At 64.0% G+C, this 109,988-nt stretch carries 122 protein-coding genes (2 of these 122 only partly in view); 79 read left to right on the top strand and 43 right to left on the bottom strand.

Annotation, left to right across the window (positions count from 1 at the left end):
• The 12 genes in view from QX108_RS10850 to QX108_RS10795 are tightly spaced (at most 36 nt apart) and all read left to right on the top strand, a layout consistent with a single transcriptional unit that may run on beyond the window.
• Positions 1–264: the end of a hypothetical protein gene (locus QX108_RS10850; protein WP_315781793.1), read on the top strand. Its footprint begins 270 nt before the window's first position; 264 of the gene's 534 nt are visible here — the last part of the coding sequence; its start codon lies beyond the left edge, outside the window; the stop codon is at positions 262–264.
• Positions 257–1,030, top strand: coding sequence for a 4Fe4S-binding leucine-rich repeat protein (locus tag QX108_RS10845; protein WP_315781791.1), 774 nt, complete (start codon positions 257–259; stop codon positions 1,028–1,030). The genes QX108_RS10850 and QX108_RS10845 overlap by 8 nt, the downstream gene beginning before the upstream one ends.
• Positions 1,027–1,350 (top strand): nitrogen fixation protein NifZ, encoded by a 324-nt coding sequence (locus QX108_RS10840; protein ID WP_009032133.1) that lies wholly within the window; start codon positions 1,027–1,029, stop codon positions 1,348–1,350. The genes QX108_RS10845 and QX108_RS10840 overlap by 4 nt, the downstream gene beginning before the upstream one ends.
• Positions 1,347–1,586, top strand: coding sequence for a nitrogen fixation protein NifZ (locus QX108_RS10835; RefSeq protein WP_006609681.1), 240 nt, complete (start codon positions 1,347–1,349; stop codon positions 1,584–1,586). Before QX108_RS10840 ends, QX108_RS10835 begins: the two co-directional genes overlap by 4 nt.
• A gap of 16 nt (positions 1,587–1,602) precedes the next feature.
• The gene (locus tag QX108_RS10830; RefSeq protein WP_315781789.1) at positions 1,603–1,959 is read left to right on the top strand and encodes a DUF3024 domain-containing protein; all 357 of its coding nucleotides are present in this window, start codon (positions 1,603–1,605) and stop codon (positions 1,957–1,959) included.
• A gap of 17 nt (positions 1,960–1,976) precedes the next feature.
• Positions 1,977–2,237 (top strand): DUF6129 family protein, encoded by a 261-nt coding sequence (locus tag QX108_RS10825; RefSeq protein ID WP_315781786.1) that lies wholly within the window; start codon positions 1,977–1,979, stop codon positions 2,235–2,237.
• A 2-nt stretch (positions 2,238–2,239) separates the two neighbouring features.
• Entirely contained in the window at positions 2,240–3,454 is a 1,215-nt protein-coding gene (locus tag QX108_RS10820; protein WP_315781784.1) for a DegT/DnrJ/EryC1/StrS family aminotransferase, read from the top strand.
• Between the two features lie 36 nt (positions 3,455–3,490).
• Positions 3,491–3,799, top strand: a complete 309-nt coding sequence (locus QX108_RS10815; RefSeq protein WP_172185768.1) for a 2Fe-2S iron-sulfur cluster-binding protein — start codon at positions 3,491–3,493, stop codon at positions 3,797–3,799.
• 12 nt (positions 3,800–3,811) lie between these two features.
• On the top strand, positions 3,812–4,024 hold the full coding sequence (locus tag QX108_RS10810) for a hypothetical protein (RefSeq protein ID WP_315721314.1): 213 nt from the start codon (positions 3,812–3,814) through the stop codon (positions 4,022–4,024).
• Positions 4,025–4,059: 35 nt separating this feature from the next.
• The gene (locus QX108_RS10805; protein WP_315781782.1) at positions 4,060–4,368 is read left to right on the top strand and encodes a DUF6156 family protein; all 309 of its coding nucleotides are present in this window, start codon (positions 4,060–4,062) and stop codon (positions 4,366–4,368) included.
• 10 nt (positions 4,369–4,378) lie between these two features.
• Entirely contained in the window at positions 4,379–4,546 is a 168-nt protein-coding gene (locus QX108_RS10800) for a hypothetical protein (RefSeq protein ID WP_006609688.1), read from the top strand.
• A 16-nt stretch (positions 4,547–4,562) separates the two neighbouring features.
• Positions 4,563–5,021, top strand: a complete 459-nt coding sequence (locus QX108_RS10795; protein ID WP_315721312.1) for a group II truncated hemoglobin — start codon at positions 4,563–4,565, stop codon at positions 5,019–5,021.
• Between the two features lie 512 nt (positions 5,022–5,533).
• Here the strand turns inward: QX108_RS10795 and QX108_RS10790 are convergent.
• The 4 genes from QX108_RS10790 to QX108_RS10775 all read right to left on the bottom strand — a co-directional run bounded on the left by QX108_RS10790 (position 5,534) and on the right by QX108_RS10775 (position 7,542).
• A complete protein-coding gene (locus QX108_RS10790) occupies positions 5,534–5,776 on the bottom strand; it encodes a hypothetical protein (RefSeq protein ID WP_315721311.1) in 243 nt (80 codons plus the stop codon).
• Positions 5,777–5,799: 23 nt separating this feature from the next.
• A complete protein-coding gene (locus tag QX108_RS10785) occupies positions 5,800–6,555 on the bottom strand; it encodes a dienelactone hydrolase family protein (RefSeq protein WP_315781779.1) in 756 nt (251 codons plus the stop codon).
• Positions 6,556–6,592: 37 nt separating this feature from the next.
• The gene (locus tag QX108_RS10780; protein ID WP_172115383.1) at positions 6,593–6,955 is read right to left on the bottom strand and encodes an iron-sulfur cluster assembly protein; all 363 of its coding nucleotides are present in this window, start codon (positions 6,953–6,955) and stop codon (positions 6,593–6,595) included.
• A gap of 95 nt (positions 6,956–7,050) precedes the next feature.
• The gene (locus tag QX108_RS10775; RefSeq protein ID WP_315781777.1) at positions 7,051–7,542 is read right to left on the bottom strand and encodes a hypothetical protein; all 492 of its coding nucleotides are present in this window, start codon (positions 7,540–7,542) and stop codon (positions 7,051–7,053) included.
• Between the two features lie 262 nt (positions 7,543–7,804).
• Between QX108_RS10775 and QX108_RS10770 the strand changes: the two genes are divergently transcribed.
• The 3 genes from QX108_RS10770 to QX108_RS10760 are packed head-to-tail and all read left to right on the top strand — an operon-like array spanning position 7,805 to position 8,766.
• The gene (locus QX108_RS10770; protein WP_006609694.1) at positions 7,805–8,038 is read left to right on the top strand and encodes a BolA/IbaG family iron-sulfur metabolism protein; all 234 of its coding nucleotides are present in this window, start codon (positions 7,805–7,807) and stop codon (positions 8,036–8,038) included.
• Positions 8,039–8,077: 39 nt separating this feature from the next.
• Complete coding sequence (gene grxD / locus QX108_RS10765) at positions 8,078–8,407, top strand: Grx4 family monothiol glutaredoxin (RefSeq protein WP_315781775.1); 330 nt, start codon at positions 8,078–8,080, stop codon at positions 8,405–8,407.
• Complete coding sequence (locus tag QX108_RS10760) at positions 8,404–8,766, top strand: (2Fe-2S) ferredoxin domain-containing protein (protein WP_315781773.1); 363 nt, start codon at positions 8,404–8,406, stop codon at positions 8,764–8,766. Before grxD ends, QX108_RS10760 begins: the two co-directional genes overlap by 4 nt.
• Before the next feature lie 18 nt (positions 8,767–8,784).
• On the opposite strand, the gene QX108_RS10755 is transcribed toward QX108_RS10760, so the two are convergent.
• Positions 8,785–9,201, bottom strand: coding sequence for an ArsC/Spx/MgsR family protein (locus tag QX108_RS10755; protein ID WP_315781771.1), 417 nt, complete (start codon positions 9,199–9,201; stop codon positions 8,785–8,787).
• A gap of 1 nt (position 9,202) precedes the next feature.
• Complete coding sequence (locus QX108_RS10750; RefSeq protein WP_315781768.1) at positions 9,203–9,634, bottom strand: response regulator transcription factor; 432 nt, start codon at positions 9,632–9,634, stop codon at positions 9,203–9,205.
• A 422-nt stretch (positions 9,635–10,056) separates the two neighbouring features.
• On the opposite strand from QX108_RS10750, the gene nifH reads away from it, so the two are divergent.
• From nifH to QX108_RS10695, 11 genes are all read left to right on the top strand, one after another.
• Complete coding sequence (gene nifH, locus QX108_RS10745) at positions 10,057–10,944, top strand: nitrogenase iron protein (RefSeq protein WP_006609655.1); 888 nt, start codon at positions 10,057–10,059, stop codon at positions 10,942–10,944.
• Positions 10,945–11,028: 84 nt separating this feature from the next.
• Complete coding sequence (locus QX108_RS10740; RefSeq protein WP_315781765.1) at positions 11,029–11,754, top strand: nitrogen fixation protein NifQ; 726 nt, start codon at positions 11,029–11,031, stop codon at positions 11,752–11,754.
• Positions 11,755–11,771: 17 nt separating this feature from the next.
• On the top strand, positions 11,772–12,266 hold the full coding sequence (gene irrA / locus QX108_RS10735) for an iron response transcriptional regulator IrrA (protein ID WP_315781763.1): 495 nt from the start codon (positions 11,772–11,774) through the stop codon (positions 12,264–12,266).
• Positions 12,267–12,571: 305 nt separating this feature from the next.
• Positions 12,572–13,711, top strand: coding sequence for a homocitrate synthase (gene nifV, locus QX108_RS10730; protein WP_315781761.1), 1,140 nt, complete (start codon positions 12,572–12,574; stop codon positions 13,709–13,711).
• Between the two features lie 2 nt (positions 13,712–13,713).
• On the top strand, positions 13,714–14,505 hold the full coding sequence (gene cysE, locus QX108_RS10725) for a serine O-acetyltransferase (protein WP_315781760.1): 792 nt from the start codon (positions 13,714–13,716) through the stop codon (positions 14,503–14,505).
• Positions 14,502–14,840: a nitrogenase stabilizing/protective protein NifW gene (gene nifW, locus QX108_RS10720; RefSeq protein WP_315781759.1), complete on the top strand. Its 339-nt coding sequence runs from the start codon at positions 14,502–14,504 to the stop codon at positions 14,838–14,840. The genes cysE and nifW overlap by 4 nt, the downstream gene beginning before the upstream one ends.
• A 259-nt stretch (positions 14,841–15,099) precedes the next feature.
• Positions 15,100–15,945 (top strand): electron transfer flavoprotein subunit beta/FixA family protein, encoded by an 846-nt coding sequence (locus tag QX108_RS10715; protein WP_315781758.1) that lies wholly within the window; start codon positions 15,100–15,102, stop codon positions 15,943–15,945.
• Positions 15,946–15,980: 35 nt separating this feature from the next.
• A complete protein-coding gene (locus QX108_RS10710; protein WP_172132843.1) occupies positions 15,981–17,087 on the top strand; it encodes an electron transfer flavoprotein subunit alpha/FixB family protein in 1,107 nt (368 codons plus the stop codon).
• Positions 17,088–17,109: 22 nt separating this feature from the next.
• Positions 17,110–18,417 (top strand): FAD-dependent monooxygenase, encoded by a 1,308-nt coding sequence (locus tag QX108_RS10705; protein ID WP_315721299.1) that lies wholly within the window; start codon positions 17,110–17,112, stop codon positions 18,415–18,417.
• Between the two features lie 40 nt (positions 18,418–18,457).
• Entirely contained in the window at positions 18,458–18,754 is a 297-nt protein-coding gene (locus QX108_RS10700) for a ferredoxin family protein (RefSeq protein ID WP_315781757.1), read from the top strand.
• 148 nt (positions 18,755–18,902) lie between these two features.
• Positions 18,903–19,109 (top strand): molybdopterin-binding protein, encoded by a 207-nt coding sequence (locus QX108_RS10695; RefSeq protein WP_172112537.1) that lies wholly within the window; start codon positions 18,903–18,905, stop codon positions 19,107–19,109.
• 7 nt (positions 19,110–19,116) lie between these two features.
• On the opposite strand, the gene QX108_RS10690 is transcribed toward QX108_RS10695, so the two are convergent.
• A complete protein-coding gene (locus tag QX108_RS10690) occupies positions 19,117–19,710 on the bottom strand; it encodes a DUF2478 domain-containing protein (protein WP_315781755.1) in 594 nt (197 codons plus the stop codon).
• 119 nt (positions 19,711–19,829) lie between these two features.
• Here QX108_RS10690 and modD point away from each other — a divergent pair, with 119 nt between their 5' ends.
• Positions 19,830–20,696 carry a ModD protein gene (gene modD / locus QX108_RS10685; protein WP_315781754.1) on the top strand — a complete coding sequence of 289 codons (867 nt, stop codon included), beginning with the start codon at positions 19,830–19,832 and terminating at the stop codon, positions 20,694–20,696.
• Here modD and QX108_RS10680 read toward each other — a convergent pair whose 3' ends face one another.
• From QX108_RS10680 to QX108_RS10665, 4 genes are all read right to left on the bottom strand, one after another.
• Entirely contained in the window at positions 20,697–23,057 is a 2,361-nt protein-coding gene (locus QX108_RS10680) for an ABC transporter substrate-binding protein (protein ID WP_409998492.1), read from the bottom strand.
• Positions 23,058–23,159: 102 nt separating this feature from the next.
• On the bottom strand, positions 23,160–24,077 hold the full coding sequence (locus tag QX108_RS10675; protein ID WP_315781753.1) for a sel1 repeat family protein: 918 nt from the start codon (positions 24,075–24,077) through the stop codon (positions 23,160–23,162).
• Positions 24,078–24,580: 503 nt separating this feature from the next.
• Positions 24,581–25,126, bottom strand: coding sequence for a carboxymuconolactone decarboxylase family protein (locus QX108_RS10670; RefSeq protein ID WP_315721296.1), 546 nt, complete (start codon positions 25,124–25,126; stop codon positions 24,581–24,583).
• Between the two features lie 2 nt (positions 25,127–25,128).
• A complete protein-coding gene (locus QX108_RS10665; RefSeq protein WP_172132846.1) occupies positions 25,129–25,683 on the bottom strand; it encodes a peroxiredoxin in 555 nt (184 codons plus the stop codon).
• A gap of 589 nt (positions 25,684–26,272) precedes the next feature.
• Here QX108_RS10665 and QX108_RS10660 point away from each other — a divergent pair.
• From QX108_RS10660 to QX108_RS10635, 6 genes are all read left to right on the top strand, one after another.
• Positions 26,273–27,316: an ABC transporter substrate-binding protein gene (locus QX108_RS10660; RefSeq protein WP_315721295.1), complete on the top strand. Its 1,044-nt coding sequence runs from the start codon at positions 26,273–26,275 to the stop codon at positions 27,314–27,316.
• Positions 27,313–28,134 carry an ABC transporter ATP-binding protein gene (locus QX108_RS10655; protein WP_315781750.1) on the top strand — a complete coding sequence of 274 codons (822 nt, stop codon included), beginning with the start codon at positions 27,313–27,315 and terminating at the stop codon, positions 28,132–28,134. The genes QX108_RS10660 and QX108_RS10655 overlap by 4 nt, the downstream gene beginning before the upstream one ends.
• Positions 28,131–28,997 carry an ABC transporter permease gene (locus tag QX108_RS10650; RefSeq protein WP_315781748.1) on the top strand — a complete coding sequence of 289 codons (867 nt, stop codon included), beginning with the start codon at positions 28,131–28,133 and terminating at the stop codon, positions 28,995–28,997. Before QX108_RS10655 ends, QX108_RS10650 begins: the two co-directional genes overlap by 4 nt.
• A gap of 32 nt (positions 28,998–29,029) precedes the next feature.
• Positions 29,030–29,953, top strand: coding sequence for an acetamidase/formamidase family protein (locus QX108_RS10645; protein ID WP_315781746.1), 924 nt, complete (start codon positions 29,030–29,032; stop codon positions 29,951–29,953).
• Positions 29,954–29,982: 29 nt separating this feature from the next.
• Positions 29,983–30,738 (top strand): SDR family oxidoreductase, encoded by a 756-nt coding sequence (locus tag QX108_RS10640; protein WP_315781744.1) that lies wholly within the window; start codon positions 29,983–29,985, stop codon positions 30,736–30,738.
• Positions 30,739–30,858: 120 nt separating this feature from the next.
• Entirely contained in the window at positions 30,859–31,971 is a 1,113-nt protein-coding gene (locus tag QX108_RS10635) for a mechanosensitive ion channel family protein (protein ID WP_315781742.1), read from the top strand.
• A 17-nt stretch (positions 31,972–31,988) separates the two neighbouring features.
• On the opposite strand, the gene QX108_RS10630 is transcribed toward QX108_RS10635, so the two are convergent.
• The 3 genes from QX108_RS10630 to QX108_RS10620 are packed head-to-tail and all read right to left on the bottom strand — an operon-like array spanning position 31,989 to position 34,543.
• Positions 31,989–32,690 (bottom strand): DUF1045 domain-containing protein, encoded by a 702-nt coding sequence (locus QX108_RS10630; protein WP_315781741.1) that lies wholly within the window; start codon positions 32,688–32,690, stop codon positions 31,989–31,991.
• 6 nt (positions 32,691–32,696) lie between these two features.
• Complete coding sequence (locus QX108_RS10625) at positions 32,697–33,884, bottom strand: alpha-D-ribose 1-methylphosphonate 5-triphosphate diphosphatase (protein WP_315781739.1); 1,188 nt, start codon at positions 33,882–33,884, stop codon at positions 32,697–32,699.
• Positions 33,881–34,543, bottom strand: coding sequence for a chloramphenicol acetyltransferase (locus tag QX108_RS10620; protein WP_315781737.1), 663 nt, complete (start codon positions 34,541–34,543; stop codon positions 33,881–33,883). The genes QX108_RS10625 and QX108_RS10620 overlap by 4 nt, the downstream gene beginning before the upstream one ends.
• Positions 34,544–34,721: 178 nt before the next feature.
• On the opposite strand from QX108_RS10620, the gene phnC reads away from it, so the two are divergent.
• From phnC to QX108_RS10575, 9 genes are all read left to right on the top strand, one after another.
• Positions 34,722–35,528: a phosphonate ABC transporter ATP-binding protein gene (phnC, locus tag QX108_RS10615; RefSeq protein ID WP_315721286.1), complete on the top strand. Its 807-nt coding sequence runs from the start codon at positions 34,722–34,724 to the stop codon at positions 35,526–35,528.
• A 72-nt stretch (positions 35,529–35,600) separates the two neighbouring features.
• A complete protein-coding gene (gene phnD / locus QX108_RS10610; protein ID WP_315781735.1) occupies positions 35,601–36,533 on the top strand; it encodes a phosphonate ABC transporter substrate-binding protein in 933 nt (310 codons plus the stop codon).
• Positions 36,534–36,626: 93 nt separating this feature from the next.
• Positions 36,627–37,511, top strand: coding sequence for a phosphonate ABC transporter, permease protein PhnE (gene phnE, locus QX108_RS10605; RefSeq protein WP_315781733.1), 885 nt, complete (start codon positions 36,627–36,629; stop codon positions 37,509–37,511).
• Positions 37,508–38,356: a phosphonate ABC transporter, permease protein PhnE gene (gene phnE, locus QX108_RS10600; RefSeq protein WP_315721283.1), complete on the top strand. Its 849-nt coding sequence runs from the start codon at positions 37,508–37,510 to the stop codon at positions 38,354–38,356. Before phnE (QX108_RS10605) ends, phnE (QX108_RS10600) begins: the two co-directional genes overlap by 4 nt.
• Before the next feature lie 158 nt (positions 38,357–38,514).
• Entirely contained in the window at positions 38,515–39,522 is a 1,008-nt protein-coding gene (locus QX108_RS10595) for an ABC transporter substrate-binding protein (protein WP_315721282.1), read from the top strand.
• 52 nt (positions 39,523–39,574) lie between these two features.
• Positions 39,575–40,390, top strand: a complete 816-nt coding sequence (locus QX108_RS10590; protein ID WP_315721281.1) for an ABC transporter permease — start codon at positions 39,575–39,577, stop codon at positions 40,388–40,390.
• Between the two features lie 4 nt (positions 40,391–40,394).
• Positions 40,395–41,180 (top strand): ABC transporter permease, encoded by a 786-nt coding sequence (locus QX108_RS10585; RefSeq protein WP_315721280.1) that lies wholly within the window; start codon positions 40,395–40,397, stop codon positions 41,178–41,180.
• A 5-nt stretch (positions 41,181–41,185) separates the two neighbouring features.
• Entirely contained in the window at positions 41,186–42,238 is a 1,053-nt protein-coding gene (locus QX108_RS10580; RefSeq protein ID WP_315781730.1) for an ABC transporter ATP-binding protein, read from the top strand.
• A 7-nt stretch (positions 42,239–42,245) separates the two neighbouring features.
• A complete protein-coding gene (locus QX108_RS10575; protein WP_315781728.1) occupies positions 42,246–43,088 on the top strand; it encodes a phosphodiesterase in 843 nt (280 codons plus the stop codon).
• 36 nt (positions 43,089–43,124) lie between these two features.
• On the opposite strand, the gene phnF is transcribed toward QX108_RS10575, so the two are convergent.
• On the bottom strand, positions 43,125–43,850 hold the full coding sequence (phnF, locus tag QX108_RS10570; protein WP_315721276.1) for a phosphonate metabolism transcriptional regulator PhnF: 726 nt from the start codon (positions 43,848–43,850) through the stop codon (positions 43,125–43,127).
• A gap of 119 nt (positions 43,851–43,969) precedes the next feature.
• Here phnF and phnG point away from each other — a divergent pair, with 119 nt between their 5' ends.
• Genes phnG through QX108_RS10525 form a run of 9 tightly spaced genes read left to right on the top strand, consistent with a single transcriptional unit; the run spans position 43,970 to position 50,924 of the window.
• The gene (gene phnG, locus QX108_RS10565) at positions 43,970–44,425 is read left to right on the top strand and encodes a phosphonate C-P lyase system protein PhnG (RefSeq protein WP_315781726.1); all 456 of its coding nucleotides are present in this window, start codon (positions 43,970–43,972) and stop codon (positions 44,423–44,425) included.
• On the top strand, positions 44,425–45,036 hold the full coding sequence (phnH, locus tag QX108_RS10560) for a phosphonate C-P lyase system protein PhnH (protein WP_315781724.1): 612 nt from the start codon (positions 44,425–44,427) through the stop codon (positions 45,034–45,036). Before phnG ends, phnH begins: the two co-directional genes overlap by 1 nt.
• Before the next feature lie 3 nt (positions 45,037–45,039).
• A complete protein-coding gene (locus QX108_RS10555; protein WP_315781722.1) occupies positions 45,040–46,143 on the top strand; it encodes a carbon-phosphorus lyase complex subunit PhnI in 1,104 nt (367 codons plus the stop codon).
• Positions 46,140–47,024 carry an alpha-D-ribose 1-methylphosphonate 5-phosphate C-P-lyase PhnJ gene (locus QX108_RS10550; protein WP_315781720.1) on the top strand — a complete coding sequence of 295 codons (885 nt, stop codon included), beginning with the start codon at positions 46,140–46,142 and terminating at the stop codon, positions 47,022–47,024. Before QX108_RS10555 ends, QX108_RS10550 begins: the two co-directional genes overlap by 4 nt.
• A complete protein-coding gene (phnK, locus tag QX108_RS10545; protein WP_315781718.1) occupies positions 47,017–47,811 on the top strand; it encodes a phosphonate C-P lyase system protein PhnK in 795 nt (264 codons plus the stop codon). Before QX108_RS10550 ends, phnK begins: the two co-directional genes overlap by 8 nt.
• A gap of 11 nt (positions 47,812–47,822) precedes the next feature.
• The gene (gene phnL, locus QX108_RS10540; protein ID WP_315721270.1) at positions 47,823–48,521 is read left to right on the top strand and encodes a phosphonate C-P lyase system protein PhnL; all 699 of its coding nucleotides are present in this window, start codon (positions 47,823–47,825) and stop codon (positions 48,519–48,521) included.
• A 15-nt stretch (positions 48,522–48,536) separates the two neighbouring features.
• The gene (locus tag QX108_RS10535) at positions 48,537–49,694 is read left to right on the top strand and encodes an alpha-D-ribose 1-methylphosphonate 5-triphosphate diphosphatase (protein WP_315781716.1); all 1,158 of its coding nucleotides are present in this window, start codon (positions 48,537–48,539) and stop codon (positions 49,692–49,694) included.
• Positions 49,691–50,335, top strand: coding sequence for a phosphonate metabolism protein/1,5-bisphosphokinase (PRPP-forming) PhnN (gene phnN / locus QX108_RS10530; protein WP_315781714.1), 645 nt, complete (start codon positions 49,691–49,693; stop codon positions 50,333–50,335). The genes QX108_RS10535 and phnN overlap by 4 nt, the downstream gene beginning before the upstream one ends.
• A complete protein-coding gene (locus tag QX108_RS10525; protein WP_315781712.1) occupies positions 50,313–50,924 on the top strand; it encodes a pyridoxamine 5'-phosphate oxidase family protein in 612 nt (203 codons plus the stop codon). Before phnN ends, QX108_RS10525 begins: the two co-directional genes overlap by 23 nt.
• A gap of 34 nt (positions 50,925–50,958) precedes the next feature.
• Here the strand turns inward: QX108_RS10525 and QX108_RS10520 are convergent, their stop codons facing one another.
• The 4 genes from QX108_RS10520 to QX108_RS10505 form a co-directional block, all read right to left on the bottom strand.
• Positions 50,959–51,180, bottom strand: a complete 222-nt coding sequence (locus QX108_RS10520) for a hypothetical protein (protein ID WP_172112570.1) — start codon at positions 51,178–51,180, stop codon at positions 50,959–50,961.
• 273 nt (positions 51,181–51,453) lie between these two features.
• Positions 51,454–51,651, bottom strand: a complete 198-nt coding sequence (locus QX108_RS10515) for a hypothetical protein (RefSeq protein ID WP_315781710.1) — start codon at positions 51,649–51,651, stop codon at positions 51,454–51,456.
• Positions 51,652–52,476: 825 nt separating this feature from the next.
• Entirely contained in the window at positions 52,477–52,803 is a 327-nt protein-coding gene (locus QX108_RS10510) for a multidrug efflux SMR transporter (protein ID WP_315721265.1), read from the bottom strand.
• A 234-nt stretch (positions 52,804–53,037) separates the two neighbouring features.
• A complete protein-coding gene (locus QX108_RS10505; protein WP_315721264.1) occupies positions 53,038–53,298 on the bottom strand; it encodes a hypothetical protein in 261 nt (86 codons plus the stop codon).
• A gap of 212 nt (positions 53,299–53,510) precedes the next feature.
• Between QX108_RS10505 and QX108_RS10500 the strand changes: the two genes are divergently transcribed.
• Complete coding sequence (locus QX108_RS10500; protein WP_315721263.1) at positions 53,511–54,485, top strand: quinone oxidoreductase; 975 nt, start codon at positions 53,511–53,513, stop codon at positions 54,483–54,485.
• Between the two features lie 49 nt (positions 54,486–54,534).
• On the opposite strand, the gene QX108_RS10495 is transcribed toward QX108_RS10500, so the two are convergent.
• The 3 genes from QX108_RS10495 to QX108_RS10485 all read right to left on the bottom strand — a co-directional run bounded on the left by QX108_RS10495 (position 54,535) and on the right by QX108_RS10485 (position 57,550).
• On the bottom strand, positions 54,535–54,810 hold the full coding sequence (locus tag QX108_RS10495) for a hypothetical protein (protein WP_315781707.1): 276 nt from the start codon (positions 54,808–54,810) through the stop codon (positions 54,535–54,537).
• Positions 54,811–55,168: 358 nt separating this feature from the next.
• Positions 55,169–56,164, bottom strand: coding sequence for a hypothetical protein (locus QX108_RS10490; RefSeq protein ID WP_315781705.1), 996 nt, complete (start codon positions 56,162–56,164; stop codon positions 55,169–55,171).
• A 768-nt stretch (positions 56,165–56,932) separates the two neighbouring features.
• Positions 56,933–57,550, bottom strand: coding sequence for a helix-turn-helix transcriptional regulator (locus QX108_RS10485; RefSeq protein ID WP_315721260.1), 618 nt, complete (start codon positions 57,548–57,550; stop codon positions 56,933–56,935).
• Positions 57,551–57,692: 142 nt separating this feature from the next.
• Here QX108_RS10485 and QX108_RS10480 point away from each other — a divergent pair, with 142 nt between their 5' ends.
• Together QX108_RS10480 and QX108_RS10475 are read left to right on the top strand one after the other, a co-directional pair.
• Entirely contained in the window at positions 57,693–58,229 is a 537-nt protein-coding gene (locus QX108_RS10480) for a GcrA family cell cycle regulator (protein ID WP_315781703.1), read from the top strand.
• A gap of 54 nt (positions 58,230–58,283) precedes the next feature.
• Entirely contained in the window at positions 58,284–58,883 is a 600-nt protein-coding gene (locus QX108_RS10475; RefSeq protein WP_315721258.1) for a DUF6456 domain-containing protein, read from the top strand.
• 64 nt (positions 58,884–58,947) lie between these two features.
• On the opposite strand, the gene QX108_RS10470 is transcribed toward QX108_RS10475, so the two are convergent.
• The gene (locus QX108_RS10470; RefSeq protein ID WP_315781701.1) at positions 58,948–59,304 is read right to left on the bottom strand and encodes a hypothetical protein; all 357 of its coding nucleotides are present in this window, start codon (positions 59,302–59,304) and stop codon (positions 58,948–58,950) included.
• A 246-nt stretch (positions 59,305–59,550) separates the two neighbouring features.
• On the opposite strand from QX108_RS10470, the gene QX108_RS10465 reads away from it, so the two are divergent.
• On the top strand, positions 59,551–59,985 hold the full coding sequence (locus QX108_RS10465; protein WP_315782248.1) for a hypothetical protein: 435 nt from the start codon (positions 59,551–59,553) through the stop codon (positions 59,983–59,985).
• Positions 59,986–60,035: 50 nt separating this feature from the next.
• Here QX108_RS10465 and bamA read toward each other — a convergent pair whose 3' ends face one another.
• Positions 60,036–62,357 carry an outer membrane protein assembly factor BamA gene (bamA, locus tag QX108_RS10460; RefSeq protein ID WP_315781699.1) on the bottom strand — a complete coding sequence of 774 codons (2,322 nt, stop codon included), beginning with the start codon at positions 62,355–62,357 and terminating at the stop codon, positions 60,036–60,038.
• Positions 62,358–62,589: 232 nt separating this feature from the next.
• Here bamA and QX108_RS10455 point away from each other — a divergent pair, with 232 nt between their 5' ends.
• Positions 62,590–63,645: a hypothetical protein gene (locus tag QX108_RS10455; RefSeq protein WP_315781697.1), complete on the top strand. Its 1,056-nt coding sequence runs from the start codon at positions 62,590–62,592 to the stop codon at positions 63,643–63,645.
• Positions 63,646–63,933: 288 nt separating this feature from the next.
• Here QX108_RS10455 and QX108_RS10450 read toward each other — a convergent pair whose 3' ends face one another.
• Both QX108_RS10450 and QX108_RS10445 read right to left on the bottom strand, forming a co-directional pair.
• On the bottom strand, positions 63,934–64,167 hold the full coding sequence (locus QX108_RS10450) for a DUF6894 family protein (RefSeq protein ID WP_315721256.1): 234 nt from the start codon (positions 64,165–64,167) through the stop codon (positions 63,934–63,936).
• 224 nt (positions 64,168–64,391) lie between these two features.
• On the bottom strand, positions 64,392–64,622 hold the full coding sequence (locus tag QX108_RS10445; protein WP_246739251.1) for a hypothetical protein: 231 nt from the start codon (positions 64,620–64,622) through the stop codon (positions 64,392–64,394).
• Between QX108_RS10445 and QX108_RS10440 the strand changes: the two genes are divergently transcribed.
• Positions 64,603–64,791 (top strand): hypothetical protein, encoded by a 189-nt coding sequence (locus tag QX108_RS10440; RefSeq protein WP_172112580.1) that lies wholly within the window; start codon positions 64,603–64,605, stop codon positions 64,789–64,791. The two genes, QX108_RS10445 and QX108_RS10440, sit on opposite strands and share 20 nt — an antisense overlap.
• 2 nt (positions 64,792–64,793) lie before the next feature.
• Here the strand turns inward: QX108_RS10440 and QX108_RS10435 are convergent, their stop codons facing one another.
• From QX108_RS10435 to QX108_RS10420, 4 genes are all read right to left on the bottom strand, one after another.
• Positions 64,794–65,120 (bottom strand): cupin domain-containing protein, encoded by a 327-nt coding sequence (locus tag QX108_RS10435; protein ID WP_315781694.1) that lies wholly within the window; start codon positions 65,118–65,120, stop codon positions 64,794–64,796.
• The gene (locus tag QX108_RS10430; protein WP_246739252.1) at positions 65,117–65,779 is read right to left on the bottom strand and encodes a YqcI/YcgG family protein; all 663 of its coding nucleotides are present in this window, start codon (positions 65,777–65,779) and stop codon (positions 65,117–65,119) included. The genes QX108_RS10435 and QX108_RS10430 overlap by 4 nt, the downstream gene beginning before the upstream one ends.
• Before the next feature lie 118 nt (positions 65,780–65,897).
• Positions 65,898–67,190, bottom strand: a complete 1,293-nt coding sequence (locus tag QX108_RS10425; protein ID WP_315781692.1) for an MFS transporter — start codon at positions 67,188–67,190, stop codon at positions 65,898–65,900.
• Positions 67,190–67,984 (bottom strand): hypothetical protein, encoded by a 795-nt coding sequence (locus tag QX108_RS10420; protein WP_315721253.1) that lies wholly within the window; start codon positions 67,982–67,984, stop codon positions 67,190–67,192. The genes QX108_RS10425 and QX108_RS10420 overlap by 1 nt, the downstream gene beginning before the upstream one ends.
• Here QX108_RS10420 and QX108_RS10415 point away from each other — a divergent pair.
• The 3 genes from QX108_RS10415 (at position 67,965) to QX108_RS10405 (ending at position 69,926) form a co-directional block, all read left to right on the top strand.
• Positions 67,965–68,984, top strand: coding sequence for a GlxA family transcriptional regulator (locus tag QX108_RS10415; protein WP_315721252.1), 1,020 nt, complete (start codon positions 67,965–67,967; stop codon positions 68,982–68,984). The two genes, QX108_RS10420 and QX108_RS10415, sit on opposite strands and share 20 nt — an antisense overlap.
• Before the next feature lie 161 nt (positions 68,985–69,145).
• Positions 69,146–69,481, top strand: a complete 336-nt coding sequence (locus tag QX108_RS10410; RefSeq protein WP_315781690.1) for a hypothetical protein — start codon at positions 69,146–69,148, stop codon at positions 69,479–69,481.
• A 91-nt stretch (positions 69,482–69,572) separates the two neighbouring features.
• Positions 69,573–69,926, top strand: a complete 354-nt coding sequence (locus tag QX108_RS10405) for a phasin (protein WP_172112587.1) — start codon at positions 69,573–69,575, stop codon at positions 69,924–69,926.
• 168 nt (positions 69,927–70,094) lie between these two features.
• Here QX108_RS10405 and QX108_RS10400 read toward each other — a convergent pair whose 3' ends face one another.
• Entirely contained in the window at positions 70,095–70,409 is a 315-nt protein-coding gene (locus QX108_RS10400; protein ID WP_315721250.1) for a c-type cytochrome, read from the bottom strand.
• A 1,168-nt stretch (positions 70,410–71,577) separates the two neighbouring features.
• Here QX108_RS10400 and QX108_RS10395 point away from each other — a divergent pair.
• Positions 71,578–72,729 (top strand): OpgC domain-containing protein, encoded by a 1,152-nt coding sequence (locus QX108_RS10395; RefSeq protein ID WP_315781687.1) that lies wholly within the window; start codon positions 71,578–71,580, stop codon positions 72,727–72,729.
• A gap of 6 nt (positions 72,730–72,735) precedes the next feature.
• Here the strand turns inward: QX108_RS10395 and QX108_RS10390 are convergent, their stop codons facing one another.
• Positions 72,736–72,996 (bottom strand): hypothetical protein, encoded by a 261-nt coding sequence (locus QX108_RS10390; RefSeq protein ID WP_315726310.1) that lies wholly within the window; start codon positions 72,994–72,996, stop codon positions 72,736–72,738.
• A 214-nt stretch (positions 72,997–73,210) separates the two neighbouring features.
• Here QX108_RS10390 and rocF point away from each other — a divergent pair, with 214 nt between their 5' ends.
• On the top strand, positions 73,211–74,185 hold the full coding sequence (rocF, locus tag QX108_RS10385; protein WP_315781685.1) for an arginase: 975 nt from the start codon (positions 73,211–73,213) through the stop codon (positions 74,183–74,185).
• Positions 74,186–74,255: 70 nt separating this feature from the next.
• Here rocF and QX108_RS10380 read toward each other — a convergent pair whose 3' ends face one another.
• Both QX108_RS10380 and QX108_RS10375 read right to left on the bottom strand, forming a co-directional pair.
• Positions 74,256–75,887: an NAD-dependent malic enzyme gene (locus tag QX108_RS10380; RefSeq protein WP_315782247.1), complete on the bottom strand. Its 1,632-nt coding sequence runs from the start codon at positions 75,885–75,887 to the stop codon at positions 74,256–74,258.
• Positions 75,888–76,075: 188 nt separating this feature from the next.
• Positions 76,076–77,374, bottom strand: coding sequence for an NRAMP family divalent metal transporter (locus QX108_RS10375; protein ID WP_409998504.1), 1,299 nt, complete (start codon positions 77,372–77,374; stop codon positions 76,076–76,078).
• Between the two features lie 139 nt (positions 77,375–77,513).
• Between QX108_RS10375 and QX108_RS10370 the strand changes: the two genes are divergently transcribed.
• The 5 genes from QX108_RS10370 (at position 77,514) to QX108_RS10350 (ending at position 85,179) form a co-directional block, all read left to right on the top strand.
• Positions 77,514–81,404, top strand: a complete 3,891-nt coding sequence (locus QX108_RS10370; protein ID WP_315781681.1) for an ATP-binding protein — start codon at positions 77,514–77,516, stop codon at positions 81,402–81,404.
• Between the two features lie 102 nt (positions 81,405–81,506).
• Complete coding sequence (locus QX108_RS10365) at positions 81,507–82,445, top strand: hypothetical protein (protein WP_315782245.1); 939 nt, start codon at positions 81,507–81,509, stop codon at positions 82,443–82,445.
• Between the two features lie 652 nt (positions 82,446–83,097).
• On the top strand, positions 83,098–83,265 hold the full coding sequence (locus QX108_RS10360; RefSeq protein ID WP_315782282.1) for a hypothetical protein: 168 nt from the start codon (positions 83,098–83,100) through the stop codon (positions 83,263–83,265).
• 4 nt (positions 83,266–83,269) lie between these two features.
• Complete coding sequence (locus tag QX108_RS10355) at positions 83,270–83,731, top strand: GNAT family N-acetyltransferase (RefSeq protein WP_315781678.1); 462 nt, start codon at positions 83,270–83,272, stop codon at positions 83,729–83,731.
• Positions 83,732–83,910: 179 nt separating this feature from the next.
• Positions 83,911–85,179: a CoA transferase gene (locus QX108_RS10350; protein WP_315782243.1), complete on the top strand. Its 1,269-nt coding sequence runs from the start codon at positions 83,911–83,913 to the stop codon at positions 85,177–85,179.
• 64 nt (positions 85,180–85,243) lie between these two features.
• Here QX108_RS10350 and QX108_RS10345 read toward each other — a convergent pair whose 3' ends face one another.
• A complete protein-coding gene (locus QX108_RS10345) occupies positions 85,244–85,972 on the bottom strand; it encodes a CBS domain-containing protein (RefSeq protein WP_172112627.1) in 729 nt (242 codons plus the stop codon).
• A gap of 161 nt (positions 85,973–86,133) precedes the next feature.
• On the opposite strand from QX108_RS10345, the gene QX108_RS10340 reads away from it, so the two are divergent.
• Complete coding sequence (locus tag QX108_RS10340; protein ID WP_315721237.1) at positions 86,134–86,493, top strand: hypothetical protein; 360 nt, start codon at positions 86,134–86,136, stop codon at positions 86,491–86,493.
• A 134-nt stretch (positions 86,494–86,627) separates the two neighbouring features.
• Positions 86,628–88,379 (top strand): PHA/PHB synthase family protein, encoded by a 1,752-nt coding sequence (locus tag QX108_RS10335; RefSeq protein WP_315782242.1) that lies wholly within the window; start codon positions 86,628–86,630, stop codon positions 88,377–88,379.
• Positions 88,380–88,421: 42 nt separating this feature from the next.
• Here the strand turns inward: QX108_RS10335 and QX108_RS10330 are convergent, their stop codons facing one another.
• Together QX108_RS10330 and QX108_RS10325 are read right to left on the bottom strand one after the other, a co-directional pair.
• Positions 88,422–89,966 carry an AAA family ATPase gene (locus QX108_RS10330; protein WP_315781675.1) on the bottom strand — a complete coding sequence of 515 codons (1,545 nt, stop codon included), beginning with the start codon at positions 89,964–89,966 and terminating at the stop codon, positions 88,422–88,424.
• A gap of 26 nt (positions 89,967–89,992) precedes the next feature.
• Positions 89,993–90,982 carry a zinc-dependent alcohol dehydrogenase family protein gene (locus tag QX108_RS10325; RefSeq protein ID WP_315721235.1) on the bottom strand — a complete coding sequence of 330 codons (990 nt, stop codon included), beginning with the start codon at positions 90,980–90,982 and terminating at the stop codon, positions 89,993–89,995.
• A 255-nt stretch (positions 90,983–91,237) separates the two neighbouring features.
• On the opposite strand from QX108_RS10325, the gene QX108_RS10320 reads away from it, so the two are divergent.
• Positions 91,238–93,931 (top strand): bifunctional acetate--CoA ligase family protein/GNAT family N-acetyltransferase, encoded by a 2,694-nt coding sequence (locus tag QX108_RS10320; protein ID WP_315781672.1) that lies wholly within the window; start codon positions 91,238–91,240, stop codon positions 93,929–93,931.
• A gap of 25 nt (positions 93,932–93,956) precedes the next feature.
• Here the strand turns inward: QX108_RS10320 and QX108_RS10315 are convergent, their stop codons facing one another.
• Together QX108_RS10315 and QX108_RS10310 are read right to left on the bottom strand one after the other, a co-directional pair.
• Positions 93,957–94,460, bottom strand: coding sequence for a phage holin family protein (locus QX108_RS10315; RefSeq protein ID WP_315781669.1), 504 nt, complete (start codon positions 94,458–94,460; stop codon positions 93,957–93,959).
• Positions 94,461–94,730, bottom strand: a complete 270-nt coding sequence (locus QX108_RS10310; RefSeq protein WP_315781667.1) for a hypothetical protein — start codon at positions 94,728–94,730, stop codon at positions 94,461–94,463.
• A gap of 164 nt (positions 94,731–94,894) precedes the next feature.
• Here QX108_RS10310 and QX108_RS10305 point away from each other — a divergent pair, with 164 nt between their 5' ends.
• From QX108_RS10305 to QX108_RS10295, 3 genes are read left to right on the top strand one after another with little or no spacing between them, the layout of a single operon-like run.
• Complete coding sequence (locus tag QX108_RS10305; protein WP_315781664.1) at positions 94,895–96,031, top strand: ABC transporter permease; 1,137 nt, start codon at positions 94,895–94,897, stop codon at positions 96,029–96,031.
• A 2-nt stretch (positions 96,032–96,033) separates the two neighbouring features.
• A complete protein-coding gene (locus QX108_RS10300; protein ID WP_315721229.1) occupies positions 96,034–96,813 on the top strand; it encodes an ABC transporter ATP-binding protein in 780 nt (259 codons plus the stop codon).
• A 2-nt stretch (positions 96,814–96,815) separates the two neighbouring features.
• Positions 96,816–97,919, top strand: a complete 1,104-nt coding sequence (locus QX108_RS10295; protein ID WP_315721228.1) for an ABC-type transport auxiliary lipoprotein family protein — start codon at positions 96,816–96,818, stop codon at positions 97,917–97,919.
• 15 nt (positions 97,920–97,934) lie between these two features.
• Here the strand turns inward: QX108_RS10295 and QX108_RS10290 are convergent, their stop codons facing one another.
• Positions 97,935–98,252, bottom strand: a complete 318-nt coding sequence (locus QX108_RS10290) for a cytochrome c (RefSeq protein WP_315721227.1) — start codon at positions 98,250–98,252, stop codon at positions 97,935–97,937.
• Positions 98,253–98,389: 137 nt separating this feature from the next.
• Between QX108_RS10290 and QX108_RS10285 the strand changes: the two genes are divergently transcribed.
• Together QX108_RS10285 and QX108_RS10280 are read left to right on the top strand one after the other, a co-directional pair.
• A complete protein-coding gene (locus QX108_RS10285) occupies positions 98,390–99,103 on the top strand; it encodes a helix-turn-helix domain-containing protein (RefSeq protein WP_172112637.1) in 714 nt (237 codons plus the stop codon).
• 585 nt (positions 99,104–99,688) lie between these two features.
• Positions 99,689–100,420 carry a Crp/Fnr family transcriptional regulator gene (locus QX108_RS10280; protein ID WP_172112638.1) on the top strand — a complete coding sequence of 244 codons (732 nt, stop codon included), beginning with the start codon at positions 99,689–99,691 and terminating at the stop codon, positions 100,418–100,420.
• Between the two features lie 78 nt (positions 100,421–100,498).
• On the opposite strand, the gene QX108_RS10275 is transcribed toward QX108_RS10280, so the two are convergent.
• Complete coding sequence (locus tag QX108_RS10275) at positions 100,499–101,497, bottom strand: TRAP transporter substrate-binding protein (RefSeq protein ID WP_315782240.1); 999 nt, start codon at positions 101,495–101,497, stop codon at positions 100,499–100,501.
• Positions 101,498–101,561: 64 nt separating this feature from the next.
• Positions 101,562–102,248: a GntR family transcriptional regulator gene (locus QX108_RS10270; protein WP_315726299.1), complete on the bottom strand. Its 687-nt coding sequence runs from the start codon at positions 102,246–102,248 to the stop codon at positions 101,562–101,564.
• A 357-nt stretch (positions 102,249–102,605) separates the two neighbouring features.
• On the opposite strand from QX108_RS10270, the gene QX108_RS10265 reads away from it, so the two are divergent.
• Positions 102,606–104,696: a molybdopterin oxidoreductase family protein gene (locus tag QX108_RS10265; RefSeq protein WP_315781658.1), complete on the top strand. Its 2,091-nt coding sequence runs from the start codon at positions 102,606–102,608 to the stop codon at positions 104,694–104,696.
• 147 nt (positions 104,697–104,843) lie between these two features.
• Here QX108_RS10265 and QX108_RS10260 read toward each other — a convergent pair whose 3' ends face one another.
• Positions 104,844–105,365, bottom strand: a complete 522-nt coding sequence (locus QX108_RS10260) for a hypothetical protein (protein ID WP_315781655.1) — start codon at positions 105,363–105,365, stop codon at positions 104,844–104,846.
• Between the two features lie 169 nt (positions 105,366–105,534).
• Here QX108_RS10260 and QX108_RS10255 point away from each other — a divergent pair, with 169 nt between their 5' ends.
• The 3 genes from QX108_RS10255 to QX108_RS10245 all read left to right on the top strand — a co-directional run.
• Positions 105,535–108,960, top strand: coding sequence for an acyl-[ACP]--phospholipid O-acyltransferase (locus QX108_RS10255; RefSeq protein ID WP_315781652.1), 3,426 nt, complete (start codon positions 105,535–105,537; stop codon positions 108,958–108,960).
• A complete protein-coding gene (locus QX108_RS10250; RefSeq protein WP_315781649.1) occupies positions 108,960–109,697 on the top strand; it encodes an esterase/lipase family protein in 738 nt (245 codons plus the stop codon). Before QX108_RS10255 ends, QX108_RS10250 begins: the two co-directional genes overlap by 1 nt.
• Before the next feature lie 72 nt (positions 109,698–109,769).
• On the top strand, positions 109,770–109,988 hold the start of the coding sequence (locus QX108_RS10245; protein ID WP_315721222.1) for an enoyl-CoA hydratase/isomerase family protein. Its footprint extends 561 nt past the window's final position; only the first 219 of its 780 coding nucleotides appear in the window; it begins with the start codon at positions 109,770–109,772; the stop codon falls past the right edge of the window.

Genomic DNA, 109,988 nt, shown 5'->3' with positions numbered 1-109,988 from the left:
GCCAAGGCCGCAATTGAGAACCATCTGCCGCCGCATTGGCGCGACGTCCGGCCGGAGCATGCCGAATTCGGCAGCTTCGACCACATGCTGCCGCGCTTCTTCATGTTCACCTTGAAGGGCTATGCTTACTTGCAGATGCGGCTCGGCAATCTCGTCGAAGGGCGGCTCGCGGTGCAGAAGCTGCTCGAGCTCGATCCCAGCGACAAGATCGGCGCGCGCGTGCTGCTGGAGGTGGTCGACCGGGTGGAGCTCGACGATGAGTGACGACATCGACGAAGCCATCGACTGGCAGGGCAACGAGATCAGCTGTAGCGGCTGCGCCCACGAGCAGCTGAGCGCGGCCGGCGGCTGCAAGCTCCGCCACGCCTGCGTGCACGACCGCTACGCGCGGCGCATCGACCGCTTCTTCAACTGGAATCCGGCGCTCGCCAACGATTTCGTCAAGCATCCGCATTTCGAGGTGCGGGCGATCGCGGCCAAGCATGCCAGCCCGTTTTATCTGCCACCGCTGCTCGACGATCCCGAGGAAACGGTGCGCTGGAATGCGGCGCGGCGGCTGCCGAAACGTCTTGTGCTGCGGCTGCGCCATGATCCGCACCGCGAGGTCCGCATCCGCATCGCGACCGTGCTCGATCCCGAAGACCTGATGCCGATGATGATGGACGACGACTATTACGTCCGGCTCGTCGTTGCGCGCCGGATCGTCCCGTCCGTGCTCGGCCGCATGATGGGCGATCCCGAAGCCGAGGTCCGCCGTGTCGTCGCGCGGCGCATCCCGAGCGACTGGCTGCTCGGCATGATCAGCGATCCCGATGCGCGGGTGCGGCTGGAGATCGCGGAGCGCCTGGCGCCCGACCTCCTCACAGCCATGCGCAAGGATGCCGACTGGCGCGTGCGCCATGAGGTCGCGAGCCGCATCCCGCTCGGCGAACTCGCCGAGCTCGCGCGCGACGAGGATCCGCTGGTGCAGGAGATGGCGCGGAGCCGGCTCGACAACCGTTCGGGAGCAGCGATGGAGAAACCGGCATGAGCAACATCGTTCGTGACAGCGAGGTCGTGGAGCTGTCGGCGCCGCCATACTTCACGTTCGGCGAGAAGGTGAAGGCGAAGCGCACGATCCGCAACGACGGCACCTACGCAGGCAAGGAGATCGGCGAGATCCTCGCGAAGAAGGGCGAGATCGGCTACGTCGTCTCGATCGGCACCTTCCTGCAGCAGTTCTACATCTACGGCGTCGAGTTTCTCGAAAGCGGAAACCGCGTCGGCATGAAACGCAAGGAGCTCGAATCCACCGTTCCCCGCGGGGAGGCCGAGGACGAGCTGCCGCTGCCGGGAGCGTACAGATCATGATCGAACCGCGGATGCCGAAATACCAGTGGGGCCAGCGCGTGAAGGCGCTGATCGACTTGGTCAATGACGGCTCATTCCCGAACGCGCCGGCCGAGGCCAAGCTCGTGGGCGTCGGCGACATGGGCGAGATCGTCCAGGTCGGCACGCACACCGAGGCGAACATGCCGATTTATCTCGTCGAGTTCGGCGAGAAGCTGGTGGTGGGCTGTCTGGAAGAGGAGATCGTCCCGGTGTGAGGGGCGATGATGAGCCATGGTGGCAACCGCGCTTAAGCCCAGTCTCATCCTGCCCGCGCATCCCAACGAGTTGGATCGCAAGCGGATCGAGCGCGCGCTGAGGTCGCGCAAGCGTTACCGCTATGTCGAGCCGGCGGTCGTGCCGGTCGATCAGGGTTATCAGGTCCGCAGTCCGTGCTGCTCGCGCAACATCGACAAGGACGGCGGGGTGATCGACGTGGCGCTGCTGCGTCATGACCCGGCGAAGACCATGTGGAAGCTGTTCTGGAGAGATCACGCGAGGGGGATCTGGGAGCTGCACAGTGTGCACCAGCGGTTGACCGCGGCGGTCGACGAGCTGAACGCCGACCCCGAGCGGATCTTCTGGCAGTAACGAGGAGGACGGGTGAGATGGCATTGGCCGAGCAGGAACTGAATGAGATCGCGCAGATCCTCGACCAACCTGACGCCGGGAGCACGGCGTTCGCCGAGCTGCGCCAGCGCTTTCCCAAGCTGGTTCTGACGCGCTGCGACGCCTCGGATGTGACGGAGGCGCCGTTCCGCAGCTACGCGGCGTTCGATCTGCATCTGCTCGACGCCAGCGAGCATTGTGCCGGCGTCACCGACGATCCCGCCAAGGCCACCGGCCTGATCCTGGCGAAGCGGAGCTGATCATGACCAAGCCCTATCTGGTGCATGACGCCGACAGGCAGGAGCAGGACGAGGTCGAGCTGACGCCGGTCGGCTCCGACTTCATCCCGCTGTCCGATCCCGACATCACGACGGCGGAGATCGCGGCGGTCGAGGCGACCTTGCGCTCGCCGCGGCTGTCCACTGGTCCGCTCGTCGAAGAGTTCGAGGCTGCATTCGCGGCCTATCTCGGACGCAAATATGCCATCGCGGTTCCGAGCGGAACGCTCGGCCTGCTGCTCGTGCTCAAGGCGATGGGCATCGGAGCCGGCGACGAGGTGATCGCATCGTCCTATTCGTTCCGCGAGGTCGCGCACGCGATCAGCATCGCCGGCGCAAAGCCGGTATTTTCTGATATCGACTACTACTCCGGCACGCTGGCGCCCAGCAAGATCGAGGCGCGGATTACCGCGCGGACCAAGGCGATCCTGGCCGGCAACACCAACGGCCATCCGGCCAAATGGACCGAGCTGCAGGCGATCGCAAAGGCGCATGATCTGCCGTTGATCGAGGATTCGAGCGAGGCGATCGGCTCGAAATATCAGGGCGCCCTGGTCGGCACGTTCGGCGCAGCCTCTGTATTCGACTTCGCTCAACCATTTGCGCTGACCTGCGGCGAGGGCGGCATGATCGTCACCGATGACGTCGACATCGCGGTTGCGGTGCGCCGGCATCGCTCGCACCGTCTCGACGAGCGGGCCTCGGTCGTCGTTTGCAGTACCCCGTCGCATCAGGCGGTCATGAGCGACGTCACCGCAGCGCTGGGACTTGCCCAATTGAAGCGCATCGACGAGATCCTCGAGCGCCGCAAGCTGATCGAGCAGATCTACTACAGCGAGGTGCAATCGTTCGAGGGCATCAAGGATCCCTATGTCGGTCCTGACGTCACCGAGGTGAACTGGTTTCTCTACCAGGTGCATCTGGGGACGCGGTTCTCGAAATCGAGCCGCGACTCGATCGTCGAGGACCTCCGGGTCGAGCAGGTCGAGGCCGTCGCCTATTCCAATCCGCTGCACCTGCAGCGGCACTATTTCGACATGGGCTATCGTCGCGGCGACTATCTCGTGACCGAGAAGGTCGCCGATCGCGTCGTGGCCCTGCCATTCCACGTCCATCTGACCACCGACCAGATCGCCTTCATCGTCGCCACGATGAAGGACGCCTCGGTCAATGTCGGAGCGGGCGCGGCGATCTACTGACGAGTTCTGACCTCAAACCTAAGAAGGAGACTCCAAATGGCAACTCTGACGGTCATGCCATCCGGCAAGACGATCGAGGTGGGCGAGGGCACCACCATTCTCGCGGCGCTGCTCGCCGCCGAGGTCGAGATCCCGCACAAGTGCGAGGGGCAGGCCAAGTGCGGCTCGTGCCACATCTTCCTGCAGGAAGGACGCAAGGGCGTGTCGAAGGTCAGCAAGCTCGAAAATGAGAAGCTGGACACCATCGTGGGCGTTGGTTCCAAGTCCCGCCTCGCGTGCCAGGCGACGATCCTCGGCACCGAGAACGTCAAGATCGAGCTGCTCGGCTTCTCGTCAGGTCTGTAACAGGAGGATCACATGGATAACATCACGCTTCACGTTCGTTTCGCTCCGGATGGCACGGTCGCCGAGATCAGCGAGCGGCCGGCGGCGCTCACGCCGCAGCAATGGTTCAACAAGCTGAGCGATGCGATCGGCATGAAGGCCTATCAGACCTTCGCCGGCGGCCGCGGCGTCTTCAAGGTCGCCCGCGACCAGGTCGAGGCCCTGAAGGCCGCCGCCGTCGCCTGACGACGACGCTGCGGGCGATCGACGCGAGTGGCGGCATGAGCACCGATACGGTTCAGTTCTTCGTCTCGTATACGGGCGTCAAGCTGCCGCTGCGCCTGGTGACGGAGATCGCGCCGGAGCAGCTGTCGAACCGCAATACGTTCATCCGCGGCTATTTCAATGCCGCGGGCGCGCTGACCGGGTTCGAGAAGGTCGTCTATGGCGAGATCGAGCTGACGCACCGCTACGGCTACCACGCCAGCGGGGTGTTGCGCAGCGCCGAGATCGTCATGCTCGACGAGGATCCGGTGACGCTGCACTTCGATGAGACCGGCGCGCCCGTCGCCGGTCTTGACGCCGCATGAGGGAGGCCCCGTGACCGTCGCCAAGCTGATCGAGGCTCTTGCCAGCATGCCCAAGGACGCTATCGTGCTGATGGATTCCGGCGCCGGATTGTCGCGGGTCGATGCGCTGGAGCTCGTGGCCGAGCAGGGGCCGGGCGCGCCGGCCGAGGTGATCCTGCAGCCGAGCTTGGACGAATAGAAGCAGGACTGATCGGATGGCGGACGCGGGTGCGACAGAAACGGACACGTCGGCGACAGGGCCGGTGGTCACGCCCTATGAGCGGATCGGCGGCGCCGTCGTGGTCGATCGACTGGTCGAATCGTTCTACCATCGCATGGACACGCTGCCTGAGGCCAAGACGATCCGGGACATGCACGGCACCAATCTAGGGCCGATCAAAGTCATCCTGAAGCGCTATCTCTCGGAATGGCTCGGCGGCCCGAAACTTTACTCTCCGGAGAAGGGCCATCCGCGGCTGCGCCAACGCCACCTGGGGTTTCCGATCGGCAACGCGGAGCGCGACGCGTGGCTGCTGTGCATGCGCGGTGCGCTCGAGGAGACGGTAGCGGATGTGGCGGCTCGCCAGGATGTCGACGCCGCCATGACGAAGTTGGCCGACTGGATGCGCAACCAAGCCGGCAACCCACACGATGCACGTGCGGCGCGGCCGTGAGGCCGGGTCACCGTCTCAGTCGTCATTGCGAGGAGCCGAAGGCGACGAGGCAATCCAGAGTCGTCGCGGGGCTCTGAATTGCTTCGCTACGCCGCTACGCTCGCAATGACGATGGTGGACAGTGTCGCCCCGCCACGGCGTCATCGCCCGGCTTGACCGGGCGATCCAGTACGCCGAGGCGTCCGTGAGTCCACCGAGAGGCCGCGGCCTATTGGATGCCCGCCTGCGCGGGCATGACAGCGGAGCGTGAATCATAGTCGTCATCGCGAGCGTCAGCGAAGCGATCCAGGGGCAACAGAGAGGATGTGCAGTTTAGCCGCTGGATTGCTTCGCTTCGCTGTTCGCTCGCAATGACGGAGATACAAAGCGTAGGGTGAGCAAAGCGAAGCGTGCCCACCGGCCGCCTGATCGGCAGTGCCGCTGTTGAATGGTGGGCACGGCGCACGTCGAGCGGTGCTAACTCACGACCGCCGGTGGCGCCTTTGCCCACCCTGCGCGCCTACGAATTCCAACTAATACAATGGAACGCCGAAGAAGCTCTCCTCATCGCCGCCCCAGGCGCGGTGCAACGCCAAAGCATTCTGCCAATGCATCAGCTCGGCCTCGCTGGCGCTGCGGTGGGTGATCTTGCCGTCGGGCGCTTCGGCGAGCAGGTAGGGCTTGCCGTTGCGGATGAAACGATTCAGGTCCTTGGTGTCGTTCGGCCGCACCACGCAGCGCGGCCGTTCGTCGATCAGGATGGTGGTCGGCTGCATTTCGACGCTCGCTCGATCGGGTGTCAGTCAGCCGGCGGTCCCATGTCGTCATCCGCCTTTTTCTTCTTTTTCTTGTCGGTCTTGGCGAGCGCGTAGGCGCCGGCGTTCTTCAAGGTGATCGGCGGCTGGCCGACGACATATTGCGAGATCCAGGCGAGCGTACGCTCCTGCGCCAGCGCGCTGGCGGCCTCGTCGTAGCTGGCGCCCTCGGCGTCGAAGTCGTGGGCGGCGTTGGGATAGGAGAAGGCGCTGACCTCGGGATGGTGGGCGCGGAACATGCTCACAGCCGGAAACGGCACGACCGCATCCGCCTCACCGAAGTGCAGCAGGGTCGGGACCTTGCGCTTGGCCCCGGCGGCGTCGACCACGCCGGTCGCGTAGTAGCTGACGGCGCAGGCAAGACCGGACACACGGTTCGCGGCGCTGTAAGCGAGGCCGCCGCCGGCGCCATAGCCGACCACGGCCACCTTGCCGCAGTCCTTGACGCTGTCGACGGTCGACTGGATCTCGGCGAGCAGAGGAGCGACCGGATCCTGTGCCGCTGCCGGCGGCTCGCCGTCTGCCGGGGTCTCGACCGACGCCGGCGGTGTCAGCTCCGGCGCGATCACGACATAGCCGCTCGCGGCGAAGGCATCGGCGACCTTGCGGACCTTGCCGCTGCCGCTGCCGTCCGTCAGCACGACGATGGCGCCCTTTGGCGTGTCGGCCGGATCGGCACGGAACGCCTGGAAGGTGTGCCCGTCATGGGCGGTGAGCTTGATGGTGCTCTCTGTGGCCATGTGATGCTCCTGCTTCCGTTGGCGCGGCCGGCGCGCGTTACAACAAGCCCAGTTCCAGGGCAGTCTCTTCGGACATTCGTGACTTGTCCCACGGCGGCTCGAACACGAGCGTCACCTTGACGGAGACGACCCCGTCGACGGCCTGCACAGCGTCCTCGACCATGCGGACGATCTCGCTGGCGACGGGGCAGCCCGGCGCCGTGAGCGTCATGTCGATCTCGACGGCACCGCCGCCTTCATGCGCGATGCGATAGACGAGGCCGAGGTCGTAGACGTTCACCGGAATCTCCGGATCGTACACTGTCCGCAGCGCAGCGATCACACTCTCGGCGGCGTCCTGGGAGCCGGTCGCGAGGGCGCTCTGCGACGGGGAGGGAGGGGGAGCGGCGTGCATGCTCATCATGCGTTGGTTCCTCTCTTGGTCCTGGTTCGCACCGGGGGATGGTCGTTCGAAGTCGTGTCGAGATTGCGCTTGGGATGCTGCATGGCTGGGCCTCATTCCGCGCCGAGTCCGTCGGCGAGCGCCGCCACGACCGGCCATCCGACCGCACCGGCCGGATCGAGCTGGCGCAGCGCTGCGAGCATCTCGCCCGCGCGCTCGGGATCGTTCTTGCGCAGATGGATGAAGGCCAGCGCCTTCAGCGTGTAGAGCGCGAAGCGCCCGGCGCCGTCGGGCATCGGATCATGCGGCACCCAATGCCGCCAATCCGACGACCAGCCGGCCTGTCTTGCGGCTTCGGCAAGGCCGAGTTCGGCCACCGCCTTGGCTTCGTCGAGATGGCCTTGATAGGTGTGAATCTTATAGAGGCAGAAATACGTCGGCAGCTCCTGCGGGGCGGCCGCCAGCGCCTGGCGAAACAGCCGGTCGGCGCGCGCGTGATCGCGGCGATACGCCGCCACCCCCTGCTGCAGCAGCGCGTCGATCTCCTCGGGAAGATCGCCGAAGTTGATCGTGTCGGGTTCGCTGACGAGTTCGAGCATCTGCATTGACCTCGATCAAATCAGTGCAAGACGCGGACCGTTTTGCGGTGGTGCAGCAGAGGCCCTCATCGCCGCGAAGCGGGCCAAAACGCGCGGGCATGTTGGATTTTGAACGCCACGCCTGGGTCGCATCGTCGTGCTTGTCGCAAAGCCGACGCGACCATCGTCAATTCGGCGCTTGGGCAGAGCAGGCACAGGGCTCAGGAGCTGCAATTGGCTGGTTCGGAGCTTGCATGACGCTGTCATCAATCCAGCGGGAGACAGAGCGATGGCGATGGCAGCAACTGATATCGAACGTCTGATCAAGGAGGCGTTCCCGGATGCAGTCGTCGTGATCGAAGATCTGGCCGGTGACGGCGACCACTACTCGGCACGCGTCACCTCGCAGGCTTTCGCCGGGAAGAGCCGGGTGCAGCAGCATCAGATGGTCTATTCGGCCCTCAAAGGCCAGATGGGCGGCGTGCTGCATGCGCTGGCGCTCGAGACGTCATTGCCGAAATGATCGCTGCCGCGACACCTCCAGGGACGAAAGGACAATACAATGTCGACATCCGAACGCATTCAGAAGCTGATCGAAAGCAACGACATCGTTCTCTTCATGAAGGGCGTGCCGGCGGCGCCGCAATGCGGTTTCTCCGCCGCGGTGGCGCAGATCCTGGCCAAGCTCGACGTCCCCTATGAGAGCGTCAACGTACTGGCCGATCCCTTCATCCGCGAGGGCATCAAGGAGTTCTCCAACTGGCCGACCATTCCCCAGCTCTACGTGAAGGGTGAGTTCGTCGGCGGCTGCGACATCGTGCGCGAGATGTTCCAGGCCGGCGAACTCGCGACCATGCTGGCCGACAAGGGCATCAAGGCGGCCGCATCATGAGCGATGGCAGCGTCGTCGAGGCGGATGACGATTTCGAGATTCCGCAGCTCTACAAGTACCACGCCTTCGTCTGCCTGACGCAGCGTCCGCCCGGTCATCCGCGCGGCAGCTGCGGCGCGCTCGGTGTCCAGCCGCTGTGGGACCGGCTGACCAAGACGATCGAGGCGCAGCGGCTGACGGATGTCGGCGTCACCGCCGCCGGCTGCTTCGGCTTTTGCAGCGCCGGTCCGATGATGGTGGTCTATCCCGATGGCATCTGGTATCGGCCGACCAAGCCCGAAGATATCGACGAGATCGTCGAATCCCACTTCAAGCAGGGCAAGCGCGTCGACCGTCTGGTGATGGTGCTGAAGCGCTGACGTCTTGACCGGAGCCGCTCAGCGCGGCTCCGGGCAGGGCGACGCCTCGGGACGCGTGCAGCCCTGGACGCCGTCGAGGTCATCCTCCCGCTGCAGCAGCGACAGCACCGGCTCGCGGTCGAAGCCGGCGCAGCGCAAGCCGTCGGCTTCGATCAGCGGCCGGCGGATCAGCAGCGGGTCCTCGAGCATCAGATCGATCGCGGCGACGGCTTCGATCGCCTCCGGCTCGATCTCGCCTGCCTTGACGCGGGGCGAGGCCGGGTTGAACCAGGACCACACCGGCGTCCCGGCGAAGTAGGCGCGCAGCCGCTCGCCTGTCCACGGTTCTGTCAGGAGATTCCTGGATTCGACCTCATGGCCGGCGCGCGTCAGCATCAGCTTCTGCCGGGCATTGGTGCCGCAGCCCGGCTTCTCGTAGAACACGACGGTGGTCACGTCAGAGCCCGCCGAGCTGGACCAGCTGCGCGCCACCGGCGCGGCCGAGAATGGTGTCGACCTTCTTGCGCACCGACTCGATGGTGAGCGGCTTGATCACTGCGCCATGCGCGCCCGCCTTGAGCCCTTCGATCGCGATCGCCTCGTCCGCCTTCGCCGTCACGATCAGGATCCGAACGCCCTTGAATTTGGCGGCGATCTCGCGCACCAGCTCAGGCCCGCGCTGCTTGAGAAAGGAGACCCCGAGCAGCACCACGTTCGGCGCCAGCCAGTCGACGCCCTTCTCATAGGCCTCTTCCGGTGTCGCCAGCTCGTGGGTCTCGATCTCATCGTGCAGCATGAACTGCAGGGCGGCGCGCGTAATCTCGTCGTCATCGATCACGAACACGCGCCGCTGGTCCACCGCTTTCGCCGTTTCAACTCCGATCTGCATCAGCATCCTCCTCAAATCTTCGCAAGATCCTTGGCCGCAAGGCTGCAGGGGAGCATCTAGCAAGAGTCGTTCCGGGCTTTTCGCCGCTGAAAGCCTGCGTTTGTTGTGTCGTTTCGGACAGTGCGGCGCACCATCACATCTTGCGAAGCGTTCCGATGTCGGGTTTGCAACAAGCCGCTGCGACCAGCGGATTGCGCTTCATCTCGTTCAAAACATGACCTTTTTCGTTCGCCCCGGGCGCTGGCACAGCCGTTGCAAAACTCCGTTCAGGCAATGGTTGAGGGCTGAGTGCACGCCGACGCTTCGGACGAGCGATGCTCTCCTTCCCAATAACCCGTCTGCCGGTTCGGACACATGAGAGGACGCGGTCACGCCCCGCTGCAAGCGGGCGCGGCTATAGCAATCGGTTGATGGAGAGCAGAATGTCATCGCTGCGACAAATCGCATTCTACGGCAAGGGCGGCATCGGCAAGTCGACGACGTCGCAAAACACCCTGGCCGCGCTGGCCGAGATGGGTCATCGGATCCTGATCGTCGGCTGCGACCCCAAGGCGGATTCCACCCGCCTGATCCTGCACGCCAAGGCGCAGGACACCATCCTGAGCCTGGCCGCTGCCGCCGGCAGCGTCGAGGACCTCGAGATCGAAGAGGTCATGAAGGTCGGCTATCGCGACATCCGCTGCGTCGAGTCCGGCGGTCCGGAGCCGGGCGTCGGCTGCGCTGGCCGCGGCGTCATCACCTCGATCAACTTCCTGGAAGAGAACGGCGCCTATGAGGACATCGACTACGTGTCCTACGACGTGCTCGGCGACGTGGTCTGCGGCGGCTTCGCGATGCCGATCCGCGAGAACAAGGCGCAGGAGATCTACATCGTGATGTCCGGCGAGATGATGGCGATGTATGCCGCCAACAACATCTCCAAGGGCATTCTGAAGTATGCGAACTCCGGCGGCGTGCGCCTGGGCGGCCTGGTCTGCAACGAGCGCCAGACCGACAAGGAGCTGGAGCTGGCTGAGGCTCTCGCCAAGAAGCTCGGCACGCAGCTGATCTACTTCGTGCCGCGCGACAACATCGTGCAGCACGCCGAGCTCCGCCGCATGACCGTGCTGGAATATGCGCCGGAGTCGGTCCAGGCCAACCACTACCGCAACCTGGCGACCAAGATCCACGGCAATGCCGGCAAGGGCATCATCCCGACTCCGATCACGATGGACGAGCTCGAGGACATGCTGATGGAGCACGGCATCATGAAGGCGGTCGACGAGAGCCAGATCGGAAAGACTGCCGCCGAACTCGCCGCAACGGCTTAAGCAGTCTTGGTACCGGCCTTCCTCCCGTCGGAAGGCCGGTACCTCTTCTTCGAACTCTCATCGGCCTCGATAGGAGATCGCGCCATGACCATCGCAATCGTCGATACGTCGCATGCCGCCGCGGTGAACCTGCAAGCACCGCTCGCCTTCGAAGACGACAAGCGGCATCATGGCCGGCAGATCTACCGCCTGCTGACAGGCAACGACCCAGCCGAGGCGGTGATCGACGACGACTTCAACTTCGACCGCCACGTGATCGCCTCGATCCTCGCCGTGTCGGCGATGGAGCATGGTGCGCTCGCTGAGCGCGCCGGGCTTTCGACCGTCGAGCTGATTGCGCTGCTGGCGCAGCTGTTTCCCGCCGCGGCGATCGATTCAACCTGGCTGCCGATCAACGGCGCAGCTCCAGCGCCGGATGACGACGAGATCGTGATGGTGCGCGATCTGCTCGTCGCGCAGCGTTCGACCGATGGCGACGTCAGCCGCTGGCTCGCGGCGATGGTCGCGCGGCGCGCGATGGAGCCGAACCATCTCTGGGAAGACCTCGGCTTGCGCGAGCGGTCCGAATTGTCCCGCCTGCTGCTGCGCCATTTCGGGCCGCTGGCGAGCCGCAACACGAGAAACATGCGCTGGAAGCGGTTCTTCTATCGCATGCTGTGCGAGGACGACGGCTTCGTGATGTGCACGACGCCGGTCTGCACCCAGTGCAACGATTTCGCGCTCTGCTTCGGCGAGGAGAGCGGCGAGAGCCGGATGGCCGAGCGGCGCCGCGAGGTGGCGCTGCAGGAGGCGGCCACCGCCGCAATGTGAGTACAAGGACTGAGACGATGTTGATGGACCCCCAGCTTGGATCTCCGTGCAACTCCGAGCATGGACGTTGCCCCGAAGCCGAGACCTGCGAGGCCGGCGAGGCCCTGATGCGCCGCTGCGAGGACGCGCTGCGGCTGGCCGGCTTGCGCCCGACCCAGCAGCGCCAGCAGCTCAGCCGCATCCTGTTCGGCAACGGCGACCGCCACATCACCGCCGACGTGCTCTATGCCGAGGCGGTCGCCACCGGCATGAAGATCTCGCAGGCCACCATCTACAACACGCTCAATCAGTTTGTGGAGCTCGGACTGTTGCGGCAGATCGGAGTGGACGGCTCGCGGTCGTTCTTCGATACCAACACCACGGTGCATCCGCACTTCTTCTACGAGGATGAAGGCGAACTCGTCGATGTGCCCGACATCGTGGCGTTCGATCGACTGCCCGAGCCGCTGCCGGGCTACGCCATGGAGCGCGTCGACGTCGTCATCCACCTGCGTCGCAGACGCCACGGCTAAGGCGCGGGCCGCCGCGTCGGCCGCAAGTCTTTCCATCTCCGGCACGTCCGATTTCCGACCCTGTTACAAAACCGACAATCTCGCCCGTTCGGAAAACTCACGCATATTCAAGCGAGTAGGGTGATGTCCGGCCCTGGCATGGCCGTTGCTGAGTGACAGGCAGGCCGTGGCGAGCGTCGTGCTCTGGCGGTCGACACAGGTTGCGACGGAGCAAGTGAATGCCTGACGTCCTCGGACCGCGCGGGCCCAAGACTATCATCAGGAATGCCCGGGATGCCGGCCCTGGCCTTGGGAGCGAGAGCCCGATGCCCCGGGTCATCTTGAACGACACCACGCTCCGCGATGGCGAGCAGGCCCCGGGCGTCGCCTTCGCCCTCATCGAGAAGGTCGCGATCGCCCGCGCGCTGGCGCGGGCTGGCGTTCCCGAGATCGAGGCCGGCACGCCCGCGATGGGGGCCGACGAGATCGCCGCCATCCGCGCCATCGTCGAGGCCGGCCTGCCCGCGACCATCATCGGCTGGTGCCGGATGCGCGAGGCCGACGTCGATGCCGCGATCGCCGCCGGCGTGTCGATGGTGAATGTCTCCATCCCGACATCGGACGTGCAGATCGCCGCCAAGCTCGGCGGCGGCCGGAGTGCTGCGCTGGAGCTGCTCAAGCGCGTCGTGGGTTACGCCAGGAGCCGAGGATTGGCGGTCGCCGTCGGCGGCGAGGACTCGTCGCGCGCGGATGTCGGCTTTCTTACCGAAGTGATCGCGACCGCAAAGGCGCTCGGAGCGCGCCGTTTCCGTGTCGCCGATACGCTGAGCGTGCTCGATCCAGATGCGACCTCGGCGCTGGTCGGAGCCTTGCGCGCGACGACCGACCTGGAGATCGAATTTCACGGCCATGACGATCTTGGTCTCGCCACCGCCAACACGCTGGCCGCGGTCAAGGCGGGCGCGACGCACGCATCCGTCACGGTGATCGGGCTCGGCGAACGTGCCGGTAATGCACCGCTGGAGGAGGTCGCCGTCGCACTGCGGCAGCTCTACGGCCGCGAGACCGGCATCGTGCTGGCCGAGCTCGATCACGTCGCCAATGTCGTGGCCGCCGCCGCGGCGCGCGCGATTCCGCTCAACAAGGCGATCGTGGGCGAGCATGTCTTCACCCACGAGTCGGGCATTCACGTCGACGGTCTGCTGAAGGACCAGCGTACCTACCAGGCGCTCGATCCGATGCTGTTCGGCCGCTCCAACCGGATCGTGATCGGCAAGCATTCAGGTCTTTCAGCGATCACCTCGCTGCTGTCGGATCTGCGCCTGCCGGCAAGCGCCGACCAGGCGCAACGTATCCTCGCGCGCGTGCGCAAGCATGCGGTCGCGCACAAGGGGCCGGTGCCGAAGGAAGCCGTTGCCGCCATCTGGCGCGAAGTCTGTGATCACCCGCACGCGAGCTTTGCCTGAGCATGACCGATATCGTGGACAACCCGATCGCCAAGCCTGTCGCCGCCGAAGCCAGCCCGCCCTCGCTGTTCCGGCTGATCCGCGAGGACATCGGCTGCGTCCGCTCGCGCGATCCGGCGGCGCGCAGCGAGATCGAGACCCTTTTGACCTATCCCGGCATCCACGCGCTGATCTGGCATCGCCTGGCGCACCGGCTGTGGATCCGCGGCTGGCGGTTTCCGGCCCGGCTGCTGTCATGGCTCGGACGTTTCCTGTCGAATGTCGACATTCATCCGGGCGCGCAGATCGGTCACCGTTTCTTCATCGACCACGGCGCCTGTGTCGTGATCGGCGAGACCGCCGAGGTCGGCGACGATGTCACGCTGTATCACGGCGTCACGCTGGGCGGCACGTCGTGGTCGCCGGGCAAGCGCCATCCGACCTTGGAGAACGGCGTCGTCGTCGGTGCCGGCGCCAAGATTCTCGGACCGATCACGATCGGTCCGCGCACGCGCGTGGGCGCCAACTCCGTCGTCATCCAGAGCACGCCGCCGGATGTCACCGTAGTCGGCATTCCAGCCAAGGTCGTGCGGCCGGAGTTCACGCACCGTCGCACGGTCGGACGCATCGATCTCGACCATCACCTGATGCCCGATCCGGTCGGCGAGGCGCTGTCGGTGATGCTCGACCGCATCGAGTTCCTCGAAGCGCAGCTCGCGCATGTCCGGCAGAAGGTGCGCCAGGGGCCACCGCCACCGGTGCCGGTCAACGGATGCGAGGTCGACCCGACTTTGACTCAAGGAGCGAAGCAATGACTGCGGCAACACCGAATGTGCTCGAGCAACTGAAGCAGACGTCAGCGGCAGAGGAGTTCTTCAAGCTGCTCGGCGTCGACTATGATCCGAAGGTGCTGAACGTCTGCCGCCTGCACATCCTGAGGCGGATGGGGCAGTATCTCGTCAGCGAGGACTTCTCGGATGTCCCCAACGAGGAGATCGCGACGCGCTGCAAGTCGTTCCTCGAGCAGGCCTACCAGGACTTCGTGGTATCGACGCCCCTCGACCAGCGCGTATTCAAGGTGCTCAAGGAAGCCGTGGCGCCGCCGAAGCCGGCGGCCAAGCCGTTCGTGTCGCTGACGACGCTCAAGTAGCAGGCGAACTCATCACGACAACAGCAAGCGCCGCCAGCTCCACTGGCGGCGCTTCTGCTTTCAAGGCCGTCGGCTTGCCGAGCAGCCTCTGTCGTATTCCCGACGCGTGTTGCTTGCGACGTGTCGGACCTCTGCGCCGATCCCGAGCAGCCACGCAGGCGCCTGCGCCAACCTATTGAATCCGGATCGATATTCGTTGCGATCCAAACTGGTACGACAATTGCTGTCCTCATCGCAGGCTCAACACCGGAGTGATCGCATGCATATCGTCGTCTGCATCAAGCAGGTCCCGGACTCCGCGCAGATCCGCGTCCACCCGGTGACCAACACCATCATGCGCCAGGGTGTGCCGACCATCATCAATCCCTACGACCTGTTCGCGCTGGAAGCCGCGCTGCAGCTGCGCGACAAGTTCGGCGGCGAGGTGACGGTCCTGACGATGGGGCCGCCGTCCGCCGAAGACTCACTGCGCCGCGCGCTCACCTACGGGGCCGATCGCGCCGTGCTGCTGACGGATCGCTTCTTCGCCGGTGCCGATACGCTGGCGACGACCTATGCGCTGGCCACCGCCATCCGCAAGATCAGCGAGACGTTCGGCGCGCCCGACATCGTGTTCACCGGCAAGCAGACGATCGACGGCGACACCGCGCAGGTCGGGCCCGGCATCGCCAAGCGCCTCGGCCTGTTGCAACTGACCTATGTGGCCAAGATCAACGAGGTCGATCCCGCCGCGCGCACCATCGAAGCCGAGCGCCGCTCGGAAGGCGGCGTGCAGGTGCTCAAGACCAAGCTGCCTTGTCTTGTCACGATGCTGGAGGCCACCAACGAGATCCGCCGCGGCGCCATGTCCGACGCGCTGCGCGCCGCCCGGGCGCAGATCGTGACCTGGAGCGCCAAGGACGCCGGTGTCGAGGACATCTCCAAGTGCGGCCTGAAGGGCTCGCCGACCATCGTCAAGCGCGTGTTCGCGCCGTCGGCCCGCGCCGAGAAGGCTGTCTTCGTCGATTTCGCCAATCGCCCGCCGGCTGAGGCGCTGATCGAGGAGCTTTTCAAGCGCCAGCCGAAGCTGGAAGCCGAACTGATCTCATCGGCGCACGGCTTCTGACCAACGGCTTTTGACGGATCAAGGGAACGACGACCATGAGCGAACCCACCAAAGCACCGCCTGCCGCAGCCGGTCGCGCCGCGACCAAGAAGGAGCTGCCGGAGCATTTCAAGGCCTACAAGCACGTCTGGGTATTCATCGAGCAGGAGCGCGGCCAGGTTCACCCGGTCTCGTGGGAGCTGATGGGCGCCGGCCGCAAGCTCGCCGACAAGCTCAAGGTCGACCTCGCGGCCGTCGTCATCGGCCCGCCCGGTGAAGCCGTTCAGCATGCTGCAGCCGAGTCGTTCTGTTACGGCGCGGATCTCGCTTATATCGTGTCCGACGACGTTCTCACGGATTATCGCAACGAGGCGTATACGAAGGCGTTGACCGACGTCGTCAACACGTTCAAGCCGGAGATCCTGCTGCTCGGTGCCACCACGCTCGGCCGCGATCTCGCGGGCTCGGTGGCGACGACCCTGCTCACCGGCCTGACCGCCGACTGCACGGAGCTCGACGTCGATGCCGACGGCTCGCTGGCGGCCACGCGGCCGACCTTCGGCGGCTCGCTGCTCTGCACGATCTACACGTTGAACTACCGGCCGCAGATGGCGACGGTGCGCCCGCGCGTCATGCCGATGCCGGATCGCGTGGAAAAGCCTGCGACGCGCGTGATCGAGCACAAGCTCGGGCTGGTCGAAGAGGACATCGTCACCAAGGTGCTGTCCTTCATTCCAGATCGCGACTCGGCAAAGTCCAATCTCGCTTATGCCGACGTCGTCGTCGCGGGTGGGCTGGGGCTCGGCTCGCCGGAGAACTTCCAACTCGTCAAGGGGCTTGCCGCCGTGCTCGGCGCCGAGTTCGGCTGCTCGCGACCGCTGGTGCAGAAGGGCTGGGTCACCTCCGATCGCCAGATCGGGCAGACCGGCAAGACCATTCGCCCCAAGCTCTATATTGCCGCCGGCATCTCCGGCGCGATCCAGCATCGGGTCGGCGTCGAGGGCGCCGACCTGATCGTCGCCATCAACACCGACAAGAACGCGCCGATCTTCGACTTCGCGCATGTCGGCATCGTTACCGACGCGATCCGGCTGCTGCCGGCGTTGACCGAGGCATTCCGCGCGCGTCTTTCGCCGCATTCGCGCGACCGCATCGCAAGCTAGGCACCAGAGAGGGAGCAGGGCAATGATCGAGGAACGTTTCGACGCGATCGTCGTAGGCGCCGGCATGGCCGGCAATGCGGCTGCGCTGACCATGGCCAAGCGCGGCATGAAGGTGCTGCAACTCGAGCGCGGTGAGTATTCCGGCTCGAAAAACGTACAGGGCGCGATCCTCTACGCCGACATGCTGGAGAAGCTCATTCCCGACTTCCGCGAGGAAGCGCCGCTCGAGCGGCATCTGGTCGAGCAACGCTTCTGGATGCTCGACGACAAGTCGCATGTCGGCCTGCACTACAAGTCGGACGACTTCAACGAGGAGAAGCCGAACCGCTACACGATCATCCGCGCCCAGTTCGACAAATGGTTCTCGTCCAAGGTCAAGGAAGCCGGCGCGACCGTGCTGTGTGAGACCACGGTCACCGAGCTGGCGCAGGACGCCTATGGCAAGGTGATCGGTGTCAAGACCGACCGGCGCGATGGCGAGATTCATGCCGATGTCGTCGTGCTCGCCGAGGGGGTCAACGGCCTGCTCGGCACCCGCGCTGGCCTGCGTGAGCGGCCGAAGCCGGAGAGCGTCGCGCTGGCGGTCAAGGAGATGCACTTCCTGCCGCGCGAGACGATCGAGGCGCGCTTCAATCTCAAGGGCGATGAGGGCGCGGTGATCGAGGCCGTCGGCACGATCTCCCGCGGGATGACCGGTATGGGCTTCATCTACTCCAACAAGGAGTGCATATCGCTCGGTATCGGCTGTCTCGTCTCCGACTTCCAGAAGACCGGCGAGACGCCCTATGGTCTGCTCGAGCGCTTCAAGCAGCATCCGTCGGTGGCGCCGCTGATCGAGGGTTCCGAGGTCAAGGAATACTCGGCGCATCTCATTCCCGAAGGCGGCTACAACGCGATCCCGCAGCTCTGCGGCGATGGCTGGGTCGTGGTCGGCGACGCCGCCCAGCTCAACAATGCCATCCACCGCGAGGGTTCGAATCTGGCCATGACCTCGGGTCGGATCGCCGCCGAGGCGATCTTCCAGGTCAAGTCGCGCCGAGATCCCATGACCAAGGAGAACCTCTCGCTCTACAAGAAGATGCTGGAGGAGTCGTTCGTCATCAAGGACCTGAAGAAGTACAAGGACATGCCTGCGCTGCTGCACAACCAGTCGCAGAACTTCTTCCTCACCTATCCGCAGCTCGTCTCCAAGGCGATGCAGAACTTCGTGCGCGTCGACGGCACACCGAAGAAGGAGAAGGAAAGCAGCACGCTGCGCTCGTTCGTCAGCGCGCGGTCGTGGACGGGGCTGTTCGGCGACGCGTTCCGCTTTGCGCGGGCGTGGCGATGATCGCTTGAGTGAACGAAACGGTTGCCAAGGGAGATCAGATATGAGCGCGGATGTCGCAGTGCGGGTCGAAGACAAGCTGTTCTACAATCGCTATCAGGTCGATCCGGGCCGGGCCCATATCAAGGTCCGCCCGCATACGACGCCGACGCCGCAGCTGAAGGCACTCTTGAAGGCTTGCCCGGCGCGTTGCTACGAGCTCAACGACAAGGGGCAGGTCGAGATCACGGTGGACGGCTGCATCGAATGCGGCACCTGCCGCGTCATCGGCGAGGCCAGCGGCGACATCGAGTGGAGCTATCCGCGCGGCGGCTACGGCGTTCTGTTCAAGTTCGGCTGAATGACGCTGCGGGAATGGCGCACCGTCATAAGACACATGATCGCGGCGCCAAATGCTATATCGCAGTTGATATAGGTCATTGAATTCGGGGCGCTCCTCTGCTTACATGCTGCTGCAGCAACGATGCTGCAGCAGATGGGAGCGGCACGTGAAACTGAGCGCACGAAACGTCTTGCCGGGGAAGGTGATCTCCGTATCCAAGGGCGCGACCACGGCCCATGTCAGGGTCGAGCTCGCTCCGGGGCTCACGGTCTTTTCAGCGATCACCAACGAGGCCGTGGACGAGCTCGCGCTCGCGGTCGGCGACACCGTCTCGGCCGTGATCAAGTCATCGGACGTGATGATCGGCAAATAGCACGCGATCACGATGATGGATGAGCTGTCTTGCGATCCTCAGCCGGGGCCGACGCCTGTGGGCTCACCGTCAGCCACCATGCATCCATCGCCGTGCGGGTCGCCGGCAGCAGGGCGCCGAGATCGCCGGTGAAGACGCGCCAATCCTCGATGCATTTCTGCGGCACGGCGGTCAGCACCGGAATGCCGGACGTGATCGCCTCGGCCAGCTCGCCGCGCAGTCCGCTCCCCGACGCTTCCTGTTTGGAGAATTTGTTGATCACGATGAGGTCGGCATGGGCCGCGATGGCGCGGTGAACGGCCATGCCGGCTTCGGCAAGGCCGGCCGCATCCAGCTTGCAGGCGGTCGAGCCGCTGCCGAGGTCCTGGCAGATCGAGATCGTATCGCCATTGCCGAGGTCGATGACGTCCATCCCGCTCTTCCTGCCGATCTCGTCTCGGGTGTTGCGCTGAACGATGCCGCCGACGCGGACCCCTCGCAGCACCAGTCCTTGGACAAAATCGTCCAGCAGCACATCGGCATCGTCGCCCGGCCCATAGAGAATGGCGGCGAGGCGGGGCGGATTGAGCTCAGCCGGCTCTTGAAGATCGGGCGGTACCATGCGTTGACCTCGGGCGGCCGCCGTCGTTCCGAGTACATCCAGGCCGTATCGGCCGGGCCATCGACGTGCGGCAGCGCGCGGTAGGTATATCGAGAATATGGCCTCGGCACAAAGAGGAGATGCCGCACGTGTTGACCACCGCTCCCCGTCATGATCTGCAAGCTCTGCTTCGGGACGATGTTCCTTACGGCGACCTCACGACGGAGGCGCTGGGCATCGGGGCTGAAGCTGGACTGATGCAGTTCGCCGCGCGCGACCGCATGGTGCTGGCGTTGGTCGAGGACGCCGCTGCGCTGATCGAGCTGGCGGGGTGCCGTGTCGAACTGCACGCGACCAGCGGGACGGTGCTGGAGAAGGGCGCTCCGATCCTGCGGGCGCAGGGCGCTGCCGCAGGCCTGTTGCGGAGCTGGAAGGTGGCGCAGACGCTGATCGAGATCTGGTCGGGCGTGTCGACCGAGGCCGCAGCGATCGTGCGCGCGGCGCGTGCGGTCGTGCCCGGCATTGCCGTGGCCTGCACGCGCAAGAACGTGCCCGGCACGAAGTCGTTTGCGGTTGCCGCAGTCAAGGCGGGCGGCGCCGTCATGCATCGGCTCGGCCTGTCCGAAACCATTCTCGTGTTTCCCGAGCATCGCGCGTTTCTCGGCGATACGCCGCTGGCGGATCTAGCGGAGCGGTTGCGTCGTACCGCTCCGGAGAAGCGGCTCGTCGTCGAGGTGACGTCGGTCGAGCAGGCCATCGCTGCCGCTGCCGCGGGCTTCGATGTGATTCAGGCGGAGAAGTTTCCGCCCGAAGACATCGAGGCGCTGGCGGCACGAATGAGAACGCTGCCGAGACGGCCGATCATCGCCGCCGCGGGTGGCGTCAACGCGCAGAACGCCGCGGCCTATGCCGCCGCTGGCGCCGATGTGTTGGTCACCTCGGCGCCCTATCTTGCCCGTCCCTGCGATGTGCAGGTGAGGATCACGGGTGCCCCGGTCACGGCCTGATCATGGCTTCGGGCTTGCTGCGGCTGGCCGCTTCTGGCGGTTGGCGCGCCATTCCAGGAATTCACGGAACAGCTTGGGGTCGTTGGGGGCGTTGCTGGCTTGCAGATCGCCCGCCTGGGCGTTGGCGCCCATGACTTGGGGGGCCGGCATGTTGCGGTCGAGCCATTCCTGTGCCGTCTTGAACCGCGTCCAGCCGGCGATCGGCGCCAGTGGCGCGACTTCGAGCCATTTCGGATGAAATGGCGGCCGCTGCAGGGCCTGCATGTTGTTGAACAACGCCTCGACGAGTAGCGACAGGCGGCGATGACGATCGCTGCCCGGCTGCCAGTTGAACGACGCCAGCAAGGCCTCGGCTGCGATCGTATTCACCGGGGCCGAGGCACTGACGAGGTTGGGATAGTCTTCCGCCGACAGCTTCGCCGGCAGATAGTCGTCATGCAGGGCCCGGTCGTATTCGACGGGCACCAGATGCAGGTTGGGATCGTTGACCTGGCTCAGCCATTGCAGCGGCTTGCCCTCGACGGCGATGATGGCGTCGATGTCGCCTTTGCGCAGCATGTCCAGCGCCAGCCGCGGCTCGATGTAGAGAAGGTGCGGCCTGATCCCCAGACGCTCGAACACGTTGATCGACGTGACGAAGGTGCCGCCGTCGGGCAGGTCGACCGCGATGGTCTTGCCGTCGAGGTCGCTCAGGCTGGTGATCGATTTCGGCGCGACCACGTGCATCTCTTCGTTGAACAGCTTGGCGACATAGGCCAGCTGCTCGCGCACATTGTTGGCGAAATCCTTGCGCTCGAGAAAGGCCAGCGTGTCCTTGCGGATGATGCCGGCGTCGACGCCGCGCAGCAGCAGGATGTCGGCGACCGATTGGACCGAGCCCCGCCCGATCACCGGAAGAACACGCAGCTCGGTTCCCTTGTCCAGCACCGAGGAGAGATCCGCGCCCATGTTCGCATAGGTGCTGCCGAGCGATCCCGTCATCAGCGTCACCGTATTGGCGTTCAGCTGATTGGCGAGGTCGCGCTTGGCGTTGCCGTAGCGGAAGATGGTCTTGAAGGAATCGCTAACGCTGCCGGGATCGGTTCCGCTGCGGACCGGCCCGAACCGCTGCCACCGGCCGCCGGTGAACTGTCCCATCTGCATCTGCTCCAGCGGGGCATGATCGTAGGCGCTGGTATTGATGTTGATTCCGGGCGTCAGCATCGGCAGCGCGAGGCCCTTCAGCGAGCGGGCCTGCCGCATGACGTTGTCGCGCGAGAGGTCGTCGCCGCAGGCCTTCAGCACCGCGACCATGGTGCTGGCGGCCAGATAGCTGTAGATCGTGAGCCCATTGTTCTTGGACACGTCCGGCAGGTAGCGATCCATGAAGCTCGACCATGCCCGGTAGGCAGGGTCGCTCGTCGTCGTGGCGTCGTCGCCCTCCAGGTAATAGCCGGCGGACAGCAGGCCCTCGGCGCTCTGCAGCTCCGCCGCCGACATCAGCGACGTGACGGATTTCGACACCGTGGAGATGATGTGATCGGGCCGCCAGCCGATCTCGGCGGCCCGGCGGATCGCCATCGCGGTGAATTTCGGCGTGGCGATGTCGAAGAAGATGTCTGCGCCGGATGCCTTCAGGACCGCGATCTGCTGGTTGACGTTGGCATCCGTCACCTTGTACGCCGCCTCCGCGACGATCGGGATCTTGCCGCCAAGTCCGTCCTTCAGGCCCTTGACGTAGTCCTTTCCGAAGTCGTCGTCCTGATAGAGGATTGCGATCTTGCCGCGGGTCCGTGTCTCCAGCAGGTATTGCGCATAGATGTGCGCCTCGGCCTGGTAGCTTGGCTGGAAGCCCATCGTCCAAGGAAAATCGCGCGGTTCGTCCCACATCGAGGAGCCCGAGGCGACGAACAGCTGCGGGACCTTGTTGGCGTTCAGATAAGGTCGGACCGCGGCGTTGGTCGTGGTGCCGAGGCTCGCGAAGGTCAGCAGGACCTTGTCCTCCTCGACGAGCTTGCGCGTCAGGTCCATCGTCTTCTGCGGAGAATAGGCGTCGTCATAGGAGATGAAGGTGATCCGCCGGCCATTGATGCCGCCTTCGGCATTCACCTTGTTGAAATAGGCCGCGATGGTCTTGCCGATGACGCCATAGGCGAGGGCGGGGCCGCTATAGGGCATCGTGTTGCCGATACGAATTTCATTCTCGGCTGCGGCCGCCGTTCGATCGCCGGCCAGCGTGACCGGAGCGGACAGAGCCAGGGCAAGGCAGGCGGCCTTCGTGGCGCGGCCGGCGCGGACCATCTGATGAGGCCGCAACTGATGATCCTGGCTTCCTGTGGCGGTCCCGCCGGTGCCACCCGCCACGCCGATGCTCTGCATCATCAAATCCTCCCCTCGATGTCTTGTTCGTGAGCGCAGACGAGCACGGCCGCCCCTTCTTGCGAGAGCGGTCCGGATCGCGTTTGTGCGTTCCGATCTGATGAATTAGCGCGCTGCGGAGATGCGGCGGCTAGCTTCCGGCGATCCTTGCTCGGCAGCCCTGAGGTACCAGGCGCGTGCCTTGGCAGCGTCGGGAACGGCGCCGAGGAGCCGCGACTTCGTCAGCTCGACCGGGTCATAGGTACGCGCGAGCAGGAGAGAAGCGTCGGCGATCCCGGCATCGGATAACCGGGTGAGGATCAGGCGCGCGCTTGCGACGTCGCCGGCGGCGAGCAGATCACGCCCCCGCTTCATCAGGCCGTCGACCTCGTCTCGGGGCAGTGAAACGGTCGGACGAGACGGTGCGGCCGGCAACATTGGCGGTTGGCTCGCAACCGGCGGGGCAGCCGCGGCCGGTGCAGGAGATGGCGGGGCCGACGGCCAGGCTCTCGTCGTCACGTCGATGCTGCTGGGGGCCACGAGCGAAGCGACGGTTTGCGGCGGATCATCCTGGGCGACCTTGGCTTCCGCCGGGTCGATCTGGGCCAGGCTCTCCAGCACCGTCGACGGCATGATCTGGCTCTTGCCGCCCGGCACCGCCGCGCCATTGTCGAACGGGACCATGTTGACGATGATCATGGCAACAGATGCGGCGATGCCGACGGCCGCGCCGATCTTGATAAGGCCGCCAAGACGCGCCGACTTGTCGGAATCTTCCGGCGGCAGCGGCATGACGACCGGGTCGAGCTTCGCACTCCAGACACGACGCACCTCTTCATCGTCGAGATCGACGGCGGCCGGCCGCGCCGGCAGGAAGCTTGGCCGGGCAATCAGATGGTGCGGCAGCCGGGCGCCTTCCTCCGGCATGTCGTGGGTCGCGGAGCCGGCGTCCGCCTGGTGTCGGCGCGGCGCATATTTGCGGAGCTCCTCGCTTGCCCAAGGCGGCGTCGGCTTGGCCGGATCGTTCTGACCTGGAGCACTCATCACTAGCCTCCTGTCTCCGACGAACGGATCGTGGGAGAGACCTTCAGGGCGTCGGGCGCGCGTGATCGAACCGAGGCTCGCATCATGCGCCATCGGAGAGACTTCGCCAACGCTGCCGTCGAGACTGACAGTTCCGGTTTCCTTCCGACACGCGCGCCACTGTTTTCGCGCGCCCTGGTCACAATCGATGTTGCTTGGCCCTCAGCTGATCAATGTTTCTTGGCGGGAAGCGTGAGCAGGTAAGGCTATTTGATGGAAATTTCCCGGCTGGCCATATCGATGAATTCTCGCCATGCGCGAGATCTCGGGCTGCCTCTGCTCAAGGCGGCAGGTCGGTCGGCAGTATCGGGATGCCGCACCCCATTCGACTTTGCCGCGAAGTCAGAGGCTTAGCTGGCCGAGCGGTTGCGCGCGCGGCGGCTGGTCATGCAACCAATGCGTGAATCGTCGGAAATGAAATGCGGCCGGACAATGCCGGCCGCATTCACATATCGGGTCGCTTTCTACTCAGCCGCCAGGGCGATCGTCACACCAGCGGCTTCGATCGCGACGGCAACCGACTGGATGATGGCGGCGAAGCGGACGGCGGTCTGGATCGCGGCGGTGCTGACACCCGCGTCCTGCAGAACCTTCTCGTGGGCGTCGATGCAGGTGCCGCAGCCGTTGATGGCCGACACCGCCAGCGACCACAGCTCGAAATCGGCCTTGTCGACGCCGGGATTGGCGATGACGTTCATCCGCAGCCGGGCTGGCATCGTCGCGTACTCCTTGTTCGAGGCAAGGTGCACGAAACGGTAGTAGACATTGTTCATCGCCATGATCGCGGCGGCCGACTTCGCCGCCGCCAAAGCCGCAGGCGACAAATGTGCGGCTGCGACCGATTCGAGAGCCGCCGTCACCGTCGGATTGCGAGTCGCAATCGCGCAGGCGACGAGCAGGCCGTATTTGGCCTGCACGGACAGCGTCTCGTCGGACGCCATGGACGACAGATTGAGCCTGACGTCCTTGGCGAAGTCCGGGATCTGATCCTTGAGCTGCTCGATCGACATGATCAAGCGACCTTCAGGGTCTCGCCGCCGACCTCGCGGTTGCACGGGCAGAGCTCGTCGGTCTGCAGGGCGTCGAGGACACGCAGCGTGTCCTTGGGGGCGCGGCCGACGTTGAGGTTGGTGGCGTAGACGTGCTGGATCGTGTTGTCGGGATCGACGATGAAGGTGTAGCGATAGGCGACGCCGTCCGGCGAGCGGACGCCGAGGCCGTCAACCAGCGAGCCCTTGGTGTCGGCGAACTGCCAGATTGGGAGCTTGTGCAGATCCTTGTGGTCGCGGCGCCAGGCGAGCTTGCAGAACTCGTTGTCGGTCGAGCCGCCGAGCACGACGGCGTCCCGGTCGGCGAAGTCTTTCCCGAGGCGCGCGAACTCGGCGATTTCCGTCGGGCAGACGAACGTGAAGTCCTTCGGATAGAAAAAGATGATCTTCCATTTGCCGGGAAAGCTGGCTTCGGTCAGGGTTTCGAAGGCGCTCTCGCCTTTCTCCTCCTGAAGATGAAAACCGGGCTTCACACCGACGACTTCGAACGAAGGCAGCTGACTTCCAATTCCGAGCATGTCGCACTCCAAGAAATTTCTGCGCTGCAATAGCGAGGCGCATTGTGCATTGCAAGCGATATGCCATTAGCTATCAACATCAATGATTTGTCGCAAACGCGACAGTCAGTGCGGTGTTGCTGCAATTGCGAATGGGTGCGATGTTCGAGACGGCACCAAGCCCGCTGGGAGGCCAAGGCGCCGCGTTCGATTCGTGACACCGGATGACGGTGCATGGATACGTGTCGAGCGTGCACGGGATGCAGACTGCATATAAGGGTTGATGCATCGTCGTCTCGGGAAGGTCGCGCCAGAGGCCCGATCTCACCTCATGCAGTTGCGGCGGAGTTGCATTTTCTTTGTGCGGCCTTAATGGCAAAATTGACATTATCGCCTCTGTTGCGATGCACGTTTGACCATGGCGACCCGTTAAGCGGCAGCAGGGCGACAACTGCTCGGCAGAGCGCAGGCGTCGCACGTCGCTGCGTGCCTCATCACGCTCGGTGTCGTCAGCTTTTGCGCAAATCGCGTCTGTTATTTCGCCTTGCTGCTGCACGTCACGACCATAGTCTCCTTTCAGATTTCAACGGTCTGGGAGGAGTTCTGCACCATGAGCGAACGTGTCTCGGCATCTGCGGGCGCAAGACCAACCATCGATCGGCGTCGCTTCCTCGCGACGTCAGCGGCAATCGCGGCGGGGCTCGGCGCGCCGGCGTTGCTCGGGAGCGGCAGGGCCGCAGCAGCCGGCCTGAAGACGGTCCGCTTCAGCGAGGCCGTGCACAATCTCGGCTACATCAACCTCTACGTCGGCATGCATGCCGGCATCTTCAAGAAGAACGGCCTGGACATGCAGGTGAGCGCCGCGGGCGGCGACACCCAGACCTTCGCTGCCGTGCTCGGCGGCTCCGCTGATTTTGCCATCGGTGACGCCACCATGGCGCAGATCTCGCGCGAGAATGGCGGTCCTGGTGTGGTCGTCGGCACCGTGGTGCAGCGGGCGCATTACTTCGGCGTGTCGAAGACGCTGCAGCCGATCACCGATCCCAAGGGCTTCAAGGGCCTGAAGATCGTGACATCGCCCGAGCCCAACACCAACTATAGCGTCGCCAAGCGCCTGCTGGAGAAGGCGGGCATGAAGGTCGGCGTCGATGCGACCATCGTGCCGGTCAACCCCGGGACCGAAATTGCGGCCATGCTGGCGGGGCAGGCCGACATCGCAATTGCCTATCAGCCGAGCGTGTCGGCCGCCGAAGCGCAGGGCGCCAAGGTGGTGTTCGACTTCTCCAACTATATCGGCCCCTTCTGCAACACCGGCATCATGGTGCTGCCGACCACGATCCAGAAGGATCCCGAGATGGTGCAGGCGCTGGTGACCTCGTTCGAGGAGGCCTCGCGCAAGACCTACGCCGACCCTGCCTTCTCCAAGGAGGTCGCGCGCAAGGAATTTCCCGATCTTCCCGGCGAGGTCGTCGACAAGGCGATCGATGCCGAGCTGAAATATCTCATTCCGGCGCAATCGGTGATCACCAAGACGGATCAGTGGGCGAACCTGATGGAGATGCAGGTCTATCTCGGCAATGCCAAGGGCTCGGTGCCGTTCGACCAGATCATCGACAATTCCTTCGCGGAGAAGGCGATCGCCAGTCTCAAATGATTGAGACCGGCCTCAAGACGCAGACCGGCACGGGCGTCGCGGCGCCCGCGCCGCCGCTCGTGGTCGAGCATGTCGCCAAGAGCTACGAACTCGATGGCGGCGGGATCGTGCCCGTCATCGGCGATCTCAGCCTGACGTTGAGAGAAGGGGAGATCGTCAGCATCGTCGGTCCCTCCGGGTGCGGCAAGACCACGCTCCTGAATACGCTGTGCGGCCTGCTCGCGCCCGATGCCGGCCGCATCCGCTGGCATGGTCGCGAAGTCGCGGGCCAACCGCAGAACGTCGGCTACATGCTGCAAAAGGACCTGCTGCTGCCGTGGCGGACCGCGCTCGGCAATACGATGCTGGGGCTGGAGATCCGCGGCATGCCGTCGGGTCAGGCCGAGGACCGCTGCCGGGCCATGCTCGACCAGCTCGGTCTGCACGGCTTTGCCGACCACTATCCAACGACGTTGTCGGGCGGCATGCGGCAGCGCGTGGCGCTCGCCCGTACGCTCGTCAACGATCCCGATGTTCTGCTGCTGGACGAGCCGTTCGCGGCGCTGGATTTTCAGAGCAAGCTCCTGATCGAGAACGACACGGTCGGTCTGGTCCGGCAGGGAGGCCGCTCGCTGCTGCTGATCACCCACGACATCGAGGAGGCCGTCTCGCTCGCCGACCGCGTGATCGTGCTGTCGAAGCGGCCGACGCAGATCAAGGCCGTCTACGACATCGCGCTCGGCGCCGATCGTCACGATGTCATCTCGGTCCGGCAGGCGCCCGGCTTCAGCGACTATGTCCGCAGCATCTGGGCCGATCTCGACGTGGTGCTGCAATGACAGCCGATGTCGACGCTGCGCCGGCTTCCTCGGGGGGCACGCCGACGTCCGTCGGCCCAGCTAAGCGTGCAACGTCCCAAGGGCGGCGCTGGCCGCGGCTGCGCAGCACGCTCACAGTGATCGTCACCCAGTTGATCGTTCTCTCCGCCTTTCTCGCCTTCTGGGAATACATGACCGGGCAGAACAAGGCGGCCGCCTTCATGTTCGGCTCGCCGTCGGCCATCTTCAAGTTCCTGTCGCAGATGGCCTATGACGGCAGCCTGTGGCGTGACGCCTATGTCACCGGCCTCGAGACCCTGCTCGGCTTCTTCGTCGGCAACTGCATCGGCACCTTGATCGGCCTGTCGTTGTGGTATTCGCGCTTCGTCTCCCGCGTCGTCGAGCCGTTCGTGATCGCGCTCGGCTCGATCCCGATCATTGCTCTGGCGCCCATCATCATCATCTGGTTTGGCACCGGCCTGATCTCGAAGGTCGCGATGTCGACCCTGTCGGTCGTCATCGTCGCGCTGGTGACCTCCTACAAGGGCGCGACGGGCGTCGATCCGGATCAGATCAACCTGTTTCGCACGCTCGGCGCCTCCAAGTTCCAGATCTTTCGCAAGCTGGTGGTACCGGCGTCGCTGGCTGATATCTTCGCCGGCCTGAAGCTGACCGTCGGCTTTGCTCTGATCGGCGCGATCGTCGGCGAGTTCATGTCATCATCCGAAGGGCTCGGGCACGCCATCTTCAAGGCCGGCTCGCTGTACATCATCCCAAAGGTCTTTGCCGCGCTGGTCGCGACCATCGCGCTGGCGCTGCTGCTGACCTTCGCGGTCGGCAAGATCGAGCAGCTGCTGATGCCGTGGCAGAGGCAGCAGCGATGAAGAATCCATGTCAGACATAGTGGGGAGCGATCATGTCACGACGGGTCGGCAAGGCCGGCAACATCAAATACGCGCTTTCAGGTGACGAGGCCTTCATCGCGGCCGTCGATCCCGGCGAGATCTTCGTCGTCGAGTGCGCGATCAACGTCAATGACGGCACCATCCGCGCGCTCGGCCAGCAGCTGGTCGAGAGCGACGTGACGCTGCCTTACGTCAATGGCGCCACCGGACCGATCGAGGTCCGCGGCGCCAAGGCCGGCGACATGCTGCGGCTCGACATCATCGACATGGAGCTCGACCGGCTCGGCTTCACCGCACTGTGGCCGGGCATCGGCATGTTTCCGGACTGGGTCCGGCGCAAGGAGTTCGGCATCCAGACCCGCGTCGTGGCCGTCGAGAACGGGCACGTCTTGTGGAACGAGCATGTGAAGCTTCCGGTTCGCCCGATGATCGGCGTCGCCGGCGTGGCGCCTGTCCATGGCGCCGTGCTGACGGTCGACAACGGTCCTCACGGCGGCAATCTCGACGTCCAGGAGATCACCTCGGGCAACTCGGTGTTCTTCCGCGTCAACAAGGATGGCGCGCATCTCTTCCTCGGCGACTGTCATGCGATCCAGGGCGACGGCGAAGCCAATGGCATGGGTGCAATCGAAATCGCGGCCAACCTCACCGTCAAGGTGTCGCTCGACAAGGCGCCGGCGCGGCTGAACCATCCGCGCATCGAGACGCCGACGCATATCTGCACGCTCGGCTGCGCGCGCCCGCTCGAGGACGCGATGCGGATCGCGTTCGAGGAGATGATCAACTGGCTCGAGGATGATTGGAAGATCCCGGCGCCGGAGGCCTACATGCTGCTCGGCCAGATCGCCGAGGCCCGCTGCACCCAGGTGGTGAATCCGAAATACACCTACATCTGCAAGGTCAGCAAGACCTTGCTCGCCGGCTATCACGGCTGACGCCGTACACTGCGACCAAGGAGACGAACATGGATTTGGGATTGGCCGGCAAGAACGTGCTGGTGACGGGCGGCAGCAAAGGCATCGGGCTTGCGATCGCCGAGTTGTTTGCCGTCGAAGGCGCCAACGTCGCGATTTGCGCGCGCGATGCCGAAGCGGTCGGCAAGGCGGTCACGAAGCTCGCGGCGAGGGGTGTCAAGGCGTGGGGACAGGGCATCGACGTGGCCGATCCGGTCGCGTTGAAGGGCTGGGTGGACGGCGCTGCCAAGGAGCTCGGCGGCGTCGATTGCGTGGTCTGCAATGTCAGCGCGCTCGCGGTCGGCGATTCACCGGAGACGTGGGAGAAATCGTTCCGCACCGACATGATGCACACGGTGAACTCGGTTGCGGCGGCCGTTCCGTATCTCGAAAAGTCGACAGCGGCTTCGATCAGCATCATCTCCAGCGTGTCCGGATTCGAGGTCGACTTTGCCGCGGGATCCTATGGCGCGATCAAGGGCGCGTTGATCCATTATGCAAAGGGGCTTGCTCACCAACTCGTCGGCAAGGGCATCCGCGTCAACGCGGTCTCGCCAGGCAACACCTATTTCGAGGGCGGCATCTGGCAGAATATCGAGAACGGTTCGCCGGACCTGTTCAAGACCGCAATGGGTTTGAATCCCACCGGACGCATGGGAACCGCAGAGGAAGTGGCTTATGGCGTGGTGATGCTGGCCAGCCCGCTGGCGAGCCGAATCTCGGGAACCAACCTCATCATTGACGGTGCGCTGACCAAGGCCGTGTAAGCCCGTTGGCCTGATGGCGCCGAGCCATGCAGCCGACGAATGCTGCGCTGCGGCTGCCGTCCGACTCTCCCTGCGATCTCACGAGTTGAGAGCCCTTGAGGCCGCAAGGGAGAGCAAGGCATGCAGGCACTCGTGCAGCAGCTGACCGGTATCGTCCCGGACTGGATGATCGGGCCGGGCTTGATCATCGGCGCCATTCTCGGTGCGCTGCTCGTCTACAATATCGCGCGCGCCCTCGTGAAGCGGGCGATCGGCAGCCGGAACTCGATCCTGCTTCCCATCCTGCGGAGGACCGCTGGACCGGTGCGGCTGGCTCTCTGTCTGGTGGCCGTCGCGCTCGTTCTTCCGCTGGCGCCGCTGAACGAAGGATGGCGCCGCGCGCTCGCGCACCTGTTCGTGGTGGCGACGATCGCGCTGGTCGGCTGGATCACGATCCGCGTCGTCGACATGGTCTCGGCGCGCTACATGCAGCGGTTCCGTGACGACATCACGGAGAATTTCCTCGCCCGCAAGCATGTGACGCAGGTTCGCGTCTTCAAGCGCGTGATCGACACGTTGATCATCATCGTCGCCGTCTCGGCGGCGCTGATGACCTTCGATTCGGTCCGGCAATATGGTGTCAGCCTGTTCGCATCCGCTGGCGCCGCCGGCCTGATCGTCGGTCTCGCCGCACGGCCCTTGCTCAGCAACCTGATCGCGGGCGTGCAGATCGCGGTCACGCAGCCGATTCGCATCGAGGATGCCGTCATCATCGAGAACGAGTGGGGCTGGGTCGAGGACATCGCCTCGACCTATGTCGTGATCAGGCTGTGGGATTGGAGGCGGATGGTGGTTCCGCTGTCCTATTTCATCGAACGTCCGTTCCAGAACTGGACGCGAGATGCGGCCTCGTTGATCGGCTCGGTGGTTCTGCACGTGGACTATGCCGCGGACGTGCCACGCATCAGAAGGCGGCTGGAGGAGGTCGCGAAGGAGTCGAAGATCTGGGACGGCGCCGTGGTCAATCTGCAGGTCGTCGATACCAATGCGCGCACCATGGAATTGCGGGCTCTGGTGAGCGCTCGGAACGCGCCGCAGGCGTGGGACCTCAGATGTGAGGTCCGCGAGAAGCTCATTGCCTTTCTGCAGCGGGAGATGCGCGAAGCCTTGCCGCGTGACCGCGCAGACATTTCGCCACCGCTGTCGGTGTTCGATCCGCAGTCGCCGCCGCATTTCGCGGCCGCGCCGAACTGACCGTGGCTCGGCCGACGCTATGTGGTCGTGATCGGCCAGCTGCCGATGATGCTGAAGCGGCTGCTCGCGCTCGGCTGCCGGAACAGTGCGATCCGATCAATTGCCAGCGTGGAAAGCTCAAGGGTCGCGAAGCGGTCCTGGAGCATCGACAGGATGGGACGGCGCCGCATGTCGGAAAGCCGGCATGTCAGCGTCATGTGGAAGCGGAAATCCTCCATGACATAAGGATAGCCCCAGCGGTCGAGGTGATAGCGCTGCCGCGGCGTCAGCAGGTCAGGCTTGCGACGCGCCCGGTCCTCCGGCGACATCGCGGCACGGAACGGCTCGAACGCCGTGACGGCAGCGGCCGCGAGCTCCTGGAGTGCAGGTGACGCCTCGCCGGAAATGACGGCGATGAAACCGCTGATCGCATCGACGACCGGACGGATGAGCGGAACGGCCCGAGGTGCTGCGGCGAAGCTGGCGCAGGCGTCACAGAGCTCGGCTTCGGCGCGTGCGTCGGTGAGTGCAAACGGCGCCTTCAACGTCGCGTGGAAGCCGTATTTGCGAGCGTCACCCGTGAGCTCGGTCCAATCCGGGACGGCGTCGCGTAGCTCGCTCGGAAACTCCCGTTCACCGCCGGTCCAGGCATCGTAGCCAAGCAGGCCGGCGCCGAATTCCGCCAGGGCCGTGTCAGCCGCCGGCGTGTAGTAGATTGCGTAGCGGGCGATGGCGGTCATGATGCGCTACTCGGCCGCCGCGGCGCGAGGCGCAGCGATGGTGCTGAGCCGAGCGGCCCCCGTGATGTGGACCAGTCGCCCCGCCGCGATCACAGCGACGACGCGCGGGCGCGTCGGCATGCTGTCGTCGACGAGGATGATGTCGGCACGCTGGCCCGTCGCGAGCGTGCCACGGTCCGACAGGCCCGCGGCATGCGCAGGACCAGCCGAGATCAGGCTCCAGGCCCGCGACAGGGGAAGAACGCCGTCGGCGGCCAGCCGATAGGCTGCCAGCAACGGCGCCGGATAATAGTAGTCGGAGGCCAGCACCGAGCACAGCCCCTTGGCGATCATGTCGCTCGCCTTGGTCCAGCCCGTGTGACTGCCGCCGCGGACGACGTTGGGGGCGCCGAACACGATGGCATCGCCGCCTGCGGCGGCTTCGCGCGCGGTCTCCTCATTGACCGGGAATTCTGCGATTCCCACGCCCTGTTCCCGAAAGGCACGGCGCATCTCCGGACTCTCGTCGTCGTGAGACAGCATGCGGATGCCGGCCGCGCGGCCGGCCGCGGCAAGGCGGGCGATCGACGCCGGAACGGCATCGGCCCGTGAAACGATGCGCGCGACCAGGCGATCGAAGTCGCCGCCGGACATTCCCGTGCGATCCACCATGCGCTGGCGCTTGTGCGGCTTGTCCAGGCTCGCCACGGTGGAGTCCATATGGTCGTTGAAGGCGAACAAGTCGATGCGCCGCGCTGCAAGCAATGCGAGGATCTCGTCCTCGTCATCGAGATTGTAGGTCTCGTGACGCAAATGGAAGCGGGTATCGGCAGCGAGGCGCGGCCGCAGAGCTTCGATCGCCTCGAGCAGATGGCGCGCGTTCGCAGCACTTCGCAGGCCCGGCTCCCACGACCAGGTGGTCGCATGGAAGACCGTGGTGATGCCGTTGCTGACGGCCTGGCGGTCGCTATCGACCAGAGCGACGTCGATCGGAAAATCCACGCCTGCGCGCGGCATCATCTGCCGCTCGAAGGCGTCACCATGAATATCGACGATACCGGGCAGCACCGTGAGCCCGCTCGCATCGAGATCGAGTCCGGTACGCGGTGTAGTCGTGTCGATCCCGTCAATCACGCCCCGCGAGAGGATCAGCGATGCGTCGACGAGTTCGGAGCCGATCAGGCACTTGCCGCCCGAAACAAAGATGTCTGTCATGGCGTGGCACTCTGCCGCAGCTGAGCGCCGTCGTCGAGAGCTGCCTCGTATTTGTCCAGGAAGTCGGCGATCTCCAGGCGCCGGAAGTCCGGCAAGGCCGCGCGCAGTGCGTCGTGATCCCAGTCCCACCAGGCGAGGCGCCGCAGACGCTCAGCGATGTCCTCCGGGAAACGGCGCTTCAGGAGACGCGCGGGATTGCCGGCGACGATGGTATAATCGGGCACATCCTTGGTGACGATGGCGCCGGCCGCCACGACGGCGCCCGTGCCGATGTTGCGTCCTGGCAGCACGATCGCACCATGGCCGATCCAGACATCATGACCGATGTCGACATGGTGTTGGCGTCGCCAGGCGAAGAACTCCGCATCGTCGGGCTCGCCCGGGAAATATGCGCTGGCGCGATAGGTGAAATGCGCCTGGGTCGCGCGATGCATCGGGTGATTGCCTGGATTGATCCGGGTCATCGCCGCGATCGAGCAGAACTTTCCGATCGTCGTGTAGGTGATTTGTGCATCGTTGACGACGTAGGAGTAGTCGTCCATCGCCACCTCGTTGAGGATGGTGCGGGCACCCACTTCGCAATAGGCGCCCAGCCTCACGTCGTGGAGGGTTGCGGTGGGATCGACGGTGGGATGGATTGAAAGTGACTTGCCGGCCATGTCTCGTCTGCTTCTGGAGGTTCTCGGATGTCTAAGGTGCTCACTATGACGGTTGCGTGACGGGCGGATGACCGGGGCGTCGCCGATGTGGATGAGCAGGCGAGCGTGAGCGCATTGTCACATAACTGTTGAATCCAGACGCTAGCGGTAGCGCGTCACGAGGCGTCTGGAGCTTGCAATGCTGGTGGTAGATGGTTTGACGTGCCGGTTCGGTGCGAAAGCCGCGGTCGACAATGCGTCCTTCGCCATTGCGCCCGGCAGCTTCGTCGGCGTGATCGGGCGGTCCGGGGCCGGCAAGTCGACCTTGCTGCGCTCCATCAACAGGCTCAGTCCCGTCAGCTCCGGACGGGTTTTGTTCAACGACCTCGACGTGACGGCGCTGCGCGGGCGCGACCTGCGCCAATGGCGTGCGCGCTCGGCAATGATCTTCCAGCAGTTCAACCTCGTCGGCCGGCTCGACGTGCTCACCAACGTGCTGATGGGACGGCTGGCCGAAATTCCTTCCTGGCGTTCGCTGGCGCAGCTGTGGCCGGCCGAGGATGTCGCCATCGCGATGTCCGCGTTGGAGCAGTTCGACATGGCCTCGCTCGCCGCGCAGCGCGCCGATCAATTGTCGGGCGGGCAGCAGCAGCGGGTTGCCATCGCGCGTGCGCTCGTGCAGCAGCCCGACATCATCCTGGCCGACGAGCCGATCGCCTCGCTCGATCCCCGCAACACCAAGATCGTGATGGATGCGCTGCTGCGCATCAACAAGCATTTCGGCATCACGGTGGTCTGCAATCTGCATTCGCTCGATCTGGCGCGCAGCTATTGCGACCGCCTGATCGGCATGGCGACCGGGCGCGTCGTGTTCGATGACGTCCCTGCCGCTCTCACCGGCCAGATCGCGCGCGAGCTCTACGATCTGGAAGCCGATGAGGTCATGGATGCTCGCCCCGTGCCGCCGGCAGCCGTTCCGGCCTTTGGCGAGGCCGCCGTCGCCTGAGCCGCATGTATCACAAGTTTCGGCCGCCGCGCGCGACGGTCGCATCGTATGATTGCAGCAAGAGGATAAGTCATGATCAATCGTCGCATCATTCTGGCAGGCGTCGCCGCGCTTGCGTTCACCGCTTCGGCCTCCGCCGCCGACTGGAAGGCGAAGTATCCCGAGCTCACCTTCGCCGTCGTTCCGGCAGAGAACGCCTCTGGCGTCACCGAGCGTTGGGCGCCGTTCGTGAGCTATCTCTCCAAAGAGCTCGGCGTGAAAGTCACGCTGCGCATCGCCAACGACTACGCGGCCGTGATCGAAGGCCAGCGCGCCGGCAATATCCACATTGCGAGCTACGGCTCGGCCTCGTTCGCCCGGGCCCGCCTGACGGGGGTCAAGACCGATGCCTTCGCCAACGACATCAATGCCGACGGCAGCACCGGCTATTATTCGGTGTTCTTTGTCAAGGCGAGCAGCCCGTATCAGAAGGTCGAGGACCTCAAGGGCAAGAATCTCGGCTTGGTCGATCCGAATTCCACGTCGGGCAACAATGTGCCGCGCTTCGAGCTCAACAAAATGGGCGTGACGGATGCCGAGACGTATTTCGGCAAGGTGGTCTTCACCGGCAGCCACGAGAATGCGGTGCTGGCCCTGTCGCAGGGGACCGTCGACATCGCAGCCAACCAGTGGACCAGCGACAACGACTCGACGCTGGCGCAGATGCTGACCAAGGGCATGCTGAAGAACGCCGACGGCTCGCCGATGAAGAAGGAAGACTTCCGGATCATTCACAAGTCGGCGCCGATCATCAACGGTCCCTACGCCTACAACACCGATCTGCCGGACGATCTCAAGTCGGCGATTGCCAAGGCGTTCTTCGACGCGCCGACCAAGGACAAGGCGGCGTTCGACCGTCTCTCCGACGGCCAGAAGAAGGGCTTCCATCCTGCCACGACCAAGGATTGGGACGGCACGATCGACCTGATCAAGTTCGTCGACAGCCTGCGCAAGAAGGCGTCCTGATCGTCATCCGATTGTGGCACGAGCCGGGTCCCTGTGGCCCGGCTCATCCTTTGAGAATTGCTTCCACGCTTCGAACAGGGCCAGCATAGTCCGATGGCGGTCGCCGTCTCAATCCTTCCCAGCCAGCAACTCGCGGTGCTGAACGAGGCCTATCGCAAGGCTGTCGCGCGCCGGCGCTGGCGAACTCTGCTCGCAGCTTGTGCGTTCGCGGCCGTGCTCGTCGTTGCCGCCATCGGCGCGGAGGTGAACGTCCGGACGCTCTATGCATATTTTGGCAACTTCGTCGGCTATTTCGACCGCATCTTCACACTCGACGATGGTCACCGGGTCTGGAGCAATGTCTTCGAGTGGTTCTGGGGCTTCAAGAAGTGGATCAAGCTGCTCGGCGAGACGCTGCTGATCAGCTATGTCGGCACGCTGGCAGGGATGCTGGTCGCGTTCGGCCTGAACTTCCTCGCCGCTGAGAACACCTCGCCTGCGCCGTGGGTGCGCTTCACGGTGCGCCGGTTGCTCGAGTTCGCGCGCACCGTCCCCGGCATCGTCTTCGCGCTGATCTTCGTCATCGCCTTCGGACTCGGGCCGGTGGCCGGTGTGCTCGCGATCGCCGTTCATTCGAGCGGAGCGCTCGGCAAGCTGTTTGCCGAGGTCGTCGAGAACGCCGACATGAAGCCGGTCGAGGGCGTCCGTGCCACCGGAGCCAGCTGGCTCTCCTGCATGCGCTTTGCCGTGCTGCCTCAGGTGATGGCCGGCTTCTCCAGCTATACGCTGCTGCGCTTCGAGATCAACGTGCGCGAAGCCTCGGTGATGGGGTTTGTCGGCGCCGGCGGCATCGGCCAGGAACTCGTCGTCGCCGTGCGAAAGTTCTACTATTCCGATGTGAGCGCGATTCTCGTGATGATCGTGGTGACCGTGTTCCTGATCGATATCGCCACCGGCTGGCTGCGCGGCCGGCTGTTCGGCGCGGAGCCGCGAACATGAAGAGCGGCGAGACGCCAGATCCGCGCGTGCTCAGGGAGCGCTATCCACACGTTTTCGAGCGTCCGATGTCGGCGCGCCTTGCGACCCCGGTGGTGCTGCTGGTCGCGCTCGCGGTGTTCGTGTTCGGCCTTATCGATCTGGATTTCTCGCCGTCGCGGATGCTGGCCGGCCTCGGCCAGCTCGGCTGGATCGCCCGCCTGATGCTGCCGCCTGATCCCGGCGCGTCGCTGCCGATCTATCTCCAGGCGCTTGGCGAAACGCTGTCGATCGCGGTGCTCGGCACGACGCTCGCCGCATGCGTCGCCTTTCCGGTCAGCCTGCTTGCGGCGAGAAACGTCATTCCGTCGGCGATCTTCCGCTTTCCGGTGCGCCGCCTGTTCGACACCATCCGCGGCGTCGACACGCTGATCTGGGCGCTGGTCTGGATCAACGTCGTCGGTCTCGGGCCTTTCGCGGGCGTGCTCGCAATCGCGGTGTCCGACTTCGGCGCCCTCGGCAAGCTGTTTTCGGAGGCGATGGAGGGCGCCGACCGCAAGCAGGTCGAAGGCGTGCGCGCGGCCGGCGGCAATGCGCTGCACGAGATCCGCTTTGGCCTGCTGCCACAGGTGCTTCCGGTCATTGCGGGTCAGGTACTCTACTTCATCGAATCAAATACGCGCTCGGCGACGATCATCGGCATCGTCGGCGCGGGAGGCATCGGGCTGCAGCTAGCGGAGCAGATTCGCGTCCTGGAGTGGCAGAAGGTGTCGTTCCTGATCCTCATGATCCTCGTCGCCGTCGCCGCGATCGACTGGATCTCCGGCAAGCTGCGCTTCGCGATCATCGGCCGTCGGGCTGTTGCTTGAACCGATAGGCATCTGAAGGTTGCGATCGTTCGTGTGCAAGCGATCAGGGTGCAGCATGCCCTGTGTGCGCTGCAATCGCTGTCGCAAATCCTTCATGGGCCGTCTTTAGGGGAAGCTTCGGAACTGGCCGTGATGCCAGGAATACGGAGTCTGTCTTCATGAAGGTCACCCGCCTCGTTCTCGCTCTGCTCGCGCTGTGTGTCGTCGCGTCGTGGCACCCGGCCAAGGCCGCGGACGTCATTTGCTACAACTGCCCGCCGGAATGGGCCGACTGGGCCTCGATGCTCAAGGCGATCAAGACCGATCTCGGCTACGACATTCCACATGACAACAAGAATTCCGGCCAGGCGCTGGCGCAGATCCTCGCTGAGAAGAGCAATCCCGTCGGCGACATCGGCTATTTCGGCGTCACCTTCGGCATGAAGGCTAAGGCGCAGGATGCGCTGGAGGCCTACAAGCCCGCGAATTGGGATCAGGTCCCCGCCGGCCTCAAGGACGCGGACGGCTATTGGACCACGATCCACTCGGGTACGCTCGGCCTGTTCGTGAACAAGGACGCGCTCGGCGGCAAGCCGGTTCCTGCCTGCTGGAAGGATCTGCTCAAGCCGGACTACAAGGGCATGGTGGGCTATCTCGATCCGAGCTCGGCGGCCGTTGGCTATGTCGGCGCCGTCGCGGTCAACCTCGCGCTCGGCGGTACGCAGGCCAATTTCGATCCGGCTCTGGGCTTCTTCAAGGACCTGCGCAAGAACGATCCGATCGTGCCGAAGCAGACGTCCTATGCACGCGTCGTCTCGGGCGAGATCCCGATCCTGTTCGACTACGACTTCAACGCCTACCGCGCGAAGTATACCGAGAAGGGCAATTTCGAGTTCGTCATTCCCTGCGAAGGTTCGGTGGTCTTCCCGTATGTCGTCGGCCTCGTGAAGAACGCCCCCGACAAGGACAAGGCGAAGAAGGTCATGGATTATCTGTTGTCCGACAAGGGCCAGGCGATCTGGACCAATGCCTATCTGCGTCCCGCGCGCCCCATCGAGCTGCCGGACTCGGTGAAGAGCAAGTTCCTGCCGGACAGCGATTATGCCCGTGCCAAGAGCGTGAACTGGGGCGACATGGAGGCCGCGCAGAAGGGCTTCGTGGATCGCTACCTGTCCGAGGTCCGCTAAAGGAGTGCCGCGCCTCCGCCGGAGACGCTCCGGCGGAGGTGCAATCAATTCCATGTCTCACAATTCCTTCGTCCGTCTCTGTCTGCTGCCGCTCGCGGCGGTCACGGCAGCGTTCTTCCTGTTGCCGATGGCGAGGCTGCTCCTCACCGGCGCAGAAGGACCGCGTGGGCTGGCCGAGTATCTCGCGATCATCCTCGAGCCGCGCTATCGGACGACCCTGCTCAACACGCTGGTGCTGGCGGCGGTAACGACGGTCGCGACCTTGATCATCGCGACCATCGCGGGCCTGTTTCTGCAACGGCACCGCTTTCGCGGCCGTGCGATCCTGGTCGCGATCCTGACGTTTCCGCTCGCCTTCCCCGGCGTCGTGGTCGGCTTCATGATCATTCTTCTGGCCGGCCGCCAGGGGCTGATCGGGGAAGTCTCGTCCAGGCTCACGGGAGACAAGCTCGTGTTCGCCTATTCGATCCATGGGCTGTTCCTGGGCTACCTCTACTTTTCGATCCCGCGCGTGATCCTCACCATCATGGCTGCGGCGCAGAAGCTGGATCCCGGTCTGGAGGAGGCGGCCCGATCGCTCGGCGCGAGCCCATGGGCCGTGCTGCGCGACGTGATCCTGCCGGCACTGACGCCGGCGCTGATCGCGTCCGGCGCGATCGCGTTCGCGACGGCGATGGGCGCGTTCGGAACGGCATTCACCTTGGCGACGAACATCGATGTGCTGCCGATGCTGATCTATACCGAGTTCACGCTGGCGGGAAACCTGGCCACCTCGGCGGCGCTCTCGGTCGGCCTTGGCGTGATGACCTGGCTCATGCTGGCGCTGGCGCGCTCCTTCGCCGGCAGCTCGGTGGCGGCGGCAGGGTAGGCTCGTGCGCAACAGTATCATCTTCATCCTTCAACTGCTGTTCACGCTGCTCGTCGCTGCCTTCCTGGCCGTGCCGGCGGCGCTGTCGATCGCCGCTGGCGTCACGGTCAACTACTTCCGCGGCATTCAGTCCGGCATCACGCTGCAATGGGTTGCCCAGGTCTGGGAGCTCTACGCCGGCACGATCATGGCATCGATCCTGATTGCGCTGGGCACCCTGGCAGTCACGCTCGTGGTCGGTATTCCCGCCGCCTATGCGCTGTATGTTCGCGGCGGACGGCTGGCACGGCTGGTCGAGGAGATCATCACCTTGCCGCTCGCCATTCCCGGACTCGCCATCGCGCTCGCGCTGCTGCTGACCTATGGCGGCTTCGGAAGCTTCCGCCGCTCATGGCTATTCATTCTCGCCGGTCATGTGATCTTCACGATGCCGTTCATGGTCCGGTCCGTCATGGCGGTATTCGCGACGATCGACGTCAAATCGCTCGATGAGGGCGCCGCATCCGTCGGGGCCGCGCCATGGCGGCGCTTCATCGACGTCATCGTTCCCAATGCCGCCCCCGGCATTCTGGCTGGCAGCCTCATGGTGGTGACGTTGTCGCTCGGAGAGTTCAACCTGACCTGGATGTTGCATACGCCGTTGACCAAGACCCTGCCGGTCGGCCTCGCCGACAGCTACGCATCGATGCGGCTGGAGGTCGCGTCCGCCTATACGCTGATCTTCTTCGTGATGATCATTCCGCTGCTGGTGGCCATGCAATGGATCGGCGAGAGAGGAAACCTGCGGTGAGCACGATGACCCGGCATGGAGCCGCGCTGAAGGTGGAGAACTGCGGCAAGACCTTTGCCGACGGGACGTGCGCGCTGGCGCGCGCCACGCTGGACATCGCGCAGAGCGAGACGCTGGTGCTGTTGGGGCCGTCCGGCTGCGGCAAGACCACCCTGCTGCGGATCGTGGCCGGGCTGGAAAATCCCGATGCGGGCGGACGCGTGCTGTTCGACGGCAAGGACCTGACGAGGCAGCCGATCGAGAACCGCAACGTCGGCATGGTGTTTCAGTCCTATGCGCTGTTCCCCAACATGACGGTCGCCGACAATATCGGCTACGGGCTCAAGATCCGCGGCGTGAAGAGGGCTGAACGGGCCGCGCGGGTCGCCGAACTCGTGGTCCTGACAAATCTGGGCGGGCTCGAAGATCGCCGCATCGATCAACTCTCGGGTGGCCAGCGCCAGCGTGTCGCGCTCGCACGTGCGGTCGCCATCCGGCCGAGCGTGCTGCTGCTCGACGAGCCGCTCACGGCGTTGGATGCCGCCCTGCGCGAGCGGCTCCGCGGTGAGCTCAACAGCCTGCTGCGCACGCTCGGGATCACGGCGATCTACGTCACGCATGACCAGGACGAAGCCATGGAGCTCGGCGACCGCATTGTCGTCATGCGCAAGGGCGCCATCGCCCAGATCGGGACGCCGCAAGAGATCTATTTCACCCCAGCCGATCGCTTCGTAGCGGAGTTCGTCGGCGCGGCCAACATCATCGAGGCACCGATCGACGGCGGCCACCTCGTTCTGCCGGGCGGACGACTGCCGGTCGCCGATCCCGCGCCGCGCAGCCAGGCCGTTGCGATGGTTCGACCGGAAACGATTGGCATTGTCGAGGCCGCGGCATCGGAGCTGACCGGCGTCGTCCACAGCGTCCGTTTTGCCGGCGACCGGCAGCGGATCATCGTTCGCGGCGCGGCCTCCATTCCACTCACCGTGGATGCGCCGAATACGATCAAGGTCCACGCCGGGGAGCGCATCGGACTGTCGATTGAGCCGAATTCCATTCGTCTGCTGCCAGCGGAAGGTTGATCATCTCATGACCAAGAACGCGGTCAACATTGCGCAGATTTCAGACCTCCACATCAAGGCGCCCGGTCGGCTGGCCTATCGTCGTGTCGACACGGCGCGCGCGCTCGCGCGATGCATCACGGAGCTCAACCGGTTTGAGCCAAAGCTCGACCTGGTGGTGATCTCGGGGGATCTCGCCGACACGCCGTCACCGGCCGAGTACGATCATCTCAAGGATCTGCTTGCCGAGCTCCGGATTCCGTTCGCTGCCGTGCCCGGCAATCACGATTCACGCGAGTTGATGCGAGTGGCGTTTCCGGACGCATCTCATGATCACCCCTCGGGTCCGCTGAATCGGCATGTGGAATTGGCCGATCTCGATCTGCTGTTGCTCGATTCCAGCGTGCCCGGCCATCCGCATGGTGAGATCGATCAGGCGAGTCTGCAATGGCTCGATGCCAAGCTCTCTGCTCGTGCCGACAAGCCGGCCCTGCTGTTTCTGCACCATCCGCCATTTTCGACCGGCATCGGTCACATGGACCGGCAGAACCTGCGCAATGCTGCGCATCTCGCAGCCATCCTCACGCGTCACCCGCGGGTGCAATTGATCGGATGCGGTCACGTCCATCGTGCAGCGCTGACCCGGTTTGCCGCAATCCCCTGCACGATCTGCCCGGCGCCGAACCATGCCGTGGCACTGGATCTCGCCGAGATGCAATCGCCATCCTTCCGCATCGAGCCTCCAGCCTTTCACCTTCATGCCTGGTTTCCAGGGCCGGGATTCGGAACGATCGTCACGCATCAGGTGCCCATCGGGGATTTCGACGGGCCGCATCCGTTCTTCAATCAAGACGGCACGCTCATCGACTGAGCGCCCCGAGGTCGAGAACATGGCGACGGTTTCGCCCTAGCTCTCGACCTCGAACGTCACACGCTCCGCAGCGAAGCGCGAGCGTTTGCTGACGAGCGGCGTCCCGTCGGCGTCGATGTCGGTGCTGTCGACGACCAGGACCGGACGCCCCAGCGCGAGGTCGAGGCGGGACGCGTCGCTGGCATCGGCGATCGCTGCCGTGATCCTGGTCGCACCGCGGCGATAGTCGCGGATGCCGTAATGCGCGAGCAGCGCCGTCATCGAGCGGGTCGCGGCGAACACCCGCCCTGCGTCGGGAAATCGCTCGGCCGAGAGCCAGGAGGTGCTGACGCAGATCGGCGTCTTGTCGGCGAAGCGCAGCGCATCGATGCGCGCCAACGGAGCACCCGTCTTCAATCCCAGCAGTCGTGCGAGGTCGCGCGTCGCGGATTCCTCCGAGGCCGCGATCAGCTGCCCGCGCGGCTCACGACCGCCCGCGCCGACGATCTCCGAGAATCGGGTCCGCGATCGCAGCGGATAGGACAGGCGCGGGGCTTCCACATAGGTGCCGCTGCCGCGCTCGGCGCGGACGAGCCCGCGTTCCGCGAGGGTCGCCAGCGCCCGCCGGACCGTGTGGCGGTTGACGCGGTAGGTCTCCGCGATCTCGGTCTCGCCCGGCAGGCGCGTACCGGCCGCGAAGCGGCCATCGGCAATGTCGCGCTCGATGCCGTCGGCCACCCGCCGCCACAGCGCGACGCCAGATCCGGCGTCCGGCATGCTCATCGCAGCTCCCTGCGTCGTGTTGTGAAAATCACGTCCATGTCATCAAACAGTCATGGCGCTCTCTTATCGAGTTGTCTAGTATCATAGACAACTTGATGCAGGCAAGATCGAGAATGGCGATGAGCGGCGATACGGCGTTGCAGGAGAAGCGGCGGGACGCAATGAAGGTGCTGTCGCACGTTGCGGCCGCCGAGATCGAGAATAGGATGGCCGCGCTGCCGGTGCCGCCCTACCAGGATCTGCGTGCCCCCGAAAGCGGTCTCGTGATGGTTCGTGGCCGTATCGGCGGCGATGGCGCGCCGTTCAATCTCGGTGAGGCGACGGTGTCTCGCGCGGCTGTTCGTCTGCAGGGCGGGCAGGTGGGGTTTGGCTATGTCCTCGGGCGCGACGGCGGCAAGGCGCGCCTGATCGCGCTGTGCGACGCCTTGCTTCAATCGTCCGATCACGCCAAGGCAATCGAGAGGGAGGTCGTTGCGCCCCTGCGGGCGCAGATGCAACAGGAGCGGGATCGAAGCGCCGCCGAGGCCGCGGCGACGCGGGTCGATTTCTACACGATGGTGCGGGGAGAAGGGTGATGACGGCAATGACTGTCGAGCTGCAGCCCGGCTTTGCCGACAAGGTTCTGTCGGCGCAATCGACCTTCCGCATGGTGATGGAGGCGATGGCGCGTCCCGGACAGGTGGTGTCGGTCGACGACGGCGCCGGCCGGCCAACGTCGATGGCGGCCGGCGTTGCGGCGATCGCCCTGACCTTGCTGGACCAGGATACGCCGCTCTGGCTCGATGCGGCCTTCGCGCGCGCGCCCGATGTCGGAGCCTGGCTGAAATTTCACACCGGCGCGCCGGTCGTGACGCGCCCAGAGCTGGCAAGTTTCGCACTCGTGGCGGCGCCCGACGCGCTGCCTGATCTCGCGTCCTTTGCTCTGGGGACGCCGGAATACCCGGACCGGTCGACAACCCTGATCCTGCAGGTGCCGAGCCTTTCTACGGGGCCGACGTTCCACCTGCGTGGTCCTGGGATCGATGGCGTGACCTCGCTCGCGGCGACGATCGAGCCGCGCGATCTGCTCGCGCGACTGTCAATCAACGAGGCGCTGTTCCCGCGCGGGATCGACGTCATTCTGGTCGACGATCAATCGTTGGTCGCGATCCCGCGCACGACGCGTCTCTCACCTGCAGGAGCTTAGCGGATGTATGTGGCGGTCAAAGGCGGCGAGCGCGCCATCGAGAACGCACACCGGCTGCTGGCGCATGAGCGCCGCGGCGACAGGAGCGTGCCCGAGTTGTCGCTTGCGCAGATCTCGGAGCAGCTCGGACTCGCGGTCGATCGCGTCATGAGCGAGGGTTCGCTGTATGATCGCGAGCTGGCAGCTCTTGCCATCAAGCAGGCGCGCGGCGATCTCATCGAGGCGATCTTCCTGGTGCGCGCCTTCCGTGCGACCCTGCCGCGCTTCGGTGCGACCGAGCCGGTCGACACCGGCGAGATGCGCGTGCAGCGGCGCGTATCGTCCACCTTCAAGGACATTCCCGGCGGGCAAGTGCTGGGCCCGACATTCGACTACACGCACCGGCTGCTCGATCCGGCTCTGGCCGAGGCAGGCGATCCCGAGGCGCCGGCCCTTGCGTCGACGTCCGACGCGCCGATGCCACGGGTCACCGACATTCTCGGTCAGGACGGATTGATCGAGCCGTCGCCTGACGCGGACCCCGAGGCGCCCGTGGGAGATCTCACGCGTGATCCGCTGAGCTTTCCTGCCGGCCGCGACCTGCGGCTGCAGAATCTCGCGCGCGGCGACGAAGGCTTTCTGCTGGCGCTCGGCTATTCGACGCAACGCGGCTATGGCCGCAACCATCCGTTCGCCGGCGAGATCCGTTTCGGTGAGGTCGAGGTGGAGTTCTTCGCCGAAGAGATCGGCTTCGCCGTGCCGCTCGGATCGATCGAGCTGACCGAATGCCAGATGGTCAATCAGTTCAAGGGGTCGGCGACCGAGCCGCCATGCTTCACCCGCGGCTATGGTCTGGCCTTCGGTCAGAGCGAGCGCAAGACGATGTCGATGGCGCTGGTCGATCGCGCGCTGCGCGCGCGCGAGCTCGGCGAGGATTTGATCGCCCCGGCACAGGACGAGGAGTTCGTGATGTCACATTCCGACAACGTGCAGGCGACCGGCTTCGTCGAGCATCTGAAACTGCCGCACTACGTCGACTTTCAATCCGAGCTCGGCCTGCTGCGCAAGCTGCGCCGGGAGTTTGCCGATGCCAATGCCGTTGCCGTGTTGAAGGAGGCCGCGGAATGAACGCGCCGACCTACAACTTCGCCTATCTCGACGAGCAGACCAAGCGGATGATCCGCCGCGCGATCCTCAAGGCCATCGCCATTCCCGGCTATCAGGTGCCGTTTGCGAGCCGCGAGATGCCGATGCCCTATGGCTGGGGCACCGGCGGCGTGCAGGTCACGGCAGCCATTCTCGGCCCGCATGACGTGCTCAAAGTGATCGACCAGGGCTCGGACGACACGACCAACGCGATCTCGATCCGTAAGTTCTTCGCCAAGACGGCAGGCGTGGCAACGACGACATCGACGGACGAGGCGAGTGTGATCCAGACTCGCCATCGCATTCCCGAGGCGCCGCTGCGGGAGGGCCAGGTGCTCGTCTATCAGGTGCCGATCCCGGAGCCGCTGCGGTTTCTCGAGCCGCGCGAGACCGAGACGCGCCGCATGCATGCGCTCGCCGAATACGGCCTGATGCATGTCAAGCTCTACGAGGACATTGCCCGGTTCGGCCACATCGCGACGTCCTACGCCTATCCGGTCAAGGTCAATGCGCGCTACGTGATGGACCCGTCGCCGACGCCGAAATTCGACAATCCGAAGATGGACAATTGCCCGGCGCTGCAGCTGTTCGGGGCGGGGCGCGAGAAGCGGATCTATGCCATCCCGCCCTATACGTCGGTGGTGTCGCTCGATTTCGAGGACCATCCGTTCACGCGCTACAAGTTCGACGCACCCTGCGCGCTGTGCGGCGCTGAGGATTCCTATCTCGACGAGATCGTCACCGACGACAAGGGGAGTCGCATGTTCGTCTGCTCCGACACCGACTATTGCGAGGGCCGCCAGGCGGCCGGACACCGCGGCGTCGAGAATGCCGCCCCGCACAAGGAGGGCGCTCATGGTTGACATGAACAGCGCATCCGATCAGCCGCTGCTGGTCGCTGAAGAACTTGGCAAGAGCTACGGCCGGCTCGCAGCCTGTCGCGACGTCTCGTTCGTGCTTTATCCGGGCGAGGTGCTCGCGATCGTCGGCGAATCCGGCTCGGGAAAGTCGACGCTGCTGCAGATGCTCTCGGCGCAGCTCGCGCCAAGCGCGGGCCGCGTGTCCTACCGCATGCGCGATGGCGTGCTGCGCAGTCTCGCCGATCTCGGCGAGGCCGAGCGGCGTTTTCTGTTTCGCACCGACTGGGGCTATGTGCACCAGGACCCGGCGCAAGGCCTGCGCATGGCCGTATCCGCGGGCGCCAATGTCGGCGAGCGGCTGATGGCCATTGGCTGGAATAACTACGGCCGTATCAGGCAGACCGCATCGTCCTGGCTGCAGCGGGTCGAGATCGACGTCGCCCGTATCGATGATGCGCCGCGGACCTATTCCGGCGGCATGCGGCAGCGGCTGCAGATTGCGCGCAATCTGGTGACGCAGCCGCGGCTGGTGTTCATGGACGAGCCGACCGGCGGGCTCGACGTCTCGGTGCAGGCGCGCCTGCTCGACCTGATGCGCAGCCTCGTCAACGAACTCGGCCTCGCGGCGATCGTCGTCACGCACGATCTTGCAGTGGCGCGGCTTCTGTCCCACCGTGTGATGGTCATGAAGGAGGGGCGGGTGATCGAGACCGGCCTCACCGATCAGGTGCTCGATGATCCGCGCGAGCCCTACACACAGCTTCTCGTGTCCTCGATCCTGCCGCCATGAGCCCGATAACAATGACCCTGATGCTTGATGTCGAGAATGCCCGGAAGAGCTTCACAATGCACCTTCAGGGCGGGATCTCTCTGCCCGTGGTGCGCGACGTGTCGTTCAAGGTCAATGCAGGAGAATGCGTCGTCCTGTCGGGGCCGTCCGGCGCCGGAAAGTCGTCGATCCTGAAGATGATCTTCGGCAACTATCGGTGCGACGGTGGCCGCATCAGCGTCCGTCATCAGGGCGAGATGACGAACCTCGCAGGCGCCGAGCCGCGCCTGGTGCTCAATGCGAGGCGGATGACCATCGGCTATGTCAGCCAGTTCCTGCGCGCGGTGCCGCGCGTGCCGGCGCTCGATGTCGTCGCCGAGCCGCTGCTCACCGCGGGACTCTCGCGGGAGGATGCGCGCGTGCGGGCCGGCGCCTTGCTCGGCCGGCTCAACATTCCCGAACGGCTGTGGTCGCTGCCGCCGTCGACCTTTTCCGGCGGCGAGCAGCAGCGTGTCAATATCGCACGCGGATTTATATCGGACGTTCCGATCCTGCTGCTGGACGAGCCGACTGCCTCGCTCGATGCGGCGAACCGCGCCGTCGTGGTGGACTTGATTGCGGCCAAGAAGCAAGCCGGCGTCGCCATGATCGCGATCGTGCATGACGACGAGATTCGGAGGCAGATCGCAGATCGCACGGTCGATGTGACGACTTTCGCGGCGGCGGCATAACAGGCACAACAACAGATGAGCGCGAACATGTCCGACACGGTGATAGGCAATGCCAGGCTGGTCCTCGCCGAGAGAGTCATCGAGCAGGGCTGGGTGGCCATCGCAGGTGGCCGCATCGTCGAGCTGGGTGAAGGGGCTGCGCCCGCCGGCAGTCTTGATGCCGAGGGGGATCTGCTCATGCCCGGCCTGATCGAGCTGCATACCGATCATCTCGAGGCGCATTTCGTGCCGCGGCCGAAAGTCTATTGGGATCCCGTTGCCGCGGTGATCTCCTATGATGGGCAGCTGGCGACGGCGGGCATCACGACAGTGCTCGATTCCTTGCGGGTCTGGAGCGAGGAAGGCGCCGAAGGCGTCGACGGCCAGGCCAATGTGCTCGCCGAGGCGATCGCAACCGCGCGCGACGGCCGTCTGTTGCGCGCCGACCATTTCCTGCATCTCCGCTGCGAGGTGCCGATGCCGACCGTTGTCGAGGAGGCGAAGCAGCTGGCTGGCCGGTCCGATGTCCGCTTGATGTCCTTGATGGATCACACGCCCGGGCAGCGGCAGTTTCGTGATGAGGGGAAGCTGCGGGACTATTATCGCGGCAAGAGCGGGGGCAAGACCGACGCCGAGCTCGACGTGATGTTCGAGCGGCGCTTTGCCTATCAAAAAGCCTATGCGGCCTCGAACATGCGCGACATCGTTGCGCTGGCGAAGATCCATGATGTTCCGCTGGCCAGTCATGACGACACCACCGCGGAGAATGTTGCCGACGCGATCAAGGACGGCATCGCCGTGGCGGAGTTTCCAACCACGATGGAGGCGGCGCGGGGGCTTCACGAGGCCGGCATCAGCATCCTGATGGGTGCGCCGAATGTGGTGCGCGGCGGATCGCATTCGGGCAACATCGCCGCGGTCGATCTGGCGCGCGAGGGCCTGCTCGACATTCTCTCATCCGACTACGTGCCTTCGAGCCTGCTGATGGGTGCGCTGCAACTGCCGCAGCGCGTGCCGGCCATCGATCTCGCTGCTGCGGTCCGCACCGTGACCAAGGCTCCCGCCGAGGCGGTGGGTCTTCATGATCGCGGCGAAATTGCCGCCGGCAAGCGCGCTGACCTGATCCGTGTTCATCTGGCTGGTGATCTCGCGGTCGTACGCAGCGCATGGCGCGAAGGATTGCGGGTCGCATGAGCGGAGAGTCCAGCCGATCGGCTGATGGTAGCGAACAGCTGGGGCCGGGCCGGCTCGTGCTCGTCGTCGGGCCGAGCGGAGCGGGCAAGGACACCTTGCTCAATCTGGCGCGAGCCGGATGCGCTGGTGACGATCGCATCGTATTCCCGCAGCGCGTCGTAACCCGCGAAGCGTCGGCATTTGAGGACAATCTCGAGATGAGCGAGGCGGCTTTTCACGAGGCCCTCGCTTCGGGTGCGTTCGCTTTGCATTGGGATGCGCATGGCCACCGCTACGGTGTTCCGCGTGCGATCAGGGACGACATCGCCGCGGGTCGTACCGTCGTCGTGAACGTGTCGCGGATGGTCATCCCGTCGGCGCGGCGCGATTATGCCGATGTCGTCGTCGTGAACATCACGGCGCCGGCGGAGGTGCTCGCGGAACGTCTGGGCAAGCGGCATCGCCCGAGCGATGCCGACATCGGCGAGCGGCTTCATCGGACGGTCAAGGACGACACGGTGGCAGCGGATGTCACCATCGTCAATGTGGGCGATCCGGCTCCGCACGGACGCAGCCTGCTCGATGTGATCAGGGGGGCCGGAGACGGAGCCCTGCCGGGGACAATGGGAGGTACGAACGATGTCGGTCATCACCACGATTGAGCAGCTCGAAGCGATCTATGGCCAGACTGGCATCACTTCGACTGCCAAGGTCGCCGACCGCGTGACTTCGCACTATCGCGTGATGATCGAGACGTCGCCGTTCGTCGCACTCGCGACCTGCGGCCCGGAAGGTCTCGACTGCTCCCCGCGCGGCGATCGCCCCGGCTTTGTCCGCATCCACGATGAGAAGACGCTGATGATGCCCGACCGCCGTGGCAACAATCGCGTCGATTCCTTGCGGAACATCGTGCGTGATCCGCGGATCGGCCTGCTGTTCCTGATTCCGGGATCGGGCAACACGCTGCGTGTGAACGGGCGCGGTTACCTCTCCACGGACGCCGGTCTGCTTGAATCGTTCCGGATGGAGGGCAAGCTGCCGAGGAGTGTCCTCGTCATGACCGTCGACGAGATCTACTTCCAATGCGCCCGAGCGATCGTGCGTGCCGATCTCTGGAACCCCGACAAGCGGGTCGATCCCAGGCAGATCCCGAGTCCCGGACAGATCCTGGCCGCAATGACGGCCGACGCCATCGACGGGGCCGAGTACGACCGCGAGTGGCCCGAGCGCGCGCGCCAGTCGATGTGGTGACGGTCGCTCGCGGCGTGTCGGGCTCGGCGCGTTGTCAAGCGGCCACGTCGAGCAGGCGTGACGAGCCCCGGATCAGCACCTTGCGGCCATCCTGCGTGATGGTTGCGGTGCCGTCATCGATGACCGCAAGTCCGAGGTCAACGAGTTGGCTCACGACCATGCTGTTCAACCGGCGGCGTTCACGCGCGGGAGTGCGGAGCGCCTTCAGCATCTCCCATTGATCCGGCGTGAGCTCGTGATCGAAGTCCGCGTTCATGTTGCCTCGTAGCCTTGTTGTCGCGCACACGTCTTAGGTAAACAGCGTGACGAAGATGCGACCGCCATGCATCCGTAGTGATACGGCTCATGTCATTACGCGCGAAGGACGCCGCGTTTAATTCAATTTTGAATGATCCGCAATTTGCATTGCGGCGCTCACGAACTCTGCGCAGAGCAACATGCAGCTGGCGTGTGGTCAATGGGCAATTAAGGCGGGCGCTGCGTGATCCAGAGTAACGCAGCTGTCACATCAGCGTGTCACACGGCGCCATCATCCCGCTCGAATCAGCCGGCGCGAACTGCGCGGCGCGAGATCCGTTGAATGGCTGTGCTGAACGACGATCTGACGCCGCGCCTGAGCCGCAGGACGTGGATCCGTGGTCTGGGGGGATTGGCATTGAGCATCTCGATCGCCGCGATCGCGGTCGTCGTGCTGATGCGGGCGCTCAAGAAGCTCGATGTCGGTCATGTCGTATCGATCGCGCAGGCGACCGATCACAAGCTCATCGTTCTCGCGTTGGCGCTGATCGCGCTCTCCTACGCCAGCCTGACGCTCTATGATCTCTTCGCGCTACGCACGATCGGCCGCGCCGACATTCCGTTTCGCGCAGCTGCTGTCGGCAGCTTTACCAGCTATCCGATTGCGCATGGCATCGGTGTGGTGGCCCTGATTTCCCCGCTGGTGCGCTACCGGATCTATGCGCCGTATCGACTGAGCGCGATCGACATTGCCAATATCAGCTTTCTCACGGGGTTGACGTTCTGGCTCGGCAATCTGACCGCACTTGGTCTGAGCCTGATGATCGATCCAGATGCCTTCGGCTGGGTTGAATACTGGCCGCCGACGCTGAATCGGCTGATCGCGGCGGCGCTGCTGGCTGGCGTGCTCGCTTTCGTTGTCTGGAGCTGGCCGGGGCGTCGTAGCCTCCGATGGCCGGTCCGCCTGCCGTCGGGGTCGGCGGTGCTGCTGCAGATCCTGATCGGACTGTTCGATCTCAGCACGGCCGCGCTCGCAATGTATGTGCTGCTGCCGGCCGAACTCGGCATCGACGTGATGCGGTTGATCGCGGTCTTCATAGCCGCAACCCTGCTTGGATTTGCCAGCCACGCGCCCGCGGGCATCGGCGTATTCGATGCGACCATCCTGCTCGGCCTCGGCGGCAATGGTCAGGAGAAGCTGCTCGCGGCGCTGCTGATCTTTCGCATTCTCTACCATCTGCTTCCGTTCGTGCTGTCGCTCGCTCTGTTCGGCATGATCGAGCTCGGCCGGAGTCGGCGGACCATGCCTGGGCGATCAGACCGGCGAGTTCAACTTGAGTCCGACCATGCCGGCGATGATCAGCGTCAGGCAGAGCAGTCGCATCGGATCGGCCGGCTCGCTGTAGACAATCATGCCGACGATGATGCTCCCTGCGGCGCCGATCCCGGTCCATACCGCGTAGGCGGTGCCAAAGGGCAGTGATCGCAAGGCGAACGACATCATTGCGAAGCTGAGCAGGATCGCAACCCCCGTGCCCAGGCTGGGCCAGAACCGCGTCAGCCCGTCGGAATGCTTGAGACCGAGCGCCCAGATGATCTCGAGCAGTCCTGCGGCGAGAAGCGCGAGCCAGCCGCTTGTCATGACGGTGTGCTTTCCGCCCACGCAAGGCGTCGTGCGACGATATGTCGTGGCGGGTTCGCTCTCGTCGACGGCTGAGCAACCGCAACCAATCGTCTGGGCATTCTCGGCTCCGCGGTCCGAATGCCATCCATCTGCAATCTTTGCACGACGTGCATATGACGGAGTCAGCCACTGACGACGCATAGGACGCGGCGGCGGCCATGTCGCGGTGGTGATCAGTTCAGCCGGTTTGCGTCACCTCTCTTGCATCATTGTGAAGACGATCCCGGTCATTGTGGCGCCCACCGCAAATGCCAGCGTGAACGTGCCGACGAGAACGGTGAAGGTCAGGTGCGGATCGCCGCTGCGGGCGATCAGGGGCGAAATCCCGAAAGCATCGACCTGGGTCAGCGCAAAGGCGAAGCCGAGACCGAGCGCGGTGCCCATGAAGGTGTGACAGGCGAGCTCGATCAGGATGGCCGGGCTGACCACTGCGCTGCGTTTTTTGGGCGGCATTGGACTGTCCTCCGCTATCGCCCGTGAACGCTGGAGCGGCGAGCGTTGTTCCTGTGGGCGGGGGCGCCTTGAAGCGATTGCCAAGCGGCGGCGGGAGCGGCTACCAAATCATCCAGGTCTCAGTCGCACATGATGAAGATGCCCGTGCACGTAGAACAGCCGCGCCGGAGCGGTGCGACCTCCGGGCGTCAGACAGGGAGGATGAACGTCACATGACGAATGCCATTCGTTTCCACAAGACCGGTGGTCCCGAGGTCCTCAGCTGGGAGCAGGTCGAGGTCGGCAAGCCTGGCCCGGGTGAGGCGCGCATCCGCCACACGGCGGTCGGGCTCAATTTCATCGACATCTACAATCGGTCGGGCCTCTATCCCGTCCAGCTGCCCAGCGGCCTGGGAAGCGAGGGCGCCGGCGTGATCGAGGAAGTCGGCGAGGGGGTTACGGACCTGAAGGTCGGAGATCGGGTCGCCTATGGCTCGTCGCCGCTCGGCGCCTATTCCGAGGCGCGGCTGATGCCGGCGGCGCTGCTGCTGAAGCTGCCGGACGAGATCGACGACAAGACGGCTGCCGCGATGATGCTCAAGGGCCTCACCGCCCAGTACCTGATCCGCCAGACCTACCGGGTCAAGGCCGGCGAGACCATTCTGCTGCATGCGGCCGCCGGCGGGGTCGGGCTCATCCTCAGCCAGTGGGCCAAGCATCTGGGTGTTACCGTCATCGGCACGGTCTCCAGCGACGACAAGGCGGAACTGGCGAGGGCGCATGGCTGTGCGCATACGATCGTCTATTCCCGCGAGGACTTCGTTGCCCGCGTGAACGAGATCACCGGCGGCAAGAAGGTGCCGGTGGTCTATGATTCCGTCGGCAAGGACACGTTCCTAAAATCGCTCGATTGCCTCGCGCCGCTCGGCTATGCGGTGCTGTTCGGCCAGTCCTCCGGCACGGTCGATCCGCTCAACCTCGGGCTTCTCGCTCAAAAGGGCTCGCTGTTCGTGACCCGGCCCACGCTGTTCACCTACGCGGCCAAACGCGAGAGTCTGGTTGCGATGGCCAACGAGCTGTTCGACGTCGTCAAGTCCGGCGCGGTGAAGATCGAGGTCAACCAGACCTATCCGCTGAAGGAGGCGGCCCGGGCTCACGCTGATCTTGCGGCGCGCAAGACGACCGGCTCGACCGTCTTTCTGGTGTGATCTGGCGTCCATCCGGTCGCCGGATCCGACACGGGCCGGCGCGGTCGGATCAGACCTGCTCATGCTTGCGCAGGTCGCGGAGGTGATCGAACCGGGCGGCCTGCAGGTTGGCGTCCCGCCCATCGATCTTGGGCAGGGCGGCTTCGGACATGATGTCGGCGGTGATGTCGGCAACCGACCGGTCGACGATCTCGTGGATGAAGCTGATGTTCGAATATTCGCCCGACGCGATGCGTGCAACGACGTCGCGCCGGGTCATTTCAGGATCGACCACGGCCTCGCGTCCGCGCCGGCCATAGTCGATCATCACGACGAAATACTGCATGGAGTGCCGGTTCGCCTTCGGCTGACTATGATCGCTCCACTATTTCGTTAAATCAGAATTTTGTCAAGGCTTGATTCGGTCCGGATGCAGGGTCCCTCCCGGGGGAGGGTGACCTCGCTGCTTCGAACTGAGATTGAGTCACTAGCTTTGTCAGGAAGGAGGTCATCATGCACTTGCCCAAATTGCTCAGTCCGTCTTCGCCGTCCTCGCTCTCTCCTCCACCCTCGCCTCAGCCGAGTCCATCCCGAGCCTGCGCGGCCATGACCACACCGGAATCAGCCGCAGATAAAGTCCAGGCGATGTAACGGGGCGTGCGGAAGCATGTTCCCGCACGCCATCAAGACCGCGCCATCGCGCATCACTGCACGTTGAACGTCGCGCCGGGACATTCGGTGGTCACGCTGATCGGGATCGCCTGCGCCGCCGCCGCGGTCGGCTTCGGCTTCGCAACCACCTTCCAGCGGCCGGGCTTGTTCAGCCAGTATCTGTGCCTCGATGTCGCAATGCGGCGCTCGGTATAGGTCGTGCCCTTCCAGATCAAGGGGCCCTTCGGCTTCGGTGCCGCGACCTCATGCCATGGTCCGAACTCGCCGAAGTCCATGAACCACAGATGCCATTCGAGCTTCTGATACTCATGGTGGGACGCGACCACCTCGACGATGGGGCGGCCGTTCAGCCACGACACCTCGTCCTCGAGCGGCTTGATCTGCTGGCAACGGGTATGCAACGGCTCCTGAACGCGAAGCAGATCGTCTCGCTGGCTTTGCGTGAGCATCGCCGAACTGACGGGCAGTCCCACGTTCGGATCATCGGCCGGATATGAGCAGATCGGCACCGTCGGCGGCCCCTGGCCCGTCCAGGGATTGTTGCTGCAATAGACGCGCCTCGTCACCGACGAAATGCCGGTGGTCGCCGTTTCCTCCGCCTTTCCGGTTTCCCGGTCCCAGACACCGCTGAACGTCGTCTTTTGATTCGGCGGACAGGCCACGGTCTTGTGGGCCGTCCACCAGTGCGAAACCTCGAATTCATAGTACGAGTAGCGCGGCTCCGGATACAGCACGGCTCTGACGCTGGTCAGCGCGTGGTGCGCTTCGCACGCCGTTCCATAGGTATCCAGCCAGCACACGAGGTGGAAATTTTCGTTCGGCCAGCATCCCGCACGCGCCGACGACGTGAAGCCGAGTGCGGCGATCACCAAGGTAAAGGCAAGAAGATATCTCCGCATGGCGTTTCCCATGATGGCGTTTCTCCCATTTCCTGCCTGTGCAGCCACAGGTTGACGACGAGTTTGCTCCGGCGCGGCGCCTGGTCCTTGATCGGGATCAATCCGCTTGCGCGACATCGTCAGCGCCATGGACATCCCGGTCGGCAGTCGGAGGCGGCGTCGCGCTCGTCGGGCAAATCAGGGGCGACGCGCCCGCTCGATGGTCCGTTTCATGGCGTCCGATCGTCTGCAGAGGACGTGTGCGGAAACGCTTGTTTCGGGCGAGGCTTCAGCGCATTGCTCCGATCCGCCCCGCCGGACCGAAAAAATCTTCTTTCTCTTTTTCGGAATTCGTGATTGTCTAGACGCATCCCGCCTCATGGAGAAGGGCGTATCGCGGTCGTCACGACACGTGGAGGCGGGGAGTGATGGGCGAGCCGGTTTGCAGCGTGGTCATTCGCGCCGACGAACAACACCGGCTCGTACGGTCAAGTCGCGCGGTCCTGATACTCCGATGCCGGTATCAAGCCTGCGCCGGCGCTGACAGCGCCGCGTGGGTGACGGTGACCAACAAGCCCGGCGCACCGGGGAGAACGCGAAGCAGCCGTGAAAACCATCGCGCAGGGAGGGCCGGATCGTTCCGGCTGGACCTGTGGTACCTGCCGCCTGCATTTTTTTGAGCAGGCGGGCCACGGGCCTCAGTCGAGGTCCGGCCTTCCCTGCACCCTCTCGTTTGAAGAGGGTGAGACCACTGTATCACTCGGACGCCTGGGCGCCGCGAGGCTATGGACGCACATCCCCCATATGTCGCTCAGAACTGTTGATCACGACGGCGCCACAGGCGCGCTGCCTACCCTCCCCTGGAGGGAGGGGATGCAGGGGAAGCGCCTCGACCGCCCCTGCATCCGGCCTCGAGTCTTACTTGTTTGCCGCGCGGGCGCGGGACTTGGCGGCCGCCTTGGCGCGGATCCGCGAGATCTGGCCGCGTGGCAGGGTGACGAAGATCTCGCCGATCCAGTCCAGCTTGACGCCGACGATCGGCTTGGCGTTGAAGCTCTTGAGATTGACGACGGATGGCGATTTGCCGCGCTCGATGGTCTTCAGGTAGCGCTCGCCGGACTTGAGGCGCACCACAGCCTCCTCGCCGTAGAAGCTCGACAGCGGGTGGCGCTGCTCGCGGTAGACGACGATGACGTCGCCATTCTCGTATTTCGGCAGCATCGAATCACCCGACACCTCGAAAGCAATCGTCTCCTCGGAGATCGGGAAGGGCAGGGCGACCTCGCCCAGGCCCTCGAGCGGCACCTGCTCGTAATCCGGCTCGATCACCGAGCCGGCGCCGACCCGCCCCATGACGGGAACCGAATTCAGCTCCAGATACTCCGTGATCAGGGGGATCTCGGCGGCTTTGATCAGGCGCTGGCCTCCGAGGATCTCGGAGACGGCGCCGGGGCGCACGCCCATGGCACGGGCGAGCCCTCCTTTGGTCTTTCCTGGCTTCTCGAGTGCACGCTCGATCATGGCGACGTCCAACATGGCTTTGACCTCTTTTGCGAATCTCGGAAAGGAGTATATGTTTCGAATAATCAGAACTCAAGCTTGACTTTTCATTCGGAATAACGGAAAAAGAGGCGTCGGGCAAGCCCCAACGGCCCCCGACCCGAAGGAAGAGGCGAGAATGCAGTCCACCGATTGGCCAGATCCACACTCCAAGGTGCTTTGCGAGCTCCATGCCAGGGGGCTCTCCTATGCCGCGATCGCGCGCGCCCTCAATGCGCAGTTCGGGACGGCCTATACGCGCAATGCGACGCTCGGCCGCGGCAAGCGGATGGGGCTCGTCGCTGCGGCCGCCCCGACATCCCCGCGCGCCCAGGCCCGGCCGATGTCTGTGTCGGCCGGAGGCCGGCGGCGGAGCCCGCAGGCCGCTGCTGGGCCGATGGCGCTGCCACCGCCGCCGAAACCCGCCGCGGCGGTCCGACTGCGCTCGGTCGGCATCAGCCCGCGGCTGCTTTCGCTCGACCAGCTCGGCACCAATGACTGCCGCTACCCCTACGGCGGCGACCGGGACGACGACCCGATCACGTTCTGTGGCCATCCGCGGCAACCCGGGTCCTGCTACTGCACGCCGCACCACCATCTGACGCGGACCCCCCCTGAAGAGACCGCTGCGCGTCCGGCCGGGCGCCTGACCCTGCGGCTCGTCGCAGCTGCGTAAGCCCGGCGTTTCGCCGACCAAACCTGCTTCCATTCCATTTTCCGGAGACGAGACATGGCGCGCCCCCGACGCAGCAAGCCCCACCGCATGCCCAAGACCCATGACCGCCGCGCGCACGATCTGCCGCGCAATGCGGACGTGGTCCCGGTCGAGATCGACGATCCGCTGGCCCTCGAGCCGGGCGAGAAGATCGTCGCGCTGCGCTCGGTCCGCAACGATCCGCTGGGCCGGCTGCATGCGCACAAGCAGCTCGACGACGCTCAATACCGTGCCGGGCGGGCGTTCCAGAACGATTGGGAGCGGGCGGAGCGGGGCCCACAGGCGATCGATCCGTCGCGCGAGCATGTCGACGGCGCCCGAGGGCGCGAGCCGGTCACCGAGGGTCAGCGACAGGCCGTGTTGCGGCTGAACCGGGCCGAGCGCGAGCTCGGAGCCGATGGCGCGGCGATCACCCACGACGTCCTGGTGCACGGCCTCACGATGGAGCAGGTCGGCCAGAAGCGCGGTCTCGCCAGCCAGCGCTGGAACGACTATTTTGCCCGCCGCTTCAAGGAATGCCTGGATCGGCTGGCGCTGGTCTATGGCTTTTCCACAGATCGTATCCCCCGAAAATACGATCAGCCGGTCCGAGCGAGCCGTCCGACGCAGACCTGACGCGGCGTGGCCGGCGCTCGCGTCTCATCGGGAGGCGCGAACGCTGGCCGGCGCCCCGTTCCGCTCACGGATGCGGTGCAACCGCATAGGTCGTGCTGTACGGCTCGACCCGCAACGACGCATGGGACAACAGGCCGATCTTGGCCGACGGCGTCATCTGCAGCTCGCCGTTCGGGCCGCGGTGGACATTGTACTGCCAGGCCGTGAGGTCTCCCTTTTGCGCCAAAGCGTGCGCCACCGCGCTGGCGTCGTTGCCGCCGATCGCGGTCAGCTCATCGCCGTTGAGGCCGATGACGATCTCGTCCTTGACGGTCACGACCTTGAACAACGAGGTCCTGCCTTCCCCGGCCGCCGCCATCGACGAAGTCGCGACGAAAAGTGCAAGGGAGCCGAAAATCGCGCGTGTCAGTCCGGAAGCCATGGAATCTCCTGTCCGCCTCGTTCGAATGGTCGTGAGCGTGCAGGCATTGGTTTGTCGCAACCGCCCGCCGGTTCGCGAAAAAATTGATGCGGTCGAGATTGAACCCGGCTGCGAGACGCTGCGTCTAACGCCCCATCGGGGTCACGCGAGCTTCGGTGCACCCGGCCGGCTCGTGTCGTTGATTCAGGTCAAGCAGTTCGTGCTGGAGTGTTGTATCCGTCACGGACGAAGAGACGGGGGATGCCCATGTTCATCGGTCGATACCTGTTCCGTTCACCCCGCGCGACAATCGCGTTTGCAGCCGCCGCGGCAACGATCCTCATGACAAGCCCGCCTGCGCCGGCTTTCGCGCAGCCGGCGTCCCCGGCCAGCAAGCATGCGGTCGTGACGGCGGCTGTCGGCGACGCGACCGATCTCAGCGCCCGTCGCCGGCATCGCCGCGTCTACAGGGGCAATCCGGCCGCCGGCCTTGCCATCATGGGCGCGATGATCGGGACCTTCGGTGCGATCGCCGCCGCGCATCAGCATGACGACTACTATTACTACGAGCCAGGCTACTATCCCGGGCCTGGCTATTATGGGCCGCCGCAGGTCTACTACGCACCTCGGCCGCACTATGTCCGTCCGTATTACGGCCATCCGTATTACGGTCCGCGGGTGCACTACTATCACCCCTACTGAGGTCGACCCGGCTGGACGACCGTCACGTCGCCGCCGGGAGCCAGCCCGTGCTAGAAGCCGCCTGCGCTGAAGCGCAGCGGCTGCACGACGTCGTAGGCAGCCTTGCTGATCGGCACCGCGTAGTCGACGGTGAGTGGCCCGAACGGCGAGGCCCAGGTCATGCCGACGCCGACCGAGGAGCGCAGAACGTTCTTGTTGGCGACCTGGACGTTCTGGGTCGGACCGCGATAGCCGAACACGGTGCCGGCATCGACGAAGGCCGACGCGCGCAAGCCGTATTCCTGGGGCAAACCCGGAATGTTGCTCTGCAGCTCCGCCGTGGTCGCCCAGTAGGAGTTGCCGCCGACATTGTCCATCGTCGATCCCGGTGTGAGGTCACGCGGTCCGAAGCCGCCCGGCGCAAAGCCACGCACCATCGTGGGACCGCCGAAGAAGCTGTTGAGCAGCGGCGCCTGCTGCCCGCCCCATCCCGTGACGTAGCCGCCCTGGGCGCGGACCATGCCGGTCAGATCGCTGTTGATGGACCGGTAGTAGCGGACATCGGCGGTGGTGCGAAGGAAACGGACGTCACCACCGAGGCCGGCGAGATCCTGGCTCAGCTGAGAGCGGATGCCGCTGGTTGGTATCTTGGTGTTGTCGAGCGTGCTGTAGGTGACGGTGTTGCCGAGCTGGGACACCGTCTGGCGTCCTGCCGCGACGGCCTGCCGGACCGGCAGGGAGACGGCTGCCGGCGACAGCCCGGGGGCGAGCACGACCTTCTGATCGTAGAGCGAATAGCGCCACAGCATGGCCGTCTGCTCGCTGACCGGCATGCCCAGAGTGAGCGCGCCGCCATAGGTATTGTTGCCGAACGATTGGAACGTGCTCGCCATGCTCTGCCGCGCGAACAATTCGACGCCGGGCGTGGTTCGGCCGATCGCGTAGGGCGATGTGAAGGACAAGGTGGCGCCGCGCGCGAACTGTCCGTATGTGAATGCCGCCTGTGCCGTATTGCCGGTGCCGAGCACGTTGCGGTCGCCGATCTTGACCTCGGTGAGCAGGCCGTCGGTGGATGAATAGCCGCCGGAGACGTTGAAATCACCGGTCGGCTGGTCGATCGCCTCCACGTCCAGCACCACGCGATCCCGGACCGAGCCGGGCCGCGTTGTGATCTTGACGGACTTGAAGTAGTTGAGGCTGCGCAGCCGCCGTTCGGCGCGATCGACCAGGATCCTGTTGTAGGCATCGCCCTCGCCGATGTCGAACTCGCGGCGGATCACGTCGTCGCGCGTATTCTTGTTGCCGTGGATCTCGATGCGCTCGACATAGCTGCGCCGTCCTTGCTCGATCTGGAAGCTGATGTCGGCCACGCGGGCCTGCGCGTTGCGGGCGGTGCGCGGCTCGACTTGGGCGAACGGAAAACCGAGCTTGCCCAGCTCTGTCGTCAGGGCTTCGGTCGTCTTGTCGATCTTGCTCTCGTCGAACGTGTCGCCTTGCTGCGCAACCAACAGCGGTCGCAGGCGGTCGCAGGACAGCCCCTGCACGTTGCAGGAGACATCGATCGCGCCGAATTTGTAGAGTCCGCCTTCCTCGACCGCAAAGACGAGGTTGTAGCCGCTGCTCGCCGCGTCATAGTCGACGCTCACATTCGAGATCTCGGCATCGGCATAGCCATGGCTGCGGTAGTATTGCCGCAGCAGCTCGCGATCCTCATTGACGCGGTCGGCATCATAGACATTGCCGCCGATCACGAAGCTGAGCGGGTTGGTCGCGGCGGTCTTGATCACCGCACGCAATTGCCGCGCGCCATAGGCGTTGTTGCCGACGAAGCTGATCGTGCGCACCGGCGTCTTCTTGCCTTCGGTGATGGTGAAGACCAGGTCGACACGGTCATTGCCGCGGTCGATGATCTCGGGAACGACACGGACGTCGTCGCGTCCGACCCGGTGATAGGCCTGGAGGATGCGGGCCACGTCGCCCTGCACGGTCGCGCGCTGCAGGCCTGCCCGTGGCTTCGACAGCACCACGCCTGTGAGGTCGGCATCCTTCACCTTCTTGTTACCTTCGAACGCGACGCGATCGAGGACTTTTGCTTCCGTCAGCCGCACGACGATCCGGCCCTCGGCGCGGCCGATCTTCACATCGTCGAAGAGACCGGTGGCGACCAGAGCCTTGAGGCCGGCGTCCAGCGCGGCCGCGTCGTAGCGACCGTCGGCGCCAGGATGAAAATAGGACCGCACCGTCTGGGCATCGACGCGCCGATTGCCCTGTACCGCAACGGCCTCTGCAGATGCTGCGATCACGGGAGACGTCAGCACGGACAGCGCCGCAACGAGCATCGCGATTGGTCGCGGTCTGCTGATGCGCGAGTGACCCCGGTTCCGGGCGGTCATGATGTGCGCTCCTGCCTGCTCGTCATCGCCGTGATGCAAGAGCCGGTGGACGGCCAAATCATGTCGGGGCTGTGGAGACTTGTTGGCCTGCGATCACGCCTGCGAAGGGTGGGCCGGAGGAACCGGGGGTGGTCGCAGAATCGACGCAGAGTCGAGCCACACGCTGGTCAGCATAGTGCTCATTCGTCCGCGGCGGTCGTTGTCGCCGGCGAACGTTTGTCGGGAGCAGATCATGCGCGCGATCGCGTTGGCCCTCATCGCCTGTACCTTCGTTCAATCGGCGCTCGCTGCCGCCGTCGTCCCCGAGATCGATCCACGCGCCTCGCTCGGCGTCGTCCAGAACTGGATCTACAATTATCGTACCAAGCCGGACTACGCCCATGTGCCGGCGGCGGTGCGGGTGCTGTTTCACTCGCAGACCTTCAAGGAGCCGGAGAACTCCGGAATCTATCTAGGTTTCATTGCGGGTGCGATCGGCTCCAATCCGGCCAAGGCCGAGCAGCTCGTCAACAGCTTCTTTCCCGTGCCCCCGGAGGAGGAGTGGGTGATCGTGCGGGCCGTCGCCTATTCGGGCCTCCCGGACTGGCGCAATCTCATGCGCAAGGTCGCTCCGAAGATGCCGGGCCGCCGGGTCATGATCGACGGCTATCTGAGCGGCACGCAGCCGACCTTGATGGACATCCCGCTGGAGGAGACCAAGCCGGGCATGATGGACAAGCTGCGTGGCGCGCTGACGCAAAATCCGTTCAAGAAGGAGGAGCGCAAGCTGGATACCCGGCTCAGCTACGCAACGCATCAAGACCTGCTCGACATCCTCTGGGGTTATTACTTCGCGACCGGCTCGCGGGTGCCGATCCAGCGCATCGTCCAGATGCTGCCGTGGTCGAAGAGCCGCGATACGGTCGACAAGCTGACCATCGGCAGCATGGCGCGCTACACGTTGGCCAGCTACTCCGTGCGCGACGCCAGCCTGCGCGATTATCTCCGCGAGGAGCTCGCGCGGCAGACAGGTCCCGTCAAGGAGCCGCTGAGAGAGGTCGTCGAGGCGGCCGATACGGTGCAGCTCGGCGCCGTGCGCAAGGACGCCGTCGCTGCGGTCGAGGAGCTCAAGCTCAAAGGCTCCGATGCCCGCCGCAACATGGATTTCTGGGGACAACTCGGCGTCGGCGCGCTTGCGCTCGGCTGCGTCTCCGCGGCGGCCCTGGGGCAAGTCGCCGTCGGCATTCCCTGCGTGATCGGTGGTTCAGCCTCGCAAGGCCTGCTCTCGTTCTGGGAGAAGCAGCAATAGCACCGAACGGCTGCGCTTGTGATGCTCAGGGGGAGACGTGAACGGCGCTCGTCCGTCGCGTGCTGCCGCGCCGTCTTGGATTCTGATGTCGCGTGGCGCGTCGAGAGTGGCGGTTGCCCATGGCCCTATCGGTGTGTGCGCTCGGGAACGAACGCCGGTGTCAAAGGCAGGCTGAGACAAACCTCATCACCAGCTGCAATACTCGCGCTGATTGCAGTCGCCCCGGTTCTGTCTACGAATAGTTGAAATTATTGTCGGCCACGGACGTTGCCGCCGCGCCGCTCAGATTCAGGATAGGCCGACTTTCACCGCAGCTGGATAGACCGGCTCGCGGTGAATCTCCGCGCCGGATTCGTCGACCACCACGATCGAAAGTCTGCGATCGGTAATGCGGGGATCGTGTCGAAGCCGCCGGGCCAGATCCCGGCTATGCTCGATCGCCCCGGCACTGGTCGCAAATTCCAGCCCGGTCCGGTCCCTCGTCGGAATGCCATCCTTCATGTCGAAATAATAGGTGCGCATGGTCTTCCTACAGCCCCCGTGCCGCGGGAGGGGACCACGACGCCAAAGCGGCGTCCGCAATCCGTAGTCCTCCCGCTCGAACTATAGAAGACCTCTAATATGGAGGACAAGCTTACCTCCGGCGTAATCCCCCTCCCTCGTTCGATAAACGACCATTTTTGCTGGCATCGTCAGCCAGAAACTGCCAGAAAGCTCAAATTGTGCCGCCGAAATCGACCGTTTGGTCAGTTCGGCTTGCTGCAAGAGTTGTTCGCTGGCATACTTTCAACCTGGTCGGGTTCCGCACGGTCGATTTCCAGGCGGGCCATTCTGAGGATCAGGGTCGCAGTCGTCAGACCAAGACTTTCAGCCTCAATTGCTGCAGTATCTACCTTGCGTGCAAGGCCTTCACGTTTGCTAAGGACTGGCATTACCGTTTCCTGCCAAAGGTGCGAGATGAAGAATTCGACATTCATCGCGGAGCTGCACACGAAGCTCGGAGCCCCATCGAGCGAAGCGGTGGAGAGCCTTCGACTTCTGAAGGCCTTCCTGAAGCTGGCGCCGGGCCAGCGCATCGAAGTGATCGAAATGGTCGAGCGGCTGACGTCGGAGTCGCAGGCGGAAACCGATCGTCCCCTGTCCTGACCTCACCCATCCTGACTACAGGTGGTGGTTGTGACCGGATTCATTGCAATTGCGTAGATTGCATCATCCAGAGCCTCCGATTCGTGCAGCGTGCCGGCCGGCAGGAGGATCTTGTCGCCTGCGGTGCAGACGCGCTCGCCCCCTTCCCATCGGAACGTCAGCCGCCCTTTGATCACGACGAGGATCTCGTCGACGGGGTGCGTGTGGAAAGCGTGAACCTTGCCGGCGGCGTCGTGCTGCAGCTCGATGCAGCCCTGCGACGGCAGCAGCGCGAGGATGTCGGGATCGATCGCAAAATCGGTCTTCGTTCCGGCAATGATCTGGGTCATGCGGCTTGCTCCTTGTCTCCGATGGACGACGGCTTGGCCTGGGCGAGCTGGTGAAACGGGCAGGCGGGCGGCGGTTGATTGTCGTCGTAGAGGAAGTACTGCTTGAATTCCCGGCCCTCCGGATTGCCGTAGCGGCCGAGCAGGGGAGACGGCGTCGTGGTGTCGAACGGGGCCAGCCGCTTGCGAACCTCGCTGAAGGCCTTGGCGGCGGCTTCGTCTGTGCCGAGCATCCGCTCGAATACCCAGCGCGGCTGGAACGTGAGCATGAATGCGCTCGAGCGCCGGCTCTGCCGCATCACATGCGCCGGTGTGCTGCAGACGACGAAGATCGGCTCGCCGGCAAACGAGAACTCCCACATCGGATGATCGACGGTCTGCGGAATCTCCGCAGGCCATGGCTGCTTGTCGATGCGCGCGAGCTGATCGAGGATCCGCCAGAACTTCTTGTAGTAGGCGTCGAGCGTCTGGACCGGGCGCGGGCGCGTGAACAGGACGAGTGACGTATTGGGGCCGTGCGAGCGGCTCTCCGAGACGAACAGGGCAAGCTGCCGGCCGAGAACCTCAATGTCGATGGGATCGAGGAACAAATAACGAAGCTGATCGGCGCGAAAGCCCGCGACGCCGAAGACGCACGGAAAGGGTCTGGCTTCGCTGCTCATCTGGGCTTCGAACTCTGAAAACAGGACGCTCTGCCAGCTTCCGGCCCTGTGGCCGGATCGAACTTCGTCCTTTCTCAAAAACAAACGCGACATACTCACCCTCTCTTTTTCTTTATATTCAGTTTGCCAGTATCAATTTGCGCCTCATCATCAGCGGGCCGAGTATCCCCGGCAGCGACATCAGCAGGAGAATGGCGATCAACGTCGTGTAGCCCGCATCATTGGCGACCGTGTATGGGCGCGCTCCCGCACTCCCGCCGATCCCGCTTGCGGACACCATGGCGAACGCGATGAGCGGCTGCGAGAGCCCGGCGAAAACGCCGGCGGACGTCGTGTTGATCGACGCGCCCACGCCGATGCGATCCGCCGTGTAGAGACGCTTCGTGCATTTCAGGATCAGCGGAACCGTGCCGCCGGCCACCAGGCCCAGCACGGCGAACACCATGCCGACATAGAGAAGGCCGAACGCGTGGGCCAGAACCGGAAGCAGCATCGCCACGAGCAGCATGCGCAGCAGGCTGATGCGGATCAGGGCTGCCTCCAGCACCCGCGTCCGGTCCGCCGCGTGGCCCAGCAGGATCGAGCCGACTGCGTTGCCGACCATGAAGGCCAGCAGAGGACCGCCCGCCGCCGACGGTGAGATGCCGAAATAGTGCGACACCATCGGGATGCCCCATACGCCCGCCAGCGTGGTGACGACCGCGAAATGCGATGCAAAGCTCATCGCGCAGCCCCAGGTCGCAGCCGATCCGAGCGCATGCCAGCTCGCCAGCAGCACGCTCCGCAGCGTCGGGGCTCTGTCGTTTGCGGGGGCGGCCTTCAACGCGACGGACGCGCAGGCGAGGTTCGCAAGACCGATGCAGGCGATGAAGAGGAAGCTGTTGCGCCAGCCGAACCCGCTGACGGCGGCCGCGAGCGGTGTCGTGGCGACGACCCCGCCGACATAGCCGGACACCTGGGAGATCCCGGACATCAGCCCGAAGCGTTCGTCGGAAAAGCTCTGGGCCACGAGCTTCAACAGCGCGGTGAACACCAGCGCGTCCCCGCAGGCCGTGATCACGCGTGCGAAGAAGACATCGATCAGGTTGGGCGACAGGGCGAACGCGGCGCTGCCGAGCACCGACGCCGCCATGCTGCAAAGGATCACGCGCTTGACGCCGTAGCGGTCGACCAGCATGCCCGCCGGAATCTGCATCAGGGTGTAGCCCCAGAAGTAGCTCGAGGCGAGCATCGCAACGCCGGAGGCGTCGGTGCCGAAGTCGCGTACGAAGTCGAGGCCGACGGTCTGCGGCGACATCCGTTGCAGAAAGGCAATTGCGTAGGCGAACGCGACCGTTGCCCACGCGACATAGGCGCGATCGGCAAATCTCGGCAGAGACGAAACGACTGCTCGTTGTCCAAGCACCGCCATCACACCCTCGCAAAGCCGACGGAGAACAGCGCGTCCGCCGAATCCGGGATGATCCGAGACATCGCCGTCTCCACGCGCGATGCCGTGCCGTGATAGTCCTGCCGGATATGCTCGATATGACCATAAGCGCCGCGCATGATCATGCGGGGCACCTCCAGCGGCTTGCCTGGATAGAGGCGTGCACACATCTCGACGCACGCAGCCTGCAGCTCGGGATCCGCAGCATCGTCGAGCAGGGATGGCGCGACCTTCTCGCAGATCTTCGCGTTGGCAGCCCATACGATCGGATTGCGTGTTCGCCAACCGTAGAGGAGTCCTTCGCTGCGCGCGGCGCAGCCGGGATGCTTGAGGATCTGCGACGTAAAGAACCCATACAGGCCACGACCCTGGTGTGCGGGCAGCACTTCAGTTCCACTGCGATAGATGGCCGGCCGCTGCGCGATGGTCATCACGCGGTAGACCGAGAAGGCCACCAGTCCCAAGGGATCGTAGACCAGAACGAGACCGTATTTGCTGTCGAATGGCGATGCCGCGGCAGTCCAGTGAGGTTCGACTGCTTTCCAGTTAACAGCAATGATCGAATTCATCGCATCCATGATCGGCAGCCGGTCAGGCTCCGCGATCTCGGACGCGTCGGGAAAGCTGTAGACGGTGTAGTCGTCCCAGGGCGAGGCGATGGTCGAATATCGGCCTTCCAGGTTGCGCGACATCACGTGAACTCCAGCACTGCACGTCGAGCTATACAGGCCGTCATCTGATCGCTTAAAGGACAATATGCCCTCGAATTCTGCCAACGCCTCCCGGCATGCTGCGGTGCGACGAGACGGCGCCGAGAGGCGACTGGTGATCTTTGCATTCCCAGGGGTGACGCTGCTCGACGTGTCCGGGCCGGCGCAGGTCTTTGCCGAGCTCAGCGAGATCGAACTGCCGGGGCCGGGCTACGCGCTGAGCTACGTGTCCAAGCAGGGCGGGCTGGTGCCGACCGATGTCGGCCTGATGATCGACACCGAGCCGCTCTCGGCCATGAATCCCACGGAGGTCGACACGCTGCTGATCCCTGGCGGGCCGGGCATCTGGAAGCTGCGGCAGGACGACATCGCGATGCAATGGATCGGCGAGGTGCTCATCGATGCCCGGCGTATCGCATCCGTCTGCCTCGGGGCGTTTGCGCTCGCCTGGGTTGGCGCGCTCGAGGGCAAACGGGCCGCGACACATTGGCGCTACTGCCCGCGCCTGCAGGACAGCTTTCCGAACGTCAAGGTCGAGCCGGACGCGATTTTCGTGCAGGACGGCCGGGTGTGGTCGTCCGCCGGTGTCAGCGCCGGCATCGACCTGGCGCTGGCGATGATCGAGGAAGATTTCGGTCACACCATCGCACTCGACGTCGCACGTCGGCTCGTGGTGTTCCTGAAGCGTCCGGGTGGGCAGAGTCAGTTTTCGACCGTGCTGGCTGCGCAGGCGTCGGACGTCGAGGGTCGCTTCAGCTCATTGCATGCGTGGATCATCGAGAACATTGCGAGCGACCTGAGGGTCGAGAACTTGGCCGCGAGGGCCGGCATGACACCGCGCACCTTTGCCCGAACCTATGTCAACCGGACCGGCATGACGCCGGCTCAAGGGGTCGAGGCGCTCCGGGTCGAGACGGCCCGTCTGCTGCTGGAAAGCCGTCAGGTCGAGAGTGTCGTCGAGGTCGCGAAGCGGGCCGGCTTTGGCGACGACGAGCGCATGCGGCGTGCATTCCTGCGGCATCTGGGTGTGTCGCCGACGGAGTATCGTCGTCGCTTTTCCGGCTGAGGGGCGTGGCCGTCCGCCGCATCTGTTGGCAGCAGCCGGTTTCGGCGCGATCCCGTTTGCTTTCGGGTTAATCCCGGCGCTGGTTTTGGGACCACGCCGGCCGTGCCGTCTGCGATCGGCCTAAGCCTTCAGTAAAATGCCGCGCGTATAAACGTGAAAAATTGAATCAGATCCGTCGTTGCGAAATGCAGCGGAGAGAGTCGATGTCCAACATCATTCCGTTTCGTGCACGGAGGGTCGCGTCCCCGGCGGCCTTCGTGGCGGTCCACCAGCAGGCTGTCGCTGCGGTCGCAGGCTCCGGCCCGCTCGACGCGGCCCGGCCGCTCGTCCGCGATGATGTCAGGAAGACGGTCATCTTGCTCGATCTTGCTTTGCAACATGCGCGAGAGCTCTCGGACCTCGTGACGGAGGAGAGAGCGAGGCGCATCTTCGATCGGCACCTCGCCGCAATCGAATATTCGCTTCAGATCGCGCGTGAGCGCATGGACGCATCCTGACGGGCTCCGCGTGCGCGGCCGTCGCGTGCATTTGCCCGGGGACGAAGGCGCCCGGATGTGGTAGTTGGAGTTGTCGTGGAGGATGTAAACGATGACCCAAACCAAACTGGAAGTGCCCGCCGAGCTGCGCGACCTTGCGGAAAAGACCATCGCGCAGGCGGAAAGGGCATTCGAGATGTTCTTCGACGCGGCCGGCAAGTCGATCGGCACAGTCCCGGGACCGGCTGCCGACATGTCGAAGCAGGCGCTCACCCTCACCGAACAGAATATCAAGACCGCCTTCGAGCATGCGCGAAAGCTGGTTCATGCGACCGAGCTCGAGGAGGCGATGCGGATTCAATCGGAGTTCCTGCGCAGCCAGTTCACCAATGCCGGCGAGCACATGAAGACGATTACCGCAGGCATCATGTCCGCCGCAAGCAAGGCCGCAGAGCCGAAATCTTAAGAGGACAAGTCCTGAGAGGCCAACGCTCAAGAGCCAACTCTCAAGAGCCAACTCTCAAGAGCCAAGGCCTCGTCATGGTCCTCCTCGTCATGGTCCTCGTCGCGAGTTGAACCGTGCGGCGCGACCATGCGAGATCGGCGGCCGTTCGGCCGCCGGCGGGCCTTCTCCCTATTTGCGCAGCGAGCCGATATAGGCCGCGATGTCCGCTGCCTCCAGCCGGTTGAGCGGGAAGCTGGGCATCTTCGGATGTGGGTCGAGCAGGAAGAACGCGACCTTCTCGGGAGTGAAATCCGCCTTCTGCGCGATTTGCGCGAACGACGGAACGTCGGCGCTGGCCTGCTTCTGAGTCCCCTCGATGAGGTGGCACGACGCGCACCAGCGCCGGGCGAGATCGGCGCCATGGTCCGCATCGGCGGCCCACGCCGATGTCGACGCCGCGGTCGCTGCCGCAACTGCCAGAACTCTGATCACCAAGGGGCGCATCCGGTCACTCCGATCAATTCGATGGTGGGGGCGAGCATGACGCCGGCCGCTGACGCGACGGCTACCCGCGAGGGGAACATCTTGGCATGAAGAACGATCCTCGTCCCATCCATCGTGCGGGACGAGCCGGCGGAGGGCGCAAGGCTTGCCGCGCTCAGCTGCAGCATGACCTCGGAAAGTCGGGGAGGTCGATCTTGCTGACGATTGCCTTCAAGAAGGCGCTGATCCGGCGCAGGAGAGACGAGCCGGGCGCAGGGACGGCGGTCAGCTGGTCTGCAACGTAGGACATATCGAGCCCTCCCTGTCGCTCAGCGTTCTTCCGGTGCGCTTGTTGACGAGATGCAGGCGCCCGCATGCCGGGCATGACACCGCTTCGTAAGCATCGTCTTGCTCGGCAAACGGTGGCACCGTCAAACCGATCTGCACGTTCGATCCCGTGTGGGAGCAGCGAAAAACGAGGTTTTCCATTGCTCGACCATGACGGATCGCGCGGCCGACACCTTGATCTGTCTCAACGGAGAGAGGTCACGGATCAGCCGATGGATCCGAGAGTGCAGCGCGTCGCGACGGAGACGCCTCAGGTCAGGCCGTGCGACGTGGTCTTCGCCAGATCCAGCCGATCAGCGACATTGGCCGCAGTGACGGAGGCCGTCTGGGTGGCTCGGAGCGCAGCGTCGATCTTCGACTTCACGCGCCGTGCGGCGAGGGCGGCAAGCCTCGTCTGGGTTCGTCCGGTTTTGACTTGGTCGCCGAACTCGTACCGCCATTCCCAAATGTCCGGTTCAGCAGTCGCCACGACCGTATATTGGACACCTCGGTGGATCACGGAACCCCCCTTTAACACTTCCACTGCAAGTCAACGTCTAACCAACCTACAATCAATCCGGGCAACTACGGGACTGGAACAATTGCCAGATGTGCGAAGGTAAATTGGTTAACACCACCATGCCGACAATGTTCCCGGGCGCACGCGGTTTCCGTGCAATCTGTCGCAGGGAACAACGTCCACAGCGTCTGTTCGGTTTACAGACATCGCGCATGGAATCTGAAACAAGACCGGATCGTCTCGCGGGCAACCTCCAGGGTTCCAATCGGCTGCCTGCGGACTTCTGAGATCACGCGGGCCTTCTCACAGCGCAGGCCCGCTCACGAGACGAGGCTGGTGTTGATGGCCGGTGATCGAAAGCTGGCGGAGACCGATGGCGCAGGCGAAATCGGCGACGGGCGTCGCGACCTGCGGCTCGATGCGTGCCGCGGTCTGGCGCTGTGGTTCATCTTCGTCGATCACGTGCCCGACAATTCGCTCGCCTGGCTGACGTTGCGCAACTACGGCTTCAGCGACACCTCCGAGGTGTTCGTCTTCATCTCCGGTTACACGTGCATGCTTGCCTACGGCGGAGCGCTGCCAAAGCAGGGCTGGGCGACGACGATCGTGCGCGCGCTGCGGCGCGCCTGGGAGATCTACGCGGCGTTCCTGGTGCTGTTGCTGGCCTATGCGGCGCTGGTCTGGTTCGTCGGCGGCGGCACGCGCTTCGTCGACGAGACCAACACGGGCTTCTTCTTTCGTGAGCCCGGTCCGACACTGCTCCATGTGGCGCTGCTGCAGTTCGCGCCCGTCAACACCGACATCCTGCTGACCTTCGCGATCCTGCACATCTGCTTCCCGCTCATTCTCTGGATGGTGATGACGAGCGCGACCCTGACGCTCCTGCTGTCGGTCCTGCTCTACATGATGGTGCAGCTGTTCAGCTGGCAGGTGCCCGCGTGGCCGAGCGGCGAATTGTATTTCAATCCGTTCGCCTGGCAGCTCCTGTTCGTCATCGGCGCCTGGTACGCCCATGGCGGCGCCGCGCGCCTGCGCCCGGTGCTGAGCTCGCGCACGATCTTGATCGTAGCGCTCGGCTATCTCGCCTTCAGCCTGTTCATGGCGCTGAGCTGGGAGTTCAAGAGTCTGGAAGGTCTGATCCCGTCGGCCGTCACGGGCCTGATCTATCCGATCTACAAGAGCCATCTGGCGCCGGTGCGGCTGTTGCACTTTCTCGCGCTCGCTCTCGTGGTCTCGCGGCTGGCGCCGCCGCAGTGGCGCGGCCCGATCCGCCCATTGACGACGGCGATGATCAGATGCGGCGAGAATTCGCTCTCGATGTATTGTCTCGGCGTGCTCCTGGCGTTCATCGGCCAGGTCCTGCTGACCGACGTCTTTGCTGGCTTTGCCATGCAGCTGGCGATCAGCGTCGCCGGCATTGCGATCATGATTGGCGCCGCAACGCTGCTGACATGGGAATCACAGCTCGACCGGCGGGGGCCTCGGCTGTTCTGATCACCGTCAGCCCCGGCGTGCGACGGCGACGCCAAACAGGAAGGCGACGAACAGGCTGGCAAGCGGGGCCTCGCGGGTGATCGCGGCGAGGGTCGAGAGGGCGGTTCCGGGTCGCCGCGCCTCCTTCGCTGCCTCGCTCAGCCGATCGGCGGCGGCACTCAGGGTCCCCACCATCTCGCCCAGCGAGCGCGACATGTCGGTCGCCGTATCGAGGGCGCGTTCGGCGACGCCGGGCTGCGGAGATGTTTCGAACGTTTCGTTGCTCACTGCCGTTACCTTCTCGACGCTGATCGGTCGCATTGAGACGTCATCCTCGGCGCAACGCACTCGGCACGCCGCAGACGTTCGATCAAATGCCGGCTGACGCGTTTGGTTCCGTCGTCATGGTTGCAGGTCTCGAAACCGGTGTATCGTCGTGCGCAGGTGCGTCATTCGAGCTCCGCAGCGGCTATGCTTCGGACGAGCATGAAAGGATCCCGTCTTGGCCTCATCGGATACAGCACCGCCGCAGCGCATCGCCGTTCTCGGCGCGCCGATCGATCTCGGCGCGTCCGTGCGCGGCACGCTGATGGGGCCGGCTGCCTTGCGCACGGCGGGTCTCATCACCGTGCTCGAGACCCTCGGGCTCGACGTCACCGACTACGGCGATGTCGACATCAGCGATGTGCGGGATCTCGGCGACGCGCCTCCTGCAAAGGCCAAGCACTATCGTCAAATCCAGCGCTGGTCCCAGGTGCTGGCGCGCCGCAGCCATGAATTGGCGCAGACCGGTGCGGTCCCGGTGTTCCTCGGCGGCGACCATTCGCTGTCCATGGGATCGGTGAACGGGATCGCGCGCCATTGCCGCGAGCAGGGGCGGGAACTATTCGTGCTCTGGCTCGACGCGCATGCCGACTACAACACGCCGGCGACGACCATTACCGCCAATATGCACGGCATGTCCGCCGCCTTCCTCTGCGGTGAGCCTGGCCTCGATGGCCTGCTCGGCGATGAGACGCGGGCCAGCATCACTCCCGAGCAGCTCGAGCTGTTCGGTATCCGCTCGATCGACAAGGCTGAGAAGGAGCTCTTGCGGCTGCGGCGCATCAGCATTGCCGACATGCGCGCCATCGACGAGTTCGGTGTCGGCGTGCTGATGCGGCGCGTGCTCGACAAGGTCCGGTCACGCGACGGTCTCCTGCATGTCAGTTTCGACGTCGACTTCCTCGATCCCGACGTGGCGCCGGGCGTCGGCACCACCGTGCCTGGCGGCGCGACCTACCGCGAGGCTCATCTCATCATGGAGCTGCTGCACGATTCCGGTCTGGTGCGCTCCGTCGACATCGTCGAGCTCAACCCGTTTCTCGACGAGCGCGGCAGGACCGCGCGCGTGGCGGTCGAGCTGATTGCGAGCCTGTTCGGCCAGCAGATCATCGATCGGCCGACCCCGAGCAACGCGATCGTGCCTGATCAATAGCTCTTCGAAGGAACGGGTCTTCGCAACCGCAGATGCCTCGTGAACGGCCGAGGCATCCGCAAGCCGGCGATCAGTAGCGCGCGTCGTACATCTTCGACTCCACGAAGCCGAGCAGGTCGTTCGGCGCGGGCCCCGTGGCGAGTCCGTTCTGATAGGCCACACCGGCGACCGCCGCACCGATATGGGCCGACACTTCGCGGATGCGCGGCAGGGCGGGGTAAAGGCTGCCCTGCTCGAGATCGGCGCCGGTGACGCAGTTCGCCAGCGTGTGGGCCGCGGCCATGAACATCTCGTCCGTCACCAGCCGCGCGCCGCTGGCGATGGCGCCGAGGCCGACGCCGGGGAAGATGTAGGAGTTGTTGCCCTGGCGCGGCACGAAGGTCTTGCCGTCGAGCTTGACCGGATCGTAGGGGCTGCCGCAGGCGAACAGCGCGCGGCCCTGGGTGTAGCGATAGGCCGCCTCCGCCGAACATTCGGCCTTCGAGGTCGGGTTGGAGAGCGCGAAGATGATCGGGCGCTCGTTCAGCTCCGCCATGGCCTGCAGCACCTCCGGCGTGAACGCGCCTCCCACCGCCGCCACGCCGACGATCGCCGTCGGCTTGAGCGTCTTGATCGCGGTCAGGAAGTCTACGATCGGTGCCTGGTCGTGCGCATAACGCAGCTTATGGCCGTGCAGGTTCTCGCGTCCCTTGATGACGAGACCGCGCGAATCCGTCAGCCAGTTGCGTCGCAACGCCTCGGCTTCCGACAGCCCCTCGGCCATCATGGCGGACACGACGAGGTCGGCGATGCCAGTCGCGGCCTCGCCGGCGCCGAGGAACAGCACGGTCTGGTCGGCCAGCTTGCCGCCGGTGATACGCAAGGCCGAGAACAGGCCTGCCAGCGCCACGGCTGCCGTGCCCTGGATGTCGTCGTTGAAGACGCAAGCGTCGTCGCGATATTTGTGAAGCAGCTTGAAGGCCGCGTGGTTGGCGAAGTCCTCGAACTGAATCAGCACGCCGGGGAAGGCGGCGCGGGCCGCCGTCATGAACTCATCGACAAATGAATCATAGGCGTCGCCGCCGAGGCGCTTCTGGCGCAGTCCAATGTAGTACGGGTCGTTCAGCAGCTCCTCGTTGTTGGTGCCGACGTCGAGCATGACCGGGAGGCATTCCTCGGGATGAATGCCCGCGCAGGCCGAGTACAGCGACAGCTTGCCGACCGGAATGCCCATTCCGTTGGCGCCGAGATCGCCGAGGCCGAGGATACGCTCGCCGTCGGTGACGACGATCAGCTTGGCACGGTAAGGCCAGTTGGACAGGATCTCGGCAATCCGGCCGCGATCATTGGCCGAGATGAACAGGCCGCGCGGGCGCTGGAAGATCAGGCCGTATTTCTGACAGGCGAGACCGACGGTCGGCGTGTAGATCAGCGGCTGGATCTCGTCGATGTTGTCGCAGACCACCCGGAAGAATAGCGCCTCGTTGCGGTCATGCAGCGCGTTGAGCGCGACGTACTTCTCGAGATCGTTGGACAGGCTGCGAAGATTGACCAGGATCCGCTCGGCCTGGGCCTGCATCGACATCACGCCCGCGGGCAGGAAGCCGCGCAGGCCCAGCGCATCGCGCTCCTGCTCGGTGAAGCCGGTCCCCTTGTTGAGCAAGGGATCCCGCAGCAGAGCGAGTCCGCGGGGGGAAAAAGTGGGCAGCGTCGGTGCGCTCATGCGTTGCGGTTGGGTCAAGGCAGTCTCCGAGGTCCTCTGTTCGTGCGCCAATCCGGAGCGCGCCTGCGTTGATCGGGATCAATCGCGGCCGGATGGCGGGACCGGACTGTTAACACAGTTTGCGTTTCGCGTTGCACCAATGACGTTGTGCAACTGCGTTGCCGGCGACGGGAGGTCGCGGTGGTCGCTCAAGCGCGTCCTGTGACGAATGACCACAGCAGCGCCAGGACCGCGATCGCCATGATCGCGGTGCCGATCCAACCCAGGGCGATGAGCCAGGACCGGCCGCGGAAGCGGCCCATCAGGTCCGCATTGGAGACGATGACCATCATCATTGCCATGATCGGGACGGCGGCGATGCCGTTGAGCACGGCGCTCCACACCAGCATGTGGATCGAATCGATGCCGGTAAAGCCCAGCCCGAAGCCGATGAGGGTTGCGGCTGCAATGATGCTGTAGAAGCCGGCCGCCTCGCCCGGCTTGGCCTCGAGGGTCGCGTGCCAGCCGAAGATCTCGGCAACGCCGTAGGCCGCCGATCCCGCCAATACTGGGATCGCCAGCATTCCGGTGCCGATGATGCCCAGCGCGAACAGCAGGAAGGTGAAGTCCCCGGCCAGCGGCCGCAGGGCCTCGGCCGCCTGCGTCGCGGAGTCGATCTTGGTGACCCCGTTGCCGTGCAGGACGGTCGCGGTCGTCAGGATGACGAAGAAGGCGATCGCGTTGGAGAAGATCATGCCGATCGTCGTGTCGATCCTCATGCGCCTGAGCTCGGGATGGTCCTTCTTCGACAGCTCGCGCAAGGGACGATCGACCTGGCCCTGGTTCATCTCCTCGACCTCCTGCGAAGCCTGCCAGAAGAACAGATAGGGGCTTATCGTGGTGCCGAGCACGGCGACGACCGTCAGCAGATAGTCGGCGTTCGTCGATAGGTTCGGCCACACTGCGGCGAGCAGCGCCGTGCTCCAGGGCACCTTCACCATCAGCGCCGTCGCCACGTAGGCGAACAGGCTGAGGGTGAGCACCTTGATCGCCGGCGCGTAGCGGCGATAGGGCAGGAACACCTGCAGCAATGTCGAGGCCGCGGCGAAGATCAGCGCATGCTCGTGGTTGAGGCCGCCGATGACCAGTGAGAGGGACTCCGCCATGGCGGCAATGTCGGCAGCGATGTTGAAGGTATTGGCGCCAACCAGCAGCGCCACGAGTCCGAACACGATCGGGCGCGGCGCGACCGCCGTGATGTTGGCGGCGAGGCCTTTTCCGGTGACGCGGCCGATGCGGGCGCTGACCAGCTGAATCGCGATCATGAAAGGCGTCGTGAGAAAGACCGTCCACAACAGCCCGTAGCCGAACTGTGCGCCGGCCTGGGAGTAGGTCGCGATGCCCGAGGGGTCGTCATCGGCGGCGCCCGTCACGAGGCCGGGACCCAGCAGCCGGAATACGCTCCAGGCTGATCTCCTCGGTTTGTTCGGCTGGGACTGTCCAATCATGGTCACGTGGCGGTTCCCCGTGAGCGCGGCGACGCATGCCTCTCGAAGTCGCAACGGCTCCTTTTTGTTCCGGGCGCTGGAACCGGAGGCGGATACCGACGTTGCCGCTCGCGGTGGAGTTCGTGAGCAGGGGGGACGTTTGCCGGATCGGCAATCAGCGCAGGATCAGAAGCCAGGCACAGCCGAGCGCGAGCGCCTGTTTGCTGGCGGGAGCGAGCTCGCCACTCTGATGCTGAAGCACGATTGGGAGAGTAAGCCGATCGGCCCCCCGGAGCATTGGCCGCAGAGTCTGAAGACGGCCGTGCGGATCATGCTCACGTCGCAGCAGCCGATCTGGATCGGGTGGGGAAAGGACCTGATCTATCTCTACAACGATGCCTACAAGTCCATTATCGGCGGCAAGCATCCCTGGGCGCTGGGACGTCCGACCGCCGTGGTCTGGCACGAGATCTGGGAGGACATCGATCCGCTGCTCGCAAAAGCCAGCGGCGGCGACGAGGGGACCTATGTCGAGGCCCAGCTCCTGATCATGGAGCGCAACGGCTTTCCCGAGGAGACCTACTACACGTTCTCCTATAGCCCCATTCCCGACGACGACGGCTCACCCGGCGGCATCTTCTGTGCCAACACCGACGATACGCAGCGAGTGATCAGCGAGCGTCAGCTGTCGCTGTTGCGGGAGCTTGCGAATGCGGGGGCCGAGGCGCGCAGCATCGATCAGGCCTGCGCGAGCTGCGCCCGCGCCCTGGCCCGGGGGCCGCGCGATCTTCCTTTCGCGATGATCTACATGACCGAGCCGGATGGCGAGACGGCGCGGCTCGAAGCCTTGACCGGGATCGATCGCGACCATCCTGCGGTCGAGTCGCGCTCGCGGATTCAAGCGGAGGAAACATGGCCACTGGGCGAAGCGCTGCATCGTCAGGCTGCGGTGCTGGTCGGCGATCTCCCACATCGATTCGACACGACCTTTCCAAGCGGAGGCTGGCGTCAGCCCCCGACACAGGCCGTGGTGCTGCCGCTTCCCTCGTCCGGAGAGGCTGGGCGCGGCGGCTTCGTCATCGCAGGGCTCAACCCATTCCGGCTCTATGACGAAAGCTATGCGCGCTTCCTGAACCTCGTCGCCGGACAGATCGCGGCGGCCGTCAGCAATGGCGGCGCCTACGAGGCGGAGCGGCGCCGCGCCGAAGCGCTGGCCGAGGTCGATCGTGCCAAGACGACATTCTTCTCCAACATCAGCCATGAGTTTCGTACTCCTCTGACGCTGATGTTGAGCCCGCTCGAGGACATCCTCGGCCGCGACGGGGCATCCATTGGTAGCGAAGAACGATCTGTCCTTGGTCTGATCCATCGCAACGGCATCCGGCTGCTGAAGCTGGTCAACACGCTGCTCGACTTCTCGCGGATCGAGGCCGGGCGCATGACGGCGAACTTCGAGCCGGTGGATCTCGTGGCCTTCACCGAGGAACTCGTCTCCACCTTCCGCTCGGCAACCGATCGTGCCGGCCTCCGGCTCCGCATCGATGCGACCGCTCTTCCCGAGCCGGTCTATGTCGACCGCGACATGTGGGAGAAGATCGTCCTCAACCTGATCTCCAATGCCTTCAAGTTCACCTTCGAGGGTGAGATCGCCGTGTCGATCGGCGTGTCCGCTGATCGCCGTCAAGCCGAGCTCCGGGTTTGCGATACCGGCACCGGCATTCCGCCCGGCGAGCTGCCGCATCTGTTCGAGCGGTTTCGCCGCATCGAGGGAGCGCGCGGCCGGTCCTTCGAAGGCAGTGGCATCGGCCTGGCTCTGGTGCAGGAGCTGGTGAAGCTCCATGGCGGCGACATCACGGCCGAGAGCGAGCTCGGCCGCGGCTCGGTGTTCTCGCTCCGCATTCCGCTGGGGGCGGCGCATCTGCCGGCCGCCCAGCTCGGCCTCTCGCAATCCCAGTCCGTCACGAACAGGCGTGCGCAAGCCTATATCGACGAGGCCCTGGGCTGGCTCAATGGCGATGCTTCGATCGATCTTCCGCACCCATCCTCGGCCGACGATCTTGGTGTCCGTGCCGCGACGGCCCGTCGCGATCGCGTGGTGCTGGCCGACGACAATCCCGACATGCGCGACTATGTGCGGCGCCTGCTTGGCGAAGACTACGAGGTGGAGGCCGTCGCGGACGGCCGTGCCGCTCTCGATGCCACACGCCGGCGCCGCCCTGACCTGGTCCTGACTGACGTGATGATGCCGGGGCTCGACGGCTTTGGCCTCTTGAAGGCGCTGCGCAGTGACGCGCAGCTGCGCGACATTCCCGTGGTCATGCTGTCGGCGCGAGCCGGGGAAGAGGCGAAGGTCGAGGGGCTCGATGCGGGGGCCAGCGATTATCTCAGCAAGCCGTTCAGCGCGCGCGAGCTGCTGGCCCGGGTGCGCGCCAACATCGACCTCGCGCGTGTCAGGCGCGAGGCGGAGACCACGCTGCGCGAGCTGAACGAGCGGCTCGAGGCGCAGGTCTCGGAGCGCACCGCGGAGCTGCAGGCCAAGGAAGCGCGGCTGCGCACGATCTTCGAGGCGAGCTACACGTTCCAGGCGCTGCTGGCGTCCGATGGTACGCTGCTCGACGCCAATGCGACGTTGCTAGAGGCGATCGCCGCGCCGCTGCACGATGTCGCTGGGCTGCCGTTCTGGGAGACGCCGTGGTTTGCGGGCACACCGGGCATGCCCGAGGTGATCAGATCTTTGATCGATGCAGTGGCCCGCGGCGACGAGGCCCGACGGGAGCTTCAACTCGATCTCCCGGTCGGCGGCTGGCGATGGTTTGATTTCCAGATGCGGCCGGTGCGGGACGAGACCGGGCAGGTCGTCGCCATCGTGCCCGAGGCGGTGGAGCTGACCGAGCGTCGCAAGGCGGAGGAGGCATTCCGCCAGGCACAGAAGATGGAGGCGATCGGCCAGCTCACCGGTGGCGTCGCGCACGACTTCAACAATCTGCTGACCGTGATCAGGTCATCGGCCGATCTGCTGCGCCGTCGCCAGTTGTCCCCGGAGCGCATGCGCCGCTATGTGGATGCGATCTCGGACACGGCTGACCGGGCGGCCAAGCTGACGGGGCAACTGCTCGCCTTCGCTCGCCGCACGCCGATGGAGCGCCAGGTGTTTGATGCGGCCGGGCACATCGAGCAGATCGAGGACATGCTGCAGACCGTGCTCGGCGCGCCGGCGGTCATCGAGCTCGACCCGCGCTCGCGGCCGCTGCCGGTCGACGTCGACGTCAATCAGTTCGAGACGGCGCTCGTGAACCTCGTTGCCAATGCGCGCGACGCGATGAATGGCCGGGGTGTCCTGACCATTCGCGGGGACCGCGTTCAACAGGACGGCCCGGTCGGCTCGCAGCAATTCATATCGGTGGCCGTCAGTGACACCGGATGCGGCATCGCTGCCGATCAGATTGATCGCATCTTCGAACCGTTCTTCACCACCAAGGGCGTCGGGCGCGGCACCGGTCTCGGCCTGTCGCAGGTCTACGGCTTCGTCCATCAGTCCGGCGGGCGGGTGCTCGCCGACAGCGAGCTCGGCAAGGGCACCACGCTGACCTTGCTGCTTCCGCTCACCTCCAAGCCGCTGGGACCGCGCGAGCGGAGCGAGCATGGTCCCGAGGTGCTCGCTGCACGCTGGAACGTTCTAGTGGTCGAGGACAACCCCGAGATCGGCGAGTTCTCGACGCAGCTGCTCGAAGACCTCGGCTACCGGACTGCCCTGGCGCGCAGCGGCCTCGACGCGCTCAGGATGATCGATGACAATCCCGACGGCTTCGACCTCGTGCTCAGCGACGTCGTCATGCCGGGAATGGACGGCGTCACCCTCGGCCAGGAGATCCGCCGGCGGCTTCCCACGATTCCGATCGTGCTCAACAGCGGATATAGCGACGTGCTGGCCGACGGCGACCGCCACGGCTTCAGCCTGATCCACAAACCCTATTCGGTGGACGAGCTGTCGCGCGTGCTGCGTCAGGTCATGGCCTCGCGAGGCGCTGCCAGATCGATGCCCTCCGAGTGAAGCCGCAGGGCCACTGTCCCCCATTGATCGCCGTGTTTGCTCATCCCGCGCTTGAAGCCGGACTTTGTCCCGGAGTAGTTTTGGCCGATGGGGGACGTCGGAATGGCGTGCGAGGAATTGGTGCATGGCGGCAGCTGGGCGCTGCGGAGGGTCCATGCTGTTGTCGTCGGCGCGGCGCTGGTCGTCAGCGGCGGCGCGTTCGCAAAGGACGATGAGCCGGATTCGCCGCCGTCAGGTCTCGCCAACGTCTACATCGATTTCCGCACGAACTATGCCTATGTGCCGGGCGGGGCGCTGTCGACCGGACTCGGCGATTCCTCTCTGTTCGGAACCCTGTCGCAGATCGCGACCCTGCGTCAGCTGCTCGACCGTCCGACCGCGCCGGGACGCCCGCTTCTGTCGGCGCCCACCAACCAGGGAGTCGGGGTCGACGTTCCGCTGACGGTCGATCTCGGCGAGGCGCTCTCGCTCTATGGCGGCTTCACCGGCAGCACGTCCTATAACGGGCTGTCGGGCTGGTCCGACGTCGCCGTCACGAGCTGGTTCCTCGGCTTCCAGGCTGATGTCTATCAGCAGAGCGGCGGCATATTTCCCACCTTGACGTTGCAATCGACGCTGACGCGTGCGGTACCGGACTCGCCATTGGCGACCACCTCGTTCAATACCGTCGTGGAAGCGAAATATGCGCTCGACCCGGATGAGATGCGAGGCTGGCTCGCGGGCGTTCAATACACCCACGTCGAGGTCGACTCGGTTCTTGCGCGCGTCGGGAGCACGACGGCCGGCTATGTCGGCGGCTTCTATCAGTGGGACAACAACTGGAAGGTTTCTGCGCGCGCCGGCATTCAGTCGTTCGGCGGCGCGCAGCTGCTCGCCGCCACGCCGGTTGCGTCCTACACGCAACCGCTGCTCAGGCTCGATCTCGATCGCATGGACGACGACGACAACCGCCTGTTCGGCATCACCGCGCAGATCGCCTGGGCGCCGAAGCCGGTCTATCAGCTGACCGTGAGGACGCCACTCTATGCGATCAAGGACTGATCGCATCAGACGACGAGCTCATCGTGCCTGACGCCGACGAGCGGGCTTTGAGGCCGAAGACCGCTGACGATCGCAGCAAATCGTTGCGCTTGACACGTCGGGCAAATCAGGCGCATTTTGGCACCATCGAAAAATCGTAGAGCCCGCACCGAATCCTCGGTCGCGGGCTTTTTGTTGAGCCCGCCGCATCCGCGCCGGGTGGCGCGTATGACGGTCATCTTTCGATCGGATTTGACACGTCGGGCAAATCACCGGCATAGTGCCATCATCGAATTTTCCGAAATCGCCGGATGTGGCGCCCGCGCGTGGCGGCTGCAGGCCTTTGCCATCGAGCCGAGGGGCCGATGGCGCGCGACGCAGCGTGCTCAGATGCATCAATATTGGCCGGCCGGCGCGAACCGGCCGGTCCGCGGGCGCGGCGTCGGTCGCTACGCCTGCTGCGGCCCCTCGCATGAGCCGGGGGATAGGGTTCGCGCCCGAAACGATCGCGCCGTTGGCAGCGATCTGCCGCGCTTCTTTTCGAACGCAGGGGGAGAGAGATGACCGCCTGTTTGATCTCGCTCGCCCTGATCGGTCTCGTGATGATGGCGTTCGTCGACGCGATCTGATGAGGACCACCACGTTGCATTGAAGTCAGTTCCGGGAACGACCCATGTCAAAAACCATCACCGAAATGCGAGCCGATTTTCAGCACTTGCGGCGCTGGCGCAAGAGCGTCGAGCAGGCGCAGAGCTATACATTCAAGGCCGTCATCACCGTCATCGCAACCGGACTGGTCGGCGCGGTGTGGCTCGGCATCAAAGTCGTGCTGGGCAGGTGATGTCGTGCCGAGCGAAATCCCGCGGCGAGCACGCCGCTTTCGCATCAGCGAGGTCGACGCCGGCGAGCCTGACATCCTCGAGACGCTGAAGGATCTCCACATGCGTACCTTCCTCGATCGGGCGCCTTTGCCCGATTTCGAGGTCGGAAACTGGTGGGTCACGACCGAGCTCGATCAGCCCGTTGCATTCGCTGGAATCATACCGTCGGTGATGGGCGTCGGAATCGGTTATCTTTCCAGAGTTGGCGTTGTCCGGGAAATCTGCGGACACGGCCTTCAACGCCGCATGATGCGTGCGATCGAGCAGCACGCGCGACGCTCCGGTCTGTACTGCATCGTGTCGGATACGACGAGCAACATCGCCTCTGCAAACAACTTCATTCGCCGCGGCTATGTATTGTTTCAACCCGATCGCCCTTGGGCATGGGGGAACTCGCTCTATTGGCGCAAGATGATCGGGCGGTGAGCTCTTGAAGGGCTTCGTTGCGTCGCAGCAGGGAGAGCCGCCGGGCAACCCGGACGTGGGCTTTTTTTGCCGATGTGATTAGGCTAACTCTCTCTTGTCCTGACGTGGGAGGAATCGGCGCCGGGGCGCGAACGCCAAGATCGCATCAGACGATTGACGGAACGGGGAAGGGCTCTGGAATGCCGCCTGTCGTGGCGCTGCCAGATCGTAAGCCGCGGTCGGCCGATGCGCCGGCCGCGCTGGCGGGGGTGCGCGTCATCGACTTCACGCGCGTGGTGGCAGGACCGGCATGCACGCAAACGCTCGGCGACTTCGGTGCCGACGTCATCAAGATCGAGCAACCGGTCACAGGAGACGATACCCGTTCTTACGAGCACGCCGAGCTCGGCGGCGAAAGTGCCGCCTTCCTCAGTCTCAACCGCAACAAGCGAGGCATGGTGCTGGACCTCGCGATCCCGCAGGCCAGGGACGTTGCACGCGCGCTGATCGACAAGGCTGATGTGGTGGTGGAGAATTTCTCATCGGCCGTGATGGAGAAATACGGTCTGGACTATCCTGCGGTCTCGAGCACCAATCCCGGGCTGATCTATTGCTCGATCTCGGCCTATGGCCGCACCGGCCCGTTTGCGTGGCGATCGGGATTCGATCCGATCACCCAGGCCGAGAGTGGCTTCATGTCGCTCAATGGTTTTGCCGACAGTCCGCCGGTCCGGACCGGGCCGCCGATCATCGACCTGGCGACTGGCATGTCCGCCTGCAACGCCATCCTGCTGGCGCTTGCAGCCCGGCAGCGGCTCGGCCGCGGGCAGCATGTCGAGGTGGCTCTGTTCGACATTGCGCTGTCAATGACCGGGTTCTCCGGGATGGCTTTCTTGATGAACGGGAAGAATCCCTCGCGCACCGGCAACTCGCCCAACGATTCGCCGACGGTCGGCGTCTTCGAAGCGTCGGATGGTCCGCTCTACGTCGCCTGCGCCAATGATCGACTTTATCAGCGGCTGGTGACGGACGTCCTTGCGCGTCCGGATCTTCTGACCGATCCCCGATTCAATTCGCGAAAGGCGAGATGGACCAACCGGGTCCAACTGCGCAGCATTCTTGCCGAGATGCTTGCCTCTGAGCGGATGGACGTATGGATTTCCCGCATGAACCAGGCCGGAGTCCCCGTGGGGCGCGTACGGAACGTTGAGCAGGCATTCGACGCGGCTGAGGTCCGGGCGCGCGACCGCGTCTGTCGCATTCCCCATCCGACGGCGGGCTCGATACCGAACATCGAGCCGTCCATCGCCATGCAGCTGACACCGACTGTCGAACCGCGCGCGGCACCGCGGCTCGGCGAGCATACCGTCGCTGTGCTGCGCGAAAGGCTGGAACTCTCCGATGATGAGATCGAAGCCCTCCGCCGGGTCGGCGCCTTTGGACCGGTCGATCCGACCATGCGCGCTTAGAGGTCTGACCGCCCTTGGCCAGTGCCAGCCGAGCTGCGTGCCAGCTCCCAGATGATCGGTGACATCAGCTGGCCTTGGCCATGTCCTCGTCTTCCGGCGAATTGAGATACATGCCGGACATGGTGTCGACCCAGCACAGGTGATCATGGACCTTCTTGACGCCGGCGACGTTCTCTGTGGCGACGATAGCGGCCTGCCGCGAGCGCTCCTCCGTGATGACGCCGCTCAAATGAACGATGCCGTCCTTGACGATGACCGAAAGCCCGAACGGACACCAGTCGTTCTTGTCGAGGGCGTCGATGACCCGATTGCGGATGTGATCGTCGTCCGCCGTCGGATCCGGGACCTGGCGGCCCAGCGTGGCGACCGCCTGCAGCAAGTTCGCCCGTGACACGATGCCGACCACCTGGTCACCCTTGACCACCGGCAATCGCTTGACGTGGTTCTTCTCCATGAGCTCGACGATCTCCGCCAATGCGGCGTCTTCGGTGATCGTCAGGGGGGACTTGGTCATGACCTCCGACACTTTGCGTCCGTGCTCATGGACGAAGTCGGCAGCCGATTTCCCGGGTCCCAGAATGAAGCGCAGCCAGCGGCCGCGCTTGCGACCGGTGCCGATTTCCGTCCGCCGGATGAAGTCTCCTTCCGAGACGACGCCTACCAGCTTGCCGCCCGTATCGACCACCGGCAGGCCGCTGACATGCCGTTGCAACATGATGTTGGCCGCGTCCACGATCGACGTGTCCGGAGTGACGGTAATTACAGGGCGGGTCATGATCTGATGGGCGCGCATGGCGAACTCCAATGTCGAAGGCTGCCGAAAGGTAATCCGCCGGCCAAGTCGCGACTTGACCCAGGTCAAAGCGGAGTTTGCTTCGTCATTGATGCAGCTCAAGGTTCCCATGTGACTGTCGGGCTAAGAGACACGTCCATCCAGCGAGAGGAGACGTGCCCATGTCCGAGCTCTCTGCGCATGCCATGGCCGAGGAAACGGCCGAGCTATCCGAACGCGTCGCGCTTTCCAACAAGCACGCGCTCGAGCTGCTCGTTGGCTCCCAGCAGATAATCTTGGAGGAGATTCTCTTCGCCAGCAATGAGGCGCTGGATCGTGCGCGAACGGAAACGCATTTGCTGGCCGAGTTCGTCTCGAAGCTGGCCGGTGTGCATTCCGTCAAGGGAATTCAGACGATGGTCCAGGAATGTGGCCGTCACCAGATCGACTTTGTCAGGCGGGACTGCGATCGGCTGTTCAAGCACGGACAGCGCCTGATTGATGCCAGCGTAAATCTCATGGGGCAACGGTGGCGAAACTGAACAAGGTGGGTGCGCCGCGTGCCGATCGGCGGAAGCGCAACGGAACGACCGACAAAGCCCCGACCGACATTGTTGCCGGTGAAGAGATTGTATCGCCGGCACCGGCCGACGTTCTCGTCGCATCCGGCGGAAAGCTGGTCTCCCAGGGGGGCGACGCGAACTCCAAGGAGTTTCGGCGCGAGGATCACGAGCTGGACAAGGCGTTCAGCGCTGTGCTGTCTCGCCTGACGGGTGGGATTTCGCCGGCTGCTCTGTCGATGGCCTATCTCGACTGGGCGTGTCATCTGGCGGCTGCACCACAGCGTCAGATTGAGATCGCCCACGGCGCTTGGCATGCTGCAAGACGGCTCGCAGAGCGCTCCCTGCATTTTGCCGACCCCAATCGCGGTCCGTGGGACCTGATCAAACCCCAGGCCAACGATCATCGCTTCTCCAAGCCTCAATGGACCACTCAGCCGTTCAATCTGTTCGCCCAGGCGTTCCTGCTGGGGGAAGATTGGTGGCACAAGGCTACGACCGGCGTTCGTGGCGTGGACCCTGCCAACGAGGCCATCGTCGACTTTTCTCTGCGTCAACTGCTCGATGTGTTCGCGCCGTCGAACTATGCGGCGACCAATCCGGAGGTCGTGGAAAAGACGTTTCAAAGCGGCGGTGAGAACCTCGTTTTCGGCTGGCAGAACTGGCTCGCCGACCTCATGCAGGTCTTGCAACCCGGAAGGACATCCGACAGCGCCGAGTTCGTCGTCGGAAAAACGGTCGCGACTGCGCCGGGCAAGATCGTGCTGCGCAATCGGTTGATGGAGCTGATTCAATACGCTCCGACGACCGACAAGGTCCGGCCCGAACCGATCCTGGTCGTTCCGGCCTGGATCATGAAATACTACATCCTCGATCTGTCGCGGCATAATTCGCTGGTCAGGTATCTCACCGATCAGGGCTTCACCGTGTTCATGATCTCTTGGCGGAATCCGGGAGCCGAGGATCGCGATATTGCTTTCGACGATTACCGATCGCTCGGCGTCATGGCGGCCCTGGACGAGATCGGGCGGATCGTTCCCAACACCCGGATTCATGCCGCGGGCTATTGCCTTGGGGGGACGCTGCTCTCGATCACCGCTGCGGCCATGGCGCGAGACGGTGACGATCGTCTCAGGACGGTCACGCTGTTCGCTGCCCAGACCGATTTCACGGAAGCGGGAGAGCTTACGCTCTTCATCAACGAGAGCCAGATTGCCTTCCTTGAAGACATGATGTGGGAGCGCGGCTATCTCGACACGACACAGATGGCCGGCGCGTTCCAACTGCTGCGATCGAACGATCTGATCTGGTCGCGGGTCTCGCGCGATTATCTGCTCGGCGAGCGTGCCCATGCGAGCGATCTGATGGCGTGGAACGCCGACGCGACACGGCTGCCATATCGGATGCATTCCGAGTACCTGCGTAAGCTGTTCCTCAACAACGATCTGGCCGAAGGCCGCTATGAGGTCGAGGGGCGGCCGGTCTCCCTGTCCGACATTCACACGCCGATGTTCGTGGTCGGGACGATGCGCGATCACGTCGCGCCGTGGAAGTCGACATACAAGGTGCACTACGAAGTCGACGCCGACGTCACCTTCGTGCTGGCGAGCGGTGGTCACAATGCCGGCATCGTTGCGCCGCCCGACGAGCCCGGACATTCGCATCAGGTGCGCACCAAGGCTGCCGACGCGCCATACCTCGGACCCGACGAATGGCAGGGCAGCTCCCCGCGGATCGAGGGATCATGGTGGCCGACATGGGTCACCTGGCTCGAGCAGCAGTCAGGGACGCTTGGCCCGCCGCCACGGCTTGGAACGGATCACTCCGCCGATCTCGGGATCGCTCCGGGTAGCTACGTCCATACGTGACGGGTACTGCCGGAGTGCCGCGGAAGGCCGCTTCGATCGAGTTCATGTCTTGATCCCCAGCAGTGACAGACTGCGCTCCAATGTCGCGTCTGGCGCTCCCGACGCATCCACATGCAGCCAATCCATCGCGCCGAGGTCATAACGCTCCTGCTCTTCGGCAACGACGATGGTCGCGTCGGACGCATCGTGGACTCTTCGCTGAATCCGTTCCTGCCGGATGCGCAGGTCGGCAACGAGGAAGAGCCCGGCAAATGGCAGTTTCAGCCGCTTTGCCAGTGCATGGATCTCCTCGCGTTCATTCGGACGGGCAAATACGGCATCGACGATGACGGTGAACCCCTGAGTCAACACGAGATGGGCTTGCTTCAGCAGCTCTTGATAAACTCTCGCGCTCGCTTCTGGTGTGTAGGCTTCTGGAGGCAGCCGATCGGTTGGCCCGACGCCAAACAGCTTCTTACGCAGCACGTCGCTGCGCAGAACGACCGCTCCGGGCCGCGGAACGCAAAATGGAGCCAGCGCTCGCGCCAACGCAGATTTTCCACTTCCCGACAGGCCGCCAACGGCGATCATCATGGGAGCAGGCTGCTGAATCAACTCACGCGCCAGCTCGAAGTAGCTTTGGGCCACATCGAATGTCGGCGAAGCAGCCGGGCTCGTTTGGCCGGCACTCTCTCGGTCGAGCTTCGCAAGAAAGACTTGGGCGCGGATCGCTGCCCGGATCGCCATGAACAGCGGCAAGGCAGCCAAGCCATCGGGCTGCCCGGTCGGTGCGACGGTCCGATAGTGGTTCAGGAGATGATTGGCTGCATTCCTTTGCTCGAAGTGCATCAAATCCATCACCGGAAATGCAAGATCATAGAGGATGTCGATCGTTGCAATCCGGTCATCGAACTCGATGGCATCAAACAGCACGGGCTTGTCGTCAATCATGACGATGTTGGCAAGATGAAGATCGCCGTGACAGCGTCGGACATAACCGTGTTCCGCGCGTTCTGCGAGAAGCGGACTGAGGCGTGAGAAGGCCGCGCAGCAAAGCGTGCTGAGTTCCTCAATCTCGGCTGTGACAAATCGATTGCTGCTTCGAAAGGCGGCAACAAATGCGTCGATCCAATGCGGGATCGACGCCGGCCATGCACTGGAGAAGACCTGAGCTGCAACGGTGTGCGAGGCGGAGATTGTCTCGGCCAGAAGCTCAGCGAGATCCGTATTCAAGTGACGCTGGGCGGCGAGGTGATCGAGCGTCCGGCTGTCATCGAAGCGACGCATCTCGACGGCATATTCTATCGGGGTGCCAGATCCATTGATATGGAGTGACCCATCTGCCGCTTTGGTGATGGCGACAACCCTCAGGTAGATGTTCGGGGCAAATGGACGATTGATCTCCAGTTCCTTCGTGCATGCTGCCTGTCGTTGCGCAAGCGTCGAATAGTCGAGGAAAGGGAGCCGGATGGATCGCTTGATTTTCAGCGCGTGCTCGCCGAACAAGAAGACGGAAGCGGCGTGCGTGTCGATCCGGCGAACGTCTGGATGACGATGAGGGTCGCCCAAGAAGGCCAATACGAGAGCCTGATCGGATGATGGCGCCATAGGTCTTTGCTGTCATATCTCAGAGTTCAGGCGCCGGGGACAAGAACGGCTGCGCCGGTCATCTCGCCTCGTCTCAAGCGGGCAAGGACGGCGTTCGCGTCGGATAGCGGATACGGCGTCGTGTGGGTACGGATCTGAGCCTCTCGCGCAACGCGCAGAAAATCGTGGCCATCCTGTCGCGTCAGATTGGCCACGGACATGATCTGGCGTTCGCCCCAAAGAAGAGAATAGGGGAAGCTTGGAACGTCGCTCATGTGGATTCCACCGCAGACGACACGGCCGCCCTTTCGGACAACACGCAGTGCAGCCGGAATAAGCTCGCCGGCAGGGGCGTAGATGATCGCTGCGTCCAGGGCGACATCGGGACGCTGATCCGATGCACCGGCCCAGCTCGCGCCGAGTTGAAGTGCGAGATCTTGCGCAGCTCGATCATCTCCGCGTGTAAAGGCGTAGATCTGGCGACCTTGCCACCGAGCAACTTGTGCGACGATGTGACCGGCCGCTCCGAACCCGTAGATGCCGAGCCGCTCTGCGTCACCGGCCATGACCAGCGACCGCCAACCGATCAGACCTGCGCACAGGAGAGGCGCAGTCGCAATGTCGTCGCCCAGGCCGTCGAGCGGGAATGCATAGTCGGCGTCTACGACCGCGTGAGTGGCATAGCCGCCATCGCGAGTGTAGCCGGTAAAGGCTGGCGTGTCGCAGAGATTTTCCGCTCCCCTTATGCAGAACCCGCAATGCCCGCATGTATGTCCGAGCCAGGGAATGCCGACCCGCGCCCCGAGCTGATGGGCTGCCACATCGCCACCGATCCGGTCGACATAGCCGACGATCTCGTGGCCAGGAATGATCGGATAAGGGATGTCTGGTAGTTCTCCGTCGTAGAGATGCAGATCGGTGCGACAGACCCCGCACGCACTTACCCGAATGCGAATTTCACCCGGTCCCGGCTCGGGATCGGCGAGCGTCTCGAGCTGGAGGGGCGCTCTTGCCTTGTGCAACACCATCGCTTGCATCGAGAGCCTCCTGGGGCACGTTGCGCTCAGGGCATAGGTCATCCGGGGCCGCATCCATTGATGTCGGTCAAGGTGCTCGACGCGCTCAACAGCCTAACAGATGTGGCGGCGCGAGGAGAAGGCTGGTTTCCACGAGCCGAGCCGCCACATTTCCCGCGCTGGGATGATAAGTCGCGCTAGACCCGCAGCGGATTGAAACTAAGATGCACGCCTGAGGAACAGCGCGCCTTGCGCACGCGAGATCTGGATATCGAAATGTCGACCTATCGATTGCGGAACCTGCTGTTGCCTCGCTCCATCGCCCTCGTTGGCGGCAGTCCACGACAGAATTCGGTCGGACGCGCCATTCTCGAAAATGTCATCAAGGCGCGGTTCGAGGGCAAGCTCGGTCTGGTCAATTCACGCTATCCGGCGATATCCGGTATCCCGGCAGTGGGCAACCTCGGTGAGCTGCCGTTCGTGCCCGAGCTGGTGGTGATCACGACGCCGCCTGGTACGATTCCTGATCTGATTGATCGCGCAGGCGCCATCGGCAGCGCCGGCGCGCTGATCATCACCTCGGGCCTCGGACACGGAGCGGGCTCGCTGGCCGATCAAGCCGAACAGGCTGCGCAAAAGTACGGCATGCGCCTGATCGGGCCGAATTGTCTGGGCATCATGATGCCCACGATCAAGCTCAATGCCAGCTTTTCCGCTCATATGCCGGTTGCGGGCAGTCTGGCGCTCATTTCCCAGTCGGGTGCGATCGCGGCGGGAATGGTCGATTGGGCCGCGCAGCGCGACGTCGGATTTTCTGGCATCGTCTCGATCGGCGACCAACTGGATGTCGATCTCGCAGACCTCCTGGATCATTTTGCGCTGGACGGTGGCACTCGCGCAATCCTGCTCTACATCGAAGCGGTCAAGGACGCGCGAAAGTTCATGTCGGCGGCGCGGGCGGCGGCCAGGGTCAAGCCGGTCGTGGTCGTGAAGTCGGGGCGTGGTGCCGTCGGTGCAAAGGCCGCGGCGACGCACACGGGTGCGCTGGCGGGAGCGGATGCGGTCTATGATGCTGCCTTCCGCCGTGCCGGCGTCCTGCGGGTCTCTGATCTGCGTGAGCTGTTCGATTGCGCCGAGACACTGGGCCGGGTGGAATCGCCCACGGGCAAGAGGCTCGCTATTCTCACGAATGGTGGAGGCATCGGTGTGCTTGCGGTGGATCGGCTGGTTGAGCTCGGAGGCGTCGCGGCAACGCTCTCGCCGGCCGTGCACGACAAGCTGGACGCGGTTCTACCGCCAACCTGGTCGGGATCAAATCCGGTCGACATCGTCGGTGATGCGGACGCCGCCCGCTATACGCAATCGCTTGAAACGCTGCTCGCCGACCAGGCCAACGATGCAATTCTGGTCATGAACGTTCAGACCGCAATTGCATCTGCAAGCGATATCGCGACTGCTGTTACGCATTTCATCGGTGCGTATCGAAAGCAGCATCGTCGCTGGGCCAAGCCGGTGCTGGCGGCTTGGGTCGGTGCGGAGCAGCAGGTCATCGAGACGTTGAGCGGCGCTGGCATTCCGAACTATCCGACGGAGGATGACGCTGTTCGAGGGTTCATGCATCTCGTCCGTCATCGGGAAGTGGTCGAGTCGCTCGCGGCGGTCCCGCCGGCCATGCCGAGCTCCTTTGCGCCTGACGTCGAGATCGCTCGCAAGATCGTCGGGACCGCACTGGCGGACGGGCGAACCTGGCTCGATCCGGTGGAAATCAGCCGACTGCTGGAAGCTTACGATATCGCAATGGTGCCGACGTTTGCGGCGGCCTCAGTCGACGAGGCGGTCGGCTATGCAGAACAGTTGTTCGCGCAGGGCGCAACGGTCGTCCTCAAGATCCTGTCGAGGGACATCGTTCATAAATCCGACGTCGGTGGCGTCGTTCTCAATCTGACCACGGCGGAAGCCGTGCGCAACGCCGCGAACGAGATCATGGCGCGCGCCAAGGCCGTTCGACCCGATGCACGGATTTCCGGAGTGATCGTGCAAGCCATGGTCGTCCGGGCCAAGGCCCGCGAGCTGATCATGGGCGTCGCTGACGATCCGACGTTCGGTACCGTTATCGTGTTTGGCCGGGGCGGCACCGCGGTCGAGATCATCAACGACAAGGCGCTTGGTCTCCCGCCACTCGATCTCCATCTTGCGCGCAACCTTATTGAACGGACGCGTGTCTCGCGATTGCTGCGAGCCTATCGCGATGTCCCAGCGGTCAAGGCCGACGCCGTCGCGATGGTCCTTGTCAAGCTTGCACAGCTCGCAGCAGACCTTCCCGAAATTCGCGAGCTCGACATTAATCCATTACTCGCGGACGAAAGCGGCGTCTTGGCGGTCGATGCGCGCGTTGCGGTCGGTAGGGTTCCGCCGAAATTCAAGGGATCGGGCCCCTCGAATTTTGCCGTCCGTCCCTATCCGAGCCAATGGGAGCGGCATCTTCAGGTCAAGGATGGCTGGCGCATCTTCGCGCGACCGATCCGGCCCGAGGATGAGCCGGTCATTCATGAGTTCCTCAAGCATGTCACGGCTGAGGACCTTCGCCTGCGCTTCTTCGCGCCGATGAAGGAATTCTCGCATGAGTTCATCGCGCGTTTGACTCAGCTGGACTATGCGCGCGCAATGGCGTTCGTCGCTCTGGACGAATCGACCAACGAGCTGGTCGGCGTCGTGAGAATCCACTCCGATTCGGTCTATGAGAGCGGAGAGTACGCGATCCTGTTGCGGTCGGATCTCAAAGGACGAGGCCTCGGCTGGGCGTTGATGCAGTTGATCATCGAGTATGCCAAGGCGGAGGGCCTCAAGATGATCTCTGGGGACGTCCTGCAGGAGAATATCGTCATGCTTGAGATGTGTAGGAATCTCGGTTTCGAGGTCAAGACCGATCCGACCGAGCGCGACCTCTGCAACGTCAAGCTAAGACTCTAGATCGCCTAATTTGGCGGAAGTCCATTCAAATCGGATGGGCATCACTGGTCGATGAACTTGCGGTTTCGCCTTCCGCTGGTCCGTGGGAGCGCAGAGTCTTGATGATGAACGTCACAAGAGGGACAATGAGGAGTGGAATAAGCCTGTTCAGAGGATGATTGATGACGCTCGAGATGTCCGATTGCAACGATCGTGCCTCAAGCTGGAGTGCATCCATGGACGAGGAATGGATTTCGCTGGCGAGCTCGAGTTCGCGGCCTGACGGTGCACGGGCCGCAACCGCCAGCAGAATTGCCGCGATGACAAAATTGCATGCCCCGAGTGATGCGGCTGCTACTACCGCTGATGTGATCTGCACCAGCGCCAAGTAGGCTGCCAGTTCGAGCATCAGAAGACCGAAGACGGCAATCAACGCGGCGAAGGCTCGCAGGCCTAGCCCGACGAGCAGGTGCCTAAGCCTGATGTCGGCGATGACCCTGTCAGTCCGCCAGAGAAGACGTAAATGTTTAACGACGTTCTCGGTATCCACTTAAGATCTCCGCAGTAGGAGGCCAACATTCATGCCGATCGCAAACGCTGCAGCGGTGGCCATGATCGGGCGAGCCCGAATCAGCCGTTCGACCTCGACGTCGGCCTCATTGAGGGCGGCACTCAGAACGTCGATGGCCGCCGCGACCGGCTCAGAACTCGGTTGAGCGTTGGAGTCGGTATGACGTGCGCCAGCGTCACGCAACAGCTGCCGGAGCTCTTGCCCTAGGACGTCCAGCTCGTTCCTGATGATCGCAGGGTCGATAGCCATGCTTTGTCCTGTTCTCAAATTCATTGTAGAACCGACCGCAAGCTGAGGCTTGATTTCGCTCAACGATTTGAGCCGACGGCATTGATGCATGTCAAGCGGGGTAGATCGTCGGGATTTTAGGAACAGGTGGTGCTGTGGGCACGCCGAGAGAGGGAGACATTGAATTGCGTGCTCATCCAGGATTGACCGCCGATGCAACGGACGAGGTGTTGGAGCTCCGTCCCAGCGGATCCTGGGTGTCGCTCAACGTGACCGAGCTCGAAAGCTTGGCCAACTCGGCCATCGCCAAGGTCGGAGCCTCGAAGTCTGTGAAGCTCGACCTTGGCGCAATCAGCGAGATCGACACAGTTGGCGCCTGGTTACTCGAGCGGCTCAGCCGCCGGGCTGCCGCTGGGGGCCGTCCGGTGCAGATGACCGGGGTCGCAGCAAATTACCTCGGCCTGGTCGAGGAAGTGCGGCAAGTCAATCGGCACGAAGTCGAACCGGCGCCGAAGAAGAACCCCGTCCTGGCCAGGCTTACGGATCTCGGCCGGTCGAGCCTAGGCGCAGCCCAGGACGTTGTCGTGTTCCTGGAAATGCTTGCTGCGCTTTCTTTCGCATTGTTGCGAACGCTGCGCCGGCCGAGGTCGTTGCGGGTGACATCGCTCGTCTATCAAATGTACCGGATTGGATGGCAGGCCATTCCAATCGTGATGTTGATTACGTTCTTGATCGGCGCGATCATCGCCCAACAGGGAATTTTCCACTTTCGACGCTTCGGTGCCGAATCCTACGTCGTCGACATGGTGGGCATTCTTGTCCTGCGCGAGCTCGGTGTCCTGATCGTTGCAATCATGGTGGCCGGCCGCTCGGGAAGTGCCTACACTGCAGAGATCGGCTCGATGAAGATGCGCGAGGAGATCGACGCCCTGGTTACGATGGGACTTGATCCCGTCGAGGTTCTGATCCTGCCGCGGATCATTGCGCTGATCCTGACGCTGCCAATCTTGGCATTCATCGGATCGATGGCTGCGCTCTATGGCGGAGGACTGGTTGCCCAGCTTTACGGTGGCATGGGGCCGGCAATCTTCATCGCGCGACTGCACGAGGCGATCTCGGTCACGCATTTCGAGGTCGGGATGTTGAAGGCGCCGTTCATGGCATTGGTGATTGGAATCGTTGCCTGCAGCGAGGGCCTTCGCGTGAAAGGCAGCGCCGAATCGTTGGGACAGCAGACGACGACCTCCGTCGTGAAGTCCATTTTTCTGGTGATCGTGCTCGATGGCCTGTTCGCCGTGTTCTTTGCATCCATTGGAATGTAGCAATGGATGATCTCCAGGTTTCCTGCGCCATCAGGGTGACTGATCTGGTCGTCGGCTTTGGGCGGCAGGTCGTATTGAACGAATTGTCCCTGGAGGTTCGTCGCGGCGAGATTCTTGGGCTGGTGGGCGCCTCGGGTGGCGGGAAATCCGTCCTGATGCGGACGATCATCGGGCTCATTCCACGTCGCAGCGGGACCATCGAGGTGATGGGGGTACCGCTTGGTGGTGCGGCGGAGCGTGCGACGCAGGATGCGGCCGCACGCTGGGGCATCCTGTTCCAGCAGGGAGCGCTGTTCTCGTCCCTGACGGTGAAGCAGAACGTCCAGTTTCCGCTACGGGAGAACCTGCAGATGTCACCGGCCTTGATGGACGAGATCGCGATTGCGAAGCTCGAGATGGTCGGCCTTCGGGCAGAGGACGGCGATAAATTTCCTGCCGAGCTTTCCGGAGGCATGACCAAGCGCGCCGCGCTGGCACGGGCTCTCGCGCTCGATCCGGCGATCGTGTTTCTCGACGAACCGACCTCCGGCCTCGATCCGATCTCCGCCGGCGATTTTGATGCGCTGATCAAGACCCTGCAGCGGACGTTGGGACTGACCGTGTTCATGGTGACGCATGATCTGGCGAGTTTGAATACGGTCTGCGACCGGGTCGCGGCCCTGGCCGATGGCAAGATCGTCGCGATTGGTCCGATGCGCGATCTGCTTCAATCAGAACATCCCTGGGTCCGAGCCTACTTCCATGGCAAACGATCCCAGATGCTACAACCGAAAGCGAGTTGAAGATGGAAACGCGTGCACCTTTTGCTGTCATCGGCGGGTTTGTGCTAGCGGCCATCGTCGCAATCTTTGGCTTCGTCTACTGGCTGAACAACACTGGAGGACTTGGGCCGCGTACCATGTACCATGTTCAGTTCGATGGATCCGTGCCAGGCCTGCTGGTTGGTGCTGCCGTCCTGTTCAATGGCATCCGCGTTGGCGAGGTGACCGACCTCAGCCTCGCCCCGGACAACCCGCGTCGCGTCAATGCGACGATCTCGGTCGCATCGACCACGCCGGTGCGAACCGACACCAGAGTGGGGTTGGAATTCCAGGGATTGACGGGTGTCCCCGTCGTCGCGCTGGAGGGCGGCTCCTTGGCCGCGGCGGCTGGTGCCGCCTCAACCTTGATAGCCGAGCCGGGCGCAGGTCAGAGCATGACACAGGCGGCACGTGACGCTTTGCGGCGCGTCGACGCCGTCCTTGCTGAGAATGCCGGGCCACTGAAGGACACGATTGCCAATCTCAAGACGTTTTCGGAGGGGTTGGCGCGGAATACGGGGAAGCTGGATGGAATCGTCTCCGGCCTCGAGAAAATGACAGGGGGCGGCACGCCAGCACAGAAGGTCACCTATGATCTCACGGCGCCGCGCGAGTTCGGTCCCGTCAATAAGACCATCAAGGGCCAGCTTGCCGTCCCGGAGCCGACGGCAGTTGCGATGCTGCAGACCCAGCGCATGCTGTTCTCGCCAGCCAAGGACTATCCCGGGTTTGGCGAGTTCCTGTGGGCGGACAGCATCCCGAAATTGCTGCAGGCCCGCCTGATCGATTCATTCGAAAACTATGATGTCGCCCATGCGCCACTGCGGGCATCGGATATTGGCCAGCCGGACGTTCAACTGCTGATCGACGTCCGCCGTTTCCGAATCAATGCCGAAGCGGCGGCGGCGGCGGAGATCGGGCTCTCGGCTCGCCTCGTCGACAAGAATGGCAAGGTCATTGCGTCCCGGTTGTTCGACGAGAGCCAGCCGCTTGGCCGGCTCGATCCTTCCGATGCGGTCGACGCTTTCGATCAGGCCTTCGGCCGAATCGCCAAGTCAATCCTGGCCTGGTCCGTCCAGACCCTCTAGGTGGAGCCGTCGAAGCTACTCTAGGCTCTTAAGGTACGACAACAAGTCGTTGATCTGCGGTGGCGCAAGCTCGAATTGCGGCATCGCCGGGTGCCCGGTGACGATGCCTTCCGCGAGAGCCTCACCAAGAGACTCGATGGGATACCGCAGGTGCAGCGTTCGAAACGGAGGGGCCTGTTTGAATGGACTTTCTCCGGTGCTGCCGATGGCATGGCATCGCGCACAGTGAGCCTTGGCGTAGGCTCGTCCCCGTTGTTCGGGCGTCGATGCGGCAAGTGACGGAGAGGTCAAAGAAAGGCTCAGAAGAAGGGCGCAGAAGGTCAAGCGCTGCATGCATCACGTCCGGGCACGGTCATTTTGTGCCACGATAGGGCCCCGATCCTCCGGTCATTTGATTTGAATCAACGGGCACTTCGAGCATTCGCTAGAATGCGGCTATTCTCCTTGCGCTTGGCCCAGCGGAGCCCTGTATGAAGACGTCTCTGGTTGCAGTCGATTTCCACGGGCAGGGCTGCGCCGATTGTGCCGTGCGAGGGTTCAGCGTATGCGCATCGCTGGATCAGTTTGAGATGCGCGAATTCGAGCAGCTCAGCCGCCGTGTGAGCTTCGCATCCTGCGAGACTGTTTTCGCACAAGAGGACAGATCCTCGTGCTTTTATAATCTGCTCGACGGAGTCATGAGGCTCTATAAGCTGTTGCCCGATGGTCGCAGACAGATTGTCGGTTTTGTACTGCCAGGCGATTTCGTGGGGATGACGACAGAAGAGCGACATGGGTTCTCGGCCGACGCCATTGGTCCCGTGACGGTCTGCCAATTTGCCAAGCTGCCGTTTGGCCGCTTCGCCGATGACAAGCCCAACCTTTTGCGCCGGATGAACGAGCTAGCCGTGCAGGAGCTCAATCAGGCACGTGACCATATGGTGCTGCTCGGCCGCCGATCGGCCGAGGAGAAGGTTGCGACCTTCCTGGTCGGTTGGAGGGATCGCCTCGTTGAGCTTCGGGGGCCCTCTAACATCGTACCGCTGCCCATGAGTCGGCAAGATATTGCCGACTATCTCGGGCTGACGATCGAGACGGTCAGCCGGACGTTCACGAAGCTCGAACGAGATGGAATCATAGCCATACTTCCAGGTGGCGTTTCGCTGCGGGATTCTGCCCGTGCCGAGGCGCTGGCGGCTGCTTGATCCCCGGCGGGCGACTTGAGGGCTCCGGATTTGCATTGATCTGAGTCAAAGACTGGAGAGCTGCCGCTGGGGAACAATGTCTCAAACTCAAAAGTGGGGGAGAGACATGCCTTTCGATGCCATGGTGGTGAGCTTCGCGGTTGTGGCGGTTTTCGTCGCGTTTGCGGCAGTCCTGCTGTGGGCTGATTCGCAGACCAAACCTCGGACCTGAAGTCCGATCATCCGGGCAGAAGCGGTCGGGCCACTCCGATTGCTGCTCAGGGCCGCCCGCCTGCGGAAGCGGGCTGGAAAGGCCAATTTGCACTGCAAGGGCCTTGTGTCGGCCCGTGGTAGGGCTGACGTGCTCCACGGGCGCGTTGCCTATTGTTGCCTCGATTTGATCTTCGCTGCATTTTCCTGGACAAACTGCCGATCTGCCGTATTCCAACGGTGCGGAAATCGAGGGATGGGCGGGTCGCTGGTCGAATGGGGCGTCTTTGCTGGTGGCTGTAGGCGCGTCCGGGGTCCTTTGACTTCAGTCGGGCGGGTGACCGGCGTTCGACGTCTCCCTCGGTCGGCGGATCTTGGACGCCTGGGAGATGCGGTGTGGCTGAGGAGAAGAAGGCGAGCAGCCGATCATCCGGTAGCGGCAAGCTATCGGTGCTGCGGCAGCATCCGATTTTTCGCGAGCTCGAGTCCGATGCGCTCGATCAGCTCTGCCGCTACGCAAAGCCGACGACCCTGAAGCGCGGCGCGACCATTTTCTCGAAGGGGGATCCCGGCTCGAGCCTGTACGCGGTGATCAGCGGGACGGTCAAAATCAGCGTTTCGTCCCCGGACGGTCGCAATGCCATCCTGAACCTCATCAGCGCGGGTGAAATCTTCGGCGAAGTGGCCGTGCTCGACGGCAGAGAACGGACCGCTGACGCGACCGCCAATACCAACTGCGAGATCCTGGTCATCGATCGTCGCGAGTTCCTTCCCTTCGTCAGGAGCCAGCCGGTGCTGGCCATGAAGTTCATCGAGCTGCTTTGTGACCGGCTACGCTGGACAAGCGACCAGGTCGAGCAGGTCATCCTGCAGGATCTTCCCCGGCGCCTGGCCAGCGCTCTGCTCGGTCTCACTGAGAAGCAGAAGGTCGACTCGGCCAGCCGCACCATCGCCATTACCCAGCAGGAGATCAGCGAAATGGTGGGCATGACGCGGGAGAGCATCAATAAGCAATTGCGCGCCTGGGCTGCGCGGGAGTGGGTTCGGCTCGAACATGGCGCCATTGTGCTGCTCAATCCCGAGCCATTGCGTGGATTGGCGGAGGCCGGTCCAGACGAAGACGAGTAGCAAGGTCCTGTAGCGATTGCCGTCTTGGTCCAACTCTTCCCACGGGAACCTGCTGCCGCCAAGCCGGTGCGCGGAGCCTTATGCGATGTCCTGGATGCGTTTGATCATGTCCTGGTACTTCGGTCCGTACTTGTCCCAGACCGGCCTGACGGCCTTTTGAAACGGAGCCTTATCGGCGATCATGATGATCTCGCTGCCTGCCGCCTTGGCCTTATCCATGGCCTCGCGTTCATAGGCCTTCCACAGCTCCCGCTCTTCCATCTGAGCTTCGCGCGCCAGCTTCTTGATCAGCGCCTGATCGTCGTTCGAAAGGTTCGCCCACGCCCGCTTTGAGAATACGAGCACTTCGGGAATGACCAGATGCTGAGTCAGCGAGTAGTACCTGGCAGCCGTATAGTGATTGCTGAACACGTAGCTGGGAAGATTGTTCTCGGCTCCATCGATCACGCCGGTCTGTAGTGCGCTGAAGACCTGGTCGTAGCCCATGGCAACGCCGTTGCCGCCGAGGGCATTCATCATGTCGATGAAGATCGGATTGCCGATTACGCGGACCTTGAGACCTTTGACGTCCTCGACCGTTCGGATCGGCTTCTTGGTGTTGTAGATGCTGCGCGCGCCAGAGTTCATCCAGCAGAGCGCGACAAGGTTTGCGCTGGGATGGGCGCTGACTCGGTCCAGCAGATCCTGCCCGATCGGACCATCCATCATCTTCTCGGAATGTTCGATGCTCTTGAACAGGAACGGCATGTTGACGACGTTGACGTCGTCGACGATTGGACCCAGGGCGCCGGCGCTGACGCGCAGCATCTGGATTGCCCCGATCTGGGTCTGCTCAATGGTCTCCTTCTCGGCGCCGAGCTGCGCAGAGGGATACATCTGGATCGTCAACCGACCATTGGTGGCCGCTGCAAGCTTCTTGCCGAGGCTTTCCGTCGCTACCACGGTCGGGTAGCCGGGAGGCTGCACGTCCGAAGCCTTGAACACGGCCTTCGATTGTGCGAGCGCGGTCGAGAACGGCGGCAAGCCCGTTGAGCCGGCAAGGCCTGCCGTCATCCTGATGAAATCGCGTCTTTTCATGGCGTCCCCTCCCACGAACTCTTGCGTGAGCGTCCAACCGCAGGTGGATGTCGCGGGCCAGTCGCTAGGTTGGTTGGTCGAAGTATTCCGGATTAAGCGTCTGGATTTCAGAAATGTCGTCGAGCAACCGTTCCAGATGGCGCGCCATGGCGGCACCGGCGGCATCAGGATTGCGTCGCTCTATCGACGCCAGGATCGGCTCATGCTCGGCGATGACTTCCGACATTCGTCCGATCTGCGGCAAAGTGAGCCGTCGGTAGCGGTCGACGTGAACCTTCACTTGCAGGATCAGCTTCCATATTCCAGGATAGCCCGCGACCTCAGCGATGCCGGCATGAAACATCTCGTCCGCCTGATGAAAGGCCTCACGATCCTTGGCAGCGCACGCCTCGCGCTGCCGTTCCAGCGTCGCGTGCAGGTTGAGGAGCTGACTGGACGTTGCATGCTCCGCGGCCATCCGTGCAGTGGTCTCCTCGAGAGACTTGCGGATGATGATCGTCTCGGGAAGCGTTGCAATGGGAATTCGCGATACAAAGATGCCCGACTGCGGAAAGATCTCCACCAGACCTTCGTCCGAAAGCTTCAGGATGGCCTCGCGGACCGGGGTCCGGCTGACGCCGTAGGCTGTTGCGATCTGCGTTTCCGAAATCGGCTCCCCGGGGCGGCGGACCAGCGACACCAGTTCGGCTCGGAGATCAACATAGATGCGGGAGGCTGCCGTCGCGCCGCGTGGCCGGCCGTTGCGGCGCATGCGAGCGACGATAGGACGCGGCGCGGGGGCCTGTTTCCTTGGAGCACGACTCGGCATCTTGGTTTCCTCAATTGATATACTAATATACGAATTCTGTTTGGCAACAGGAGATCCCGGTTGCCTGAAGCGTCTGCCTGGATGGTGCGTTGCGAGGAGAGGTGATCGATTCGACAGCGGTCGCGATCATCTGGGTGCAGTCCCGAGATTGGGCGGATGTCGCGAGGCGTTCGTCGCTGAATGATCGGATGGTGCGAGGAATTGTTCCGACCGCGCGGAAATCCGCCAGCCGACTTCGTTCATGCGAATGCCTCGCGAATGCTCTCGGCTGCGGCATCCTTTAGTGCTAACACTCGGGCTATGAACCAGCAGACTCGTATCAATATCCGCCACTCAACCTGTCCGCATGATTGCCCATCGGCCTGCGCTCTCGATGTCGAGGTGATCGACCAGAAGACGATCGGCCGTGTTCGCGGCTCGAAGCGGCAGACCTACACGGCCGGCGTGGTCTGCGCGAAGGTGGCTCGATATGCGGAGCGGATCCATCATCCTGAGCGCTTGATGCATCCACTTCGTCGTGTGGGCGCAAAAGGCTCCGGACGGTTCGAGCGCATTTCCTGGGATGAGGCGCTCGATGATATCGCTCAGCGGTTTCTACGGGCCGAGGGCGAGTTCGGCTCACAGTCGGTCTGGCCCTATTACTATGCGGGCACGATGGGCCTGGTGATGCGCGACGGCCTCAACCGCCTGACCCACGTGAAGAAGTACTCGCGGTTCTATTCGACGATCTGTGCCAATGTTGCGCGCATCGGATTTGCGATCGGCACTGGAAAGATTGCGGGCGTAGACCCGCGTGAAATGGCGCTTTCGGATCTTGTCGTGATCTGGGGCACGAACCCGGTGAACACGCAGGTCAATGTCATGACCCACGCTGCGCGCGCCCGAAAGGAGCGGGGCGCCAAGATCGCCGCGGTCGACATCTACGACAACGAAACGATGAAGCAGGCAGACATCAAGATCATCCTGCGTCCCGGTACCGACGGCGCATTCGCCTGCGGTGTGATGCACGTGCTGTTTCGCGATGGCTACGCCGACCACGCCTACATGGCGAAGTACACGGACTGTCCGGACGAGCTCAAGACGCATTTGATGACGCGCACGCCCGAATGGGCGTCACAGATTTGCGGTGTTCCGGTCGCCGAGATCGAAGCGTTCGCGAAGCTGGTCGGGCAGACCAAGCGAACCTTCTTCCGTCTGGGCTACGGCTTCACCCGTAGCCGCAACGGCGCGACGCAGATGCATGCGGCGTCCTGCATTCCGGCTGTGACGGGTGCCTGGCAGTATGAGGGAGGCGGTGCCTTCTTCAATAACGCGGCGCTGTGGCACTTCGACGAGTCGATCATCGAAGGCCATGACGCCATTGATCACTCGATCCGTTTTCTCGATCAATCGCAGATCGGGCGTATCCTCACCGGTGATCGTGAAGCTCTGTGCGGCGGGCCGGCTGTCACGGCGATGCTGATTCAGAACACCAACCCGATGACGGTGGCGCCAGAGCAGGATCTGGTTCGTAAGGGATTTGCGCGTGAGGATCTATTTGTAGCGGTCCATGAGCAGTTCATGACCGAGACTGCGCAGATGGCCGACGTCGTGCTGCCGGCGACGATGTTCATGGAGCACGACGACCTCTATTACGGCGGCGGCCACCAGCACATCTCGGTGGGGCCGAAGTTGATCGACCCGCCCGGCGAGTGCCGTTCCAATCACGAGGTGTTGCAAGGCCTGGCGCGCCGGCTGAATGCGGACCATCCGGGGTTCGAGATGACGCCGCGCGAGTTGATCGATGCGACGTTGAAGAAGAGCGGCCATGGCGATATTGCCGCGCTCGAGGCGGACATCTGGCGCGACCTGCAGCCCGACTTTCGCACCTCGCATTATCTGGACGGCTTTGCGCACAAGGACGGCAGATTCCACTTCAAGGCCGACTGGGTGAATCCGCCATTCGGACGAGTCATGGGACAACCCGAGCGTATGCCGTCGCTGCCAGACCATTGGGCGGTGACTGAAGAGGCGGACCGCGAGCATCCGTTCCGGCTCGCGACGAGCCCGGCGCGCTCCTTTCTCAACACTTCCTTTAACGAGACGCCGTCTTCGCAGGCGCGGGAAGGGACGCCGTCGGTGATGATCCATCCGCTCGATGCGGCCTCCCTCGGCATTGTGGAAGGCGAAGCCGTCACGCTTGGCAATCATCGTGGGCAGACGTCGCTGACGGCGAGGCTGTTCGACGGTGTTCGGCGGGGAGTGCTGATCGCCGAATCGATCCATCCCAACGCCGCTCATATCGGCGGCCGCGGCATCAACGCGCTCACCGCCGCCGACACCGTTGCTCCAATCGGCGGGGCCGCCTTCCACGATAACAAGGTCTGGCTGCGCAAAGCGGCAATCTGCTAATCGTTTAAAATATTAGTTAAATCAGTTTGTTGCGAGGTTTTGTGCTGGGTCCTTGGCCGCTCGCGATTATTTGTTAACTCTACCGTTTTGACAGCCAGAAGCCGCTTGAGCGGCGCTCATTTTTGAGCTACATATTTTGAGCGTTGCTCAAAAATATGGATTCACGTCATGCATGCTCTTGATTTTCGCGGTCCCCAACTCTTCGCAGGAGATCTCCAGGCATTGTTGAACGGTTTGATCCGGGCAGCGTCTTATCTTGTGGCGGCGCGCCTCGAGCGCATCGCCAATGCCTGTGACGTCGCAGGCCTGCTGAACGCACGGCGCGTGCGGCGAACGGCCGGAGAACAGCTGTTTCGGGCCGCGGGCCGCGAGGGCCATCGCCGTCGTCGTGGCGGCGGACTGTTTGGCTGCTTCCACTATCTCGCCGAACTCACCTGACCTCGTTTCAAATCCCGGTCTCATGCGCAACGAAGCGGTCACCATGTCCTTGCGTCCGATGTCTCCCGTGCAGCCGCCGCCGCCCTGGATAAGCTTTTTGCACATGACCTTCGCGCTAACGTTCGTGCTGGTCGGCGGTGGCATCGTTGCGCTGCCGCTCGACTGGCCGCTGCGGGGTGGGCTGGCGACAGGGCTGGCGCTTATGTGGTCGTCCTTCACGCTGGCTGACACGATGGCGCTGCTCTCGCGAAACCCGTCCCGGAACGGCCGAAGACTGAGACCGTGTCATAGCCGCGTGTAACAGGAGCCTCGCATCAGCACAGGCTTCGATTTCATTACCAAGCTTCAAAACTCTAGCGATCCTTGCGGCGAACCCGCCGAACCACACCAGGAAACGACCATGATCAAGCAGTTGATGTCGTCGCGCCGTTTTGCTCCGCTGTTCTGGGCGCAATTCTCCTCGGCGCTGAACGACAACGTTCTCAAGAATGCGCTCGTCATCATGCTGCTTTACGGCGCCGTCGCGACGCATGGCGACGCGCTGGTGACCGTTGCCGGAGCGGTGTTCATCTTCCCATTCTTCATTCTTTCTGGCCTCGGCGGCGAGCTGGCCGACAGGTTTGTCAAGGGCGTCGTTGCGCGTCGCTTGAAGTTTGCGGAGATCTTTGCCGCCGCCTTTGCAGCGCTCGGCTTCTTTCTCCATTCGATCCCGCTGCTGTTCGTCGCCCTCGGCATGTTCGGCGTCATCGCCGCGCTGTTCGGCCCGGTGAAATATGCGATGCTGCCGGATCAACTCACCGTCGGTGAGCTCGCCACTGGCAATGCGCTGGTCGAGGGGGCGACCTTCATGGCGATCCTGATCGGCACCATCGCCGGCGGCCAGCTCGTCTCCGGCTCCTCGCATATGGGCTGGGTCGCCCTCGCCGTCATCGGCCTGGCATTGATCTCCTGGGCCTCGGCCTCGCGCATTCCGCACACGGCACCTTCCGCGCCGGATCTGCGCATCACAGCCAATCCCTGGACCTCCACTTCGCAGCTTCTGAATTCGCTTCGCGCAGCGCCCCGGCTGTGGGATGGCATGGTGATCGTGTCGTGGTTCTGGCTCGTGGGTGCGGTCGTGCTGTCGCTGCTCCCAGCCCTCGTCAAGGACGTCGTCGGCGGCACCGAGGGCGTCGTCACGCTGTGTCTCGCAGTGTTCGCGGTCGGCATCGCGGTCGGCTCGCTGTTTGCTGCTCATCTCAGCCACGTCCGGCCGAATCTTGCGCTGGTCCCGCTCGGCGCCATCATCATGGGCTTGCTCGGACTTGATCTGTCCTGGGCGATTGGCACCACCGAAACGGCAAGTGGCATCGCCCCGCTGGCCTTCGTCGGGTCGTGGGCTGGCGCGCGCATGCTGCTCGATTTTGCCTTGTTCGCTTTCGGCGGCGGCCTGTTCGTGGTGCCGGCATTCGCAGCCGTGCAGGCCTGGTCGGAGCCGTCCGAACGGGCGCGGGTGATTGCCGCCGGAAACGTACTGCAGGCCGCTTTCATGGTGGTCGGCTCGCTGTGCGTGGCCGGCCTGCAGGCCGCAGGGGTCGGGGTCGCTTGGATCTTCTTCGGCCTCGCCCTGGCAAGCTTCGGTGCAGTCTGGTTCGTGCTCAACAAATGGGGCAAGGAAGGCGTGCGTGACTTCGGCGCGATGCTGTTCCGCGCTCTGTTCCGCACCGAGGTGCGCGGGCTCGAAAACCTTCCGCCCACCGGCACCCGCATGCTGATCGCACCGAACCATGTCAGCCTGATCGACGGCCCGCTGCTGCATGCCGTGCTGCCGATCGATGCGACCTTCGCTGTCGACACCGGAATCTCCCAGGCCTGGTGGGCGAAGATCTTCTTGAAGATGGTGAGCCACATCACGATCGATCCGACAAAGCCGCTCGGGGCGCGCGACCTCATCAAGCTGGTCGCCAGCCAGGAGCCGGTGGTGATCTTCCCGGAGGGGCGAATCACCGTCTCAGGCTCGCTGATGAAGGTCTATGACGGCACCGCGATGATCGCCGACAAGGCCGACGCGGTTGTCGTCCCGGTGCGCATCGAAGGCGCGCAGCGGTCCCATCTCAGCTATCTGAAGGATGGCCAGATCAAGCGCTCCTGGTTCCCCAAGGTCACCGTGACGATCCTGCCGCCGGTGAAGCTGACCATCGATCCGGTGCTGAAGGGTAAGACACGCCGCAACGCGGCCGGCGCGGCGCTGCAGGACGTGATGATCGAGGCCATGGTCAAGAACGCCATGCTCGACCGTACTCTGTTCCAGGCGCTCGCCCATGCCCACCGCGACCACGACACCGGCAAGGTGATGATCGAGGATCCGCTCGGCACCAAGCTGACCTATCGCAAGCTGCTGCTCGGTGCGCAGGTGCTGAGCCGGAAGCTCGAGCATGGCACGATTGTCGGCGAGAATATCGGCGTGTTGCTGCCGAACTCGGCGGGAGTCGCCGTCGTTTTCATGGCGCTGCAGTCGATTGGTCGGGTGCCGGCGATGCTGAACTTCTCGGCTGGCCCAGTGAACGTGCTGGCGGCGATGAAGGCGGCGCAGGTCACGACGATTCTGACGTCGCGGGCTTTCATCGAGAAGGGCAAGCTCGACAAGCTGATCGCTGCGATCGAAGGACAGGCTCGCCTCGTCTACATGGAGGACGTCAAGGCGTCAGTCGGCTTGGCCGACAAGCTTAGGGGCATCGTCGATGGCACCAAGCCGCGTGTCGCTCGCAATGCCGATCACCCGGCCGTGATTCTGTTCACCTCGGGTTCGGAAGGTACGCCGAAGGGCGTCGTCCTGTCCCACCGCAACATCCTGGCCAACGCCGCCCAGGCGCTGGCCAGGGTCGACGCCAACGCCCACGATCTCGTGTTCAACGTTCTGCCGGTGTTCCACTCGTTCGGCCTCACCGGTGGCATGATGATGCCCATGTTGGCGGGTATCCCGATCTACATGTACCCGTCGCCGCTGCATTACCGGATCGTGCCGGAATTGATCTACCAGACCGGTGCGACCATTCTGTTCGGCACCGACACGTTCCTCACGGGCTATGCACGCTCCGCCCATGCTTACGATTTCCGGACTCTGCGCCTCGTCATCGCCGGGGCCGAGCCGGTCAAGGACCGGACACGTCAGATCTACATGGAGCGTTTTGGCATCCGCGTTCTCGAAGGCTATGGCGTCACCGAGACCGCGCCGGTGCTGGCGATGAACACGCCGATGGCCAACCGCGTCGGCACCGTCGGACGACTGTCGCCGTTGATGGAGGCCCGGCTCGACAAGGTTCCGGGCATCGAGGAGGGCGGCCGCCTCTCGGTTCGCGGGCCCAATGTCATGCTCGGCTATCTCCGGGCGGAAAATCCCGGCGTGCTGGAAGCGCTGCCCGAAGGTTGGCACGACACCGGCGACATCGTGACCATTGACGCGCAGGGTTTCATCACGATCAAGGGCCGAGCCAAGCGTTTTGCCAAGATCGCCGGTGAGATGGTGTCGCTCACGGTCGTCGAGCAGATTGCTGCTACGCTGTGGCCGCAAGCGGGGTCGGTTGCCGTGTCGATCCCAGATCAGCGCAAGGGTGAGCGGATCATTCTGATCACCACAGAGAAGGATGCCGAGCGCGCGGCCATGCAGCGTCAGGCAAAGGCGCAGGGCGCTCCTGAGCTCGCGGTTCCGGCCGTGGTGATGGTGGTCGACAAGATCCCGCTGCTCGGCTCCGGCAAGACCGACTACGTCGGCGCCAAGGCGCTCGCAGAGGAGAACACGGCTGCCGCCAATCCGGAGCGCGACCCAGAGGAGCGCGAAGTGGCGTGATGGCATCGTTGCGCCGGCGGGATCAGCAGCATGGCCCTCGCACTGCGGGGGTCGTCCTGCTGCATGGCATCGCCGGTCGTTCATTGATGCTGCGGCCGCTTGAAAAGAAGCTGCGACGCGAGGGCTTTGCCACGCTGAACGTCGACTATGAAAGTCGTAAGAAGCCGCTGGAACGGCTTGCCGAGGATGTCGGCCCCACGATCATGGACTTCGCCGGCGGGCTCGATGGCCCGATCCACTTCGTCACGCACTCGATGGGCGGGCTCCTTGCGCGCGTCATCATTGCTCGGCGCCGTCCGCGACGGCTGGGCCGCGTCGTCATGCTGGGAACGCCCAACGGCGGTAGTGAGCTCGCTGATCGGCTGCAGAATGTCGGCCTTTACCGCGCCTATTTCGGCCCCGCCGGCCTGCAATTGGTGACGACCAAGAATGTCACACTCGCGTCGCTGCCTCCCGCCGACTACGAGATCGGCGTCATCGCCGGCAACCGTTTCCTAGATCCTATTTCCGGACTGTTCCTTCTGCCGCGGCCGAACGACGGTCGGGTGTCGGTCGAGAGCTGCAAGCTCGCCGAAATGACGGACTACACGACCATCAAGGCCTCGCATATGGGCCTGCTCGTGCACCCGACGTCACTCCGGCAGACCATTGCCTTCCTGCGCACCGGCCAGTTCGAGCCGGCCCGCCCGCTGCTGCGCGGCGTGATCGCGGAGATCGGCCGACGCGCGGCCAGCTGACGCAAGTTTTCCTTGCCGGCGACAGCTATCCCGCCACAATCTCTCATCCGAGCTCATGAGACAGGCAAGGCGATGACCGACGACAGCGTGATTCTGGACAAGCGCGGGCAGGCCCTGTGGATCACCATCAATCGTCCCGAGAAACGCAACGCCCTGAATGGTGCCGTCATCGCAGGGATCTCCCGCGGCTACCGCCAGGCGCATGACGACCCGGAGGTGCGCGTGATCGTGCTGACGGGGACGGGGGACAAGGCGTTCTGCGCCGGAGCCGATCTGCAGAACTCCGGCGCC

Source organism: Bradyrhizobium sp. SZCCHNR1002 (genome assembly GCF_032381435.1).
In the GTDB taxonomy this organism is placed as follows: Bacteria; Pseudomonadota; Alphaproteobacteria; order Rhizobiales; family Xanthobacteraceae; genus Bradyrhizobium; species Bradyrhizobium aeschynomenes.
Note: the sequence above shows the minus strand (reverse complement) of the source record. Positions and strands in the feature narration are given on the sequence as shown.

Coding starts and splice junctions, on each gene's coding strand:
- QX108_RS10845 (WP_315781791.1), top strand. CDS start 257: ATGAGTGACGACATCGACGAAGCCATCGACTGGCAGGGCAACGAGATC.
- QX108_RS10840 (WP_009032133.1), top strand. CDS start 1,027: ATGAGCAACATCGTTCGTGACAGCGAGGTCGTGGAGCTGTCGGCGCCG.
- QX108_RS10835 (WP_006609681.1), top strand. CDS start 1,347: ATGATCGAACCGCGGATGCCGAAATACCAGTGGGGCCAGCGCGTGAAG.
- QX108_RS10830 (WP_315781789.1), top strand. CDS start 1,603: ATGGTGGCAACCGCGCTTAAGCCCAGTCTCATCCTGCCCGCGCATCCC.
- QX108_RS10825 (WP_315781786.1), top strand. CDS start 1,977: ATGGCATTGGCCGAGCAGGAACTGAATGAGATCGCGCAGATCCTCGAC.
- QX108_RS10820 (WP_315781784.1), top strand. CDS start 2,240: ATGACCAAGCCCTATCTGGTGCATGACGCCGACAGGCAGGAGCAGGAC.
- QX108_RS10815 (WP_172185768.1), top strand. CDS start 3,491: ATGGCAACTCTGACGGTCATGCCATCCGGCAAGACGATCGAGGTGGGC.
- QX108_RS10810 (WP_315721314.1), top strand. CDS start 3,812: ATGGATAACATCACGCTTCACGTTCGTTTCGCTCCGGATGGCACGGTC.
- QX108_RS10805 (WP_315781782.1), top strand. CDS start 4,060: ATGAGCACCGATACGGTTCAGTTCTTCGTCTCGTATACGGGCGTCAAG.
- QX108_RS10795 (WP_315721312.1), top strand. CDS start 4,563: ATGGCGGACGCGGGTGCGACAGAAACGGACACGTCGGCGACAGGGCCG.
- QX108_RS10790 (WP_315721311.1), bottom strand. CDS start 5,776: ATGCAGCCGACCACCATCCTGATCGACGAACGGCCGCGCTGCGTGGTG.
- QX108_RS10785 (WP_315781779.1), bottom strand. CDS start 6,555: ATGGCCACAGAGAGCACCATCAAGCTCACCGCCCATGACGGGCACACC.
- QX108_RS10780 (WP_172115383.1), bottom strand. CDS start 6,955: ATGAGCATGCACGCCGCTCCCCCTCCCTCCCCGTCGCAGAGCGCCCTC.
- QX108_RS10775 (WP_315781777.1), bottom strand. CDS start 7,542: ATGCAGATGCTCGAACTCGTCAGCGAACCCGACACGATCAACTTCGGC.
- QX108_RS10770 (WP_006609694.1), top strand. CDS start 7,805: ATGGCGATGGCAGCAACTGATATCGAACGTCTGATCAAGGAGGCGTTC.
- grxD (WP_315781775.1), top strand. CDS start 8,078: ATGTCGACATCCGAACGCATTCAGAAGCTGATCGAAAGCAACGACATC.
- QX108_RS10760 (WP_315781773.1), top strand. CDS start 8,404: ATGAGCGATGGCAGCGTCGTCGAGGCGGATGACGATTTCGAGATTCCG.
- QX108_RS10750 (WP_315781768.1), bottom strand. CDS start 9,634: ATGCAGATCGGAGTTGAAACGGCGAAAGCGGTGGACCAGCGGCGCGTG.
- nifH (WP_006609655.1), top strand. CDS start 10,057: ATGTCATCGCTGCGACAAATCGCATTCTACGGCAAGGGCGGCATCGGC.
- QX108_RS10740 (WP_315781765.1), top strand. CDS start 11,029: ATGACCATCGCAATCGTCGATACGTCGCATGCCGCCGCGGTGAACCTG.
- irrA (WP_315781763.1), top strand. CDS start 11,772: ATGTTGATGGACCCCCAGCTTGGATCTCCGTGCAACTCCGAGCATGGA.
- nifV (WP_315781761.1), top strand. CDS start 12,572: ATGCCCCGGGTCATCTTGAACGACACCACGCTCCGCGATGGCGAGCAG.
- cysE (WP_315781760.1), top strand. CDS start 13,714: ATGACCGATATCGTGGACAACCCGATCGCCAAGCCTGTCGCCGCCGAA.
- nifW (WP_315781759.1), top strand. CDS start 14,502: ATGACTGCGGCAACACCGAATGTGCTCGAGCAACTGAAGCAGACGTCA.
- QX108_RS10715 (WP_315781758.1), top strand. CDS start 15,100: ATGCATATCGTCGTCTGCATCAAGCAGGTCCCGGACTCCGCGCAGATC.
- QX108_RS10710 (WP_172132843.1), top strand. CDS start 15,981: ATGAGCGAACCCACCAAAGCACCGCCTGCCGCAGCCGGTCGCGCCGCG.
- QX108_RS10705 (WP_315721299.1), top strand. CDS start 17,110: ATGATCGAGGAACGTTTCGACGCGATCGTCGTAGGCGCCGGCATGGCC.
- QX108_RS10700 (WP_315781757.1), top strand. CDS start 18,458: ATGAGCGCGGATGTCGCAGTGCGGGTCGAAGACAAGCTGTTCTACAAT.
- QX108_RS10690 (WP_315781755.1), bottom strand. CDS start 19,710: ATGGTACCGCCCGATCTTCAAGAGCCGGCTGAGCTCAATCCGCCCCGC.
- modD (WP_315781754.1), top strand. CDS start 19,830: ATGCCGCACGTGTTGACCACCGCTCCCCGTCATGATCTGCAAGCTCTG.
- QX108_RS10680 (WP_409998492.1), bottom strand. CDS start 23,057: ATGATGCAGAGCATCGGCGTGGCGGGTGGCACCGGCGGGACCGCCACA.
- QX108_RS10675 (WP_315781753.1), bottom strand. CDS start 24,077: ATGAGTGCTCCAGGTCAGAACGATCCGGCCAAGCCGACGCCGCCTTGG.
- QX108_RS10670 (WP_315721296.1), bottom strand. CDS start 25,126: ATGTCGATCGAGCAGCTCAAGGATCAGATCCCGGACTTCGCCAAGGAC.
- QX108_RS10665 (WP_172132846.1), bottom strand. CDS start 25,683: ATGCTCGGAATTGGAAGTCAGCTGCCTTCGTTCGAAGTCGTCGGTGTG.
- QX108_RS10660 (WP_315721295.1), top strand. CDS start 26,273: ATGAGCGAACGTGTCTCGGCATCTGCGGGCGCAAGACCAACCATCGAT.
- QX108_RS10655 (WP_315781750.1), top strand. CDS start 27,313: ATGATTGAGACCGGCCTCAAGACGCAGACCGGCACGGGCGTCGCGGCG.
- QX108_RS10650 (WP_315781748.1), top strand. CDS start 28,131: ATGACAGCCGATGTCGACGCTGCGCCGGCTTCCTCGGGGGGCACGCCG.
- QX108_RS10645 (WP_315781746.1), top strand. CDS start 29,030: ATGTCACGACGGGTCGGCAAGGCCGGCAACATCAAATACGCGCTTTCA.
- QX108_RS10640 (WP_315781744.1), top strand. CDS start 29,983: ATGGATTTGGGATTGGCCGGCAAGAACGTGCTGGTGACGGGCGGCAGC.
- QX108_RS10635 (WP_315781742.1), top strand. CDS start 30,859: ATGCAGGCACTCGTGCAGCAGCTGACCGGTATCGTCCCGGACTGGATG.
- QX108_RS10630 (WP_315781741.1), bottom strand. CDS start 32,690: ATGACCGCCATCGCCCGCTACGCAATCTACTACACGCCGGCGGCTGAC.
- QX108_RS10625 (WP_315781739.1), bottom strand. CDS start 33,884: ATGACAGACATCTTTGTTTCGGGCGGCAAGTGCCTGATCGGCTCCGAA.
- QX108_RS10620 (WP_315781737.1), bottom strand. CDS start 34,543: ATGGCCGGCAAGTCACTTTCAATCCATCCCACCGTCGATCCCACCGCA.
- phnC (WP_315721286.1), top strand. CDS start 34,722: ATGCTGGTGGTAGATGGTTTGACGTGCCGGTTCGGTGCGAAAGCCGCG.
- phnD (WP_315781735.1), top strand. CDS start 35,601: ATGATCAATCGTCGCATCATTCTGGCAGGCGTCGCCGCGCTTGCGTTC.
- phnE (WP_315781733.1), top strand. CDS start 36,627: ATGGCGGTCGCCGTCTCAATCCTTCCCAGCCAGCAACTCGCGGTGCTG.
- phnE (WP_315721283.1), top strand. CDS start 37,508: ATGAAGAGCGGCGAGACGCCAGATCCGCGCGTGCTCAGGGAGCGCTAT.
- QX108_RS10595 (WP_315721282.1), top strand. CDS start 38,515: ATGAAGGTCACCCGCCTCGTTCTCGCTCTGCTCGCGCTGTGTGTCGTC.
- QX108_RS10590 (WP_315721281.1), top strand. CDS start 39,575: ATGTCTCACAATTCCTTCGTCCGTCTCTGTCTGCTGCCGCTCGCGGCG.
- QX108_RS10580 (WP_315781730.1), top strand. CDS start 41,186: ATGACCCGGCATGGAGCCGCGCTGAAGGTGGAGAACTGCGGCAAGACC.
- QX108_RS10575 (WP_315781728.1), top strand. CDS start 42,246: ATGACCAAGAACGCGGTCAACATTGCGCAGATTTCAGACCTCCACATC.
- phnF (WP_315721276.1), bottom strand. CDS start 43,850: ATGAGCATGCCGGACGCCGGATCTGGCGTCGCGCTGTGGCGGCGGGTG.
- phnG (WP_315781726.1), top strand. CDS start 43,970: ATGAGCGGCGATACGGCGTTGCAGGAGAAGCGGCGGGACGCAATGAAG.
- phnH (WP_315781724.1), top strand. CDS start 44,425: ATGACGGCAATGACTGTCGAGCTGCAGCCCGGCTTTGCCGACAAGGTT.
- QX108_RS10555 (WP_315781722.1), top strand. CDS start 45,040: ATGTATGTGGCGGTCAAAGGCGGCGAGCGCGCCATCGAGAACGCACAC.
- QX108_RS10550 (WP_315781720.1), top strand. CDS start 46,140: ATGAACGCGCCGACCTACAACTTCGCCTATCTCGACGAGCAGACCAAG.
- phnK (WP_315781718.1), top strand. CDS start 47,017: ATGGTTGACATGAACAGCGCATCCGATCAGCCGCTGCTGGTCGCTGAA.
- phnL (WP_315721270.1), top strand. CDS start 47,823: ATGACCCTGATGCTTGATGTCGAGAATGCCCGGAAGAGCTTCACAATG.
- QX108_RS10535 (WP_315781716.1), top strand. CDS start 48,537: ATGAGCGCGAACATGTCCGACACGGTGATAGGCAATGCCAGGCTGGTC.
- phnN (WP_315781714.1), top strand. CDS start 49,691: ATGAGCGGAGAGTCCAGCCGATCGGCTGATGGTAGCGAACAGCTGGGG.
- QX108_RS10525 (WP_315781712.1), top strand. CDS start 50,313: ATGTCGGTCATCACCACGATTGAGCAGCTCGAAGCGATCTATGGCCAG.
- QX108_RS10520 (WP_172112570.1), bottom strand. CDS start 51,180: ATGAACGCGGACTTCGATCACGAGCTCACGCCGGATCAATGGGAGATG.
- QX108_RS10515 (WP_315781710.1), bottom strand. CDS start 51,651: ATGACCGACATCGAGCTTCTTGAGCGCCCGCATCAGCACGACGACCGC.
- QX108_RS10510 (WP_315721265.1), bottom strand. CDS start 52,803: ATGACAAGCGGCTGGCTCGCGCTTCTCGCCGCAGGACTGCTCGAGATC.
- QX108_RS10505 (WP_315721264.1), bottom strand. CDS start 53,298: ATGCCGCCCAAAAAACGCAGCGCAGTGGTCAGCCCGGCCATCCTGATC.
- QX108_RS10500 (WP_315721263.1), top strand. CDS start 53,511: ATGACGAATGCCATTCGTTTCCACAAGACCGGTGGTCCCGAGGTCCTC.
- QX108_RS10495 (WP_315781707.1), bottom strand. CDS start 54,810: ATGCAGTATTTCGTCGTGATGATCGACTATGGCCGGCGCGGACGCGAG.
- QX108_RS10490 (WP_315781705.1), bottom strand. CDS start 56,164: ATGGCGCTGACGATGTCGCGCAAGCGGATTGATCCCGATCAAGGACCA.
- QX108_RS10485 (WP_315721260.1), bottom strand. CDS start 57,550: ATGTTGGACGTCGCCATGATCGAGCGTGCACTCGAGAAGCCAGGAAAG.
- QX108_RS10480 (WP_315781703.1), top strand. CDS start 57,693: ATGCAGTCCACCGATTGGCCAGATCCACACTCCAAGGTGCTTTGCGAG.
- QX108_RS10475 (WP_315721258.1), top strand. CDS start 58,284: ATGGCGCGCCCCCGACGCAGCAAGCCCCACCGCATGCCCAAGACCCAT.
- QX108_RS10470 (WP_315781701.1), bottom strand. CDS start 59,304: ATGGCTTCCGGACTGACACGCGCGATTTTCGGCTCCCTTGCACTTTTC.
- QX108_RS10465 (WP_315782248.1), top strand. CDS start 59,551: ATGTTCATCGGTCGATACCTGTTCCGTTCACCCCGCGCGACAATCGCG.
- bamA (WP_315781699.1), bottom strand. CDS start 62,357: ATGACCGCCCGGAACCGGGGTCACTCGCGCATCAGCAGACCGCGACCA.
- QX108_RS10455 (WP_315781697.1), top strand. CDS start 62,590: ATGCGCGCGATCGCGTTGGCCCTCATCGCCTGTACCTTCGTTCAATCG.
- QX108_RS10450 (WP_315721256.1), bottom strand. CDS start 64,167: ATGCGCACCTATTATTTCGACATGAAGGATGGCATTCCGACGAGGGAC.
- QX108_RS10440 (WP_172112580.1), top strand. CDS start 64,603: ATGAAGAATTCGACATTCATCGCGGAGCTGCACACGAAGCTCGGAGCC.
- QX108_RS10445 (WP_246739251.1), bottom strand. CDS start 64,622: ATGAATGTCGAATTCTTCATCTCGCACCTTTGGCAGGAAACGGTAATG.
- QX108_RS10435 (WP_315781694.1), bottom strand. CDS start 65,120: ATGACCCAGATCATTGCCGGAACGAAGACCGATTTTGCGATCGATCCC.
- QX108_RS10430 (WP_246739252.1), bottom strand. CDS start 65,779: ATGAGCAGCGAAGCCAGACCCTTTCCGTGCGTCTTCGGCGTCGCGGGC.
- QX108_RS10425 (WP_315781692.1), bottom strand. CDS start 67,190: ATGGCGGTGCTTGGACAACGAGCAGTCGTTTCGTCTCTGCCGAGATTT.
- QX108_RS10415 (WP_315721252.1), top strand. CDS start 67,965: ATGCCCTCGAATTCTGCCAACGCCTCCCGGCATGCTGCGGTGCGACGA.
- QX108_RS10405 (WP_172112587.1), top strand. CDS start 69,573: ATGACCCAAACCAAACTGGAAGTGCCCGCCGAGCTGCGCGACCTTGCG.
- QX108_RS10400 (WP_315721250.1), bottom strand. CDS start 70,409: ATGCGCCCCTTGGTGATCAGAGTTCTGGCAGTTGCGGCAGCGACCGCG.
- QX108_RS10395 (WP_315781687.1), top strand. CDS start 71,578: ATGGCCGGTGATCGAAAGCTGGCGGAGACCGATGGCGCAGGCGAAATC.
- QX108_RS10380 (WP_315782247.1), bottom strand. CDS start 75,887: ATGAGCGCACCGACGCTGCCCACTTTTTCCCCCCGCGGACTCGCTCTG.
- QX108_RS10375 (WP_409998504.1), bottom strand. CDS start 77,374: ATGATTGGACAGTCCCAGCCGAACAAACCGAGGAGATCAGCCTGGAGC.
- QX108_RS10365 (WP_315782245.1), top strand. CDS start 81,507: ATGGCGTGCGAGGAATTGGTGCATGGCGGCAGCTGGGCGCTGCGGAGG.
- QX108_RS10360 (WP_315782282.1), top strand. CDS start 83,098: ATGTCAAAAACCATCACCGAAATGCGAGCCGATTTTCAGCACTTGCGG.
- QX108_RS10350 (WP_315782243.1), top strand. CDS start 83,911: ATGCCGCCTGTCGTGGCGCTGCCAGATCGTAAGCCGCGGTCGGCCGAT.
- QX108_RS10345 (WP_172112627.1), bottom strand. CDS start 85,972: ATGCGCGCCCATCAGATCATGACCCGCCCTGTAATTACCGTCACTCCG.
- QX108_RS10340 (WP_315721237.1), top strand. CDS start 86,134: ATGTCCGAGCTCTCTGCGCATGCCATGGCCGAGGAAACGGCCGAGCTA.
- QX108_RS10330 (WP_315781675.1), bottom strand. CDS start 89,966: ATGGCGCCATCATCCGATCAGGCTCTCGTATTGGCCTTCTTGGGCGAC.
- QX108_RS10325 (WP_315721235.1), bottom strand. CDS start 90,982: ATGCAAGCGATGGTGTTGCACAAGGCAAGAGCGCCCCTCCAGCTCGAG.
- QX108_RS10320 (WP_315781672.1), top strand. CDS start 91,238: ATGTCGACCTATCGATTGCGGAACCTGCTGTTGCCTCGCTCCATCGCC.
- QX108_RS10310 (WP_315781667.1), bottom strand. CDS start 94,730: ATGGCTATCGACCCTGCGATCATCAGGAACGAGCTGGACGTCCTAGGG.
- QX108_RS10300 (WP_315721229.1), top strand. CDS start 96,034: ATGGATGATCTCCAGGTTTCCTGCGCCATCAGGGTGACTGATCTGGTC.
- QX108_RS10295 (WP_315721228.1), top strand. CDS start 96,816: ATGGAAACGCGTGCACCTTTTGCTGTCATCGGCGGGTTTGTGCTAGCG.
- QX108_RS10290 (WP_315721227.1), bottom strand. CDS start 98,252: ATGCAGCGCTTGACCTTCTGCGCCCTTCTTCTGAGCCTTTCTTTGACC.
- QX108_RS10285 (WP_172112637.1), top strand. CDS start 98,390: ATGAAGACGTCTCTGGTTGCAGTCGATTTCCACGGGCAGGGCTGCGCC.
- QX108_RS10275 (WP_315782240.1), bottom strand. CDS start 101,497: ATGAAAAGACGCGATTTCATCAGGATGACGGCAGGCCTTGCCGGCTCA.
- QX108_RS10270 (WP_315726299.1), bottom strand. CDS start 102,248: ATGCGCCGCAACGGCCGGCCACGCGGCGCGACGGCAGCCTCCCGCATC.
- QX108_RS10265 (WP_315781658.1), top strand. CDS start 102,606: ATGAACCAGCAGACTCGTATCAATATCCGCCACTCAACCTGTCCGCAT.
- QX108_RS10255 (WP_315781652.1), top strand. CDS start 105,535: ATGATCAAGCAGTTGATGTCGTCGCGCCGTTTTGCTCCGCTGTTCTGG.
- QX108_RS10250 (WP_315781649.1), top strand. CDS start 108,960: ATGGCATCGTTGCGCCGGCGGGATCAGCAGCATGGCCCTCGCACTGCG.